The 115343-nt window shown below is 58.8% G+C and carries 106 protein-coding genes, 5 tRNA genes, 1 other RNA gene and 1 riboswitch (1 of these 113 running past the window's edge); of the genes, 89 read left to right on the top strand and 23 right to left on the bottom strand.

Annotated elements, in window-relative coordinates; translation table 11 throughout:
- From HMPREF1147_RS01060 to HMPREF1147_RS01015, 10 genes are all read left to right on the top strand, one after another.
- A protein-coding gene (locus HMPREF1147_RS01060) for a VWA domain-containing protein (RefSeq protein ID WP_009657299.1) crosses the window boundary here: on the top strand, positions 1-273 show its 3' portion. Its footprint begins 1647 nt before the window's first position; 273 of the gene's 1920 nt are visible here — the last part of the coding sequence; its start codon lies beyond the left edge, outside the window; the stop codon is at positions 271-273.
- Between the two features lie 113 nt (positions 274-386).
- Positions 387-1223 carry an ABC transporter ATP-binding protein gene (locus HMPREF1147_RS01055; RefSeq protein WP_009657423.1) on the top strand — a complete coding sequence of 279 codons (837 nt, stop codon included), beginning with the start codon at positions 387-389 and terminating at the stop codon, positions 1221-1223.
- A complete protein-coding gene (locus HMPREF1147_RS01050) occupies positions 1220-2029 on the top strand; it encodes an AAA family ATPase (RefSeq protein ID WP_009657308.1) in 810 nt (269 codons plus the stop codon). The genes HMPREF1147_RS01055 and HMPREF1147_RS01050 overlap by 4 nt, the downstream gene beginning before the upstream one ends.
- On the top strand, positions 2019-3317 hold the full coding sequence (locus tag HMPREF1147_RS01045; protein ID WP_009657418.1) for a nitrogenase component 1: 1299 nt from the start codon (positions 2019-2021) through the stop codon (positions 3315-3317). The genes HMPREF1147_RS01050 and HMPREF1147_RS01045 overlap by 11 nt, the downstream gene beginning before the upstream one ends.
- A complete protein-coding gene (locus HMPREF1147_RS01040) occupies positions 3310-4605 on the top strand; it encodes a nitrogenase component 1 (RefSeq protein ID WP_009657338.1) in 1296 nt (431 codons plus the stop codon). The genes HMPREF1147_RS01045 and HMPREF1147_RS01040 overlap by 8 nt, the downstream gene beginning before the upstream one ends.
- Positions 4598-5632, top strand: a complete 1035-nt coding sequence (locus HMPREF1147_RS01035; protein ID WP_009657359.1) for an iron ABC transporter permease — start codon at positions 4598-4600, stop codon at positions 5630-5632. Before HMPREF1147_RS01040 ends, HMPREF1147_RS01035 begins: the two co-directional genes overlap by 8 nt.
- 13 nt (positions 5633-5645) lie before the next feature.
- Positions 5646-6704, top strand: coding sequence for a radical SAM protein (locus tag HMPREF1147_RS01030; RefSeq protein ID WP_009657322.1), 1059 nt, complete (start codon positions 5646-5648; stop codon positions 6702-6704).
- A gap of 41 nt (positions 6705-6745) precedes the next feature.
- Positions 6746-8710, top strand: a complete 1965-nt coding sequence (locus tag HMPREF1147_RS01025) for a TonB-dependent siderophore receptor (RefSeq protein ID WP_009657270.1) — start codon at positions 6746-6748, stop codon at positions 8708-8710.
- A 106-nt stretch (positions 8711-8816) separates the two neighbouring features.
- Complete coding sequence (locus HMPREF1147_RS01020; RefSeq protein WP_009657410.1) at positions 8817-10769, top strand: TonB-dependent siderophore receptor; 1953 nt, start codon at positions 8817-8819, stop codon at positions 10767-10769.
- 117 nt (positions 10770-10886) lie between these two features.
- The gene (locus tag HMPREF1147_RS01015; protein WP_009657416.1) at positions 10887-12908 is read left to right on the top strand and encodes a TonB-dependent siderophore receptor; all 2022 of its coding nucleotides are present in this window, start codon (positions 10887-10889) and stop codon (positions 12906-12908) included.
- 180 nt (positions 12909-13088) lie between these two features.
- Here HMPREF1147_RS01015 and ssrA read toward each other — a convergent pair.
- Positions 13089-13440: a transfer-messenger RNA gene (gene ssrA, locus HMPREF1147_RS11505) on the bottom strand.
- A 138-nt stretch (positions 13441-13578) separates the two neighbouring features.
- On the opposite strand from ssrA, the gene lpxC reads away from it, so the two are divergent.
- The 22 genes from lpxC (at position 13579) to HMPREF1147_RS00905 (ending at position 34617) form a co-directional block, all read left to right on the top strand.
- Positions 13579-14403: a UDP-3-O-acyl-N-acetylglucosamine deacetylase gene (gene lpxC, locus HMPREF1147_RS01010; protein ID WP_009657318.1), complete on the top strand. Its 825-nt coding sequence runs from the start codon at positions 13579-13581 to the stop codon at positions 14401-14403.
- 1 nt (position 14404) lies between these two features.
- A complete protein-coding gene (gene fabZ / locus HMPREF1147_RS01005) occupies positions 14405-14845 on the top strand; it encodes a 3-hydroxyacyl-ACP dehydratase FabZ (protein WP_009438242.1) in 441 nt (146 codons plus the stop codon).
- 170 nt (positions 14846-15015) lie between these two features.
- A complete protein-coding gene (gene lpxA / locus HMPREF1147_RS01000; RefSeq protein ID WP_009349740.1) occupies positions 15016-15828 on the top strand; it encodes an acyl-ACP--UDP-N-acetylglucosamine O-acyltransferase in 813 nt (270 codons plus the stop codon).
- Positions 15829-15840: 12 nt separating this feature from the next.
- Positions 15841-16644: an LpxI family protein gene (locus tag HMPREF1147_RS00995; protein WP_009657279.1), complete on the top strand. Its 804-nt coding sequence runs from the start codon at positions 15841-15843 to the stop codon at positions 16642-16644.
- An 18-nt stretch (positions 16645-16662) separates the two neighbouring features.
- On the top strand, positions 16663-17796 hold the full coding sequence (gene lpxB, locus HMPREF1147_RS00990) for a lipid-A-disaccharide synthase (protein ID WP_009657365.1): 1134 nt from the start codon (positions 16663-16665) through the stop codon (positions 17794-17796).
- Positions 17797-17820: 24 nt separating this feature from the next.
- Positions 17821-19551 carry a lipid A export permease/ATP-binding protein MsbA gene (gene msbA, locus HMPREF1147_RS00985; protein WP_009657386.1) on the top strand — a complete coding sequence of 577 codons (1731 nt, stop codon included), beginning with the start codon at positions 17821-17823 and terminating at the stop codon, positions 19549-19551.
- A complete protein-coding gene (lpxK, locus tag HMPREF1147_RS00980) occupies positions 19548-22073 on the top strand; it encodes a tetraacyldisaccharide 4'-kinase (RefSeq protein ID WP_009657300.1) in 2526 nt (841 codons plus the stop codon). The genes msbA and lpxK overlap by 4 nt, the downstream gene beginning before the upstream one ends.
- A 32-nt stretch (positions 22074-22105) precedes the next feature.
- Positions 22106-22840, top strand: coding sequence for a 3-deoxy-manno-octulosonate cytidylyltransferase (gene kdsB / locus HMPREF1147_RS00975; RefSeq protein ID WP_009657376.1), 735 nt, complete (start codon positions 22106-22108; stop codon positions 22838-22840).
- Positions 22841-22913: 73 nt separating this feature from the next.
- The gene (gene kdsA, locus HMPREF1147_RS00970; protein ID WP_009657274.1) at positions 22914-23741 is read left to right on the top strand and encodes a 3-deoxy-8-phosphooctulonate synthase; all 828 of its coding nucleotides are present in this window, start codon (positions 22914-22916) and stop codon (positions 23739-23741) included.
- Between the two features lie 12 nt (positions 23742-23753).
- Complete coding sequence (locus HMPREF1147_RS00965; protein ID WP_009657260.1) at positions 23754-24740, top strand: SIS domain-containing protein; 987 nt, start codon at positions 23754-23756, stop codon at positions 24738-24740.
- Positions 24740-25297 carry an HAD family hydrolase gene (locus tag HMPREF1147_RS00960; protein ID WP_009657351.1) on the top strand — a complete coding sequence of 186 codons (558 nt, stop codon included), beginning with the start codon at positions 24740-24742 and terminating at the stop codon, positions 25295-25297. Before HMPREF1147_RS00965 ends, HMPREF1147_RS00960 begins: the two co-directional genes overlap by 1 nt.
- 114 nt (positions 25298-25411) lie before the next feature.
- Positions 25412-26326, top strand: a complete 915-nt coding sequence (locus tag HMPREF1147_RS00955) for a lysophospholipid acyltransferase family protein (protein WP_009438270.1) — start codon at positions 25412-25414, stop codon at positions 26324-26326.
- 2 nt (positions 26327-26328) lie between these two features.
- Positions 26329-26871 carry an LPS export ABC transporter periplasmic protein LptC gene (gene lptC, locus HMPREF1147_RS00950; RefSeq protein WP_009657392.1) on the top strand — a complete coding sequence of 181 codons (543 nt, stop codon included), beginning with the start codon at positions 26329-26331 and terminating at the stop codon, positions 26869-26871.
- Positions 26868-27560 carry an LptA/OstA family protein gene (locus HMPREF1147_RS00945; protein WP_009657285.1) on the top strand — a complete coding sequence of 231 codons (693 nt, stop codon included), beginning with the start codon at positions 26868-26870 and terminating at the stop codon, positions 27558-27560. The genes lptC and HMPREF1147_RS00945 overlap by 4 nt, the downstream gene beginning before the upstream one ends.
- Positions 27561-27573: 13 nt before the next feature.
- On the top strand, positions 27574-28293 hold the full coding sequence (gene lptB / locus HMPREF1147_RS00940; protein ID WP_009349752.1) for an LPS export ABC transporter ATP-binding protein: 720 nt from the start codon (positions 27574-27576) through the stop codon (positions 28291-28293).
- 28 nt (positions 28294-28321) lie between these two features.
- Positions 28322-28579, top strand: coding sequence for a hypothetical protein (locus tag HMPREF1147_RS00935; protein WP_009438241.1), 258 nt, complete (start codon positions 28322-28324; stop codon positions 28577-28579).
- Entirely contained in the window at positions 28576-28824 is a 249-nt protein-coding gene (locus tag HMPREF1147_RS00930; protein WP_009657429.1) for a hypothetical protein, read from the top strand. Before HMPREF1147_RS00935 ends, HMPREF1147_RS00930 begins: the two co-directional genes overlap by 4 nt.
- A 185-nt stretch (positions 28825-29009) precedes the next feature.
- Positions 29010-30536 (top strand): Na+/H+ antiporter NhaC family protein, encoded by a 1527-nt coding sequence (locus tag HMPREF1147_RS00925; protein ID WP_009657277.1) that lies wholly within the window; start codon positions 29010-29012, stop codon positions 30534-30536.
- A 264-nt stretch (positions 30537-30800) separates the two neighbouring features.
- The gene (locus HMPREF1147_RS00920) at positions 30801-31727 is read left to right on the top strand and encodes a DUF1848 domain-containing protein (protein ID WP_009657369.1); all 927 of its coding nucleotides are present in this window, start codon (positions 30801-30803) and stop codon (positions 31725-31727) included.
- Between the two features lie 214 nt (positions 31728-31941).
- Complete coding sequence (locus HMPREF1147_RS00915; RefSeq protein WP_009657408.1) at positions 31942-32238, top strand: zinc-ribbon domain containing protein; 297 nt, start codon at positions 31942-31944, stop codon at positions 32236-32238.
- A 101-nt stretch (positions 32239-32339) separates the two neighbouring features.
- The gene (locus tag HMPREF1147_RS00910) at positions 32340-33116 is read left to right on the top strand and encodes a basic amino acid ABC transporter substrate-binding protein (RefSeq protein WP_009349759.1); all 777 of its coding nucleotides are present in this window, start codon (positions 32340-32342) and stop codon (positions 33114-33116) included.
- Between the two features lie 178 nt (positions 33117-33294).
- The gene (locus HMPREF1147_RS00905; RefSeq protein ID WP_009657246.1) at positions 33295-34617 is read left to right on the top strand and encodes an NAD(P)H-dependent oxidoreductase; all 1323 of its coding nucleotides are present in this window, start codon (positions 33295-33297) and stop codon (positions 34615-34617) included.
- 155 nt (positions 34618-34772) lie between these two features.
- Here HMPREF1147_RS00905 and HMPREF1147_RS00900 read toward each other — a convergent pair whose 3' ends face one another.
- The gene (locus tag HMPREF1147_RS00900; protein ID WP_338100435.1) at positions 34773-35060 is read right to left on the bottom strand and encodes a type II toxin-antitoxin system HicB family antitoxin; all 288 of its coding nucleotides are present in this window, start codon (positions 35058-35060) and stop codon (positions 34773-34775) included.
- Between the two features lie 228 nt (positions 35061-35288).
- On the opposite strand from HMPREF1147_RS00900, the gene HMPREF1147_RS00895 reads away from it, so the two are divergent.
- From HMPREF1147_RS00895 to HMPREF1147_RS00870, 6 genes are read left to right on the top strand one after another with little or no spacing between them, the layout of a single operon-like run.
- Positions 35289-36227 (top strand): sugar-binding transcriptional regulator, encoded by a 939-nt coding sequence (locus tag HMPREF1147_RS00895; RefSeq protein WP_009657294.1) that lies wholly within the window; start codon positions 35289-35291, stop codon positions 36225-36227.
- A 14-nt stretch (positions 36228-36241) separates the two neighbouring features.
- Positions 36242-36634 carry a transcriptional regulator GutM gene (locus HMPREF1147_RS00890; protein WP_009657412.1) on the top strand — a complete coding sequence of 131 codons (393 nt, stop codon included), beginning with the start codon at positions 36242-36244 and terminating at the stop codon, positions 36632-36634.
- Between the two features lie 34 nt (positions 36635-36668).
- Positions 36669-37223 (top strand): PTS glucitol/sorbitol transporter subunit IIC, encoded by a 555-nt coding sequence (locus HMPREF1147_RS00885; protein WP_009657347.1) that lies wholly within the window; start codon positions 36669-36671, stop codon positions 37221-37223.
- 24 nt (positions 37224-37247) lie between these two features.
- The gene (locus HMPREF1147_RS00880) at positions 37248-38246 is read left to right on the top strand and encodes a PTS glucitol/sorbitol transporter subunit IIB (protein WP_009657252.1); all 999 of its coding nucleotides are present in this window, start codon (positions 37248-37250) and stop codon (positions 38244-38246) included.
- 26 nt (positions 38247-38272) lie between these two features.
- Positions 38273-39082 (top strand): SDR family oxidoreductase, encoded by an 810-nt coding sequence (locus HMPREF1147_RS00875; RefSeq protein WP_009657377.1) that lies wholly within the window; start codon positions 38273-38275, stop codon positions 39080-39082.
- Positions 39083-39114: 32 nt separating this feature from the next.
- Complete coding sequence (locus tag HMPREF1147_RS00870; protein ID WP_009657247.1) at positions 39115-39486, top strand: PTS glucitol/sorbitol transporter subunit IIA; 372 nt, start codon at positions 39115-39117, stop codon at positions 39484-39486.
- A 61-nt stretch (positions 39487-39547) separates the two neighbouring features.
- Here HMPREF1147_RS00870 and HMPREF1147_RS00865 read toward each other — a convergent pair whose 3' ends face one another.
- The 6 genes from HMPREF1147_RS00865 to HMPREF1147_RS00840 form a co-directional block, all read right to left on the bottom strand.
- Positions 39548-41533: a TonB-dependent siderophore receptor gene (locus HMPREF1147_RS00865; protein ID WP_009657407.1), complete on the bottom strand. Its 1986-nt coding sequence runs from the start codon at positions 41531-41533 to the stop codon at positions 39548-39550.
- 102 nt (positions 41534-41635) lie between these two features.
- Positions 41636-42586 carry an ABC transporter substrate-binding protein gene (locus tag HMPREF1147_RS00860; RefSeq protein ID WP_009657373.1) on the bottom strand — a complete coding sequence of 317 codons (951 nt, stop codon included), beginning with the start codon at positions 42584-42586 and terminating at the stop codon, positions 41636-41638.
- Positions 42587-42612: 26 nt separating this feature from the next.
- Positions 42613-43431 (bottom strand): ABC transporter ATP-binding protein, encoded by an 819-nt coding sequence (locus HMPREF1147_RS00855; RefSeq protein WP_009657395.1) that lies wholly within the window; start codon positions 43429-43431, stop codon positions 42613-42615.
- Positions 43432-43435: 4 nt separating this feature from the next.
- Entirely contained in the window at positions 43436-44455 is a 1020-nt protein-coding gene (locus HMPREF1147_RS00850) for an iron ABC transporter permease (RefSeq protein WP_009657280.1), read from the bottom strand.
- Between the two features lie 259 nt (positions 44456-44714).
- Positions 44715-45236 (bottom strand): YjbQ family protein, encoded by a 522-nt coding sequence (locus HMPREF1147_RS00845; RefSeq protein WP_009657388.1) that lies wholly within the window; start codon positions 45234-45236, stop codon positions 44715-44717.
- 11 nt (positions 45237-45247) lie between these two features.
- Entirely contained in the window at positions 45248-45955 is a 708-nt protein-coding gene (locus HMPREF1147_RS00840; protein WP_009657314.1) for a triose-phosphate isomerase, read from the bottom strand.
- Positions 45956-46100: 145 nt separating this feature from the next.
- Between HMPREF1147_RS00840 and HMPREF1147_RS00835 the strand changes: the two genes are divergently transcribed.
- From HMPREF1147_RS00835 to HMPREF1147_RS00765, 15 genes are all read left to right on the top strand, one after another.
- Positions 46101-46832 carry a GntR family transcriptional regulator gene (locus tag HMPREF1147_RS00835; protein WP_009657405.1) on the top strand — a complete coding sequence of 244 codons (732 nt, stop codon included), beginning with the start codon at positions 46101-46103 and terminating at the stop codon, positions 46830-46832.
- An 89-nt stretch (positions 46833-46921) separates the two neighbouring features.
- Positions 46922-47758, top strand: coding sequence for a class II fructose-bisphosphate aldolase (locus tag HMPREF1147_RS00830; protein WP_009657310.1), 837 nt, complete (start codon positions 46922-46924; stop codon positions 47756-47758).
- Positions 47759-47947: 189 nt separating this feature from the next.
- Positions 47948-48355 carry a transcriptional regulator GutM gene (locus HMPREF1147_RS00825; protein ID WP_009657257.1) on the top strand — a complete coding sequence of 136 codons (408 nt, stop codon included), beginning with the start codon at positions 47948-47950 and terminating at the stop codon, positions 48353-48355.
- Positions 48356-48399: 44 nt separating this feature from the next.
- Positions 48400-49389 carry a PTS glucitol/sorbitol transporter subunit IIB gene (locus tag HMPREF1147_RS00820; RefSeq protein WP_009349766.1) on the top strand — a complete coding sequence of 330 codons (990 nt, stop codon included), beginning with the start codon at positions 48400-48402 and terminating at the stop codon, positions 49387-49389.
- A gap of 15 nt (positions 49390-49404) precedes the next feature.
- Positions 49405-49932, top strand: coding sequence for a PTS glucitol/sorbitol transporter subunit IIC (locus HMPREF1147_RS00815; protein WP_037350585.1), 528 nt, complete (start codon positions 49405-49407; stop codon positions 49930-49932).
- A gap of 16 nt (positions 49933-49948) precedes the next feature.
- Positions 49949-50320 carry a PTS glucitol/sorbitol transporter subunit IIA gene (locus HMPREF1147_RS00810; protein ID WP_009657355.1) on the top strand — a complete coding sequence of 124 codons (372 nt, stop codon included), beginning with the start codon at positions 49949-49951 and terminating at the stop codon, positions 50318-50320.
- 132 nt (positions 50321-50452) lie between these two features.
- Positions 50453-51412, top strand: coding sequence for a sugar-binding transcriptional regulator (locus HMPREF1147_RS00805; protein ID WP_009439230.1), 960 nt, complete (start codon positions 50453-50455; stop codon positions 51410-51412).
- A gap of 116 nt (positions 51413-51528) precedes the next feature.
- Positions 51529-53115 carry a glycosyltransferase family 39 protein gene (locus tag HMPREF1147_RS00800; protein ID WP_009657422.1) on the top strand — a complete coding sequence of 529 codons (1587 nt, stop codon included), beginning with the start codon at positions 51529-51531 and terminating at the stop codon, positions 53113-53115.
- Entirely contained in the window at positions 53112-54095 is a 984-nt protein-coding gene (locus HMPREF1147_RS00795) for a glycosyltransferase family 2 protein (protein WP_009657329.1), read from the top strand. The genes HMPREF1147_RS00800 and HMPREF1147_RS00795 overlap by 4 nt, the downstream gene beginning before the upstream one ends.
- A 167-nt stretch (positions 54096-54262) precedes the next feature.
- Positions 54263-54643, top strand: a complete 381-nt coding sequence (locus HMPREF1147_RS00790) for a desulfoferrodoxin family protein (protein ID WP_009657364.1) — start codon at positions 54263-54265, stop codon at positions 54641-54643.
- 193 nt (positions 54644-54836) lie between these two features.
- On the top strand, positions 54837-55790 hold the full coding sequence (gene prmA / locus HMPREF1147_RS00785; protein WP_009657339.1) for a 50S ribosomal protein L11 methyltransferase: 954 nt from the start codon (positions 54837-54839) through the stop codon (positions 55788-55790).
- Positions 55790-56536 (top strand): 16S rRNA (uracil(1498)-N(3))-methyltransferase, encoded by a 747-nt coding sequence (locus HMPREF1147_RS00780; protein ID WP_009657298.1) that lies wholly within the window; start codon positions 55790-55792, stop codon positions 56534-56536. Before prmA ends, HMPREF1147_RS00780 begins: the two co-directional genes overlap by 1 nt.
- Positions 56537-56552: 16 nt before the next feature.
- A complete protein-coding gene (locus HMPREF1147_RS00775; protein ID WP_009657430.1) occupies positions 56553-57098 on the top strand; it encodes a TlpA disulfide reductase family protein in 546 nt (181 codons plus the stop codon).
- Positions 57099-57137: 39 nt separating this feature from the next.
- The gene (locus HMPREF1147_RS00770) at positions 57138-57821 is read left to right on the top strand and encodes a cytochrome c biogenesis CcdA family protein (protein WP_009657286.1); all 684 of its coding nucleotides are present in this window, start codon (positions 57138-57140) and stop codon (positions 57819-57821) included.
- Positions 57822-57962: 141 nt separating this feature from the next.
- On the top strand, positions 57963-58463 hold the full coding sequence (locus tag HMPREF1147_RS00765) for an ECF transporter S component (RefSeq protein ID WP_009657287.1): 501 nt from the start codon (positions 57963-57965) through the stop codon (positions 58461-58463).
- An 82-nt stretch (positions 58464-58545) separates the two neighbouring features.
- Here the strand turns inward: HMPREF1147_RS00765 and HMPREF1147_RS00760 are convergent, their stop codons facing one another.
- Entirely contained in the window at positions 58546-59568 is a 1023-nt protein-coding gene (locus HMPREF1147_RS00760; RefSeq protein WP_009657265.1) for a LacI family DNA-binding transcriptional regulator, read from the bottom strand.
- A 253-nt stretch (positions 59569-59821) separates the two neighbouring features.
- On the opposite strand from HMPREF1147_RS00760, the gene chvE reads away from it, so the two are divergent.
- The 6 genes from chvE to HMPREF1147_RS00730 all read left to right on the top strand — a co-directional run bounded on the left by chvE (position 59822) and on the right by HMPREF1147_RS00730 (position 66580).
- Positions 59822-60919 carry a multiple monosaccharide ABC transporter substrate-binding protein gene (gene chvE / locus HMPREF1147_RS00755; protein WP_009439263.1) on the top strand — a complete coding sequence of 366 codons (1098 nt, stop codon included), beginning with the start codon at positions 59822-59824 and terminating at the stop codon, positions 60917-60919.
- A 90-nt stretch (positions 60920-61009) separates the two neighbouring features.
- Complete coding sequence (mmsA, locus tag HMPREF1147_RS00750) at positions 61010-62566, top strand: multiple monosaccharide ABC transporter ATP-binding protein (protein WP_009657284.1); 1557 nt, start codon at positions 61010-61012, stop codon at positions 62564-62566.
- 16 nt (positions 62567-62582) lie between these two features.
- Entirely contained in the window at positions 62583-63773 is a 1191-nt protein-coding gene (gene mmsB, locus HMPREF1147_RS00745; protein ID WP_009657374.1) for a multiple monosaccharide ABC transporter permease, read from the top strand.
- Between the two features lie 25 nt (positions 63774-63798).
- Positions 63799-65274: a xylulokinase gene (gene xylB, locus HMPREF1147_RS00740; RefSeq protein ID WP_009657303.1), complete on the top strand. Its 1476-nt coding sequence runs from the start codon at positions 63799-63801 to the stop codon at positions 65272-65274.
- Position 65275: 1 nt separating this feature from the next.
- The gene (locus tag HMPREF1147_RS00735; RefSeq protein WP_009657349.1) at positions 65276-65494 is read left to right on the top strand and encodes a hypothetical protein; all 219 of its coding nucleotides are present in this window, start codon (positions 65276-65278) and stop codon (positions 65492-65494) included.
- Positions 65495-65557: 63 nt separating this feature from the next.
- Positions 65558-66580, top strand: coding sequence for an AraC family transcriptional regulator (locus HMPREF1147_RS00730; RefSeq protein ID WP_009657391.1), 1023 nt, complete (start codon positions 65558-65560; stop codon positions 66578-66580).
- Here the strand turns inward: HMPREF1147_RS00730 and xylA are convergent.
- A complete protein-coding gene (xylA, locus tag HMPREF1147_RS00725) occupies positions 66536-67864 on the bottom strand; it encodes a xylose isomerase (protein ID WP_009439233.1) in 1329 nt (442 codons plus the stop codon). The two genes, HMPREF1147_RS00730 and xylA, sit on opposite strands and share 45 nt — an antisense overlap.
- A 245-nt stretch (positions 67865-68109) precedes the next feature.
- Here xylA and hcp point away from each other — a divergent pair, with 245 nt between their 5' ends.
- From hcp to HMPREF1147_RS00710, 3 genes are all read left to right on the top strand, one after another.
- Positions 68110-69774 carry a hydroxylamine reductase gene (hcp, locus tag HMPREF1147_RS00720; protein ID WP_009439269.1) on the top strand — a complete coding sequence of 555 codons (1665 nt, stop codon included), beginning with the start codon at positions 68110-68112 and terminating at the stop codon, positions 69772-69774.
- Positions 69775-69885: 111 nt separating this feature from the next.
- Positions 69886-70653, top strand: coding sequence for a hypothetical protein (locus HMPREF1147_RS00715; protein ID WP_009657401.1), 768 nt, complete (start codon positions 69886-69888; stop codon positions 70651-70653).
- Positions 70654-70805: 152 nt separating this feature from the next.
- Complete coding sequence (locus tag HMPREF1147_RS00710; protein ID WP_232208027.1) at positions 70806-71552, top strand: hypothetical protein; 747 nt, start codon at positions 70806-70808, stop codon at positions 71550-71552.
- A gap of 277 nt (positions 71553-71829) precedes the next feature.
- Here the strand turns inward: HMPREF1147_RS00710 and HMPREF1147_RS00705 are convergent, their stop codons facing one another.
- Genes HMPREF1147_RS00705 through HMPREF1147_RS00690 form a run of 4 tightly spaced genes read right to left on the bottom strand, consistent with a single transcriptional unit; the run spans position 71830 to position 76838 of the window.
- Positions 71830-73458 (bottom strand): ABC transporter ATP-binding protein, encoded by a 1629-nt coding sequence (locus HMPREF1147_RS00705; RefSeq protein WP_009657243.1) that lies wholly within the window; start codon positions 73456-73458, stop codon positions 71830-71832.
- A gap of 27 nt (positions 73459-73485) precedes the next feature.
- Positions 73486-75018, bottom strand: a complete 1533-nt coding sequence (locus HMPREF1147_RS00700) for an ABC transporter substrate-binding protein (RefSeq protein WP_009349791.1) — start codon at positions 75016-75018, stop codon at positions 73486-73488.
- Between the two features lie 49 nt (positions 75019-75067).
- Positions 75068-75907 carry an ABC transporter permease gene (locus HMPREF1147_RS00695; RefSeq protein WP_009657271.1) on the bottom strand — a complete coding sequence of 280 codons (840 nt, stop codon included), beginning with the start codon at positions 75905-75907 and terminating at the stop codon, positions 75068-75070.
- A 4-nt stretch (positions 75908-75911) separates the two neighbouring features.
- Positions 75912-76838, bottom strand: coding sequence for an ABC transporter permease (locus HMPREF1147_RS00690; protein ID WP_037350954.1), 927 nt, complete (start codon positions 76836-76838; stop codon positions 75912-75914).
- Positions 76839-77230: 392 nt separating this feature from the next.
- Between HMPREF1147_RS00690 and serA the strand changes: the two genes are divergently transcribed.
- The 8 genes from serA to HMPREF1147_RS00650 all read left to right on the top strand — a co-directional run bounded on the left by serA (position 77231) and on the right by HMPREF1147_RS00650 (position 87876).
- Entirely contained in the window at positions 77231-78811 is a 1581-nt protein-coding gene (serA, locus tag HMPREF1147_RS00685; protein WP_037350989.1) for a phosphoglycerate dehydrogenase, read from the top strand.
- A gap of 103 nt (positions 78812-78914) precedes the next feature.
- A complete protein-coding gene (htpX, locus tag HMPREF1147_RS00680; RefSeq protein WP_009349796.1) occupies positions 78915-79784 on the top strand; it encodes a zinc metalloprotease HtpX in 870 nt (289 codons plus the stop codon).
- Positions 79785-79907: 123 nt separating this feature from the next.
- Positions 79908-80897, top strand: a complete 990-nt coding sequence (gene galE / locus HMPREF1147_RS00675; protein WP_009657315.1) for a UDP-glucose 4-epimerase GalE — start codon at positions 79908-79910, stop codon at positions 80895-80897.
- A gap of 62 nt (positions 80898-80959) precedes the next feature.
- A complete protein-coding gene (gene deoD / locus HMPREF1147_RS00670; RefSeq protein WP_009349798.1) occupies positions 80960-81670 on the top strand; it encodes a purine-nucleoside phosphorylase in 711 nt (236 codons plus the stop codon).
- 71 nt (positions 81671-81741) lie between these two features.
- Complete coding sequence (locus HMPREF1147_RS00665; protein WP_009657421.1) at positions 81742-85533, top strand: phosphoribosylformylglycinamidine synthase; 3792 nt, start codon at positions 81742-81744, stop codon at positions 85531-85533.
- 51 nt (positions 85534-85584) lie between these two features.
- Positions 85585-86034 carry a hypothetical protein gene (locus tag HMPREF1147_RS00660; RefSeq protein ID WP_009657330.1) on the top strand — a complete coding sequence of 150 codons (450 nt, stop codon included), beginning with the start codon at positions 85585-85587 and terminating at the stop codon, positions 86032-86034.
- An 86-nt stretch (positions 86035-86120) separates the two neighbouring features.
- A complete protein-coding gene (locus HMPREF1147_RS00655; RefSeq protein WP_009657431.1) occupies positions 86121-87137 on the top strand; it encodes a macro domain-containing protein in 1017 nt (338 codons plus the stop codon).
- Between the two features lie 88 nt (positions 87138-87225).
- The gene (locus HMPREF1147_RS00650) at positions 87226-87876 is read left to right on the top strand and encodes a vWA domain-containing protein (RefSeq protein ID WP_009657324.1); all 651 of its coding nucleotides are present in this window, start codon (positions 87226-87228) and stop codon (positions 87874-87876) included.
- Between the two features lie 139 nt (positions 87877-88015).
- Here the strand turns inward: HMPREF1147_RS00650 and HMPREF1147_RS00645 are convergent, their stop codons facing one another.
- The 3 genes from HMPREF1147_RS00645 to rpmB form a co-directional block, all read right to left on the bottom strand.
- Positions 88016-89353 carry a PepSY-associated TM helix domain-containing protein gene (locus HMPREF1147_RS00645; RefSeq protein ID WP_050992858.1) on the bottom strand — a complete coding sequence of 446 codons (1338 nt, stop codon included), beginning with the start codon at positions 89351-89353 and terminating at the stop codon, positions 88016-88018.
- A 27-nt stretch (positions 89354-89380) separates the two neighbouring features.
- A complete protein-coding gene (locus HMPREF1147_RS00640; RefSeq protein WP_009657327.1) occupies positions 89381-89920 on the bottom strand; it encodes a carbonic anhydrase in 540 nt (179 codons plus the stop codon).
- Positions 89921-90009: 89 nt separating this feature from the next.
- A complete protein-coding gene (gene rpmB, locus HMPREF1147_RS00635) occupies positions 90010-90201 on the bottom strand; it encodes a 50S ribosomal protein L28 (RefSeq protein ID WP_009349805.1) in 192 nt (63 codons plus the stop codon).
- Positions 90202-90687: 486 nt separating this feature from the next.
- Between rpmB and codY the strand changes: the two genes are divergently transcribed.
- From codY to HMPREF1147_RS00610, 5 genes are all read left to right on the top strand, one after another.
- Positions 90688-91518, top strand: coding sequence for a GTP-sensing pleiotropic transcriptional regulator CodY (gene codY, locus HMPREF1147_RS00630; RefSeq protein ID WP_009349807.1), 831 nt, complete (start codon positions 90688-90690; stop codon positions 91516-91518).
- A gap of 101 nt (positions 91519-91619) precedes the next feature.
- Positions 91620-91694: transfer RNA gene (locus HMPREF1147_RS00625), tRNA-Glu, on the top strand.
- Between the two features lie 5 nt (positions 91695-91699).
- Positions 91700-91776, top strand: a tRNA-Asp gene (locus HMPREF1147_RS00620).
- Positions 91777-91781: 5 nt separating this feature from the next.
- Positions 91782-91857 (top strand) — tRNA-Phe (locus HMPREF1147_RS00615).
- An 82-nt stretch (positions 91858-91939) separates the two neighbouring features.
- On the top strand, positions 91940-92551 hold the full coding sequence (locus tag HMPREF1147_RS00610; protein ID WP_009439132.1) for a DedA family protein: 612 nt from the start codon (positions 91940-91942) through the stop codon (positions 92549-92551).
- Positions 92552-92617: 66 nt separating this feature from the next.
- On the opposite strand, the gene HMPREF1147_RS00605 is transcribed toward HMPREF1147_RS00610, so the two are convergent.
- Complete coding sequence (locus HMPREF1147_RS00605; protein WP_009657362.1) at positions 92618-94582, bottom strand: methyl-accepting chemotaxis protein; 1965 nt, start codon at positions 94580-94582, stop codon at positions 92618-92620.
- 262 nt (positions 94583-94844) lie between these two features.
- On the opposite strand from HMPREF1147_RS00605, the gene HMPREF1147_RS00600 reads away from it, so the two are divergent.
- Together HMPREF1147_RS00600 and HMPREF1147_RS00595 are read left to right on the top strand one after the other, a co-directional pair.
- Positions 94845-96341: a nitrogenase component 1 gene (locus HMPREF1147_RS00600; protein WP_009657344.1), complete on the top strand. Its 1497-nt coding sequence runs from the start codon at positions 94845-94847 to the stop codon at positions 96339-96341.
- Entirely contained in the window at positions 96311-97531 is a 1221-nt protein-coding gene (locus HMPREF1147_RS00595) for a nitrogenase component 1 (protein ID WP_232208026.1), read from the top strand. Before HMPREF1147_RS00600 ends, HMPREF1147_RS00595 begins: the two co-directional genes overlap by 31 nt.
- Before the next feature lie 70 nt (positions 97532-97601).
- Here the strand turns inward: HMPREF1147_RS00595 and brnQ are convergent, their stop codons facing one another.
- On the bottom strand, positions 97602-98945 hold the full coding sequence (brnQ, locus tag HMPREF1147_RS00590) for a branched-chain amino acid transport system II carrier protein (protein WP_009657428.1): 1344 nt from the start codon (positions 98943-98945) through the stop codon (positions 97602-97604).
- A 287-nt stretch (positions 98946-99232) separates the two neighbouring features.
- Between brnQ and HMPREF1147_RS00585 the strand changes: the two genes are divergently transcribed.
- The 7 genes from HMPREF1147_RS00585 to HMPREF1147_RS00555 all read left to right on the top strand — a co-directional run bounded on the left by HMPREF1147_RS00585 (position 99233) and on the right by HMPREF1147_RS00555 (position 107044).
- Positions 99233-99307: transfer RNA gene (locus HMPREF1147_RS00585), tRNA-Gly, on the top strand.
- Between the two features lie 6 nt (positions 99308-99313).
- Positions 99314-99387 (top strand) — tRNA-Cys (locus HMPREF1147_RS00580).
- Between the two features lie 68 nt (positions 99388-99455).
- Entirely contained in the window at positions 99456-100766 is a 1311-nt protein-coding gene (gene miaB / locus HMPREF1147_RS00575) for a tRNA (N6-isopentenyl adenosine(37)-C2)-methylthiotransferase MiaB (RefSeq protein ID WP_009657254.1), read from the top strand.
- 166 nt (positions 100767-100932) lie between these two features.
- Positions 100933-103542, top strand: coding sequence for a DNA mismatch repair protein MutS (mutS, locus tag HMPREF1147_RS00570; RefSeq protein WP_009657414.1), 2610 nt, complete (start codon positions 100933-100935; stop codon positions 103540-103542).
- Positions 103539-105404 (top strand): DNA mismatch repair endonuclease MutL, encoded by a 1866-nt coding sequence (gene mutL / locus HMPREF1147_RS00565; RefSeq protein WP_009657291.1) that lies wholly within the window; start codon positions 103539-103541, stop codon positions 105402-105404. The genes mutS and mutL overlap by 4 nt, the downstream gene beginning before the upstream one ends.
- Entirely contained in the window at positions 105401-106198 is a 798-nt protein-coding gene (locus HMPREF1147_RS00560) for a class I SAM-dependent methyltransferase (protein ID WP_009657390.1), read from the top strand. Before mutL ends, HMPREF1147_RS00560 begins: the two co-directional genes overlap by 4 nt.
- Before the next feature lie 99 nt (positions 106199-106297).
- Positions 106298-107044 carry a metallophosphoesterase family protein gene (locus HMPREF1147_RS00555; RefSeq protein ID WP_009657281.1) on the top strand — a complete coding sequence of 249 codons (747 nt, stop codon included), beginning with the start codon at positions 106298-106300 and terminating at the stop codon, positions 107042-107044.
- Positions 107045-107110: 66 nt separating this feature from the next.
- Here HMPREF1147_RS00555 and HMPREF1147_RS00550 read toward each other — a convergent pair whose 3' ends face one another.
- The 4 genes from HMPREF1147_RS00550 to moaC all read right to left on the bottom strand — a co-directional run bounded on the left by HMPREF1147_RS00550 (position 107111) and on the right by moaC (position 110250).
- Positions 107111-108169 (bottom strand): sulfate/molybdate ABC transporter ATP-binding protein, encoded by a 1059-nt coding sequence (locus HMPREF1147_RS00550; RefSeq protein WP_009657380.1) that lies wholly within the window; start codon positions 108167-108169, stop codon positions 107111-107113.
- Entirely contained in the window at positions 108169-108837 is a 669-nt protein-coding gene (gene modB / locus HMPREF1147_RS00545; protein WP_009657328.1) for a molybdate ABC transporter permease subunit, read from the bottom strand. The genes HMPREF1147_RS00550 and modB overlap by 1 nt, the downstream gene beginning before the upstream one ends.
- Positions 108837-109640, bottom strand: coding sequence for a molybdate ABC transporter substrate-binding protein (gene modA / locus HMPREF1147_RS00540; protein ID WP_009657384.1), 804 nt, complete (start codon positions 109638-109640; stop codon positions 108837-108839). Before modA ends, modB begins: the two co-directional genes overlap by 1 nt.
- Positions 109637-109762, bottom strand: a riboswitch (molybdenum cofactor riboswitch). Its footprint overlaps the gene before it by 4 nt.
- 11 nt (positions 109763-109773) lie before the next feature.
- Complete coding sequence (gene moaC / locus HMPREF1147_RS00535; protein WP_009657306.1) at positions 109774-110250, bottom strand: cyclic pyranopterin monophosphate synthase MoaC; 477 nt, start codon at positions 110248-110250, stop codon at positions 109774-109776.
- A gap of 336 nt (positions 110251-110586) precedes the next feature.
- On the opposite strand from moaC, the gene HMPREF1147_RS00530 reads away from it, so the two are divergent.
- The 5 genes from HMPREF1147_RS00530 to HMPREF1147_RS00510 all read left to right on the top strand — a co-directional run.
- Positions 110587-111615: a molybdopterin-binding protein gene (locus HMPREF1147_RS00530; RefSeq protein ID WP_009657402.1), complete on the top strand. Its 1029-nt coding sequence runs from the start codon at positions 110587-110589 to the stop codon at positions 111613-111615.
- A gap of 8 nt (positions 111616-111623) precedes the next feature.
- Positions 111624-112826, top strand: a complete 1203-nt coding sequence (gene glp, locus HMPREF1147_RS00525) for a gephyrin-like molybdotransferase Glp (protein WP_009657353.1) — start codon at positions 111624-111626, stop codon at positions 112824-112826.
- Between the two features lie 21 nt (positions 112827-112847).
- Entirely contained in the window at positions 112848-113846 is a 999-nt protein-coding gene (moaA, locus tag HMPREF1147_RS00520) for a GTP 3',8-cyclase MoaA (protein ID WP_009657425.1), read from the top strand.
- 1 nt (position 113847) lies between these two features.
- A complete protein-coding gene (locus tag HMPREF1147_RS00515) occupies positions 113848-114771 on the top strand; it encodes an MOSC domain-containing protein (RefSeq protein ID WP_009657320.1) in 924 nt (307 codons plus the stop codon).
- Positions 114768-115343 (top strand): molybdenum cofactor guanylyltransferase (locus HMPREF1147_RS00510; protein WP_009657399.1); only part of this gene is annotated, 576 nt, incomplete at its 3' end. The genes HMPREF1147_RS00515 and HMPREF1147_RS00510, both read left to right, overlap by 4 nt.

The following is a 115343-nucleotide window of genomic DNA, read 5'->3' as shown; positions in this document are numbered from 1 at the left end:
CTCGCGGAGACGCTGCTGGTGTTCCTCACGGACGGGCGGGCGACTGCCGCACCGGAGGGAGAAGACCCCGCGCAGGCGGCGCTCACGGCGGCGGAGACCATCGGGAATACGGGCGTCCGCGCTCTCGTTCTCGATACCGAGCAGGACCTTGTGCGCCTGCACCTCGCGGCGCAGATTGCGGCGCGGATGCACGCGCCGTGTTATACGATCGAAGAGCTGTCGGCGGAGCGGATCTTACGTATTGTAAAAGGCGTGACACGGGATAAGGCGTGACGCGGGATTTTCGCGCCTAGCGTCGTCATTTTTGGCAAACGCTTCGTCGACGTAGGTTATGCCTTACGGCAATCGATACCGAATACATTATTGTTCTTGAAAGGAGGTCTTTTATGAACGCTGTTCTTGAGGCGCGCGATTTGTCCGTCGGCTATGCACGGCATCATACGATTCTGCACCATATGAATTTCACCGTCGGGCGCGGCGAACTCGTCGGCATCATCGGTTCGAACGGCGCGGGCAAAAGTACCCTCCTCAAGACGATGCGCGGGCTGCTCGCGCCCCTTGCGGGCGAGGCGCTCCTCTACGGGCGCCCCGTCGATAGGTACGGGGAGAAGGACTGCGCGCGCCTCGTCTCCTACCTCCAACAGCAGGTTGCCATCTCCTTCGGCTACACGGCGCACGACATCGTGATGGCGGGGCGCTATCCCTATCTGAAATTCTACGAGCAGGAGGGGCCGGAGGACGAGGAAATCGTCCGCGCCGCGATGGAGTACACGGGCGTCTGGGACATCCGTGACAAGGCGGTGCAGGAGGTCTCGGGCGGTCAGCGTCAGCGCGTCCTGCTCGCAAAGATCCTTGCACAGCAAGCGCCGCTCCTCCTGCTCGACGAACCGGCGACGGGGCTTGATTTCATCTATCAGGAAGAGATTTTTCGCCTGTGCAGTGAACTCTGCGCCGCCGGGCGCACCGCGATGCTCGTCGTGCATGAGCTGTCCCTCGCCGCACGGTTCTGCTCGCGGCTTCTGCTCATCGGGGCGGACGGCATCGTGGCGGACGGCGCGCCGGAGGCGGTCATGCGCGAGGAGACCCTCTCCCTCGCGTACGGCACGCCCGTGCGCGTCGCGGAGAACGCGCGGACGGGGCATATCGAGGTGTTTACGGAGTCGGAGCGGCGCACGCTCTCACCGCTGCTTGCGGTATCCGAGGACAAAGGAGCGACGGCATGAAGAAAATCGCGTTTTACGGCAAGGGCGGCATCGGAAAATCGACGACCGCGTCGAACGTCTCGGCGGCGTTTGCGGAGATGGGGCGGCACGTCTGTCAGATCGGATGCGACCCGAAGAACGATTCCACGCGCCTGCTGCTCGGTCGCATCTGCAAAGAGACAGTGCTCGATATCGAACGCGAGAAAAAGGGCACGGCGCAGCTCTCGGACATCGTTCACACGGGCTGGCACGACATCAAATGCATCGAGGCGGGCGGTCCCGACCCCGGCGTCGGCTGTGCGGGGCGCGGCATCATCGTCGCGCTGGAGCGGCTGAAGGCACTGCATGCCATCGAGGACGAGGACATCGTGCTCTATGACGTCCTTGGCGACGTGGTCTGCGGCGGGTTCGCCGTACCGATTCGCGAGGGATATGCGACGGAGATCTACATTGTCTCCTCAGGCGAGCTGATGAGTCTCTATGCGGCGAACAACATCGCAAAGGGCGTCGCGCGCTTCGCCGCGCGCGGCAGCGTCCGGCTCGGCGGCATCATCGGCAACAGCCGCAACGTCGCGCGCGAGGAGGAACTGCTCACGGCATTTGCCGCGCGTCTCAATACGCGTCTCATCGCGTTCGTACCGCGCGCGCAGATCGTCCACGCGGCGGAGATTCGGCGCAAGACGGTCATCGAGCACGCGCCCGAGGATGCGCAGGCGGAGGTCTACCGCACGCTCGCGCGCGCGATTGAGACGAACGACCGGCTCTCCGTCCCGCAGTCGATGGAGTTTGAGGAGCTGGAGGCATTGGTGGAGTCCTATGGCAACTGAGGCAAAGCGGCTCATCTTTCGCCGGACGAACTGCAGCTGCGCGATGCCGGGCGTTTGGCGCGCGCTTGCCTATGTGCGCGGCGCGGCGGTCGTGTTCCACAGCCCGCGCGCGTGCGCCCATATCGCGCGTACATTAGAGACCGGGGCGCATTACCGCAGCATGGCGCGCGCTGCGGCGGAGGAGCGCGGGGCGGTGCCGCTCTTTGTGAGCGGGATTGCGGAGGACGAGGCGGTGTTCGGCGGCGAGGAGCTGCTGCGCCGCTGTCTCGACCACGTTGTCATGAACGCTCATCCGGAGGCGATCTTCATCGTCTCGTCGTGCGTGGCGGGCGTCATCGGCGACGACGCGGAGCGCATTGCGGAGGAGGCGGCGGAGGAATACGGGATTCCCGTCATCGCGCTGAAATCGCACGGGTTTCTCGACGGCGAATACTTCGGCGGCTATTTGGAGACGATGCGTCTGCTTGCCGAGAACTTTATGGAGCCGTCGGCGGAAAAAAAGCAGGGGCGCGCCGTCCTTCTCGGCGACTGCGGCGGCGCGTCGGGCGAATACGTCCGCGAGGTGCGGCGTCTGCTCGCGGCACTCGGCGTGCGGGATGTCCTTCAGTTCCCCTCCTATCTCTCGCTCGCCGAGCTCAAAGCCGTCCCCGCCGCGGAGTTCTCCGTTTTGCTCGGCAGGGAGGGGGACGCGGCGCACGAACGGGAGGTGCGGGACTTTGCCCGTCTCCTCACGGAGCGGTTCGGCATCGTCTGCGCAGGGGACATCTACCCCGTCGGCATGGGAGAGACGCTGCGCTGGATCGCGCGCATCGGTGCGCTCACGGGACGCGAGGAGGCGGCGGAGGAGCTGATTGCGCAGGAGCGCACGGCGTTTGACGCGGTGCTTGCCGCGGGACGGGACGCACTCGCGGGAAAACGCGTCGTGCTCGCCGTCGGGCGTGCCGTGCGGTATTTTAAGCCGGAACCGCTCTGCCGTCTGCTCGAGGAACTGGGCGTTGTGCTCACGGGCGTGGTGATTCTCGACGCCTATCTGCCGGACGACCGCGCGGAGATGGAGCGGCGCGTGCGGGAGGCGAGTTCCGCGCCCGTGATTGCGGAGCGCGACGCGGAGCCCTTTTACGCGGCGGCGGACTTCGTGCTGACGACGCATGAGCTCGCGAATCCGCGTCTGCGGCAAATCTTCCTCCCGATGCTGCCCGTGGCGGGGCGGCGCGGGGAGGAACTGCTCATCGACTGTATGCGGCGCTGTGCGGCGCGGCGGCGGGAAGGGGGCGTGCTCTATGCCTGAGGACGCGTTTCAAAGCGTTTGCCGGCACTCGGATTCCTGCGCGCTCGCGGGCGCTGCGGGATTTTTCGCAGGGATTCAGGACGCGCTCATCGCCGTCAACGGCCCTATGTGGTGCTATTTTTACGCGATGCGGACGCTCGAACAGGAGTGCCCGATGATTGCGCAGCGCATGATTTCAACGCAGCTCGACAATGACGCCATCGTGTTCGGCGCGGAGGAGTACATCCGCGAGACGCTTGCGCCGCATCTCGACCCGCCGCCCGCCTTGCTCGCGGTGGAAAACAGCTGCGCGGCGGGGCTCATCGGCGACGATGTGCGGAGCATCGCGCGCGGCATGGGCTTTCCCCGCGTCGCCGCCTTTGACAGCGGCGGGCTCGGCGGCATGTTCGCCGCGGGCTACCGAAAAGCCGCCCGCGCCTGTATGGAGGAGATCGCCCCCCGGAGGGCGGCGCGGACGCCCGGACGCGTCAACCTCCTCGGGCTGACGCCCGCCTATCTGCGCGCGGGGAATGATCTGTGCGAGCTGATGCGGCTTCTCGAACTGTCGGGCTATACGATCGGCGCGCCGGTGGGCGGCGGATGTACGGCGGCGGAGCTCGAGACGCTCGGCACGGCGGAGCTGAACATCGTCGTTCACGCCGAACTCGGCGCGGAGCTTGCGGCATATTTGGAGCAAACGACCGATGTGCCGTACATTGCGCCGCTTCCGCCGTACGGCGTCGAGGGAACGCGCCGCTGGCTCACGGAGATCAACGATGCACTGCGCGCGCCGCGTATCGACGCCGCGCTTACCGAGGCGGAGCGGGTACAGCGGCAGATCTTCTTCCGCATCAACGCGGCAAAGAGCATGTGGGGCGATCTCTGGTACGAGCGCGCCGTCATCGCGGCGCCGCCGTCTGCGGCACTGGGCATCGCTCACGCACTGCGCGGCGAATGGGCGGACATGGGGCGTCTGACCGTGCTGATGGAGGACTTTGGCGGCCTGGCGGAGCGATACGCCGCGGATATTGCGGACGAGACCGCCGCGCCCGAGAGCGCCCCGGGGCGCGCGGCGATTGCGGCGCTCCGTGAGGGAATCTTCCTTGGGAGCGGCAGCGAGACTGCGGGGGTGCCGCCCGAGGATGCGGTCGCGCGCTTTCATATTGCTCAGCCCGCACCCGACGCGGTGCTTTTGACCGATGCGCCGCTCATGGGACTGCGCGGCGCGGCATACGCGCAGGAATATCTTTGGAACGATCATATCCGGCGGGCGATCCGCCGTGCGGAAAAGGGGGGAGACCATGCCTAGAAAATTTTCACTGCGCGCGCTTGCGCCCGTCATGGGAGTGCTGCTTATTCTCGTGTCGTTGTTCTCGCTCTCGTGGGGACAGTTTGATATTTCCTTCGTGCAGGTGCTCGCCTCGCTCGCACACGCGGCGGGGCTGCCCATGCTCACGGACGTTGCGGTCACGCCCGAGCAGGAGGCGGTGCTCTGGCATATCCGCTTTCCCCGTACCTTCGTCGGGCTGATGGTCGGCGCGAGCCTCGGCGCGTCGGGGACGGTCATGCAGGGCATTTTCAGCAACCCGCTCGCCGACCCCGGCATCATCGGCGTGTCGAGCGGCGCGGCGGTCGGCGCGGTCATCGCGATCTCGCTCGGGCTATCGGAGGAGAGCATGTTCTTCCTGCCGATGTTCGCGTTCCTCGGCTCGCTCGCGGCAGTCTCCCTCACCGTCATGCTGTCCATGCGGCACGGCAAGATTCCCGTGATGATGCTGCTCCTCGCGGGCGTCGTCGTCGGCATGCTGCTCGGCGCGATTACGGCGGGCATCTTGACCGTCATCAGCGAGCAGAAAATGCAGCAATATCTCTTTTGGACGATTGGCAGCCTCGACTATCGCCGCTGGGAGCACGTTCTGCTCGGCGTGGGACCCATCTGCATCGGGCTTGCCGTCATGCTCTTCATGGCGCGCCACCTCAACATCCTCGTCCTCGGCGACGTCGAGGCGCGCGCCGTCGGGATGCCCGTCACGCGCTATCGTCTCATTCTGCTTGCCGTCGCGTCCATGACAACGGCGACGGGCGTCTGCATCAGCGGCAACATCGGATTTGTCGGACTCATCGTGCCGCATATGATGCGCATGATCGTCGGTCCCGACCACAGGCGTCTGCTCCCCGCGAGCATCCTTGCGGGCGGGATGCTGCTTGTGTTCTGCGATACGCTCGGGCGCATCGTCCTCGACCCCATTGAGATTCGCGTCGGTATCATGACCGCACTGCTCGGCACGCCGTATTTCCTCTATCTCCTGCGGAAAAATCGGCGGATGCTCTCGTGACGGAGCGGCGCGGATGAAAAACTGCAAGCTGCTCGTGCTCGCGCTGACAGGGGACTGCAATTTCGCCTGCCGCTACTGCTACGCGGCGGAGATGCGGCGCGAGACGATGGATTTTGAGACGGCACGGCGCGCAATCTCTCTCGCCGCGGCGGGCGGCACGCCCTTCGTCCTCCAGTTCAGCGGCGGAGAGCCGATGCTCGCGTTTCCCCTGATCGAAGAAATCGTACGCTATGTCGAGGCGGAGCGCATCCCCGCGCGGATGCAGGTGCAGACGAACGGCTCGCTCCTCACCGAAGAGCGGGTGCGCTTCCTGCACCGGCACCGCGTCGGCATCGGCGTCAGCATCGACGGGCGCGCGGCGGTGCATGACCGCCTGAGAAGGCTCCCAAACGGCGCGGGTTCCTTTGCCGCCGTCATGCGCGGCATGGAGGTACTGCGCGCCCTGCGGATTCCCGTCGGCGTGACCGCGGTCGTCTCGCGCGAGAATGTCCGCGACCTCCCGGGGCTCGCCGAGCTCGCATACTACCTCGGCAACGTGCGGCGCATCGGGCTCGACCTCCTGCGCGGGCAGGGGCGCGGCAGAGGGCTCGTCCCCGCAGGGGAGGCGGAGACCGCGGCGGCGGTCACGGCGCTCTGCCGCCGCCTCGACGAACTCGCCGCGCTCACGGGCATCCGCATCGCCCTCACGCAGACGGAACGCTGCGGCGCGCTCGCGTGCGGGCGCATGGAGGCGTTCGAGCACTGCTTTGTCCTGCGCGGCGAAGCGGCGTTCGTGCAGGCGGACGGCGGCATCTATGCATGTTCGTCGTTCTTCGGGGACGCGCGCTTCTTCCTCGGCAATGTCATGCAGGGCATCTCCGAGGAACGCGAGCGCGCGGTCGCCGCGCTCGTGCATGACGGCATGGCGCGCTGCCGCTCCTGCGATACACTCGCCGCGTGCGGCGGCGGATGTTTCGCGCGGATGCACACCGCGGGCACGGATAGTGCCGAGTGCGGCATGAAGCGCGCCGTCATCGCCCATGCGGCGGACGGCGTACAAGGAAGTATCTCTCATGCAAAGAACCGCATGTAAAGATAGATGAACTAATTTTTATAGGGAAAGGAAATGTTTTTATGAAGAAAAGCCTCTTACAGACGTTGTTCGTCACGGCAATTCTCTCCGGTATGAATGGAGTTGTGTCCGCAGGGGGGGGACAAGATACCTCGAAACTCGATGAGTATACGCTCGACGATGTGGTTGTCACCGCACAGCGCGTCGAAACCAAGGATTTGGACACGCCCGCGACGACGACGGTGATCACCGCGCAGCAGCTGAAGGACAGCGGCGCGCAGACGGCGTTTGACGCACTTGAGCGCATCCCGGGGCTGAATGTATATTCCTACGGCCCCGCGGGTGATGGTCCGATCGACCTTTCCCGTGTGAATATCCGCGGACTGGATAAGGGAACTCTAGTGCTGATTGACGGCAGTCCCGCCAACCTCATGAACTACAATCAGATGATGAACGCGATCCCTGTCGAGTCCATCGAAAAGATTGAGGTCGTTAAGGGAGCATCCTCCGTTCTCTATGGTGCGGAGGCGATGGCGGGCGTCATCAACATCATCACGAAGAAGCCGACGGACACGGAGCTGCACGGCAGCATCACGGGGACGGTCGGAAGTCATGAGAAGAACTACGGCGTCGCGGTCTCGGGACAGAATTTCAGCGCGCAGTTCAAGCGCGAATATCATAAGGGCGTTTCACAGTACAACAGAATTTTCCCTTATGACAAGAAGCCGCGCTATATTTCAACCAAATGGCGTGATAATGCGACAAAAAATACTGCCTTTCTCAATGTGCGCTTGAATGACAAGCTGACGGCGAATTATACATACAATGACAGCGCGCCGGCGCAGCATGAGTATAAGCAGAACACCAATACGAGAGTATGGGAGCACAAGCACTACCACTATGCCTATGAAACACATCGGTTCAGTCTCATGTATGACGATAAGGATACGGGGCTGAAATCGAGCCTTGCATATCTCAAGCATACGACACGCCCACTCAATGTGGACAGCACTACTGATACGGATGCGACGAGCTGGAACTTTGACACGCAGAAGAAATGGGATCTGCGCGGCGGGCTTGATACCCTCGTCGCGGGACTTGATTTCCATCGGGAAGGACATGTCAAGCGGCATTCCGATAATCACGGAAGCCTTCATCGGGATCAATACGCCGTCTTTGCCGCCTATACGCGCCAAATGAACGAGCGATTCTCAGCAACGCTTGGGATTCGCGAGCATTTCGTCAAGGGGAACGGATACGACAGGGGACAGAGCATCTTCCTACCGCAGGTGCAGACGCTCTATCGCATGAGCCCGCGCTCTTCGTGGTATGTGAATATGGGCAGATCGTTCGAGACTCCTGCAGTCAATTCTCCCTACTACAGCACAAAGGTATCCACACGCTATCGCCTCAATCCGCAGGATGGATGGACGTACGAAACGGGCATCAAGTTCGGCGATGCGAAAGAATCGCTGAAAGTGGCGCTCTTCCATATGGACATCAACAATAAGTTCAAATGGGTGAAAGAGAATACGGTGATTTCGGGCGGCGATCCCGGCACATGGGTACAGACCAATCTCGACAAGTTCAAGAACACGGGACTTGAGCTTGAGTACAGCAAACGACTCAGCGACCGGTGGAGCATTCGTACCGGCGGATATTATGCAAATCCGCAGGCAAAGAGCAATACCGGTGCTTGGAAACAGGTGGAAGCACGGCTGCAATTCTTTGCGGGCGCACAATATAATCTCAAAAAATTGCGTGTCAATACGGAGTGGTATATCACGGCAAAGAGACAGCCGTCGGCATATCTCCTGACCGGTGTTTACGGAGCAAGCAGCGGGAAGTCGGATCATGCGCTTCCGAATCGTGTGGAGGGGAATATCTCAATGGAGTATGCATTCTCGTCCGCGCAGTCAGTTTCTTTCGGCGTTTACAACCTGCTTGACCGAGAGAATCCGATCAATGAAAACGAACACTGGTCGCTCCCGCGGAACTATCGTCTGTCCTACACCTATCGCTTCTAAGATAATCATATGCATCGTACAGCGTCTAACCGCACGGAGCAGCGTGCCGTTAGACGCTCGCATAATATGTTGCCCAGAACAATTGAAAAATTAAGGAGGAACAGTTTTGAAGAAACAACTGCTGGAGGCGGCTGTCATCACTGCGATTCTCTCCGGTATAAATGGAGTTGTGTCCGCAGGAGGAGAACAAGATGCCTCGAAACTCGATGAGTATACGCTTGACGATGTGGTTGTCACCGCACAGCGCGTTGAGACCAAAGATTTGGACACGCCCGCGACGACGACTGTAATTACAGAGCAGCAGCTGAAAGACAGCGGCGCGGTTACGGCATACGAAGCGCTGGAGCGTGTGCCGGGACTGAATTCAAACGCCTATGGACACGGCGGTGAACAGTACGGCGGCATGTTCTCGCGGCTAAGCGTTCGAGGACTTGACCGAGGAACCCTCTTGCTCATTGACGGGACTCCGGCGAATCTGCTGAACTATAATTCGATGCTGAACTCGATTCCCGTGGACGCCATCGAGAAAATCGAAATCGTGAAGGGAGCCGGCTCGGTTCTCTATGGCGCGGAGGCGATGGGCGGCGTGATCAATATCATCACGAAGAAGCCGGAGGGGAAGAACGTGCAGGGGCGCGTTACGGGGGCGATCGGCAGCTATGATAAAAACTACGGCGTCATGGTCGGGAATGAGCATGTGACGTTCTCTTATCGGCGGGATTACAGAAAGCCGGTTCACCAAACGAGCCGCATCTTTTTCAAAACACCGACGACAACTACGACGCGCAAGAGCCGCGAAGCAGGGACAAAGGACAGTGCGTTTCTCAGTTTGCGCATCAACGATAAACTCACCGCCACCTACGCCTATAACGATACCGATTCCACAACGAACGAGTACGATTACCAACCCGCTCTGCGCGACTGGTCAAAGCTCAAAGCGTCACGGCGGTACCACTATAGACAACAGCGTGTCGGCGTGACTTATGATGATGCCGATCGGCAGTGGCACAGCAAGTTTGCGTGGATACGGCAGGAAGTCCGTCCCATGAGCAAGGATGCCGGCTCCGATACCAACTCTAATGCGTATCATTTTGAGCTGCAAAAGGCATGGGATTTTCGCGAAGGAAAGGACAGCCTCGTCGGCGGACTTGAATTTCATCGTGAAAACTATCTAAATAACGTAAAAACGGAAGCGCATTTGGAACGCGATTCCTACGCCGCGTTCCTCTCCTACACACGCCGGTTCAGCGATCGCTTCTCCGCAACACTTGGCGTGCGCGAGCATATCGTCAAGAAAAATACCTATGAGCGGCGTCAGAACGTATTTCTGCCGCAGATTCAGACGGTTTACAAAATCACGCCGAAAGCATCATGGTATGTCAACATTGGAAAATCATTCGAGATGCCGGCGGTCAATTCATGGTTTACGAAGCGGAACGTATTCAAGCTGTACCCGATGAAACCGCAGGTCGGCTGGAACTACGAGACGGGTGTCAAGTTTGGCGACAATAAAGAATCGCTCAGGATCGCGGTATTCCGCATGGCGGTCAAAAATCAATTTGTATGGGCAGTGGAGGAAGACCCCGTTACACATGAAAAATTTGACATACAGACGAACGGGGACGAGTTCCGCAACGTCGGCGTCGAGTTGGAGTATCACAAGCAGATTACGCCAAACCTGCAGGCGCGCATCGGCGGATACTATGCAAATCCGCGTGCAAGAGAGAAGGGGGAATGGAGACAGTCGGATGCGCACCAACAGTATTTTGCAGGACTCCTGTACCGCAAAGATAAGCTGCGCATCAGTATGGACTGGTATGTTACGGCAGGGCGGCAGTGGGCATATTATACACTGACCGGGAAAACCGCATCAGGAAAACCGGATCACAAAATCCCCAACCGCATCGAGGGACAGCTCACGATGAGCTATGAAGTAACGCCCGATCAGACGCTCTCGTTCGGCGTCTATAACATACTCAATCGAGAGAATCCGATCATTCAGCACGAATACTGGTCGCTTCCGCGGAACTATCGCCTGTCGTACACATATCGGTTCTAAAATTAAACATATCGCCGTCATACCCGCATGGATGCGGCAGCACCGTGTCCATGCGGGGCGGTATGTGAATAAATATCGCGCTGAAATGGTGTACAGCGCCAAAAAGGAGGAAAAACTTTGAAAAAGCAACTGCTGCAAACAGCGGTCATTACCGCGATTCTTTCCGGCGTGAACGGAATTGTATCCGCCGGGGGGGGACAAGATGCAGACGTCATGCCTGTTTATACTCTGGATGACGTTATCGTCACCGCGCAGCGTGTCGAGACAAAGGAACTGGATACCCCCGCGTCGACGACGGTAATTACGCATGAAGAGATTGCGCAGAGCGGCGCGAAGAGCGCCGCCGATGTGCTGAGTAAGGTCAACGGCTTTACCTACAAGTCTATGGGACAGGGCGGGGCATCCCTCGGCACGATGGTCAACGAGCTCAATATCCGCGGCGTGGACGGCGACGCGCTTGTGCTCGTCAACGGCAATCCGATTGCGTGGCGCGGCAAGTACAATCTCGACGCGATTGCGGCGGACAACATCGAGCGCATCGAGATCGTCAAGGGCAGCGGTTCCGTTCTCTACGGCAGCACGGCGGTCAGCGGCGTCGTAAACATCATCACGAAGAAGGGGGGAGAGAACTCCGTTACCGTCGGCGCGGGCAATTTCGGTCAGAGGGCGTACGGCGTCAGCGTGGGCGACGAGCGGTTTGGACTGAGCTATAATATGAACCGTTGGGGCGAAATCACTCGGCGCAGCACGACGGAAGTATCCGGAAAAGAGGTAAGACCCTCTAGAACCACTCTGACAGGGGCTTATTATACCGATATCGATAAGGTAAAGAAGGAGACGGTCGCCTTCAATTACCGCATCAGCCCCGTATGGGACGTCATGTATAATTATTACAATACCGAGTCCCGCTATAAGCGCTATATGGACGAGATATCCTATACGAGGTACGGCATCCGCTTAGGCGAGCCGTATAATATGCGCAAATATGACACGTCTCAGCATACAATACAGGCACATTTCCATGCGCATAATTGGAACATCGGGCTGTATTTCAATACGACCGATATCAATGCCGACGGCCCAACCTTCATCGGGGCGGACGGAAAGCATACGCCGAGCGGCGCGAAGAGCAGTAAAAACTGGTATCAAAGCCGAGAGCGCAACCGCACCTACGGCGTGGACGCACAGAAGCAGTGGAGAATCGGCGATAAGGCAAATCTAATTGCCGGGCTATCGTTGGAACGCGAAATTTATAAAAGCATACCGTCGCTGTCAGAGCCGAAGGCGTTAGATTATACGCGCAATAACTGGGGGCTGTTCGCACAGTGGACGCAGAAATTTGACGACCGCAATACGGGGGTATTTGGAGCACGCGAGACGTGGACAACAGGCGCGCAGTTTGGGCGAAACTATAATAACTTCAGCATGTCCGGGCAGTTCCTGCATAAGCTGAACCGCGACAGCAGCGTTTATATGAATGTCACGCAGTCCTTTAAGATGCCGGCGTTTTCCCAGATGTTCAACAAGACTGACATGGCAATTCCGAATCCCGGTCTCAAACCGCAGACGGGCGTGAACTATGAGATTGGCTGGAAAATGGACCGCGGCGCCCACAGCCTGCGGGCGGCGCTCTTCCATATCCGTATCAAGGATAATATCACGCCGCGCGTGACGGGGGGTGCCGGCAACCGCACCTATGTGTATATCAACGAGGACTACCGCAACACGGGGATTGAACTCTCGGACAAAATCGCCGGAAAAAATGGGTTCTCTTACCATTGGGGGCTGACTTGGCAAAATCCCGTAAGCCGCCAAAACACGGGAAAAACCTATTGGGATCGGAAATTTGGGAAAATCCAGCTCACGGGCGGCGTCTCCTATGAGCACGGCAAATGGACGTCCGATCTCTCCGCCTCCTATCTCGGCAGCCGTGTGCAGACGCCGTCGGGCAGCCACTCCACACCGGTCAGACCATATCTGCTGACCTCGTGGAACACGACCTACCGCCCCGATGCGCACAGCGAGATTTCCCTTGCGATTGATAACCTGCTCGACCGTGAGGACGTACTCTCGCACTCCAGCGCCTCCTATTGGGCGACACCGGCAAACTATATGCTGAACTATACCTATCGGTTCTGAATAAACGACGCCGCCGCAATTAAGAACAGGGGAGGATGCCCCATAGAGGCTATCCCATCCCCGCGTATGAAAGCAAGGCTGCTCCGCACACGTGACAACACGTCGGCGGGGCAGCCTTTTTCTCTCAACAAAAAAACCCGCGCCGGGGAATTTCCCCGCGCGGGATTTGTCGTATTCGTTTGGTGGAGATGAGGAGAATCGAACTCCTGTCCGAAGATAACGTCACATGGGCTTCTCCGAGCGCAGTCTGTGCTTTTATTTAGGCGACGCATCCCCCGCAGACAAGGTATGCGCTGCCGATCACGATTGTGTTCCCCTGAGAGTTATCGTGCGGTGGCTCCCGGGTATCCCGCGTTTGACCCCTTGCTCCGTCCGTGCGGGAAACAGATGGAAAGGGGCTGGCTTAAGCCGCCAGAGCGTAGTCTTCGTTTGCTTTTATGTTTAATAAAAGTTTTCACCTTACTAACGGGGTGATGACCCCCCGGCTCGCTGTCCACATACCGCCCATCCCCGTCGAGACCATTACATCCCCGATACCGGAAGCATGTGATTTGCTTGCCCTTATATTATCAGATGTTATATCGTCTGTCAAATCCCTTGCAAGTTCGGAAAATTTTTAGTATCATGTAACGTGGATTGAAATGCGACAGAATTCGCAGGAGGCGATCGCTTGCAAAAAGAAAGAACGCTGGCGGCGCGTGCGGTCTATGACGGCATCGGGCTGCACTCGGGACGCCGGGTTCATATGGAACTCGCACCAGCGCCGCCCGGGACGGGCATCCTGTTCGGACGCTCCGATCTGCCGGAGCAGCCGCCCGTCGCCGCCGTTGCGGCGAACGTGACGGCGACGCTGCGTGCAACGACGATTGGCGCGGGGGCGCTGAAATTCTTCACGATCGAGCATCTGATGAGCGCGCTGCATGTGCATGGGGTCGATAACTGCCTTGTGACGCTTGATGCGGAGGAACCGCCCGTTGTAGACGGCAGCGCGCGCGCGTTTTTTAACCTCATCGCAGGCGTGGGGACGGTGGAGCAGGAGGCGGAGCGCAGGACGACGGTCATTGACCGCATCTATCGTGTGGACGACGGTAGTCACTTTGTGATGGCACTGCCGTACGACGGGCTGCGCGTCTCGTTCACCTCGCTCAACGAGCATCCGCTCATCGGCGTGCAGTATTTCGACGTGGAGGTTACGCTTGAGACGTATGCAAAGGAGATTGCGCCGGCGCGTACGATCGCCTATGAAAAGGAGGTCGAGGCGCTCCGTGCGCATGGTCTCGGGCTTGGCGGCTCGCTCGAGACGGTCATTGTCTATAATGACGAGGGGTGGGTGAATCCCCTGAATTTTTCCAATGAACTGGTGCGCCACAAGATTCTCGATGTGATCGGGGACATCCGTCTGGCAGGCATCATCCGGGGGCATATCGTAGCGGTGGCGTCGGGGCACGCGCTCAACACGGCACTGGCGAAGCAGATTGCAGAGAAGGGGAATTAGCATGACTTTGGACATCAATGAGATTCAGCAGATTCTGCCGCATCGTCCGCCGATGCTGCTTGTGGATCGTATCGTCGATCTGGTTCCGTTCAAATCGGCAACGGGCATCAAGTGCGTGACGATGAACGAGCCGTTCTTCCTCGGTCATTTCCCCGGGCACCCGATTATGCCGGGCGTACTGCTCCTTGAGGGGATGGCGCAGGTCGGCGGCGTCACGATGCTCTATCCGGACGAGCACCGCGGCAAGATCGCGCTTTTTGGCGGGATGGAAAATGTGAAGTTCAAACGTCCCGTCGTCCCCGGCGACGTGGTGGTGACGAAGGCGGAGCTTGTGCGCGTGCGCGGCGTGTTCGGCGTGCTGCACGCGGATGCCTATGTCAACGACGAACTCGTGGCGGCGGCAGATTTCAAATTTGCCCTGAAAAACGGGGATGAACTCTGAAAAAAGAGCCATAAATACAGAAAAAAAGGACATAATTCACGCTCAGAAGGGGAAAATCCCGTTTTCGGCGGATTTTCCGATGTGAATATGCGATGCTCACGCAGGATTATAACGGAGAGTGGAATATGTCTGCCCTAGCGGAGACGCCGGGGCTGAAGGAGTTGAAATAGATGACAGGCAGCAGCAAGGTTATCGCCTATATCCATGACACCGCCGTCGTTGCGCCGACGGCGCGCATCGCGCGGAATGTGGAGATCGGCCCCTACGCGGTCATCTCGGATCATGTTGAGATCGGCGAGGGGACAAAGATCGAACCGCACGCCGTGATCAAAGAGTGGACGAAGATCGGCCGGGACTGCCATATTTTTCAAGGAGCCTCCATCGGCGAGGTGCCGCAGGATCTGAAGTTCAAGGGCGAAAAGAGCTATACGTTCATCGGCGACCGCACGACGATTCGTGAGTGCGCGACGGTGCACCGCGCGACGGGCGAGGGAGAGGAGACGCGCATCGGAGACGACTGCCTCCTCATGGCGTATACGCATATTGCGCATAACTGCATCCTCGGCAACCGCATCATCATGAGCAACGCGGCGATGCTCGCGGGACATGCCATCGTCGAGGACGGCGTCGTGATCGGCGGCATGGCGGGCGTGCATCAGTTTGTAAAGATCGGGCGCAACGCGATGATCGGCGGCACGTCAAAACTCGTGCAGGATGTCGTGCCGTTCACGATGGTGGACGGACATCCTGCACGTGCCGTCGGTCTCAACAGCGTCGGCATCTCGCGCGCGGGCATTCCCATCAATGTGCGCCGCCGCATCAAGCAGGCGTACAAGATCCTCTACCGCTCGGGGCTGAACCTCACGCAGGCGATCGCCGTCATCGAGCAGGAGGTGGATTCCTGCGAGGAGATCGACCATCTCCTGCGCTTCCTCCGCAACGCGGAGCGCGGCATCTGCCGGGAACGTCACGAGGATGAGTAAGGGGAGAGATTCATGGAAAAAATAGGTCTGCTCGCAGGCGTCGGACATCTGCCTGCCGCGTGTGCACGTGCGGCGCGTGCGCTCGGCTATGAGGTGCATGCGGTTGCGCTTCTGCCGGATACGGATCCGGAGCTGAAGGATGCGGCAAATGTCTATCGCGAGATCAGCATCGGTCAGATCGCTTCCATCCTTGCGTATTTGCAGCAGGAGGAGATCAAAAAGGTCACGATGATCGGCAAGGTGACGAAGGAACTCCTCTTCACCGGGGCGATCGTACCCGACGAAATGCTGCGCGGGATGCTGATGCAGCTGCCGAATCAGAACGACGATACCATCATGATGATGTTCGTCGGCGCCTTGATGAAGATCGGCGTGACGCCGCTCGATCAGACGGCGCTCATTCGTCCGCTCATGCCGGCGGAGGGGACACTCACGAGCCGCGCACCGAGCGAGGCGGAGCGCCGCGATATGGAGTTCGGTCTCCAAATGGCACGTGAGATCGGGCGTCTCGACGTCGGGCAGACTGCCGTTGTGAAGGATAGGGCGGTTATGGCGCTCGAGGCAATCGAGGGGACGGACGCCTGCATCCGCCGCGGCGGGCAGCTTGCGGGCAGCGGCGCCGTCGTCGCGAAGGCGGCAAAGCCGCAGCAGGACAGCCGATTCGATGTGCCCGCGGTCGGGCTGGATACCATCGAATCCCTTGTTGCCGTCAAGGCGTCGGCGCTCGCGATCGAGGCGGGCAAAACGCTCTTCATCGACAAGGAACGCGCCGTTGCACTTGCGGAGGCGAACGGCATCACGATCGCGGCGCTCTAAGAGAAGGAGGTCTTGCCGGTGAAGATCATGCTGTCGGCGGGCGAGACTTCGGGCGACCTGCACGGGGCGGCGCTCGCGCGGGAACTGCGGGCGATCGATCCGGAGGTTTCGCTCATCGGATTCGGCGGGGCGCGGATGGCGGAGGCAGGCGTTGTGCTCCGCCAAAACTATACGGACTACAACGTCATGGGCATCTCGGCGGTGCTGATGAATCTGCGCCGCATTCTTGCCCTCCTCGACGACCTCACGCGGCTTATGGAGGAGGAGCGTCCGGATGTGCTCGTCATCATCGACTATCCGGACTTTAACTGGCGGCTCGCAAAGCGGGCAAAAGAGCGGGGCATCCCCGTCTTTTCTTATATTCCCCCTTCTGCATGGGCGTGGCGCAAGGGGCGCGCGAAGGACTGCGCAAAGATCGCGGACGAGCTCGTGGCGATCTTCCCGCATGAGCTCGCGCCGTATGAGGCGGCGGGGGCGAACATCTCGTTCGTCGGCAACCCTCTCGTGGATACGGTACGGGCGGAGCTGCCGCCCGAAGAGGCACGCCGGCATTTCGGCATCGCGGACGGCGAGGTTCCCATCCTGCTCATGCCGGGTAGCCGCCGTGAGGAGATCGAACGGCTCCTCCCCGCGATGCTCGGCGCGGCGAAGATTCTCTCAGCGGCGGATCCTGCGCGGCGTTTTTTTCTGCCTGTTGCGGGGGGCGTCGACGAGGAGCGGCTTGCCGCGCACCTTGCGGCGGCGTCCGTACCCGTGATGCTTGCCCGTGACGCGCGCTATGCGCTCATGGGCATTGCACGCGCGGCGATGGCTACGTCGGGGACGGTCGTGATGGAGGCGGCGATTATGGGGCTGCCTGCGGTCGTGCTCTATCGGCTCTCGATGCTGTCCTACATTGTCGGGCGTCTGCTCGTCGATGTGGAGCGGTTTTCCCTGCCAAACATCCTCCTTGGAGAGACCTTTGAGACCGAACTCCTGCAGGGCGACGTCGAGCCGCGGCGCATCGCGGCGGAGATGGAGCGTATCATCCGGGACGGAGAGGATCGCTCCTATGTGACCGAGCGCCTTGCGCGCGCTGTCGCGTGTCTTGGAGAAAAACATGCTGCGCACCGCGTCGCGGAGAAGATCATCGCTCTGGCGCGGCGCGCATAAATTTTTATTTTCACCGGGAGAGCTATGAAGAATTACAAGAGACTGCTTGCCTACATGCAGCCGTATGCAAAGAAATTTGCACTCGCCGTCTTGTGCATTATCCTTGCCTCGTCGGCGAATCTATATGTCCCGTGGATCATCAAGGACATGATCGACGATGTCCTCGCGGATAAGAATATGGCGCTGCTCAACGCGATCTGCGTGGGCATCGTTGTGATTTTCTTCCTGCGCGGGATTTTTTACTTCGGGCAGTCTTATCTTGTCTCCTACATCGGGCAGAAGGTCATCATCGATGTGCGCGAGGTCATGTTCCGCAAGTTCCAGCGGATGCCGCTTGCGTACTACGATCGCCACCAGACGGGCGAGATCATGAGCTATGTCACGAATGATGTTGCCGCGATACAGGCGGCGCTTGTGGACAATCTCATCGATATGGTGACGGAGGGGTGTATCCTTGTCGGATCGCTCGTTCTCATGTTCTATCTCGATTGGAAGCTCTCTCTCTTAACGCTTGTTGTTATTCCGATGGTCGGGCAGGCGATGAAGATCTTCGGGCGGAAGATTAAGAAGTCAAGCGGCGTTATTCAGGCACGGCTCGCGGAAATCACGGCGCTCCTGCAGGAGAGCTTTGCCGCAACGCGCGTGGTCAAGTCTTTCGTGCGCGAGGATTATGAAATCGACCGCTTCGTGAACTGCAACAACCGCAATTTTGACGCCGTAATGAAGAATGTTCAGCAGACGAGTATGCTGACGCCGACGGTAGAGTTTCTCGCGGCGATCGCCGTGACGTTCATCGTGTGGTTCGGCGGCTATGAGGTTGTCAACGGCGACATTACGGCGGGGGCGTTCGTCGCCTTCCTCACCTATGCCGTGAACCTTGCAAATCCGGTGAAGCGGCTCTCGCGCATCTACGGCAATCTCCAAAAGGCAATGGCTGCGGTGGATCGCGTCTTTTCCGTTGTGGATCTTAAAGAGTCGATCACGGATCAACCGGGGGCGCAGCCCCTGCCGCCCGTGGAGGGGCATGTCCGCTTCGAGAACGTTACGTTTTCTTACAAGGAGGGGCACGCGGCGCTCAGCGGCGTGACGCTCGATGCCGCCCCGGGAGAAATGGTCGCCTTTGTCGGTCCTTCGGGCGCGGGCAAATCGACGATCGCAAACCTCATTCCCCGGTTTTACGAGGTGGACAGCGGCACGATCCGCATTGACGGGCATGACATCCGCGATGTAACGCTCGCGTCTCTGCGCGGGCAGATTGGGCTTGTACCGCAGGAGACGATGCTCTTTTCGACGACGATTCGCGAGAACATCCGCTACGGACGCCTCGATGCGACGGACGCGGAGATTGAGGAGGCGGCGCGCGCGGCGAACGCGCACAATTTCATTATGGAGCTGGAGCACGGCTACGATACCGAGATCGGCGAACGCGGCGTGAGCATTTCGGGCGGTCAGCGCCAGCGCATCGCGATCGCGCGCGCGATTCTCAAAGACCCGCGCATCCTCATCCTCGATGAGGCGACGTCTGCGCTCGACACGGAGAGCGAGAAGATCGTGCAGGCGGCGCTTGACCGTCTCATGGTCGGGCGGACGAGCTTTGTCATCGCACACCGCCTTTCCACCATATTCAACGCCGACCGCATCTATGTCATCGACGCGGGGCATATCGTGGAGCAGGGGACGCATGAGGAGCTGCTTGCAAAGGGCGGGCTCTATCGGCATCTCTATGACATTCAGTTTCAAGGGGGCGACGTATGAGATTCCTCTACAATCTAGCGGCGATCCTCATTGTCACCATCATCATACCGATTTTCGTGCTGCGTGCGACACGCGAGCGCGGTTTTATCGAGCGCATCAAGCAGAGCTTTGGATTCTACCCGCAGGAGACCATCGAAAAGGTCGCGGGGAAAAACGCGATTTGGGTGCATGCCGCATCCGTCGGTGAGATCGTTGCGACAAGCCCGCTCGTCCGCGAGTTCCGCAAGGTCTTCCCGGACAGTCCCATCCTCGTCTCGGTCGTCACGACGGGCGGTTACGAGATGGCGCACCGCATCATCAAGGATGCGGACGCCATCATCTACTTCCCGCTCGACCTGCCCTTCCTCGCCTCACGCGTCGTGGGGCGCATCCGGCCGCGCGTGTTCCTGCCCGTTGAGACGGAGCTCTGGCCGAATTTCCTCAAAAAAGCAAAGCAGCTCGACGTCCCCGTCATGATGGTCAACGGACGCATCAGCGACCGCAGCGTCAAGCAGTACAAATATCTCTTCGGGATGCTGCGCGAGATGATCGGCACGGTGAAATGCTTCGCGATGCAGTCCTCCATCGACGCCGACTATATCATGCGTCTCGGTGCGCCGCGCGAGCTCGTCACGGTGACGGGCAACACGAAATTTGATCAGGCGTATACGAGCGTCAGCGCGGATGAGCGTGCCGCGCTCATCGAGGAGCTCGGACTCTCGGGCGCAAGCCGGATCATGATCGCAGGCTCCACGCACCGCGGTGAAGAAGAACTCGTGCTCGCGGCGTTCAAGGCGGTGCGCGAGAAAGACCCGGGCGTGCGTCTCATCATCGCGCCGCGCGAGGTGCTGCGTACCATGGAGGTGGAGCACCTTTGCCGCAAGGCAGGGTTTACAGTCACAACGCGCAAGGAACTGCAAAAGGGCAGCGCCGCGCGCGGCGAGGACATCGTTATCCTCGATACGGTGGGCGAGCTCGGGCGCGTTTACGGGCTCGGCGATGTCATCTACATCGGCGGCAGCCTCGTACCGCACGGAGGGCATAACATCCTCGAACCGGCGGCACACGGCAAGGCGATCATCGTCGGCAATCAGATGTTCAATTTCAAGGACATTCACGCACTATTCCGCAACCGTAATGCCGTCGTCACCGTAACGAACGGTGAAGAGCTGACGCGCGAAACGCTGCGTCTCTTTGGCGACGCTGCGGAGCGTGCGCGGCTCGAGGCGGAGACCCTTGCCATCATCAACGAGAACAAAGGCGCGTCGGAGAAATCTGCACGCATTCTTGTCGAGATGCTTGAAACCTATGAATCGCGCCGCTCCATTCGTGCGCAGGAGCGGATTGTCGGGCATCGCGTCCGCGCGACGCAAAAGGTCGCGAACTTTCAGACGTACTTCATCGATCTCGTGCATGATAAAGAGGTGCGCGGTATTTCGCGCAGGCTCATCATGGGCGTGTTCTATGTGTTCTCGCTCATCTACGAGCAGCTGGTCAACCTCAAACTCACCATGTACCGGTGGGGGTGGGCAAAGAAGGAGCGGCTCGACTGCTACGTCATCAGTCTCGGCAATGTCACCGTCGGCGGCACGGGCAAGACGCCGACCGCACAGCACCTCGCACGTGAGATCTCCGATATGGGCTACCGCGTCGCGATTCTCAACCGCGGCTACCGTGCCAAGTGGCGCGGCGAGGTCGGCATCGTTTCCGACGGGCGTACGCTGAAGATGGATGCCGAGACGGCGGGCGACGAGGCGTTCATGCTCGCAAAGCATCTGCCGAACGTCCCTGTGCTCATCGGCGCGCAGCGTGCTGTGACAGGGCGCTACGCAATCGAGCATTTCGGTGCGGAGGTTGCCATCCTCGACGACGGCTATCAGCACTGGCAGCTCGAGCGCGATATGGACATCCTGCTCGTCGATGCAGTCAACGTCTTTGGCAACGGTTACCTGCTGCCGCGCGGGACGCTGCGCGAACCGCTCTCGCATATCGACCGTGCGGACGTCTGTCTCATGACAAAGGTGGATCAGGCGGCGCCGGGCGCCATCGCGCATATTTGGGAGACGTTCCGCAGCTACAATCAGGACGGACTCGTTCTTGAGAGTATCCATCAGCCGCGCCAGTTTGTGCGGCTCTCGGACTGGTATGAAGATATCGCGGCAGGCGGCGTGCCCGTGACCGAGATGGAGGGCAAGAAAGTGCTTGCCGTCTCTGCGATCGGAAACCCCGCCTCCTTTGAACAGACGCTTGCCGATCTTGGCATCGAGATGGTCGAGAGTATGCGCTATCCGGATCATCACGACTACGGTGAGCGCGACATGGCGGAGGTGCTCTACCGTGCCGAGACACTCGGCGTCGAGGCAATCGTCATCACGGAAAAAGACGCGGTGAAGGTGCCGGGGGACGTCGTTCGCGCGAAGTGGCGCATTCCCATGTATGTCATCTCCGTTGAGGTTACACTCCAAAAAGGGCGCGAAGAATTTTTTTACGAACTCAAACGGCAGCTTGCGGAAAAACTGCGTGGCGGCAACATGCCGTCGTAAATCCGTATTCTTATGAAATCAGGTGAAGCATTGTGAAGGTTCTCTGCATCATCCCCGCGCGCTACGCGTCGACGCGTCTCCCGGGAAAGCCCCTGCGTGATATTGCAGGCAAACCGATGATCGTCCGCGTTTATGAGAGGGCTCTGCAAGCGCGTCTCGTGCAGGATGTTGTCGTTGCAACCGACGACGAGCGTATCCGCACGGTGGTGGAGGCGCACGGGGGGCATGCCGTTATGACGCGCGCCGACCATGCGACGGGGACGGATCGGCTCGCCGAGGCGGCGGCACGGATGACGGACTACGACCTCATCATCAACGTGCAGGGGGACGAGCCGCTGATCGAGCCGTCTGTGATCGATGCACTTGTCGAGCCGTTCCTTGCGGACGACCGGCTCGCGATGGCAACGGCAAAGACCGCAATCACGGACGAAGAAGAGCAGGAGAACCCGAACAACGTCAAGGTAATTACGGACAAAAGCGGCAACGCGCTCTATTTCTCACGTGCCCGTATCCCGTATGCGCGCGTTCCGGGGGCAAAGGTCTATAAGCACATCGGTATCTATGCCTACCGCCGAGACTTCCTGCTCGCCTATGCGCGGATGGCACAGACGCCGCTCGAGCTGTCCGAGTCCCTCGAACAGCTCCGCGCTCTCGAGAACGGATACCGCATCCGCGTCGTCGAAACGGACGCCGTATTCATCGGCGTCGACACCGAGGAAGACCTCGCCGCGGTCAACGAAGCGTATCGGAGACACGCTGCCGATTGACCGCGGCGCGAGAGTTCTTTATAATAGAACTACATACCGTGCTACTGCTTGTAGATTGAAAGGAGCCATGAAGATGAACAAAGTGAAGCTGGCGAATTTTGAGATCGGCGGCGGTGAGCCGCTTGTTCTGCTCGCAGGGCCGTGTGTCCTCGAGGGGCTGGATCGTTCGCTCATGATCGGCCGCGGCATCAAGGAGATCACTGACCGCCTCGGCATCCCCTATGTGTTCAAGGCGTCCTTTGACAAGGCGAACCGCTCCGCATTCCACAGTTTCCGCGGCCCGGGGCTGAAGGAGGGCCTGAAACTCCTCAAGACCATCAAAAAGGAGCTCGGCGTCCCCGTCGTTACCGACATTCACGAGACGCATCAGGCACGGCCTGCAGCGGAGGTTGTCGACATCCTCCAGATCCCGGCGTTCCTCTCGCGTCAGACGGATCTCCTCCATGCGGCGGCGCAGACGAATGCGATCGTCAATGTGAAAAAAGGGCAGTTCCTCTCGCCGAACGATATGCGCAACGTCGTCGATAAAATCCATGAGAGCGGCAGTGAGAAGATCCTGCTCACCGAGCGTGGGGCGAGCTTTGGCTACAACAATCTCGTCGTCGATATGCGTTCTTTCCCCATTATGCGCAGCTTCGGCTATTCCGTCATCTTTGACGGAACGCACAGCGTACAGCTGCCGGGCGGCGCGGGGACGAGCTCGTCGGGGCAGCGCGAGTTCGTGGAGTACCTCGTGCGCGCTGCGGTCGGCGCGGGTGTCGACGGGCTTTTCCTTGAGGTGCATGACAACCCGCCCGAAGCCCTTTCGGACGGGGCGAACATGGTCTACCTCGACAAGCTCGAGGATCTGCTGAAGGACGCGCTTGCCATTTATCAAATTGTGCGTAAAAAGTTAGTCTGAGCGGGGGATTCTATGTCGTTACATACGAGCATGATACAGGAAAAAGCCGTCGAGACGCTTGAGCTTGAGGCACAGGCGGTCGCGCGCCTCAAAGAGCGCATTGACGACGAGTTCGAGGCGGCGGTGCGCGCCATCCTTGACTGCAAGGCGCGCGTCGTCGTGACGGGCATGGGCAAATCAGGTCATGTCGGGCGCAAGATCGCGGCGACGCTCGCGAGCACGGGGACGCCCGCGTTCTTCATGCACCCAGCCGAGGCGTTTCACGGCGATCTCGGCATGGTGACGACGGACGACATCGTGATTGCCATCTCCAACAGCGGCGAGTCGAACGAGGTCGTCAACATCCTCTCCATCATCCACCGTATCGGCGCACGCATCATCGCCATGTGCGGACGGCGGCAGTCCCAGCTCGGGCGCAGCGCGGATTTTTACATTGACATCGGTGTGGAACGCGAGGCTTGTCCCCTCGGACTCGCGCCGACGAGCTCGACGACCGCGACGCTCGCGATGGGCGATGCCATCGCGATGGCGCTCATGGCGGCGCGCGACTTTAAGAAGGAAGACTATGCGCTCTTTCATCCGGGCGGCGCGCTCGGGCGCAGGCTTCTCCTCACCGTGTCGAACGTCATGCATACGGGCGACGAGAACCCGGTTGTCTCCTATCATACGAGCGTGAAGGACGCCCTCTTTGTCATGACGGACAAGGGACTCGGTGCGGCGTCCGTCGTCGATGCCGACGGCAAATTCATCGGACTCGTCACGGACGGCATCATCCGCCGCGCCCTTGCGAAGGACTACACCTTCCTCGACGAAGAGGTGCAGAACATTATGTTCGCCACGCCGCTCACGATTGCACCGGACAAGATGGCGGCGGCTGCTCTGCATGTGATGGAGGCGCATAAGCCGCGCCCCGTCACCGTCCTGCCCGTCGTTGATGCGGCGGGCGTACCCGTCGGTATCGTCCATTTGACGGATCTCCTCAGGCAGGGGGTCGTCTGATGCCGATACGAGAAGATGCCGTTGGGCGGGCGAAAAAAATCAAGCTCGTCATTCTCGATGTGGACGGCGTGCTCACGGACGGGAGCATCTACGTCGCCCCGGATGGGAGCGAACTCTATAAGTCGTTTTTCGTGCGTGACGGGCTGATCATCTCGCTTGCACGGAAGGTGGGCATCAATACTGCCGTCATCACGGGACGTGCCTCCTCCATCGTTGCGAACCGTGCACAGGAGCTGCATATCGACCGCGTTTATCAAGGAAGTCTCGATAAACGCACCGCCTATGCGGACATCAAGGAGCGGACGGGGCTGTTGGATGAGGAGATCGCCTATATCGGCGACGATATTGTCGATCTGCCGATCCTGCGCCGCGTCGGGTTGCCGTGCACCGTGGGCGACGCTGTCCCCGAGGTGCGCGATGCCGCACAAATCATTGCCGCCGCTCCGGGCGGACGCGGTGCGGTGCGCGAAATCTACGAGATCATCCTGAAGTCTCAGGGGCTTTGGAATGATGTGTTGACAGTTTTTTTACAGAACGAGGATGAAATTGCACAGTGAGACATCTGTCCCGGCGGTGTATGATAACATCATGCGCAGAAGCATCAAGATAGGCGTGCCCTTGATCGGCTGATGTGCGCTTTAGATCATGGTAAGAAGGAGGTGCGGTGCGCCGTGCTGTATAATACTTTAATGCTGCTCAGCTATATCGCGTGCCGTACGCCGCGCCCCCTCCTGCTCGCGGTCGGGTGGGTACTCGGCAATCTCTACTACCTCATCATCGCAAAGATGCGTCGCCGCGCCGTTGCGCAGATGATGCCCGCGCTCGGCATCGACGAAGCGGAGGCAAAGCGGCTCGTGCGCGCTTCGTTCATCAATATGGCGCGCAACGTTCTCGACATCCTTGCCATGCCGATGCTCAATGAGAAAAACCTCGGCGACTATATTGAGATTGACCATATGGAACGTATGGAGGAGGCTCTTGCAGAAGGACGCGGCGTCGTCGTACTCACGGGGCATATCGGATGCTGGGAATGGCTCTCGGCAGCGTTCACGCTCAATGGAATGCCTGTCAGCGCGATTGCAAAACCGCAGCCGAACATCCAGTACACGCGCGTGCTTGACGACTTGCGCGCGACCATTCACGTTGAGATCTTCTCGCGCGGCACGAGCGAACTGCTTGCGGCGGCGCGTGCCCTCAAGGGCGGGCGCATCCTCGGCTTCCTCGCCGATCAGGACGGCGGTCCCGGCGGCGCATTCATTGAGTTCCTTGGGCGCACGGCGTCCACACCGCTCGGTCCCGCGGTATTCTCACGCAAGTTCAAATCACCTGTGCTGCCTGCCTTTATCCTCCGCCAGCCAAACGGCAAGCATCGGGTTGTCATCGGTGAGATCATGCGCTGCCCGAACACGGGGGACAGCGACCGTGACCTGTATGAATTTACAGTGGAGATGACCGCTGTCGTCGAGCGCATCATCCGTGAGAATCCGACCCAGTGGATTTGGTTCCAGCACCGATGGAACACCGCGCCGGAACAGCAGCGCACGGGCAAGCATCACATGTCGGTCGCACAGGAGGAGGGGACGTAACGGTGCAGAAGAAATATCTCTACGGCGGTGCTGCGGCATTCCTGATCCTCCTTATCGTGTGGGCAATATCGACCGCACCGCAGCCGCCAACCTCATCAGAGGTCTCCGATGCGCCGCGCATCATGTCCTACGAGAATAATACGCTCAGCGAGGAACGCGACGGGCGTACAGTATGGACGCTCACCGCGCAGCAGATGACTGTTGACATTGATACACAGGATACGAGTATGCAGGGGATAGAGGGCGCCTTCTACAGCGAGGACGGGCGGACACTCACACTGCACGCGGATGAGGGGCACATGGATCACGAGACACGGGATGTTGTGCTCACGGGCAGTGTGAACGCTGCAACGAGCGACGGTGCGAGCCTCATGGCAAATGAACTCAAATGGACCTCAACAGAAGGGACTCTTACCGCGACGGGTGATGCACAGGTAGAGCGCGATGATCTGCGCGCGACAGGCGACCGCATCATGAGCATGGATGAATTCCGGCAGTTTCGTATCGAAGGAAACGCGCGGATAGAAAAGGGGGCGTCGAAATGACGAAGAAGAAACTCTATCACGGCATTTTGCTGCTGTTGGCGGCGGGCGCATTCTCCGCGATGGCATCTGCGGCGGGCTCGAACGAGCCGACATCGCTCACGGCGGATTCCCTCAGTTATAACACGCAGACGGGACTTGTCACGGCGGAAAACAACGTGCGTATGGAGCAGGGGACGGGGCATATCGAGGGGCAGCGTGCCACCTATAATATCAAAACGCAGGAGGGGACGGTCGAGGGCGGCGTCCATGCCGTGCGCGACGATATGCAGCTCTCCTGCGACCGTCTCTTTGCCGCAGGGCAGGAGCACTGGCAGGCGATCGGCAGCGTACGGATGGTCAAGGCGGATCGTACCTTTACAGGCCCGCAGGCCGATTATTACCCCGGTCAAAACGATCGCATTCTTGCGGCGTCGGGCGGAACGATTACAAGCGCGGACGGCACCTTTTCCGCAGACCACATTGAGGGATGGCTCAAAGAAGAGCATTATATCGGCACGGGGAACGCGCATCTTGTGAGCCCCCCGCGCGATATGGAGGGGGGCGGCGACCGTATGGATTACTACGGCAAGGCGGAAAAGCCCTACGTCGTCCTTGATGGCAGCGCGTGGGTCATGCAGGCGAACAATATCGCGCGCAGCAATCATATGACCGTCTATCTCGCGGACGACGGCACGCCGGTGACGGAGTAGGGAGGGCGGCATCTTGCATCTCGAATCCCGAAACCTCGTCAAGAAATTCGGCAGCCGCACGGTCGTCGACCGCATCTCCGTTCGCGTGGACAAAGGGGAGATCGTCGGGCTCCTGGGACCCAACGGCGCGGGCAAGACGACGACGTTCTATATGATCGTGGGGCTTGAGCAGCCCACGCACGGCGACGTCTATCTCTCAGACATCTGCATCACGGATTATCCCATGTACCGGCGCGCCGCGCTCGGCATCAGCTACCTCACGCAGGAGCCGTCCATCTTTCGCAAGCTCACCGTCACGGAGAACATCGCCGCGATCCTTGAGACGACGAAGCTCTCCAAGGCGGAGCAGAAGCATCGCCTCGACGGACTGCTTGAGGAGTTCCACATCGGACATGTGCGCGACCGGCGCGGCACGGAACTCTCGGGCGGCGAGCGTCGGCGCGTCGAGATCGCGCGCTGTCTCGCGCTCGAGCCGCAGTTCATCCTGCTCGACGAGCCGTTCGCGGGCGTCGATCCGCTCGCCGTCGCCGACATCCAGGAGATCATCGAGTATCTGCGCCAGCGCGGCATGGGAATTCTTATTACCGACCACAACGTCCGCGAGACGCTGCACATCGTCGATCGCGTCTACCTCCTCAGCGAGGGCAAACTCCTCCTAGAGGGGGACAGCCAAACCATCGCCGACAGCCCTGTCGCACGGAAATTCTACCTGGGCGAGAACTTCTCCCTTTGAACGCATCCGTACGAGGTGAGGGGCTTTCATGGATTTACAACTATTTGCTATAGATTATACAAAATACGGTGATAAGGGACTTCGTTCCTCCATTCGCCATAATTTAGAGCAAATCGAAAAGCACAGGAATAAAATAGCCCATCCGGAAGATTATGTGACAGATTATCACCTGAGGAGCGAACAGTATCGGTCAGGGATTGTTCGTCATTGGGAAATGGAAATCGCTAATTTCCGGCGGCAAATTGCAAACGCACAAGAAGAGATGAAAAGGAGGGGACTCAAATGAGACTGCGTGATGATGTGACGCGTGATATGCTCGCGGATATGATGACGGAGATTATGGAGGATGTAAAATTTTATAAAGATGACGCCGCGAAGATGCTCGCGTCTGATCCCCATAACGAATTTCAAGCATGTATGCATACGGCATACCGCACGATAGAGGAGCTGATGCAGTCGCGACTGGCAACGCTGGAAGAAACGTCCGCCGCGCCGCGCATACCCCCCGCCCGATATAAGCGTTTGGCATAGCCATGGGCGAGAACTTCTCCCTTTGAACGCGAGCGCTCCTTGGAGAGACTTCTTCGAGGAGCTTTTGTTATGGGCGGAGGAACTCGCAAAATATGTATCTTGATTCGCATCTTCATTTGTTATAAAATAAACACCGATTGAAAAATGCAGAGCGCCGTCCGTGCGCTCGGAAAGTGGGTTAAACAATGGCGGAATCCGCATGGTCCGTACTTCCTCCGGTCATTACGATCGCGCTCGCACTGTGGACGAAGGAAGTTTATATGTCGCTCATCATCGGAATTTTCTCCGGAGCGATGCTCTTTACGAACTTTAACGTCCTCGAGGCAGTGCTCGTTATGTTCTCAGTGATGGAGGAAAAGGTCGGCGCGAACGTGAACATCCTTGTATTCCTCGCGATCCTCGGCATCCTCGTCGCGGCGATCACGCGCTCGGGCGCGACACGTGCGTATGGCGAGTGGGCGGCGCGCACGATCAAGGGCGAGCGCAGCGCACTGATGCTGACAGCATTGCTCGGCGTCGTCATCTTCATCGACGACTATTTCAACTGTCTCACCGTCGGTACGGTCATGCGTCCCGTAACGGATAAACTCAAGATCGCGCGTACAAAGCTCGCGTACATCATCGATGCCACGGCGGCGCCCGTCTGCATCATCGCGCCCGTCTCGAGTTGGGCGGCGGCAGTCGGCTCCTCGCTTCCGGAGAACAGCGGCATCGACGGATTCTCCCTCTTTTTGCAGACGATACCGTTCAACCTTTACGCACTCCTCACGCTCGCGTTCATGGTATTCATCATCTGGACGGGACGCGACTACGGCGCGATGGGACGCTCCGTGCGCGAGAACCAAAAGGAGTTCTTCATCCCCGCCGAGTACCGTGAAAGTGCGGGCGCGCGCGACGAGGAAGCGGGCAAGGGCAAGATGATCGACCTCCTCCTGCCGCTCGCCGTCCTCATCGGCGCGTGTATCTACGGGATGCTCTACACGGGCGGTATCCACGAGGGCAAGAGCGTCGCGCAGGCGTTCGCCGACTGCAACTCGTCGAAATCGCTCGTCTTCGGATCATTCCTCGCCTTTGCCTTTACGGGACTTCTCTATCTGCCGCGCCGCGTGCTGCCCTTCACGGAGTTCTGCAAGAGCTTCAGCAAAGGATTTAAGGCGATGGTGCCCGCGATCTTTATCCTCTGCCTTGCGTGGACGCTCTCGGGCGTGTGCAGTGATAAATATCTGAACCTCGGCGGATTCGTCGGCGGACTCGTGAGTGCGCACGCCTCCATCATCATGTTCCTGCCGCCCATCTTCTTCCTTGTCGCGCTCGGACTCTCGTTCGCAACGGGGACGTCGTGGGGGACGTTCGGCATCCTCATCCCCATTGCGATCGCCGTGCTCGGCGACATCGAGAGCTCCGCCATGCTCGTCGTCTGCGTTGCCGCAGTGCTCTCGGGCGCGGTCGGCGGCGATCACGCCTCGCCCATATCGGACACGACCATCCTCGCGTCCGCGGGCGCGCAGTGCCATCACCTCGACCATGTGAGCACGCAGATCCCATATGTGCTCACCGTCTCGCTCTGCTCACTCATCGGCTATGTCGTAGACGGTATGACGCAGAACGGATGGCTCGGTGTCGCCGCGGGATCCGCCGCACTCGGCGTTGTCATGCTGGTGATTTTGCGCCGAGTGCCGCCGCAGGGGGAGCGCGCGGAACTGTCCGCATAATCAATACATCAGCTCGGACTGCCGTACTGCGTTTTACGCGTGTGCGGCGGTTCTTTTTTGTACCCACAGAAGCAGCAACAGTACGAATGCCGCTTTCATCAAGAGCTTGCGCAAAGATAAGATGCTTTATCCCTGCAGATGATGAATATGCTGTCCTGCAAAGCGCTGCATGTTTCATCCAATAGGGTTCTATCCGATGGATTTTCTTTTCGTCGGCTTATGTTATGATATTAAGAGAAATATCTAGAAAAAGGGGGAACGCTGATGATCATCCACACAGGGATGCGCACGGACATCCCCGCATTCTATACGCCATGGCTCTGCAATCGTCTGCGTGCGGGATCGGTCTGTGTGCGCAATCCCTTTGATCGGGCGCAGGTTACACGCTATCGCCTTGACCCTGCCGTCGTCGACCTGATCGGATTCTGTACGAAAAATCCTGCGCCGATGATCCCGCATATGGAACTGCTCCGGGACTTTGGGCAGCTCTGGCATGTGACGATCACGCCCTATGGGCGTGACGTGGAGCCGCATGTGCCGCCGTGGCGGGAGGTTGCGGCATCATTTCGCCGCCTCTCTGCGATTGTCGGAACGCATCGGATTGCTTGGCGTTACGATCCTGTCTTTCTCCACGGTCAATATACATTGGACTTTCACCGCCGCGCGTTCCGGGAGATGGCAGAAACGCTTGCAGGGACAACGGAAAGTGTCGTTATCAGCTTTATCACACGCTATGAAAAGACCCTGCGGAATTTCCCGGGCATACGTGCCGTTCTGCCGGAGGAGCGCATGGAGCTGGGGGCGTATATCGTCGAGACGGCACGCATCTATGGTATGACAGTCTATCCGTGCGGCGGGGGGAGGGAACTTGCCGCGCTTGGTGCGGACTGCGGCGGATGCATGGCGCCGCGCATCTATGAACGGGCACTCGGCGCGCGTCTCCAGTTTCCGCAGTATGTGCGGCAGCGAACGGAATGCGACTGTTATCTTGGCGCGGACATCGGCGCTTATGACAGCTGTCCGCACCTCTGCCGCTATTGTTACGCGACAAGTCACGCCGGGCGGATGCAACGGAATATCCATACGCATGACCCCGCATCCCCATTTCTCCTCGGCGATGCGGAGCCGGACGATCGGGTACACGACGCCCGGCAGGAGAGCTGGCTGGAGCGGCAGGAAGTCCTATTTTGACAACTTCGATAAAAAATGCTTGCACTCTATGAAAAAACTCTGTATAATACAGAGCGTTGAAATCCTTTCCTCTTGACCTGTTAGTCGTTCGGCGAACGAGTGAAAGACTGCTTATTTGTTCAGTCCTTCTGTCGTACCGCATCTCAATGAACGCTCTCTAGTTCGGCGGATGGAGCGTCAAAATAATATCTATTCAAAGGGAGATTGTGGAAGAATGGCTTTTGAAGACAAAACCCTCGTATGCAAAGAGTGCGGAAATAATTTCGTATTCACGTCAGGGGAGCAGGAGTTCTATGCGGAGAAGGGGTTCGAGAACGAGCCGGCACGCTGCCGCGACTGTCGCGACAAGCGCCGCCGCAGCCGTGATGAGAGTCACAGCGGCGAGCGTCAGATGTTCCATGTCGTCTGTGCGGAGTGCGGGAAGGATACGGAAGTACCTTTCGAGCCGAAGACGGATCGTCCGGTGTACTGCCGTGACTGCTTTACTGCGAAGCGTCCTGCACGTTTCTAAGCGTTTATAAGGGGACTCAGCGTTTCCTTTGGGGAGAGGGATTGCTGCAAGCGTTTTGCAGCGTCCCTCTTTCGTTTTTATCCACATGAGGAGGTTTCCCAATGAAACTGAAAAAATTAGCAATGATCTTTACCGGTACTCTTCTGAGCCTTGCTATGGTCGGCTGCGGCGGCAGCTCGGGCGATCAGGCGAAGCAGGAGGCCAAGGTACTTCGCGTCGGTGCGACCATCGACTTCGCTCCGTTCGAGTTCCAGGATGAGGGACAGAAGGAATATCAGGGCTTTGACATGGATCTCATCCGTGCCATTGCAAAGGAGATGGGACGCGAGGCGGAGATACAGAATATCGGCTTTGACGGACTCATTCCCGCTCTTCAGGCAAAGAATATCGACGTCATCATCAGCGGCATGACGATCAATGATGAGCGTAAGGAAAAGGTCAATTTCTCCGCGCCGTATTACCAGTCCGGCCTCACGATGGTTGTGCGTTCGGACGAAGAGGCGATCAAGTCGTTCAATGACCTCAAGGGACACAAGGTCGCCGCGCAGATCGGCACGACGAGCGCCAACATGCTCAAGGAGCAGGAGGGGATTACCGTCCTCGAGCTGAATACACCGGCGGACTGCTTCATGGAACTCAAGGCACGCGGTGTGGATGCCGTCGTAAACGACCGTCCGGTCAACGATTACTACATCAATCAGACGCAGGCGGTCGGAGTGAAGTCGCTTTCCGATATGCTTTCGGCAGAGGAGTACGGCATTGCGATTTCGAAGGACAATACCGAGCTGCAGAAGGAAATCGATGCGGCACTCAAAAAGCTGCACGATAACGGTGAGTACGACAAGATTTATCAGAAATGGTTCGGCACGGGTAAATAATCATCCAACCGACGATATAACGGGGCTGTGCACGGTATGGTGCGGCAGTCCCGTTTTTATGTGCAGTGTCGGTGCAAATGCAGTTATTGTCTTGTAAAGATATACTAGGAATGATATACTTTAATGCAGAAGAATCACTAGAAAGTACTGCCGACAGGCGGGCGAAAGGAGTTTCTCGATGCTGAATATGGACAAGAAACTCGCCAAGCGCGAGGAAGAGGGCAAAATCATCCGTGCGGGTATTGTCGGCGCGGGGCAGATGGGGCGCGGGATGGTTACGCAGATGGCGCTCATGAAGGGGATTATGCCCGCGATTGTCTCGGATATTAAGTTTGAAAATGTCATCAACGCGTTCCATTATGCGGGCATCAGCGACGATGAGATCGCGGTCGCAAAGACGCTCGAAGAGGCGAACCGCTATATGGAGCAGGGGAAATACGTCGCGACTGAGAACTCGGATTTCATCTCGCAGGCGAACCTCGTGGAGGTCGCGATCGACGTGACGGGCGTGCCGGAAGTCGGCGTGAAGATCGCGATCGACGCGATGAACAATCATAAGCACGTCGTGATGATGGATGTGGAGACGGACGTTGTGATCGGCAGCTACCTCAAGAAGCTCGGCGATAAGAACGGTGTCATTTACACAGGCTCTGCGGGCGACGAGCCGGGCGCCGTGATGGAGCTCTATTCCTTCGCGCGCGCGATGGGCATGGACGTCAAGGTCATGGGCAAGGGCAAGAACAATAAGCTGGACTACGACTGCAACCCTGACACGGTGCTCGAGGAGGCGACGCGCCGCAAGATGAGTCCGCGGATGCTCACGTCATTCAAGGATGGCACAAAGACGATGGTCGAGATGACGGCAATGTCGAACGCGACGGGATTGGTGCCCGATGTGGTCGGCGGTCACGGTCCCTCGGCATCGCCGAAGGATCGCTGTGCGGATCTCAATGAAATCTTTAAGCTCAAGAAGGACGGCGGCATCCTGAACCGCCACGGGGTTGTGGAATATGTCAACGGCATCGCGCCGGGTGTATTCGTGACGGTGACGACCTCGAACGAGGAGATCGCATATCAGATGGGCTATCACAGCATGGGACCGGGTCCGCTTTGGACGCTCTATCGCCCCTATCATCTCTGCAATCTCGAAACGCCGCTGACGGTCGCAAAGATCGTGATCGACGGCGAGCCGACGATCATCCCCCTCGATGGACCTGTCAGCGAGTGCATTGCCGTTGCAAAGCGTGATCTGAAGGCGGGCGAAACGATTGACGGCATCGGCGGCTACACCACCTACGGCTCCATTGCGACGGCGGAGGAGACCTACGCGAAGGGGTACGTCGTCTATGCGCTCGTGAATAAGAACACGCGCATGAAGTGCGACGTCAAGAAGGGTACCCTCCTCACCCTCGACATGGTTGAGCTCGACACCTCCACCCAGCTCTATCAGGTACGCAAAGAGCAGGATAAGATGTACAACAACGGCTACGCACTGAAGTAACTCACTCAGATATAACGAAAAATCCCCGCGGCACTGCCGCGGGGCGTTTTCCTATTGGCATCATTATCTAATTTTTTCAATCAGCGCATCATGCAGTGTCTTGGAGAAGTTAATTCCCTCGGCACGGGCGCGGTCATTCAGCCATGCGGGGATGGTCAGTGTTTTCTCGACGGAGCGGCTGCCTTTACAAGGTTGATATTCGTGCGGATGAGTGTAGGATAGGCGAGTTCTTCTCTGGGGGTGGACTGACTGCATAGGATGTGCAGCGGGAGGTCGTCTCCACGCGAAAGTGATTCTATGGGAGCACAGGCAAGTGCCTCTGCTGCATTTGTCAGAAATTCGTCCATCGTGTTGGCGGAGGCCTGGCGGCCGGGTAGTTCGGGGAACTCTGCCCAAAGTCCGTTCGAATCTTTGTGAATGATGGCGGGATATATGTATTGCATGGAAGCTTCCATGCATTTTAGTATTCGCATAGGTTGTCACATATGAGATAATTATTTCACATATGTGACAATAAAAATCAAAAACAATGAAAAAAGCTGTGAAACACCAAATTTACAGCTTTTTTTCTTGTCTTATTTTTGTATTCAGGTTATATTCAATTTGTCAGGACGACAATAGCGCTATATGGTCACATATGTGAAAGTGAGTTCTCCGAGGAGGAAGATTGCATGCAGGCCGTGGATAAACGGATCCTTATCAAGGCGGCAAATCTCTACTACAGTGACGGTTTGAAGCAGGGGGAAATCGCATCACGTCTTGGTGTCGATCGCACGACAGTGAGCAAGTATCTCAAGCGGGCGCTTGCGGCAGGCATTGTCCGCATCACGGTTGAGACGGACAGCAACGAGGAGCTTGAGAGCGCGCTCGAGCGTCGCTTCGGTCTCCGTGAGGCATACGTCGTTGCGCACAGCATCGACCTTGAACAGGTCAAGCGGCGTATGGCACAGGCAGGGCTGAGTCTCCTGCGGCGCATTGTGACCGACGGACAGACCATCGGTCTCGCGTGGGGGACGAGCATTCGCGAGTTGACGCGCTATGCGGCGGCGGAGCGACTGCACCCGGTCAATGCGGACTTTGTTCCGCTCGATGGCGGCCCTGAGAGCGTCGACAGCGAACTCCATGTGAATACGCTCTGCTATGAACTGGCAAATGCATTTGGTGGGCGCAGCCATTACATCTACGCCCCCGCGATTGCGCGTACGGCGGAGATTGCAGCGGCGATCCGACAGGATGTGAACTTCGAGCAAATCATGCAGTTCTGGGAACGGCTGGACATCGGCATTGTCGGCATCGGTGCGCCCGTGAAATCCTCGAACCTCGTCTGGATGGGCAGTTTCGGCAGAGAGGCGATTGAGAGCCTGCTGCGGGAGCGTGTGGTCGGCGAGATCTGCTCTATGTTCTACGACATCCAAGGGCGTCCCGTCACCACCGAGTTCCACGACCGCATCATCGCTGTCGAGCTCGAGCGCCTCCGTGCACTGCCATACAGCATCGGCATGGCGGCATCGCGCGAGAAGGTGCCCGCAATCCTCGGTGCGCTGCGCGGACATTACATCAACGTCCTCATCACGGATGAGGAGACAGCAAAAATTCTTTTGAATGAATGAAAGGAACGATGACAATGCTCTGGCTTGTTCTGATTGCCGTACTCATGTGGGTGCTCCAACTTGTCTTGAGCATCCTGCAGTTCCGACGCTTCGCGGCACATGTAAAGGAAATGCGCTGTGAGGGACGCGTCGCCATCGGGAAGGCGAAAGGGCGCTTCGTCGCAGGTGCCATCGTCCTCTTCGTCATTGATCCTGCGTGCAACATCGTGCGCGGTGAGATCATGAAGGGACTCACCGTATTTGCGGGGTTCCGCGCATTCGACGACTTTACCGGCAGAAATCTGCTCGATCTCACGGAGGCGGATGTCGTCTCCTATGATCGTCAGACGCGCCGCGCCGTGCTCGGCGCGCGTGAGGAGTATATCATCTACCAAGAGCAGGGGGAGACCCTTGCCAGTCACGCCTAAACAATGACCGTTTCCATATGAAAGGAGACATATCATGGATACCTTGATTCTCTTTGCCGAAGGCTTCATCGGCATGTTCAACAAGGGCGGCGAAACCCTTATCGGCTGGGTCACGGGCATTATCCCAACGCTCGTCTGTCTGCTCGTCGCGATGAATGCGATCGTGCTCTTCGTCGGCAACGAGCGTGTCGAGAAATTCGCCCACCTCTGCTCAGGTAATCCCATCTCGCGCTACGTCATTCTTCCGTTCATCGGCGTCTTTTTCCTCTGCAACCCGATGGCACTCTCCCTCGGCAAATTTTTGCCCGAGTACTACAAACCCTCGTACTACGCGGCGGCCTCGTCCGCATGCCATACAATGAACGGCATGTTCCCGCATGTCAACCCGGGCGAGATGTTCGTTTTCCTCGGCGTTGCGAACGGTATCACGACTCTCGGGCTGCCGTACACCGACCTCGCGCTGCGCTATCTGCTCGTCGGACTCATCGTCAACTTCCTGCGCGGCTGGCTTACGGACTTCACGACGGCGTACGTCCAGCGTCAGCAGGGTGTGCAGCTCAGCAAAGAACCGGCAGTGCTCAAGAGCTAATACCATCGGAGAGGAGAATCGATCATGAGCGAATATAAAAGTGTCGTCGTATCGGCGGGTTCGGGCGGCTTTGGCGGCCCGCTGACTCTCACGCCGAATGAAAAGCGGAACAAGATTGTCAACATTACGGGCGGCGTGATCTCGGATGTCGCTGTGCGCCTCGGGGAAATGACGGGCGCGGAGGTCGTGGACGGATTCAAGACCAGCGTGCCCGAGGACGAGATCCTTGCGGCGGTCATCGACTGCGGCGGCACGCTGCGCTGCGGCATCTATCCGCAGAAGCACATTTTCACCGTGAACATCAAACAGACGGGGCCCTCGGGTCCTCTCGCGCAGTACATCAAGCCCGATATCTACGTCTCCGGTGTCAAGCCGGCAAATATCGCATTCAGCGACGGTACTGCCGCTCACGCCGCAGCACCTGCAGCCGCAGCGCCGGCAGAGGAGGCTGCGCCGAAATACGACACCTCGAAGAAGATCACGGAGCAGTCCGGCAGTCTCATGGCAAAGGTCGGTCAGATGATGGGCGGCATCGTTGCCACGTTCTATCAAGCAGGGCGTGAGTCCATCAATACACTCATCACGACGATTCTGCCGTTCATGGCATTCGTCTCCATGCTCATCGGCGTCATCCTCGGCTCGGGCTTCGGAGACTTCGTCGCGCATTTCGTCTCGCCGCTCGCGGCGTCTCCGATCGGGCTCGTCATCCTCGCACTGATCTGCTCCTTCCCGCTCCTTTCCCCGTTCCTTGGGCCTGGGGCGGTCATCGCGCAGGTTGTCGGCGTCCTCATCGGCGTTGAGATCGGTCTCGGACACATCCCGCCGAACCTCGCACTCCCTGCCGTCTTTGCGATCAACGTGCAGTGCGCCTGCGACTTCATCCCCGTCGGGCTCGGACTTGCCGAGTCGGATGCAAAGACTGTCGAGATCGGTGTGCCTGCCGTGCTTTACTCCCGTTTCATGACGGGACCGCTTGCCGTTATCATTGCGTGGATTGCAAGCGCAGGACTTTACGAGAGTTGAACAATCGTGCAGAAGGAGAATAGATCATGAGCTGGTTACATCTCGAAGGAAAGACCGCAATCGTTACCGGCGGTGCGTCGGGGATCGGCAAGGCGGTCGTGGAGGCCTTTTTGGAACAGGGCGCGAATGTCGTCGTCTGCGATATGAATCCCGAGCCTCCCGCATTTGAGGAAACGCGCAGCAAGATGCTCTACGTCGTCACTGACGTGACGAAGCGTGCGAGCGTCGAGGCAATGGTGGAGAAGGCGAAGAAGCAGTTCGGCAGCATCGACATCCTCGTCAACAATGCCGGCATCAACATCCCGCGCCTCCTCGTCGATCCGAACGATCCGCACGGGAAATACGAGCTGGATGACAGCGTATTCGAGAAGGTCACGGCGGTCAACCTGAAGGGCGTCTACCTCTGCGCGCAGGCGGTCGGACGCGAGCTTGTCGCGCAGGGGCACGGTGTGCTCATCAACATGAGCTCCGAGAGCGGCATCGAGGGGTCCGAGGGGCAGAGCATCTACGCCGCGACAAAGAACGCCGTCAACTCCTTTACGCGCTCATGGGCAAAGGAGTTCGGCAAATACGGTGTGCGTGTCGTCGGTGTCGCCCCCGGCATTCTCGAGGCGACGGGGCTTCGCACCCTTGCTTACGAAGAGGCGCTTGCCTACACGCGCGGCATCAGCGTCGACGAACTGCGCAAGGGATATGCGAGTACGAAGACCACACCGCTCGGGCGCAGCGGCAAACTTGCTGAGGTCGCCGACCTCGTTGTCTACCTCGCCTCTGAGCGTGCCTCCTACATCCATGGCGTCACCTACAATGTTGCGGGCGGCAAGACGCGCGGTTGAGAGATTCATACGATACGGCAGGAGAATGCAGCATGAAATACTATTGTGAAATCACAAGCTGGGGCGATGAGGCACTTCTCTTTCTCGAGAACCCGGAGACCAACTTTATCATTATCTTCAACGACAATGCTCCGGCGGAGCTGGCATCGTTCTCCGTGCTCCATACGCCGGCGAACTACAACGCGGATCCCATCGTTGGCGATACGATGGTTGTTTGCGAAAAAGCATTCACAATTACCGCGATCGGTGACGAGGCGCTTGATACACTCAAGGAGATGGGGCACTGCACGCTTTCCTTCAAGGGCGGCGCTGAAGCGGAGCGTCCTGGCTGCATCATGCTGCAGGGGGATGTGCCGCTCACGAGGGACGATGTTAGAGAAGGAGCGACCATCGAGGTCTACTAATGGGATAGAAAAACACAAAGCCTCGTACCAATCAGTACGAGGCTTTGTGTTTTTGTTTTTCTTAGAACGTCATGCGTACGCCGCCGCGCCAGATGCGGCCGTCGTAGGCAAGGGCATCGTTCTCCTTGTTGAAGATGTTGTCGACGCCGAGGTAGGCGCTGAACTGGTCGTTGAATTTCTTCGTAACGACGAAGTTCATGAGTCCGAGAGACGCGTCTTTGTAAATGGTTCTGGCAGCCATGCCGCTTCCAACCCGCTCCGCATAGCGGTAGCCGGAGATCCAGTCCTGCCAGAGCGTTGCGTTCCAGCCGTGCCTCGGGTCGTCATAGCTGAGCTGGAGGCTTGCCTTGTGGCGGGCACGCCCGACCAGCCGAATATCTGCCTTGTCGTCATGCGCATCAAGGTAGGTGTAGAGACCGCGCAGAGAAAATCCGCTGCCGAGATCCTGCCGTGCCTCCAACTCGATTCCCTGAATCGTTGCGCTGTCAATGTTCTGATATGTGCCGGTTGCAAGCACGCGCGGTGGAAATCCGGGAAGGGGGGTTATGACCGTATTGATGTTGATCAAATCCTCCACCTTATTGCGGAAGTAACTGAGTTTTCCAGAAGTTTTTCCACACTCAGCCTCGATGCCAATATCGAAGTTGAAGGATTTCTCGGGTTTCAAATTCGGATTTCCAATAATGTGGACATCCATTCGAGCATTCGGTGTATGCCGCCAATCAAAGTACAGTTCGCTCGCTGTCGGAGCGCGGTAGGCAGTGCCGATGTTCGCCTTGAAGCGCAGGTTCTTGCTCACCTTATACGTTGTACCGAGCTTGCCCGTGATCTCGCTGCCGAATATGTTGTTGTAGTCCCAGCGAATGGACGGGATGAGCAGCCAGCGCGGGCTTGCCACCCACTCGTCCTGGAGATAGAGAGCGGCGTAGTTCATCGAGCTGTCGCCAAGCTGATTCGTCATGCCTTCGAGTGTTTTGGTTTTTGTTCCGCGAATGCGTGTGCCTTTGTAATCCTCCTTGCGGTACTCGCCGCCGACGGTCAGCAAATGGTCCTTTGCAATCTGCATGGAGCGTCTGCCGTCGAAGATGAGAGAGTTGAACGTCATGTCGTCAAAACTGTGGAGGCTGCCGCTTGCGCGGTTTCGTGTGCGCTGGTTCTTGTCGAAATACGTGTAGTATGCCTGCATCTCGTAGTCGCCGCGGCGGTCACGTCCGGAATATTTGACACCCGTGGAAAAGCGGTCGTGGTCATAACTCGTGCCCTGCGTGAGCGAGTCCTTCATATAGAGGTCTTCCTTCAGATAGTCGAAGAAGATGTCGAGCCATTTGTTTTGTGCCACATCCATACGGCCGTCGATGTTGAAGAAATACTTTTTGCCGTGCATGTTGCTTGTAACATTCGTTCCGCGTTCACGTATATCCATATGCTTGAAGCTTGTGCTGAACGCCCATTTTCCGACCTTTCCGGAGTCGAGGCGGATGCCCTGATCGCTCTGCCGGGTGGTCCAGTCAAGTGTCAGCGAAGCCTGTGCCTTAGCAGGGCGCTTCCGAATGACGTTGATGACGCCGCCAAGCGCCTCCGAGCCATAGAGAGAGCTGACAGCGCCGCGCACAATCTCGATGCGTTCCACGTCGTCCATATTGATGCGCTGGAGTTCGTAGTAGTTCATCGTTTCGCTTGTATTCTCTGTCCGGACGCGGCGGCCGTCGACGAGGATGAGCGTCTGGTTGGTATTCATGCCGCGGAGGCCAGAGCGGTTGCCGACCATCGCGTTCTCCTGTATGTCGATGCCGATGGCCAGCTTCAGTGCCTGCGCGAGTGTCTCTGCGCCCATCTTGTCAATATCGGCGCGCGTGATGACCTCAACGGCACTGGGCGTTTCCTTGACCTCCTGCTCTGTGCGGGATGCCGTAACGACAATGTCCTTCGTTTGTACATTTTTGCCCTCTGCCTGATCCGTGCTCTCTGCTGCGTAGGCGGGAACAGACATCGCACCGAGGACGGCGGCGGTCAGAAGCAGGTTTTTCTTCATGTATTTTTGCAACATTTTTCATCTCCGATCACTGGATACCAATACGGCGCACACAGCGCCTCCGCTGCTCGTTCAGCTCTCCTAAAATGCTGCATTTTTTTGTGCGTATTCCTCCCCTCACTGCGGTGCAGGATACATGATGTCTGCAAGCGCCTGGAGGGCGTCGGCTGCGCGAACGCCCGGGTTCACGGCGAAAAGATCGTAGGGCAGGACGTAGACACGGCCGTTTTTGACGGCGTCGACACCGGCCCAAGCCTCGTTTTCCTGCAGATCGCGGCGCATCTTCGGTTCGAGCGTCTCTGTGGGTCCGTGTACGATGACGAAGATCACGGCGGGGTCCTCACGTGCAACAAACTCCATGGAGATCGGCAGATAGGCACCGTCGCCCTCCGCCCGGTCCGCGATGTTGCCGCCGCCGAGCATGTCGATGAGGCCGCCTGTGAAGCACTTTGATGTGCCCATGTTAAAGCTGTCCGGCGCGCCGAAGATGAGAAGGTTCTTCGGTGGAGTGCGGCCTTCGGCCTGTTTTTTTACGGCATCGAGTTTCTCCTGTATCAATGCGGCCTGTGTGCGGGCAGTCTCCTCATTTCCCGTGAGCCTGCCGTAGAACTCGAGTGTTCCGAGCAGGGCAGGCACGTCATCGAGCGCCTGAATATAGAGCGGAATGCCGGCATTGCTGAGCGTTTCCTCAAGTCCTGTGTGGAACGGCACATTTGTACCGATGACAAGATCGGGCTGCAGTGCAAGAATTTTCTCGATGTCGGGCTGGTGGATGATGCCGACCTCCTCCGCCGCGGCCGTCTTTTCCTTCACCGTCTCCGAGAGCGTCTGTGAGGTCGGCTTTCCGACGATGTTCTCGGCGCCGCCCGCCGCAACGTAGAGATCGAGGTTCGATGGGTTGAGGATGACGACGCGCTCGGGATGCGACGGCAGTGTAACCGTACGCCCCGTGCTGTCCGTCACCGTCAGCTCCTTCTGCTCCGGCGGATCCTGCGCCCGCGGCCAGAGGAGAAATGCCGCAGCTGCCGCGAGGCAGAGCAGAGCCGTGATGATACCGATTTTTCGCATAGACACCTCCGATGCGATATGATCAACTATGAAGCCGCTTCGTTGACTGCCGTTTCCGCGACGCGTTCCGGCAGGCAGAGTTTCGTGCGGCGGCCTGCGATCTCAATGTCGCTGACGCGGCTTTCCACGCCATAGAGATCGCGCACTAGTGCGCGCGTGAAGACCTCGTTCGGCGGACCGTCCGCGAGGAGCTCTCCGGCACGGACGGCAATGATCCGCCGCGCATGGCGCACAGCCTGATTGAGATCGTGCAGCACCATGACAACAGTGAGACCGAGTGCATCGTGAAGACCCTCCACAAGCTCCATCAGAGCGAGTTGGTGACGAATATCAAGATACGTTGTCGGCTCGTCGAGGAGCAGAATCTCCGGCTGCTGTGCAAGTGCCATAGCAAGACGCGCCCGCTGGCGCTCGCCGCCAGAGAGTGCACGGATCGGGCGCATGGCAAAGGACTCCATCCCCGTCCGCACGAGTGCTTCGCAGCAGATTTCTCCATCCTCTTTCGAGAATGTATCCCAGAAGCTCCGATGCGGCAGGCGTCCCATGCGGACGAGTTCGAGCACGGTGATGTCGCCGGGCGGCTCTGCACTTTGCGGGAGAAAGGCAATCCTCTGTGCGACCTCCCGTTCCGGCTTGCTCCAGATATCCGTGCCAAGGAATTCCACTGTGCCGCTGCGCGGCTTTAAGAGGCGTGCAAGGGCCTTTAGGAGCGTCGACTTGCCCGAGCCGTTCGGCCCGATGATGGCGGAGATCTCCGCGCGGCGGATGGAAACGTCGACCGAATGGATGATCTCCGTGCTCCCATACGCAACGGAAAGTCCACACGCCCGCAGCAGTTCCTCCATATCGTCACCCCCTTCGCATGCCCTTCTTAAGCAGGTAGAGAAAAAACGGTGCGCCCAAAAAGGACATGAATACACCCACCGGAACCTCTATCGGTGCGAAAGCGACGCGTGCTGCAGCATCTGCGCCGGTCACGAGCGCCGCACCCCAGATCGCTGATACGGGCAGCAGCCAATCAAAATCAGAGCCGGTCAGGAGACGCACCATATGCGGGACGACGAGACCGACGAAGCCGAGCATGCCCGCGGCACTTACGGCGGATGCGGCAAGCAGCGCAGCAAGAACGAGGAGAACCAGACGGGCGCGCGGGACGTTTACGCCGAGACTGCGCGCCGTCTCCTCGCCCAACTGCAGCGCATTCAGCCAGCGGCTGCCGAGCAGTGTTCCTGCAAGGCCGACGAGCGTGTAGGGGAGAACCATTTCCGCATGACTCCAGCTGCGCCCGGCAAAGCCTCCGGCCATCCAATTCACCGTGCCCTGCACGCGATCGGAGTAGAAAACCATCAGTGCCGTCATTGCCCCGCCGAAAAAAGCTGCGACTGCGACGCCCGCGAGGACCATGCGCATCGGATGCACGCCGTTTTCCCAGGAGAGGACAAAGACAAGCGCAACGGCGATCATTGCTCCGACGAACGCGCCGAGCGGGACGAATTTCGTCTCAGCCGGCAGCAGGATCATGATGCACATGGCGGCAAGCCCCGCACCCGCAGAAACGCCGATAATGCCGGGATCAGCGAGCGGATTTTTCAGGATGCCCTGGAGAATGCAGCCGGCCAATGCGAGGTTGATGCCCGTCAGTGCGCCCGTGATGATGCGCGGCAGACGGATGTGCCAGAGAATGCGGTAGTCCTCCGGCGTGCCGTTTCCCAGAAGCGTCGGCAGCAGATTGTGCGGAGCGATCTCAATTGCACCTGATGAGGCGCTCACGACCAGAGCGCATATGAGTACGAGGAAGCCAAGCCCCAGCGCCAACCGCCGTCCCATTGTGCGCGGGTGCATATGGGGGACCTTTTCCAATGCTTCCATATAGATAAACTCCATTCTGTAATCTGTGAGAGGTGTAATTATTATCAATAATGAGCGAAAAGAAAAAGGGACTTATCCCTTTTTTGAATGCAATAAACGCTCTGTATTCTTTGCTGGCAATCAAATCGCTATATTATAATAATTTTGTCATCTGTTCATTGCTAGGATACCCTATCCCATTTCTCTTGTCAACTTAAAACGACAAACAGAAAACCGCCGTATTTCAACCTCAATACGACGGTTCTGAGTTTCCCATATTTTATTCGCCCATCACAACAATTGTGCACTTGCGCGTGCGCGCACGCGTGCGGTCGAAGTCGGCGAAGTAGCAGTAGCCGGTGGTGCCGACGCCGAGCTTGCCATCGGTGACCTCGAAGGTCTCCGACGAGCCGATGAGGGTTGCCTTGAGGTGGGCATCGCAGTTCCAGAGTGCCGTGCGGTCGCCGCCCGGGAGGTATGCCTCCACATCGGGCCAGCTCTCGACCGCGCGGTAATGCTCCTCGCCCGGATACTGGTACTGGTTCCAGCCTGTCTGGTCGGGGATGATCTTCTCGAGGACGGTGTTCAGATCGTTCTGCAGGAACTCGGTGCCCGTCTCGTCGACATCGTGCACGAACTCCTCGAAGAAGACGGCGCAGGTGGTGTGCGGTGAGATGACCGTTGCCGTGCCTTCCTTGATGCCGCTCTCGGCGATGGCCGCACGGAGTTCCTCGGTGATGTTGATAAAGGTCGGCGTTTTGCCGTGGGATTCGAGCGTCAGTTTTTTCTTAAAAACAGTCATGCCTGCTCTCCTTATGCTGCGCTTCCCTCTGCCTGACGTACCTCGGCAGCGCGTACAATCGCCTTTGCCATCTCCATGATGCGTTCCGCCGGGTCGGGGGCGTTCAGAATGCCGCTTGTTGCGCCGCTGCCGTCGGCACCGAGGCGGACAACGCGGTAGACATCGTCCGCCGTTGTAATGCCCGAGGCAATCATGACGGCAATCGTCGGATCAATGCTGCGGATCTTTGCGACGATCGAGGTCGTGTAGCTGTCGTCTGCAGTCCTGCCTGTCCCGATGAGATCCGTCGGCTCGCAGAGGAGGATGTCAGGGCGGAATGCAGCGATGGCCGTGCCCTCGGCAAGCGAATCGGCGCATGCAATCGTCTCGATGCCGAGCTCTCGTGCGCGGGCGATGGTCTTTGCGAGTTCCGCCATCGTCATCGGGTTCTCTGCATGGTTGAGGAACGTCGCGCGCGCGCCTGCGTCATAGAGCGCCTCGGGAAGGAGATGCCCCATGCCGCGCCCCGGTTTCAGGCTCTCCATCGCCTGTGCCGTGACGATGATTGCGTCTGTGTTCTCGCAGATATAGCGGATGTCGGAGAAGGGACAGGTGAAGTAGATCTTCAGCCCCGTCTTTTTAGCGGCATCGTCAGCAGCCTTTGCAAGTGCAAGCGACTCCTTGCCATAGAGATAGGATTTCGGATTGACAACGAGGAATGGCGCGAGACTGCTCTTCATGATGACTCCTCCTAATCAAAATAAAATTACCATTGGGTAATTAAATGTTACCACAGGTAAAATCCCATTGCAACCGTATTTGTGTTGACAAAAGGATAAGTAATCAAATACTATAACAAAAGTAAAAGAAGCGGGAGGCACATCTATGACGAGCAGAAAGCAGCAGCGCCTGCATGAGAAAATCCGCGATGCGATGGAGCGGCAGTTTGCCGACCTGGCGTATTTCTCACCGATCCCCGGCGAACGGGAACTGTGCCAGCAGCTGGGGGTGAGCCGCCCGACGGTGCGCAAGGCGCTCGAACTTCTTGAGGCAGAGAATAAGATTGTCCGCATACAGGGACGCGGCTCGTTCTACACAGGGGAGAAGATCCCCGTCGACTACGCTGCAGCGGGCGAGCGCGGCTTTGGGCTTGCACAGATGTTCTCGGCAGAGGGGCGTGTGACACGCAGCACGGTGCTTCAGCAGGTGGTTGAGACGGCGCGCGGCAACCTTGCGGCGATGCTCGGCATCCCTGCGGAGACGCTGGTCTTTCATCTGAAGCGGCTGCGCTATGTGGATGAGCAGATCTATGCAGTGACAGACGACTATATCCCTCTTGCACTCTGCCCGGAGCTTGTCCGCACGGACTTCACGCAGAACGGCCTTTTGCGTACGTTGGAGGCACATGGCGTGCATGCCTACGCAGAGGATAAGACGATCGAGGTCATTCACGCCGCACCCGAGATTGCACTCTATCTCGAGGTAGAGGAGCAGGCACCGGTCTTCGTTACGCGGATTCTGACGACGGACCGCGAGGGACGTGTTATACAGTATGCGACCGCGCAGGCAGATGCGTTCCGCAGTCGCTTCCGTGTACGTTCCACGATAAAAGAATGACCACTGGTAAATAAAATGATTGACAAAAGGATTGCCCTGAAATATGATAGGCACACAATGAACGTGTTGTCAGACAAGGGGGAATTCTCATGCTGGTCGATGGAAAATCCGTGCTCGATGCGGCAAAGGCAGGCCGTTACGGCATCGTCGCGCCCGATTTTTTAACACTGAACGCCGCGCGTGTCTTTGTGCAGACTGCGGATGCGCTCAAAACCCCGATTCTGCTCTCTTTTGCACAGGGGCATGCGGGCCTGATTTCCCTTGAGGAGGCGGCGCTCGTCGGCAAGTACTGGGCGGAAAAGGTCGATACGCCGATTGTTCTGCATCTCGACCACGGGCAGGATTTTGACTTCCTGCAGCGTGCCGTCGAACTCGGTTTTACCTCGGTCATGCTGGATGCCTCGATGAAGGACATGGACGAGAACATCCGCCTGACCAGGGAAGTCGTCGCCTGCGCGCATGCAAAGGGCGTGAGCGTTGAGGCGGAGATCGGTCATGTGGGCGGCGCATCGGAGGGGATCGAGGGGGCGACCACAGACAGTGTCTACACGACGGTGGAGGAGGCAAAGACCTTTGCTGCGGCCACGGGGGTTGATTCTCTCGCCGTATCGATCGGTACGTCGCACGGTGTCTATGCGGGCAGCCGAACTCCGGAACTGAACTTTAAACGCCTGCAGGAGCTCGCTGCCGCCGTTCCTGTTCCGCTCGTTCTGCACGGCGGTTCCGGCACGGGCGATGAGAATCTGCGCCGTGCTGTGCGCGAGGGGATTACAAAGCTGAATGTCTATACAGATTTCCTCGTCGGTGCGATGGCGGAGATCAAGGCGGCGGAGCCGGATTCACTGGTCGAACTGCAGAAGGCTTCGGATGAGGGCATGCGCAAGGTGCTGACGCACTACATCGAGCTGATCTCAAAGCAGCCCTGAGAAGAATTTCATACAAAACGCTGTCGATTTGATCGACAGCGTTTTGTATTGGAACAAATGACAAGGCGGTCCGAATCAGAAGTTTACATTTACAAAAATTCAACAAAGTATTTATTGTAAAAAATGTTTCCCGATGCTATAATTTAAAACATCACAGAGAAAATAAATGCCGAAGGGGGAGGGGATTTCTTGCAGACAGAGATGCTCCTCGGCGGACTGTTCCTGCTCTTTGTTGTTCAGGTTGTCGGAACGCATCTGCAGGTCAAGGAGTACAAGCGTGCCGTGCGCGAGATGCACAAGCTGGGCAACGTCGGCATCGGTTCGCGTCGGTGGCGGCTCGGTCCTTCGAACATTGTCATCATCGCGTGCGATTCGGCAGGGGAGATTCGTGCGGGCAAGATGATGCAGGGCATGACGATTCTCAGCCGGTTCCGCCCGATCGAAGGGATTGCGGGGCGGACGATCTACGATTTACACGCAGAGTATGCGGCGCTGCCGGATAAGAGGCGCGCGCATTACAAAGGGCATATTGCGGCGCTTGACGCGCTGATCGCCCGTCTTGACAGCACGCAGCAGAAAAACAGTGCCGGCACATGACAGCAAAAATTTATAGAATTTATTGATGATTAGGAGGAAGGCGTATGTTCAAATCCGTGAAGATTGTTCCCGGCAACGGCGGCTGGGGCGGGCCACTCGTCCTCGTGCCGTCCGAGACGCGCAATAAGATTGTGAGCGTCACGGGCGGCGGAATTCATCCCGTTGCGGCGAAGATTGCCGAGATGACGGGATGCGAAGCGGTGGACGGGTTCCGCGCGGGCGTGCCGGACGAGGAGATCCTGCTCGCCGTTGTGGACTGCGGCGGCACGGCGCGCTGCGGCGTCTATCCGAAGAAGGGGATTTTGACGGCGAACCTCCTGCCCGTCGGTAAGATGGGCCCTTTGGCGCAGTTTATTACGAAGGAGCTTTATGTTTCGGCGGTGGATGCATCCTGTCTTTCCTATGCGGACGAGGCGGAGGCCGCCGCCGTACGCGCGGCGTCGGACTACGTGCCAAAGACCAAAGAGCAGGCAAAGGCGGAGGTCGCCCGCCTGCAGGGGAATCGTGAAAAGAATTTCGTCACGCGGCTCGGCATCGGCATCGGCGGCGTCGTTAATAAATTCTATGCGGCGGGACGCGAGACCATCGACATCACAATCAAGAGCATCCTGCCGTTCATGGCGTTCGTCTCGATGATTCTCGGCATCATCAGTGTGTCGGGGCTCGGCAATGTCATTGCAACGACCATCTCCCCGCTGGCGAGCACGCTCCCGGGGATGCTCGTCATCTCGCTCATCTGCGCGATCCCGTTCATCTCCCCGGTGCTGGGCCCGGGCGCAGTCATCGCGCAGGTCGTCGGCACGCTGCTCGGCGCGCAGATCGGCATGGGAAATATCCCACCGCAGTATGCGCTCCCTGCGCTCTTTGCCATCAACGCGCAGGTCGGCGCAGACTTTGTCCCCGTGGGGCTGAGTCTCGGCGAGGCGGATCCCGAGACCATCGAGCTGGGCGTTCCCGCCGTACTCTATTCGCGCGTGATCACGGGGCCGCTGGCGGTGCTCATCGCCTATGCGGCGAGTATTGGACTTTACTAAAGGGGGGGCATGGATATGGAACTCATTGCGGCGGCAGCCAACGGCTTTATGGAACTCTTCCGCGCGGGTGCGGCGACGTTCACCTCGTGGGTCACGGGCATCATTCCTCTGCTCGTCATCATGATGACGGCGGTCAATTCGGTCATCAAGCTCATCGGCGAGGATCGCGTGAACGGCGTGGCGCAGCGTGCAACGGAGAACATCATCACGCGCTATACGGTGCTCCCCGTGCTTGCCGTGCTCTTCCTCGGCAATCCCATGTGCTACACGTTCGGCAATTTTGTTGAGCAGAGATATAAACCCGCGTACTATGATGCGGCGGTCAGCTTCGTCCATCCTGTGACGGGGCTCTTCCCACATGCGAACGGCGGCGAACTCTTCGTCTACATGGGGATCGCGTCGGGCATCACAATGCTCGGACTGCCGCTCGGCGATCTCGCCGTGCGCTATTTCCTCGTCGGTGTTGTCGTCATCCTGATCCGCGGCATCGTCACGGAGAAAATCTATCTCTATATGACGCGCCGTGAGGAGAAACGGGCATAAAGAGGAGGAAGCGGTCATGAAATTCTACTGCGAAATCACGAGCTGGGGCGAAGAGGCACTGCACTTCCTTGACGATCCGAGCGCCAATTTCATTGTTATCTTTGACAATAACGCGCCGGCGGAGCTGGCGGAGTTTTCCGTCCTGCATACGACCGCGAACTATAATGAAGATCCGGCGGTCGGCGATACGATGATCATCTGTGACAAGGCGTTCGACATCACCGCGGTCGGCGAAGAGGCGCTGCACACGCTGCGGCAGATCGGTCACTGCACGCTCTCGTTCAAGGGTGGTACGGAGCCGGAGCGCCCCGGCTGCATTATGCTCACGGGGGATACGCCGCTCACGACTGCGGATTTCAAAATGGGCGCGACCATCGAGGTTTACTGATCTTTTTTAAGATATTCCGGGGGCTGCCGCACGGACAGCCCCTTTTTTACACAGTCGAATAGAAAAAATGTCAACATTACGAATGGGTTTTGTAATAATTTCCATGCGTTTCGGTTATGAAAGGAGGGGCTTGTGAAGAAGATTATTGACGATGTGCGACTCATATTCAAATGCTGCAGTCTCTACTATCTCGACGGTCTCGGACAGAAGGAGATCTGCGAGACGCTCGGGATCTCGCGCCCGACCGTCTCGCGTATGTTGAGCATCGGCAAGGAACGCGGTATCGTCCGCATCGAGATACAGAATCCGGACAACATCGCCTATGGACGTATGGAGCGCGATCTGGAGCAAAAATACGGTTTGCAGGAGGTTATCGTTGTCCCGTCCGCCCCTGTCTCGACGCCCGGGGAGGCTGCGCGCTCGGAGGTTGGCAGCGCCGCGCTCGAGTATCTTGCGCGCATCCTCGCGGACGGCGATCTTGTCGGCATTACGATGGGCTTTACCATGCAGCAGATCGTACGGTCGGATTACTTCATCCGCAGCGCCATCAGGGCGACTTTTGTCCCTCTTGTCGGCGGAGTGGCGGAGAGTCGCCTCGATATTCACTCGAACTATCTGGCGCAGGAGTTCGCCGACCGGTTTGCGGGCGACTGCGTGCAGTTCTTCTCGCCCGCTGTGTTCTCGCGCCGCGAGGTGCTCGAGGGGTTCCTTGAGGAGCGCACGATCCGCAATGTGACGCGGCTCTACGAACGTCTTGACATTGTGCTCATGGGGATCGGCGTCCCTTCCGTCGATGACTCGACCATCCTGCAGACGGGCTATGTGGACGGCACGATGCTCGACGACTTTACGGCACACGGCGCGGTAGGAGATATAGCACTGCGCTACTTTAACAAAGACGGCGACACGGCGCCCTTTCGTGCCTTCAACGAGCGCGTTGCGGGCATCCCGCTCGATACGCTGAAAAAAATCCCGCGGCGCGTGGGCGCTGCGGGCGGCAGTCAAAAGACGGAAGCGGTGCGCGGTGCGATCCGCGGCGGATTCATCAATGTACTCATCACCGATATTGACTGCGCGCAGCAGCTGCTCTGACCCAACGGCCACACATTCGCCTAGAGGTGCGGCTTTTTTGTGCGCGGGGCTTTCTTCGGGCGGGGCGTTTATGGTACAATGCAGGAAAATTACTGTTTTGTGAGGTGCGCATTTGCATGAATGATGATAAAACCCTTGCGTGGCCGGTTTATCTCTTGTTGCTCGTGGTCGTCTCGTTTCAAATCCTCTACGGCATCGGGGCTGCGCCTTTGCTCGATCCGGACGAGCCGGTCTATGCTGAGACGGCGAAGGAGATGATCCGGTTCGGCGACTACCTTTCGCCGCGCATCTACAATGAGTATTGGTATGATAAGCCGCCGATCTTCTACTGGATGGTCGCCGCTTCGTTCAAAATTTTCGGCGGCTTCAGCGAGATTGCAGCACGTCTGCCGGCCGCGCTCATGGCGATCGGCGCCATCCTCATGACGGCACTTGCCTCGGCGCGGCTCTTTGGCGCGCGTACGGGCTTTTGGTCGGGGATCGTCATGGGGACGAGTGTCATGCTCATATATATGGGGAAGGCATCCGTGACCGATACGACGCTGCTCTTTTTCGTGACGGCGGCGCTCTTTAGCTTTATCCATCGGCATTATTGGTTCATGTATATTGCCTGCGGCTTTGCCGTTATGACGAAGGGCCCCATCGGCGTTGTATTTCCGGGCGCGATTATATTTTTCTATCTTCTCCTGACCCATCGGCTTGAAGAGTTCCTGCGGATGCATGTTGTGCGCGGTCTGCTGCTTGTCGTTGCGGTCGGGCTGCCGTGGTACGGCTATATGTATGCGGTACACGGCATGGCGTTCGTCAACGAGTTCATCGGCTTTCATAATGTCAGCCGATTCACTGTGCCGCTGCATCCCGTGCGCGCACATTGGTGGTTTTATCTGCCTGTCATCATTCTCGGTTTTTTCCCGTGGACGGGACTGCTCGTGCAGTCGGTTCGAAATGCATTCTATCGCAGCTTTGGCGAGGAGGCACAGCTTCTTTCCTTTTTCCAAGTGTGGTGGATTTTCGTCCTCGTATTCTTCTCTATTGCGCAGACGAAGCAGGTCTCCTATATGCTGCTTCTGACACCCGCGCTCTCGACGATCATTGCGTGGAACCTTGCACGTATGATGGAGGATTGGCGCGGGACGCATTTTGCATGGGCGGGCGGGAGTGCGCTCATGTTCCTTGTGCTCGGCCTTGGGTGGCTGATGAGCGGAGACAGCATGGCGGAACTCGCGGAGGGCGGGCTTTGGCTCGGCGTGCTCACGCTCGTTCTTGGGGCGGCGATCGTCTACTCTATCACTGCCTCACATCGGCTTCTCCTCGCGGCGTGGCTGCACGCCGCGGCGGGCGTTTTGACGATGATCCTCGCGTTTGGCGTGATGATCCCCGCGGTTTCCGGGCATTTCAGCGTCAAGGAGCTCGCCCTCCGCTATGCGCAGGAATATCGTGATTCTGCCGAGGCAGAGGGGCGTGTGCTCTACATCGACAAGCAGCTGCGCCCCGGGGTGATGCTCTATACGGATATTGCGGGCATCGAGGCGGATACGAACCGTGTGGAATCTCTTGCGGCGCTGCGCGCGGACGCGCGTCCGAAGTACATCATCATGCGCGACTATATGTATCAAAAGATGAAAAAAGAGCTTGGCGCGGATCATTGGACGCTCGTAGAGAGCCGCGACGGACTCTCTGTCTATAAGGACGATCGGTCATGAAGCCGCCCGTACTCTATCTCGTCGTTCCCTGCTACAACGAGCAGGAAGTGCTCGACGATACGGCACATGTTCTTACGGAAAAACTTTCCGCGCTGATTGCGTGCGGCAGTATCAGTGCGCATAGCCGTGTCGTGTTTGTCAACGACGGCAGCAGGGACGGGACGTGGCAGCGCATCACCGCGTGGACGGAGAATAATAAACTGTGCACGGGCATCAACCTCGCACACAATGAGGGGCATCAGAATGCACTCCTCGCAGGGCTCATGACCGTGCGTCCCTATGCCGACGTGACCGTCAGCATGGATGCGGATCTGCAGGACGATGTGGATGCCGTTGATGGCATGCTTGAAAAATACGCTGCGGGTGCGAATATTGTCTATGGAGTGCGCGCGAGCAGAGAGACGGACACGTTCTTCAAGCGATTCACGGCGGAGAGCTTCTACCGTGTCATGCGCGGTCTCGGCGCGGACATCGTGTTCAACCATGCGGATTTTCGCCTGATGGATCGGCGCGCACTCGATGCACTCGCGGCGTATCCGGAGGTCAACCTCTTTCTGCGCGGTATTGTACCGATGATCGGTCTTCGGCACGATGTCGTTTACTATAGCCGCGCCCCGCGGCGCGCGGGGGAGTCGAAATATCCGTGGCGCCGCATGGCGTCGTTCGCGTGGGAAGGGGTGACGTCGCTCTCGGCGCGCCCCATCCGGCTCATCGCGCAGATGGGCATGTTCATCTCCTTTGTGAGCGGCTTGATCCTCCTGTGGTCGATTTTCCGCCACTTCATCGGCGAGACTATCGTCGGCTGGACGAGTCTCGTCGTCTCGCTGTGGTTTCTTGGCGGGCTGATTCTGCTCTCGATTGGCGTCATCGGCGAGTATGTCGCCAAAATTTATTTGGAAGTCAAGCGGCGGCCGCGCTACCTTGTGCAGGATTTTATCGGCATGCATGCGTCTGCAGAGGACGACGAAAACAAAAAATAAAAAACAAATTATTTTCACAGCAAAGAAGGATATTACCTTTTTGTGGAGAATTATTATTCGTGAAAGGCGATATAGATGACGTTTATACCGTCTCGCCTTGATCTTTCCTGTGTATTTACTTTTAGGAAGTCCCGGCGATAAGGGCTTCCACTATAGGAGGGCTTTTTATGTCAAAATTTTATCTTGCGCACAACGCGCATGTCGTTGAGGTCTATGGGGATGAAGCGCATGAGCTGACGTGCTGCGGCACGGAGCTGAAGGAACTGACGCCGAACACGGTGGATGCCGCACATGAGAAGCATGTCCCGGTCGCGACCTATGATGCCGCGAAGAACGAAGTGCATGTGAGTGTCGGCTCGGTGGCACATCCGATGACGGATGCGCATCTCATCGACTGGGTTCTGCTTGTCACCAAGCGCGGTGAGCAGCGCGTGAACCTCACGCCGTCGGATGCGCCGGAGGTGACATTCCGCCTTGCGGACGGCGATGTCCCGGTGAAGGTACTTGCTTACTGCAACCTCCACGGTCTGTGGCAGGCTGCGATCTAAGAAACGCCCGGCTTTTGACTGAGAGCTGTCGTACGCCTTTGGCGCGCGGCAGCTCTTTTTCAGAGGAGGCAGCTTGCGGGCACTAAAAAAAGAATATTCTAATCGCTTTTCCCGCCTATATCATGTATAATAAACGCAGCTATTTCCCACCGGAGAAGTGTGGATTGCGGAACCGGGAATAGGAGGAGTCGATATGCGCTGGGCAAAAGTAAGTGTAGTGACGACGCATGAAGCTGCGGATTTGATCGGGAATATTCTGCTCGAGCTCGGCGCGGGAGGCGTGGAGCTCGACGATCCGTCGCTGGTCAATGAGTACATTGATGCCGGGCTCTGGGACTACACCGACCTACCGCGCGCCGAGGACACGGACACCGTGACCGTATCCGCCTATCTGCCGGATGATGCGCATCTCCAGGAGCGCCTGCGTACGCTCGCACAGCGTGTCGCGGCGCTGCAGGAGAGCGCCGTGCGCGTCGGTGCCGGGACGATTTCGCATACGTTTATGGCGGATGAGGACTGGGCGGAGACCTGGAAGGAATACGTTCATACGGAGAAAATCGGGCAGCGCATTGTCGTGCGTCCTACATGGGAAGAATATACGGCAAAAGACGATGAAATCGTCATTGATCTCGATCCCGGCGCGGCGTTCGGTACCGGTGCTCATGCAACGACCGCAATGTGTCTGCGCGCATTGGAACATCTCCTCGTCCCAGGGACGCGCGTCTATGATGTGGGATGTGGTTCGGGGATCCTTGCCATTGCCGCGGCAAAACTCGGTGCCGGGGAAGTTCTCGCGATGGACTGCGATCCGGTGGCTGTGCGTGTCGCGGAGCAGAATATCGTACAGAATGACGTGCGGGGGCATGTCGTCGCGATGGAGAGCGATTTGCTCGCTATCTGCCGCGGTATGGAGCCTGCCAGTCTCATTATGGCGAATATCATTGCGGACGTTGTCATCCGCTTGCTCGATGGACTTGACGAATTCCTTGCCCCCGGGGGGACATTCCTCGCGTCGGGTATCATCGACGACCGTATCGGTGATGTGGAGCGTGCCGCAGAACAGCACGGCTTCACCGTGCTTGACATGACCTGTGATAAAGAGTGGGCGGCGATGATCATGCGCCGCAAGGAGGAAGTCTTCGAATAATGCGCCGGCTGTTTTACCCGGGGGAACTCACACCCGAAATCCGTATTACGGGCGGCGATGCGCATCATCTCGCGCGCGTGATGCGCGCACAGCTCGGTGCTGTACACGTCGTCGCGGGCGCGGACGGACGCGCCGCGCGCATGACGGTCACGGCAGTTGCACGGGATGCAGTGACGCTGCGGCTCGATTCGTATGTGGAGGACGATGCCCCCGCCCGCGCGGAGGTCATCCTCGTGCAGGCGCTTCTCAAAGGGGAGAAGACGGACTTTGTTGTGCAAAAGGCGGTGGAGCTGGGCGCGGCGGCGCTCCACCCGATCGTGACCGAGCACGTCGTCGTGCGCTACGATGCCAAGAAGGCAGCAGCAAAGACCGCACGCTGGCAAAAGATCGCAGACGAGGCGGCAAAACAGTGTGGGCGCCTGTCGCTCATGCACGTTGCCCCTGTCGGCTCTATCGACAGCATCCTTGCGGATGCAGAGATTTTTGGCGGCGTGGATACGACGGTAATTTTCTGCTATGAGGGAGAGCGGATGCAGTCGATGCGCGCCGTTCTTCGGACTGTGACGAGTGCGCGCGTCGTCCTCATCGTCGGCGCCGAGGGCGGATTTTCACCCGCTGAGGCGGCGCGGCTGACGGCGGCAGGGGCGCAGCCCGTATCGCTCGGGCATTTGATCCTGCGTGCGGAGACCGCGGCGATCGCAGCGCTGACCGTCGTGCAGTATGAACTTGGTAATCTCGATGTATAAAATGAAAGGAAATCCTATGAAACGAACATATATGGCAGCATTTGCGGGACTCCTCTCGCTCTCTCTCTTCGTCGGCTGCGGGAACAGCGACAGCGGTGCGGCGGCGGGACAGACCGCGAGCGCACAGCAGCAGTCGCAGGAACCTGCGGGTAAGGGGCTGACGGGAGATGTCGCGCCGACCTTCACGCTGAAGAACCTAGCGGGCGAGGATGTCGCCGTCAAGGCAAACGGAAAGCCCTACGTCATCAATTTCTGGGCGACATGGTGCCCGCCCTGTCAGGCGGAGATTCCGGATATCGCCGCGTTCTATGCCGCACATAAGGATCAGGTGGATTTCTATGCGGTGAACTTGCAGGAAGAAGCCTCGCCCGTACAGAAATTCCTCTCCGACCGCGGCGTAGAGCTGCCCGTTCTGCTTGATGCAAAGGGCGAGGCAGCGACGCTCTATGGGGTTCGTGCCATCCCGACGACCGTTGTCGTGAATGCCGAGGGCAAGGTAGTCTATCGCCGTACGGGCGGCGTGACAAAGGAGCAGCTTGAAGATGTCATTAACCACCTCTAAGCCGCTCGTTGATCCGGCACGCATGGAGAGGGGGCGGCTATGACCGTCACAATGCTCGGCGGGGCGTTCCTTGCAGGCGTCCTCTCCTTTGTCTCTCCCTGCGTTTTGCCGCTCTTGCCGACGTTCTCGCTCATTCTCGCGCAGAACAGCAAGCAGGATGGCGGAGAGGCGCGGCGTCTCTATGCAAATACGACGGCATTTCTCGCGGGATTTACCCTCGTCTTTGTCCTCCTTGGTGCGACCGCTTCGCTCATTGGATCGTGGCTCTTCTCCTATCAGGACATTCTGCGGCAGGGGGCGGCGGTGCTCATCATCATCATGGGATTCTTTATGACGGGGTGGGTGCGCATTCCACTGCTGCTCAGAGAATACCGCCCGTTCCAGCGGCGTGGATTTGACGGCATCGGCGGCGCGTTCCTCCTCGGCTGCGGCTTCACACTCGGATGGACGCCCTGCACGGGTCCCGTGCTCGGCACGATTCTCCTCTATGCGGGTGACACCGCTACGGTCGGCGCGGGTGCGCTCCTGCTCTTCGTCTACAGTCTCGGCTTTGCGGTGCCGTTTTTCCTGCTCGCGGTCATTTGGCGGCGGCATATCGTCAAGCTGCGGGCGTTCTACCAATATCTGCCAAAGATTCAGCGCGCCGCGGGCGTCGTGCTCATCCTCCTCGGCATCCTGCTCTGGTCGGATTCGCTGACGCGGCTCGTGCGTATCCTTTCGTAACGATATATCAAAAATGACCTCCTTCACCATATTTGAGCGACGGAGGTCATTTGTTTTGCTGTGCTTACAGATGATACATTGTATTTTAATCCCGCATGTGCTATGTTATATTCTGTAAGATGAACAGAGGAGCATGATATTTTGTATAGCAGTTTTTCCACACGTGAAATTGTCTTTACGGGACTTATGACAGCGCTTGTTTTTATTGCAACATTTGTGCCTCATATCCCGATCCCGCTCGGCTATGCGCATCTCGGCGATGCGGTGATCTTCCTGTTGGCGCTCCTTGTGCCGCGGCGGCCGGCGATCATCGCCGCGTGTCTTGGCTCGGCACTCGCGGATCTGCTTGGAGGGTTTGCTCTTTGGGCTGTGCCGACGATTGTGATCAAATACGGCATGGCGGAGATTGTCTATCGCATTGCGCCGCAGGGGCGTGCAATAGGGCAAGGGAGAATCGTGACGGCGCTGCTGCTCTCGAGCCTGTGGATGGCATTTGCCTATACGCTCGCGGGGGCAGTGCTCTATGGCGGAGTTACAGCGGCGCTCGCCGCGACGCCGGGACTGCTTGCCGAGGGGATCGTCAACAGCATCGCCGCATTTTTGCTTCTGCCGATGCTGCGGGGACGTATGCCGCGGATTTGAATGTAAAAATGTATTTACTGCGATCGATACGAAAAGAAGCTGCTGCACATGAGCGTGCAGCAGCTTCTTTTCATATCGGCAGTTAAAAATTTTCGATGATACGGATTTCGTTCTGCATGATATAGCGTTCGCGTGAGGGGGCGATGCCGCTGATGAGGCGGTCGTAGGTGAGCTGCATGGCAATCTCGCCCTGCCTGCGCGGGTGCTGATAGATGGCGGCGTCGATAATGCCGGCGCGCAGGGAGCGCTCGATGGCGGGGATGGTGTCAAAGGTGACGATGGTAACGTCCTGTGTGCGCCTGCGCTTGACGAATGCTTGGCAGACGCCGTGAGCGCCGCCTGAGGTTGCGATGAAAAAGGCGTTCATCTCGGGGTGTTCGTCGATCATGCGGAGCGTTTCCTCGTAGGCGTGGATGTCGTCGTCGGAGTCCTCCTCGACGGCGACGACGCTGCAGCTCTCCTCCATGGCGAGGCGGCTGCGGAACCCTTCGACGCGCCGGAGATGCCCGAGCATCCGCTCGCCGCTGTAACTGACGCCCGCGTTGATGCTCCCCCTGCAAATTTTGCGCAGGAGCGCCGCCGCCGTGCGCCCGCCCGCTTCGTAATCGCAGCCGACATAGATGTGCGACTGCCGCGTCTCAAAGTCGTTGTTGAGCGAGACGACGAAGATGCCGTCTGCGATGGCCTCCTCGAGCGCGGAGATGACCTCCGGGTCGTTGATGGGGTTGATGATCAGCGCCTCCGCGCCCGCCGCACGCAGAGCGGCAATCGCATCGCATTGTTCCCGGACACTGTACCCTGTGAGGAGGTGAAACTGCGTTTCGAGCCCGAAACGGCCGTAGTAATCGGCGGCTTTGCGCAGGGCAGTGATGATGGGGGAGAAGAATTGTATTTCGCTCGCCGCGATGACGATGCCCGCGACGGGGCATTGTTTCTGTGAGACGAGCGCGCGTGCCGCAGGATTTGGACGGTAGCCGAACTCCGCCATGGTCTTGAGGATCTGCGCGCGTTTTTCCTCCTTGACGTTGCCGCGTCCGTTGATGACGCGATCCACTGTGCCGCGCGAGACACCGCACAGCTCGGCGATCTGTTTGATGGTGATCATAAACTCCCTCCCCGTTTGCCACATTATACGTTCTTTTTTCCTGTTTGACAAATATTTTATAGAAATTCTGTCAATTTGGACTTGACAACTCTATGCCGCTCTGATACTCTATAACTGTGCTCGAGCACAGAAAAAGATATACATGATAAATCAATAATATGAATCGTACTTTTGTGTATAAATTTTGCTCGAACACATATGGAGGGAAAAGTCCCGGGAGGGACGTCGGACACTATTTAGGAGGCTGATAAGGATGCGCATGAAGAAACTCCTCGCCTGCGGTCTGGCACTGGTGACCGCGGCGTTTTTCGCCGGATGCGGCGGCTCGAACGGGGGCGGCAGTACATCGGATGCCGGCAAGGGGATCAAGGTCGGCGTCTCGATGCCGACGAAATCGCTCCAGCGCTGGAACCAGGACGGCGCGAACATGGAGAAGAAGCTCCGCGAGAAGGGCTACGACGTGGACTTGCAGTTCGCAGAGAACAAGGTGGAGACACAGGTCTCGCAGATTGAGAACATGATCACGAAGGGCTGCAAGGTCGTCGTCGTCGGCTCGATCGACGGCAGCGCGCTCTCCTCGGTACTCAACGAGGCGAAGGACGCGGGCGTTGCGGTCATCGCCTATGACCGTCTCATCATGAATACGGATGCGGTCAATTACTATGCGACGTTCGACAATTATCTCGTCGGCAAGATTCAGGGGCAGTACATCGCTGATAAACTGGGGCTTGCCGAGGGCAAAGGTCCATTTAACCTCGAGATTTCGACGGGGCCGATGGACGACAACAACGTGAACTTTTTCTTCGGCGGTGCGATGGACGTACTGAAGCCCTATATCGAAAAGGGGCAGCTCGTCGTGCGCTCGGGTCAGATGACGCGCGAGCAGTGTGCGACACCGAACTGGGATGAGGCAAAGGCGCAGGAGCGCATGGACAACATCCTGACGACTTACTACACGGGTGCGAATGTAGATGCGGTGCTCTGCTCCAACGACTCGGTCTCTCTTGGCGTTCAGTCGGCATTGAAATCTGCGGGATACAATACGGCAAGCAAAAAGATGCCGGTGATCACGGGACAGGATGCGAATCTGCCGAATGTGAAGGCAATCATTGCGGGCGAACAGTCCATGTCGGTCTTCAAAGATACGCGTGCGCTCGCGGATGAGGTTGTGAAGATGGTCGAGGCTGTCCTGAACAAGCAGGAGCCGGAGGTCAACAATACGAAGGACTACGACAACGGCGTGAAGATTGTTCCCTCGTACCTACTCGAGCCGAAATTCGTCGATGCCTCGAATTATAAGGCGCTGCTGATCGATTCCGGATACTACACCGAAGCCGAATTGCAGAAATAAATAAGAGCGACGTGCGTCCTCTGTCGATTCCTCGGGAACCGGAAGGGTCTCATCGGATCGCAGAGGACGTTTTTTCTAGGAGGTGAAACTATGGCGGACGTACTGCTGGAAATGCAGGATATCGAGAAGGTTTTCCCGGGGGGCGTGCGCGCGCTTGATAAGGTCAACATCTCCGTGCGCGCGGGGGAGATCCACGCGCTTGTCGGTGAGAACGGTGCGGGGAAATCCACGCTCATGAACGTGCTGAGCGGCGTATATCCCTATGGGAGCTACGGCGGGAAAATTCTCTACGACGGAGAAGAATGCCGATTCCGGGACATTCGCGAGAGCGAGCGTGTCGGCATCGTCATCATTCATCAGGAGCTTGCGCTTATCCCCTATCTTTCGGTGATGGAGAATATCTTCCTTGGAAATGAGCAGCAGCGGCGCGGTATCATCGACTGGGAGACGGTCTATGAACGTGCGGCAGAACTCATACGGCGCGTAGGCCTCAGCGAGTCGCCGGAGATGCCGGTGAATAAGATGGGCGTCGGCAAGCAGCAGCTCGTCGAGATCGCAAAGGCGCTCGCCAAAGATGTGCGACTCCTCATCCTCGACGAGCCGACCGCGGCGCTCAACGACGACGACAGTGAAAAGCTGCTGAATCTCATCCTGGAGCTGCGGGAGCGGCTCGGGATGACGGCAATCATCATCTCTCATAAACTGAACGAGGTCACGCGCATCGCGGATAAAATCACGGTGATCCGCGACGGACGCACGATCGAGACGCTCACGAAGGGGATGGACGACATCTCCGAGGAGCGCATCATCCGCGGTATGGTCGGGCGCGCGATCACGGATCGCTATCCCGCGCGCACGGAGCAGCATGTCGGTGAGGTCTGTCTCGAGGTGCGGGACTGGTGCGTGGATTCGCCCTACATCGCAGGGCGGCGCGTGGTGGATCGTGTGAATCTGCGCCTGCGGCGCGGTGAGGTGGTCGGCATCGCGGGGCTTATGGGTGCGGGACGGACGGAGCTGGCAATGAGCCTTTTTGGCAAGTCGTTCGGACGCAATATCACAGGAAAAATTTTTAAGGACGGCAAGGAAATCACTGTGAACAGCGTGGGCGATGCAATCGCGCACGGCATCGCCTACGTTACGGAGGATCGCAAGGGGCAGGGACTCATCCTCGGGCAGAGTATCCGCGAGAACATCAGTCTGCCGACCCTCCCGCGCCTTTCCGCACGCGGCATTATCCGCGAGGAGGAGGAGATCGGCGTCGCCGAGGACTATCTGAAGAAGCTGCGCATCAAGGCACCCGGCATCTATCAGCGCACGCGCAATCTCTCGGGCGGCAATCAGCAGAAGGTCATGCTCGCACGCTGGCTCTACGCCGATCCCGACGTGCTCATCCTCGACGAGCCGACGCGCGGCATCGACGTGGGGGCAAAATACGAGATCTACTGCGTGATCAACGAGCTGGCGGCAGCGGGCAAATGTGTGCTCGTCATCTCGTCCGAGTTGCCGGAGGTGCTCGGCGTCAGCGACCGCATCTACGTCATGAACGAAGGGCGGTTCGTGGGCGAGCTGCCTGCGGAGGAAGCCTCGCAGGAGAGCATCATGCGGTACATCATGCAGAGCAATACCCGGCGGGCAAATGCCGGATGACGGAGGAGGAATACTTATGAGCGGACAAAAAGAAGGGGCGGCGGGGATGAGCGCTGCGGGGATTTTGCAGACGGCGGTGCATAAATACGCGATGTTCATCGCGCTCGTCGTGATCGCGCTCTTTTTCCAGTGGTGTACGGACGGCGTGCTGCTCGCCCCGATGAATATCTCGAAGCTCGTCATGCAGAACAGCTACATTTTGATTCTCGCGATCGGGATGCTGCCCTGCATCCTGACGGGGGATATCGATCTTTCCGTCGGATCGGTGGTCGCCGTGATCGGCGCGGTTGCGGCGACGATGATCGTCACGATGGGGATGTCTGTGCCGCTGACGATCGCTGCGTGCATCCTGCTCGGCATCGCCATCGGCGCGTGGCAGGGCTTTTGGATCGCGTTCGTTCGCGTACCTGCCTTCATCGTGACGCTCGCGGGGATGCTGCTCTTCCGCGGGGCGACGATGATTATTCTGGACGGCAATACGCTCTCACCGTTCCCCGAAAGCTATCAGTTCGTCGCGCAGCGCTTCCTTGCGGACATTCCCGGCATCGGCGCGCTCCCCATGAGCACGATGCTCGTTGGCGTCCTCATCGCCGCAATCGGCATCTATCTTGTCGCAAACGGACGGCGGCAGCGCCTGCGCCACGGGATCCCCGCGGACAGTGCCGCCGTATTCACGGTGAAATGCGCGGCGATCGCGCTCGTCAGCCTTGTCGCGTGCTATTGGCTCGATCAGTTCAAGGGGCTGCCCGTCATTTTGATCCTGCTCGGATTCCTCGTGGCGCTTTATTCGTTCATTTGCAGCCGTACGGTCTTCGGACGTCACATTTATGCGGTGGGCGGCAATGAGCGTGCGGCGCAGCTCTCGGGCATCAAGACACGGTGGGTGCGGTTCATCGTCTTTGTCAACATGGGGCTGATGGCTGCAATCGCGGGGCTTGTCTTCTCCGCGCGTCTCAATGCGGCGGCACCCTCGGCAGGCATGATGTTCGAGTTGGACGCCATCGCCGCGTGCTACATCGGGGGCGCATCCGCGAGCGGCGGCGTCGGGACGATCATCGGCGCTGTGGTCGGCGGTCTCGTCATGGGCGTACTCAACAACGGTATGTCCATCATGGGCGTCGGCATCGACTGGCAGCAGGCGATTAAGGGGCTGGTGCTCCTCGCGGCGGTTGCGTTTGACATCTACAATCAGTCGGCGAAATCGTAAGCGCCGCCACGGGAGAGGTGATGAAATGCTTTACATCGGCATCGATCTCGGCACGTCCGCGTGCAAGCTGCTCCTGACGGACGAGACGGGCGATATTAAAAACATTGTGTCCCGCAGCTATCCGCTCGACTTTCCGCAGCCCGGCTGGAGCGAACAGGATCCCGCGGCATGGTGGCAGGCGGTGGAGGAGGGAATCCCTGCGCTTCTCCGCGGACATGACCGCGCGCAGGTGGCAGGCATCGGCGCGGGCGGCCAAATGCACGGCCTTGTCGTGCTCGACGCGGCGGATCGCGTGATACGCCCCGCGATTCTCTGGAACGACGGGCGCACAGCGGATGAGGTCGACTATCTGAACGAGACCGTCGGCAGGGAGACGCTCAGCGCGCGTACGGCGAATATTGCCTTTGCGGGCTTTACGGCGCCAAAGCTCCTGTGGATGAAAAAACACGAGCCGGAACTCTTTGCGCGCATCGATAAGATCATGCTGCCCAAGGACTATATCAACTATCGGTTCACGGGCGTGCACTGCACCGACCCGTCGGACGCGTCCGGAATGCTCCTCTACGACGTTCGGCGCGGCACGTGGGCGGCGGAAATGCTCGATCTCTGCGGCGTGCGGGAGACGCAGATGCCGCGGGTGTTCCCGTCCGCCGCCGCCGTCGGTACCGTGCTGCCGGAGATTGCGCAGAAACTCGGCATACAGCAGACGACGGTCGTTGCGGCGGGCGCGGGGGACAACGCCGCTGCCGCCGTCGGCACAGGTACGGTCGGCGAGGGGGCGTGCAATATCTCCATTGGGACGTCGGGCACGATATTCATCACGAGCAAGACGTTCGGAGTCGACCCGCACAACGCGCTGCATTCGTTTGCACACGCGGACGGCGGCTATCATCTGATGGGCGTTATGCTGAGCGCAGCGTCCTGCAACACGTGGTTCATGGAACGTATCCTGCGGACGCAGGACTATGCGGCGGAGCAGGCGGAGATCGCGGAGGAGCGGCTCGGGATGAATCCCGTATTCTTCCTGCCCTATCTCATGGGGGAACGCAGCCCAATCAACGATACGGACGCCCGCGCGGCGTTCGTCGGCATGTCGCTCGATACGATGCGCGCCGATCTCGTGCAGGCGATGCTCGAGGGCGTTGCGTTCGGGCTGCGCGACAGCCTCGCGGTGGCGCGCAGCCTTGGAATTCCCATTGTGCGGAGCAAGATCTGCGGCGGCGGGGCGAAGTCTCCGCTGTGGCGAAAAATCTTTGCCAATGTGCTCGGGATCGCTCTGGATGTTCCCGCCGCGGAGGAAGGCCCCGGGATGGGGGGCGCGATGCTCGCGATGGTCGCCTGCGGCGCGTACCGGGACGTGGCGCAGGCAGCGGCGGCGATCGTGCGTGTCACGGAGACCATCGTGCCCGATCCCGCGCTTTCCGCACGTTACGATGTGCAGTATGAAAAGTACCGCAAACTCTATCCCGCGTTGAAAGAGGTGTTTCCGCAGCTGCATTGAGGTGGATTTGAAGAAATGTATGAGCGGCGCTCGGGCATATTTCTTGCCGCTGCACGAAACGTCGCGCGCGGTTCCCGAATATCGCATAGAACCTGCGCCGCTGAAAACCGCTGCGGCTTTTCAACACATCGCTGCCTATATGATTGTGCGGCGCCGCGCCGCCCCTGCGGGGGAGACGTTTCGCGGCTTCGATAACACGCCCTTCGCGCCGCACCGATGATTTCCACCGATGCGAAAGACTGTTGCACACATATGCGGAGTCTCGCCGGGAAGGAGGGGAACTATGTCCGGTGAATACGAAGTAATTTCCTATGAACAACTCAGCGATCTGAACGTCTTTCTCGTTCGGATGCAGGAGCATGCCACGCATCTGCATCCCGATATGGAACTCGGACTTGTGCTGGACGGCGGCATAGTGCTTGAGCGCGGCGGAGCGCGGCGTACGCTCCGCCGCGGCGATCTCTATCTCGTCAATCCGCTCGAGGCGCATTGCTTTACCTCCGCGGAGGAGGGGGGCAGCGTGCTCCTCATCGCGCAGATTTCCGCGCGGCTCGTCGAGCGTATTTTCAGCGGTGCAAAGAATATCCGCTACGACTGCGGTATTTCTCTGCGTGCGGCGATGCCGCGCAGGAGCGAGGAGCTTTCCGCGCTCCTCATGCAGCTTGGCATGGTTTTTTTTGCACGCAGGGAAAGCTACGAGTTCCGGTGTCTTTCCTGCGTAGGGCAGATCTATTATCTTCTCAATACGAATCTGCCGTGGTCGTTTCTCGATACTTCGGAAGAAGTACCGCGCAGGGAGCGGGCAGACCGGATGCTTGCCGTGCTCGACTACATCGAAAAGAATTATACGCGCAAGCTCCTGCTCGGGGAGATCGCGCGCCGCGAACATCTGTCGCTGACGTATCTCTCGCATCTCTTTAAGGAGGTGCTCGGCATGTCGTTTCAGGACTATTTACGAAAAAAGCGGTTCACGCACGCGCGGCGGCTCGTGGCGGAGACACGGCGGAGCATTCTCGACATCAGTCTTTGCTGCGGATTTTCCGACGTACGCTATCTGACGAAATTGTTCCACGAAGAGCTGGGCTGTACGCCGACGGCATACCGTAAAAAAAAGCGGGTCTCCTGCAATCGGAGACCCGCTTCAGCGGTGTGTTCTGAGAAAATTTTTTCGGCGGCGGACAGCCTGCGGCTGCTCGGCGCTTACTGTGCGACGAGGGCACAGACGCGCCGTCCTGCGCCGTGCGTACGCTTCACGGCGGCGTTAGCCCGCGGAGCCGAACAGTATGTTGTTCACGACGCCCTCTAGGTATTCCTGCCCGCCGGAACCGGGATCGGCGGGGGCTTTCAAAGCTGCGGCATGTGCGGCGCATTCTTCGAGCGTTGCCGTGCCGCTCTTTATTTTTGCGCCGATGCCCGTTTCGTAGCTCGCATAGCGCTCCTTGACAAAGGCGTCGATGCGCCCGTCCTCGATGAGCGCCGCCGCCTTGATGAGACCGAGCGCGAACGAATCCATGCCGATGATGAAGGCGGTGAACATATCCTCCGGCGTGTTGCTCGGACGGCGGTTCTTCGCGTCGAAGTTGAGCCCGCCGCGCAGACCGCCCGCTTTGAGAATTTCGTACATCGCGAGCGTCGTGTCATAGACGTTGGAGGGGAACTGATCCGTGTCCCAGCCGAGCAGCATGTCGCCCTGGTTCGCGTCGACCGAACCCATCATGCCGTTCACCGCGCAGACGCGCAGCTCGTGCTGGAAGGTATGTCCCGCAAGCGTCGCGTGGTTCGCCTCAATGTTCATCTTGAAATCGCCGTCCAGCCCGTGCTTTTGCAGGAAGCCGATGGCGGTCGCCGCGTCGAAATCATACTGATGCTTCATCGGCTCTTTCGGTTTCGGTTCGATGTAGAAATCGCCTTTGAACCCAATGCTGCGCCCGTAGTCGCGGCTCATGCGGAAGAGCTGCGCCACATTGTCCTGCTCGAGCGCCATATCCGTGTTGAGCAGGGTCTCATAGCCCTCGCGTCCGCCCCAGAAAACGTAGCCGCGTGCGCCGAGTTTCACCGCGAGCTCAATACCCTTTTTCGCCTGTGCCGCAGCAAAACAGAAGACATCCGCCGAGTTGCTGCTGCCCGCGCCGTTCATGAAGCGCGCGTTGCTGAACATGTTGGCGGTCGCCCAGAGGCACCGGATGCCGGTGCCTTTGGTCTTTTCGAGGAGGTAGTCGGTCAGCTCGTCGAGACGGCGGTTCGTCTCATTGATGTCGGTCGGATCCTCGGGGACAATATCAGCGTCGTGGAAGCAGTAATACTTGATGCCGAGTTTCTGCATGAACTCGATGCCCGCATCGACTTTTGCCTTTGCGTGCGCCATCGTGCCGGGCTGTGCGCCGAACGTCTTGTCCGCCGTACCCGCGCCGAACATATCCACGCCAACGGCGCAGAGATTGTGCCACCACGCCATCGCAAACGTGAGATGCTCCTCCATCGTCTTGCCGAGGATCACGCGCTGCGGATCATAGTATTTGAACGCCAGACGGTTTTTACTGTCTCTGCCCTCGTATTTGATGTGAGGGATATTTGGGAAAAATTCGCTCATGATCCTGCTCCTTTTCTGTTTCCTGAGATGTGTGCCGCATCTTTGCGGTATATAACGTTATTATAGTGATTCTGCCGGAAAATTTCCTGCATAAATCGGCTGTCAAAGACGATTAGTTTGCTGTCTCGGCATAAAAATGAGAATTTCTATTGATTATTAGCGAGTAACATATGTTACATCCTTCACAATATTACCTTTGCTATAATCGCATCAAGAATTGTGTATTAGGCAAAGGAGATTTTGTTATGGATGCTAAAATGTTTTGTTATCAGTGCCAGGAGACGGCGGGCGGCAAGGGCTGCACGGTGCAGGGCGTCTGCGGAAAGAAGCCGGACGTTGCGGAGATGCAGGATCTCCTCGTCTACGTGACGAAGGGGCTCGGTGCGGTGACGACGGCGCTGCGCGCTGCGGGCAAGCCGGTCTCGGTGGAGACGAACCACCGCGTGACGATGAACCTCTTCATCACGATCACAAATGCGAATTTTGATCTCGAGGCAATTAAGGATGCCGTCGAAGAGTCGCTCGTGCTCAAGGCGGAGCTGCTTGCGCAGCTCGGCGATGCGTCGAGCCTCCCTGAGGCGGCGCACTGGACGGCGGCGCGTGCGGATTTCGCGGCAAAGGCAAAGACGGTCGGCATTCTCGCGACCAAGAACGAGGATGTCCGCAGCCTGCGCGAGCTGACGACTTACGGGCTCAAGGGGCTCGCCGCCTATGTGGAGCACGCGAATGCGCTCGGCTTTGAGAACGAGGAGATCGACGCGTTCTCGCAGCGCGCGCTTGCACAGCTCCTCGACGACTCGCTCGACGGCAGTGCACTGACGGCGCTCGTTCTCGAGACGGGCAAGTGGGGCGTCGCCGGCATGGCGCTCCTCGATACGGCAAATACGAGTTCGTACGGCAACCCCGAGATTTCGAAGGTGAAGCTCGGCGTCCGCAACCGTCCGGGCATCCTCATCTCCGGGCATGACCTCAAGGATCTCGAGCGCCTTCTCGAGCAGACGAAGGGCACGGGCGTCGACGTCTACACGCACGGCGAGATGATCCCCGCGCATTACTATCCGAAATTCAAGCAGTACGACAACCTCGTCGGCAACTACGGCAACGCGTGGTGGCAGCAGAAAGAGGAGTTCGAGAAGTTCAACGGCGCGATCCTCATGACGACGAACTGCGTCGTTCCGCCGAAGGACAGCTACAAAGGGCGTCTCTTCACAACGGCTGCGGTCGGTGTCGAGGGCTGCACGCACATCCCGCTTGTGAACGGCGATAAGGACTTTACACCCGTCATTGAATGCGCGAAGAAATGCGCGCCTCCGACGGAGCTGGAGACGGGCGAGATCGTCGGCGGATTCGCGCACGAGCAGGTCTTTGCCGTCGCGGACAAGGTCGTCGAGGCGGTCAAGACAGGCGCGATCAAGAAGTTCGTTGTCATGGCGGGCTGTGACGGGCGCATGAAGTCGCGCGAATACTACGGTGAGTTCGCAGAGCGTCTGCCGCACGATACGGTCATCCTCACGGCGGGCTGTGCGAAGTATAAGTACATCAAGAAGGATCTCGGCGACATCGGCGGCATTCCCCGCGTGCTCGATGCCGGACAGTGCAACGACTCCTACTCGCTCGCACTCATCGCGCTCAAGCTCAAGGAAGTCTTTGGGCTCGACGATGTCAACAAACTGCCGATCGCATACAACATCGCGTGGTATGAGCAGAAGGCCGTCATCGTTCTCCTCGCCCTGCTCCACCTCGGCGTGAAGAACATCCACCTCGGCCCCACGCTCCCTGCATTCCTCTCGCCGAACGTGGCGAAGGTGCTCGTCGAGAACTTCGGCATCGGCGGCATCACGAACGTCGAGGACGATATGGCAATGTTCGGCATCGAAGTCGAAGAAGAAGTCCGTGCCGAAGCTGTGTAATTAAATACGCTGTGTATAGATAAAGCGTCTGCCCGATTGCGGCAGGCGCTTTTATGTATGGTATATTTTGTGATATGATAATGCTGTTAAAATATAGGACAGGAGAACCCCATGACTGCTGAAAAGATTGTAAAGAAAACAGGAACAGTGTTCCGTGTGTTTTGGACAGAGATACGTACATTCAGTTTACCTGTCATAGTCTTTTTACTGGGGCTGGGATGTGCGGCGTTTCTCTCTCTATTTAGCTCCTATATCGGCGGAATAATGCTGTTTTGCACGATTTTATTCTATCTCCTATCGCGCAGATTCGACTTCTGGATGCAGGTCTTTTTGGGGAGCGGATTTATCATGTTTATGGGAGCAGCTTCTTTTTTCACCCTTATGACAGCGCTTTTTATTGATTTGGATTTTCCGCCGAACGGCGCGGAAAATTACAAGCATGTGTTGATAGGGGACTTTTTTCCGAGTGAAATCCCGGAGACAGCATACGATGTGCAGGTTTACAGTATCTCAGGATTTGGCCAGGGGTGGAACGAGGCGTATCTATCCTATCGCGATGCGCCCGAGCATATCGCGCCCTATGCGGAGATGGCACGGGAGCGGGCGCAGAAACAGTCGCGGTCGCCCTATATCAACGAAGGAATACGAGTGCCAAAGATAACGGTTGATGAGACATGCATAGATCCAAGGTTTCTTGAAGATCCATGGGCACGGTTTTTTCTCGACTATGTGCCGCATCCCGTCAAAATTGAGAGCTTAGACGAACCGTTTGTCTTTTATATTTGGGATACGAACGAGAGTTGGAACCATCCGAAGGGAAGCATAGTTGGTGTCTCTGAGGACAGCACGCATATCATCTTTTATTTGGTCGGGCCATGATGTGTGTGCGCAGAAAAATATGAAGCCTCGGATATTTATTTCATATACTTTTCTTAACAAACACTTTTTTAGATTTAATATTTGTGGTATGATAGCGGAGAGAGAAATGTGTAAGGAATTGTTGTGTGATGTTTTTGAAAAAGTGTTTATCTGTGGTGAAGCCGGGATTGCGCGTCATTTTCGAAGATTTGCGCGCATTCAATGCGCCCGCTTTGCTCCTTGCGCTCGGCAGCTGCTGTACGCTGCTGCTGCATACATGGGGGTCAATCTATATCACGTGCATTATGGCCGTATGCACACTGCTCGTCTATCTTGCTGCGCGGAAATGCGGCGGGTGGGGGCAGACTTTTTTAGGTGTTGTTTTTTCCTTCTTTATGGTAGTTGTGGGGCTTGCGGCGGTTGCCATCCGATTTTTTCTCTATCCGGATTTCTCGCCGAATGGGAAGGACAGTTACACATATGTGCGGCGTGATTTTTTCCCGGAGGAGATTCCGGATACCGCCTACGACGTGCAGGTCTGGAGTCGTGTCGGATTTGGACCCGGGGAGGATGAGGCATATCTCTCATATCATGATACGAAGGCGAATATTCGCCCCTATGCGGCAATGGCGCGGGAGCGTTCGGAGATGCGTACGCGCATTCCGCGCATCAATGATTTGATCAGTGTGCCAAAGGTGCGCGTGGACGAGACGGCGGTCGTGCCGCGCTTTGATGCGCTCCCGCTGTGGCAGCACCTCTTCATCGATTATGTGCCGCATCCGGCGGAAGTCGGTGTGCTCAAGGAGAAATTTGTCTTTTATGTGTGGGGGATGGGGGAAGATTTTAGCCATCCGCGTGCGAATATCGTCGGCATCTCGGAGGATGGGACGCATATTATTTTTTATTGGGTCGGCGGATAAGGCATGAAGCGTGATCGCTGCGCCTAGCGTCGTCATTTTTGGCAAACGCTTCGTCGACGTAGGTTTTTGGCTACGCCTTCCTCGCGTTTGCCGCAATTCCTAGCTATGCATCAGCGCTGACGCTTCATTTACCATCCGGTAATGCTAGCGTGTGTGCATATCTTAAGAATTTTTCTCATTAAAAAAACGAGTTGCATTTATGCCATAAAAATAAAGACAGCCCCGCATACGCTGAAATCGTATGCGGGGCTGTCTTTATATCATATGTTGCCGGGTGTCAGAGCGCCGCGCGCAGGAGATTTTTGGTATAGTCGTCCGTGGGATTTACGAGCACGTCGCTCGCCGATCCCTCCTCGACGATGCGTCCCGCCCGCATGATGAGCACGCGGGATGCGATGGAACTCACGAGCGGAAGATCGTGCGAGATAAAGATGAGGCTCATGCCGTGTTCCTTTTGCAGATGGAGCAGGAGGGACACGATCTTTGCCTGTACGGACACGTCGAGCGCCGAGGTCGCCTCGTCGCAGAGGAGTATGTCTGGATGTACCGCCATCGCGCGTGCGATCGCGGCACGCTGGCATTCGCCGCCGCTCATCTCATGCGGGTAGCGGTGTGCGTAGGATGCGGGCAGTCCCACCTCGGAGAGGAGAGCTGCGACGCGTTCCTCCGTGCGGCGACCGTCGGGACTGCACAGGCGGCAGATGGTCTCGCCGATCATCGCGCCGACAGTGCGGCGCGGGTTGAACGAGCCGGGCGCATCCTGAAACACCATCTGAATACGCGTATAGAGTGCGCGCCGCTCTTTGCCCGATGCGCGGGTGATGTCCGCGCCGCCCAACAAAATGCGCCCGCCCGTCGCCGTATGCAGTCCCGTGAGGAGCTTTGCAACGGTCGATTTCCCGCTGCCGCTCTCTCCGACGATGCCGAGGAGTTCTTTTTGCCGCAGGGAAAACGAGATGTTATCCACCGCCTGTATATGCGCCGCCCCGTCTTTGAAATGCATGGAGACATTTTCGAAACGAAGCAGATCAGATGCGGCATCAACGCCCTTATGTGCATGAATGTGTATGGACGACGGATGCGCGGCGTGCATGTGGCACGGATCGCAGTCCGTCTCGGACGCGTCCCGCACATACATCTTCGGCACTGCTGCGAGCAGCGATTTCGTGTAGGCGTGCTGCGGATGTTCTAATACCTCGCGCACACTGCCCTGTTCGACGATGCGCCCCTTTGACATCACGGCGACGCGGTCGGCGATGTGCCGCACGACGCCGATGTTGTGCGTGATGAGGAGAATCGCCGTTCCCGTGCGATCCTTCAGCGCGCGGAGCTCGTCGAGCACTTGCAGCTGGATCGTCGCGTCGAGCGCGGATGTCGGCTCGTCCGCGAGGAGGAGCTGCGGGCGCAGGATGACGGCAAGTGCGATCGCCGCACGCTGCGCCATGCCGCCCGAGAGCTCGAACGGATAGGAGGCGAGGATGCGCCCTACGTCCGTAAAGCCCATGCCGCCGAATACTTCCTCCGCCCGCGCGCGGATCTCGGCGCGGGTACGATTTTCATGGGCGCGCACCGCCTCGACGAGCTGCGTTCCGATCGTCCGCGCGGGACTGAGGGACGCGCCCGCGTATTGGAATACCATCGCGAGCTCTTTGCCGTGCAGGCGGCGTTTATCCGCCGCCGAGATCATCGCCATGTCGTGTTCTGCAAAGTGTACGCTGCCCGCGATGATTTCCGCCGCAAGCCCGCGCACCTGTGCGACGGACTTGAGCAGGGTCGATTTGCCGCTGCCGCTCTCCCCGACGATGCCGAGTACCTCGCCCGGACGGAGCGTCAGACGGACATCCCGGATGACGGGGACGCCGCCGTAGCCGGCTGTAAGTCCCTCGATCCTCAGCAGTTCCTGCATGATACGCTCCTCCGGATGCTTTACAAATTACTTCTTGTCGAGATCTTTCGACACCTGATAGTAGTCGCTCGGCGAGGTCAGGAAGCCGGTGACGTTCTTCGAGATGCCGGTCAGCATATTGTTGAAGCCGATGAAGTCCATCGCGCCGTCGTCGATCGCCTGCTGTTGAATACGGTTGACGAGTGCGACACGCTTGTCAAAGTCAAACGTATTCGGGAGCTCTGCGAGCATCCCCTGTACCGCAGGGCTGTGATAGCGGCTGAAGTTTGCCGCGCCCTTCTCGCTCATCGTATCGCGCAGGAAGGCGTACGGATCGCCCGTCGGCATCGTGACGACGGAGTAGAGGGACATCTCGAAATCGCCGGGTTTCAGATAGTTTGCCTTCTCGTGCGGGACGATCTCGACGTTGATGCCGATCTTCTTGAGCTGCGCCTGCATCTCCGTCGTGATGTTCTCGTTGAAGAGACGCTTGTAGACGCCCATCTGCACCGTCAGCGGCTTGCCGTTCTTCTCGACGATGCCGTCGCCGTCGCTGTCCGCGTAGCCTGCCGCGGCGAGCACAGCCTTTGCCTTCTCTGCGTCAAATGCGCGGATCTTGAGCGCGGGATCACCGAACGGCGTTGCGGCGAGGAATGCGCTGCCGGAGGCGGTCATCGCGCCCTTGAGCACGTTGTCGCCGATGGTCTTTTTGTCCACGCCGTACATGATCGCCTCGCGCACGGCGGGATCGGTCAGCTTCTCAAGGTTGAAATAGAGCTGGTAGGTGCGCGACTGCGGTGTCTTGACGAGCGTGTGCTTGTCCGACTTTGCAATCGTCTCCGCCGTCTCGGGGCTCAGATCGAGCGCGACGTCGATCTCGCCCGACTGGAGCGCCGTTGCGAGCGTGTTAAAGTCCGCAATGCGCGTGTACTCAAGACCGTCGAGCTTCACCTCGCCGCCCCAGTACGTTGCATTCTTTTCCATGACGGCGGATTTCTCCGAGTCAAATGCGGTCAGGATAAAGGGCCCCGTGCCGATGGGGGCGTTGTCGAAATCCTTTGTTCCCGCGACGTCGAGAATGACGGCGTACGGATCGCAGAGATCGTTGACGAGCGTCGCGTACGACTCTTTCGTCTTGATGGTGAGGACATTGCCCTCCGCCGTGAACACGGCGTCCTTCAGCCATGCCGCGCGGTCGTTCGTCTCGGCGGTGCGCTTCAGGGACTCGATGACTTTTTCGGCGGTCATCTTCTCGCCGTTGGAGAACGTGACGTTATCCTTCAGCGTGATGCGCCAGACCGTCGGTTCGATATTCTCCGCCTTTTCCGCGAGCCACGGCTGTGCCTTCATCTCGTTGTCCAGACGGAACAGTGTCTCGCCGACGCCGTAGCGCACGGCATACCAGCCGTTCCAGTCCTTCGCAGGATCCATCGTGCCGCTCGTGACGGCGACGGTGCCGCCGACGTGGACGATCTTTTTGCCGCCCGCTGCCGGGGCGTCCGAGCCGCCGCAGCCGGCGAGAGAGACAGGCAGGGCGACCATCAGAGCCGCACACAGCGCTTTACGGAAATTGAATTTCATGTGTACCTCCTGTGTATAAAGAGACTATATATTCAACGTGCCGCTTTTCTTAATCGGCGCGTCGTTCACGCATTTTGGGATCGAGCAGATCACGCAGCAGGTCGCCGAACAGGTTAAATACCATCATCACGGCGACCATCACCGCGCTCGGGGCGAGTACCGCCCACGGCGCCTGCTGGAGATATTTTTGTCCCTCGCTGATCATCGCGCCCCACTCCGCCGCCGGGATCTTGACACCGATGCCGAGGTAGGAAAGCCCCGCGAGCCCCATCATGATGATGCTGATGTGGAGTACGGCGGTCACGACGAGCGTCCCCGCGATGTTCGGCAGGATGTGCAGGAGGAGGATGCGCATATCGCCGCATCCGCTCAGGCGCGCCGCGTGGATGTACGTCTCCTCCTTTGCCGCAATCGCTGCGCTGCGCGCAATGCGCGCGTACTGCGTCCACGTCGTTGCTACGAGCGCGAGCACGGCGTTGAAGAGCCCGCCGCCGAGGACGCCCGCCACCGCAATCGCGAGCACAATGTCGGGGAACGCCTGAAAAATGTCCGTGATACGCATGAGCAGGGCGTCCGCCCGCCCGCGATAGTAGCCGGCGAGAAGTCCGACGAGACTGCCGAGCGAAGAGGCGGCGAGCACGATAAAGAGCGCCGAGAAAATCGACGTGCGCCCGCCCGCGAGGATGCGCGAGAGAATATCCCTGCCGTAGTTGTCCGTGCCGAGGAGATGCTCTCCCGAGGGCGGCGCGAGGATGAGCTGCGGATTCGTTTCGTACGGATCGTAGGGAACGAGCTGCCCCGCGAAGAGGGCGGCGAAGAGAATGAGCGCACAGACGAGCGCGCTGATGCGGAATGCCGGCGGCAGATGTTCTATCATTGATATGCGCATGGTGTTATAGATCCTTGATTTTCGGATTGAAATAGCGGTAGGAGAGATCGGCGAGAAGATTCACGAAGAAGAATGCGAGCGCCATCCATACCACCGTTGCCTGCACGATAGGATAGTCGCGGTTGCTGATCGCCGTCATGATGAGATGCCCGATGCCCGGCCAGTTGAAGATCGTTTCTACAATGACCGTGCCGCCGAGCAGAGAGCCGACCGAGATGCCCGTCAGCGTGATCACAATGACCATGATGTTCTTGAGCACGTTGCCGAAGAGAATCTGCCGCTCGGGGATGCCGCGCGCACGCAGGCCGACGATGTAGTCCTTGTCCAGCTCGTCGAGCGCCGCCGCGCGAATCTGGCGGATGTAGCGCGAGGACATGACGATCGCGAGCGTTGCCGACGGCAGGATCATTCCGATGGGCTTTGTCGTTGCGAGTACCGGGATCAATCCAAGTTTGAATGAGAAAATATACATGAGGACGATGGCAATGACGAAATTCGGCATTGCGTTTGTGACAAAGGTCAAGAGACGTATGCCGTAGTCGAAGCGGCTGCCCCTGAGCGCCGCGATCGAGATGCCGAGCGGCAGAGAGACGAGGAGCGTGAGCAGCATCGCTATGCCCGCCATGCGCAGCGTGTAGGGGAGGGCGGACGAGAAGGTCTTTGCGACCGGAATATCCGTGATGTAGGATTTGCCCATATCGCCCTGCACGAAATGCGTGAGCCATGTGCCGTACTGCACGAGGAACGGTTCGTCGAGCCCCATCTCCGTCCGCATCCGCGCGACGACCTCCGGATTCGCCGCCGTGCCGTCCTCCGTCAGACGTATGCTCACGGGATCGCTCGGCGCGATGTAGAGCAGTCCGAACGAGAGAAGCGTGATGCCAAAAAAGACGGGAATGAACTGCAGGCATCTCCGCAGCAGTGGTTTCATCAGCACAAATCCCTCCTCCGCGTTCTTTTCGCATTCTTTTACCTATAAATGTGATAAATGAATACATAGTATATAATGTTTCTTAGAAAAAAGTCAATGGGATTGCATAATTTTATCAAAATATTTTGCTTTTATGCGAAAGTCCTTATATATTCATATGTTGTGTTCAAGGAGATGGCGATGTTTATCGCGGGCATAGAAAAGATGATGCGAAGAGCGCGGTGTGATTACGATAAATTTTTCATATGATCCTACGAAATATCAGTATATGAACAAATAGAAATGCAACAATGGGGAGAGGGATGAAAATTTGACAAATTACTTCTATCGTCTATAATTGATGAAATGTTATTCAGCAGAGTGCGGTCATGTGCCGCAGGGAGGAACCGATGATGAAGATTTTGGCTGCCGACGGGATTTCGCCCGAGGGGATCGCACTGCTCGGGGATTATGAGGTCGATGTGCGCGACAAGCTCTCGCATGAGGAGCTGCTGGACGTCATCGGCGGCTATGACGCGCTGATGGTGCGTTCGGCGTCGAAGGTGTCGGCGGACGTGATTGCGCGCGCGGAAAATCTGAAGATCATCGGCAGGGCGGGTGTCGGCGTTGACAACATCGATGTGAAGGCGGCGACCGAACGCGGCATTATCGTCATCAACTCGCCGGGCGGCAATACGATTGCGGCGACGGAGCACACGATGGCGATGATGCTCTCGATGGCGCGCAATATCCCTGCGGCGGATGAGACCATGCAGCGGGGGGAGTGGAACCGCAAGGCGTATGTCGGTGTCGAGCTGCGCGGCAAGACGCTCGGCGTCATCGGCATGGGACGCATCGGCAGCGGCGTTGCAAAGCGCGCCCTCGTCTTTGACATGAACGTCATCGCCTACGATCCCTATATCAACGAAGAGCGTGCAAAGGCGCTCGGCGTGACGGTCGGTTCGCTCGACGATATTGTAGAAAAATCCGACTTCATCACTGTCCATATGCCGCTCACGAAGGAGACGCGCGGCATGATTTCCATGAAGGAAATGCGGCGCATGAAAAAGGGGGTGCGTCTCGTCAACTGTGCGCGCGGCGGCATCATCAACGAGACAGATCTCGCTGCGGCAGTGCGCGAAGGGCTCGTTGCCGGGGCGGCGATCGACGTATTCGAAGAGGAACCAATGGCGGCGGATCATCCGCTGCGCGGTGTGCCGGGTGTCGTCCTCACGCCGCATCTCGGCGCATCAACGGTTGAGGCACAGATCGGCGTCTCCGTTGACGTTGCCGAGGGCATCCGTACCGCACTGCGCGGGGAGCCTGTGACGACGGCGGTCAACATGGCGCCCGTTTCAAAGGAAGTCATGCGCGTCATCCGCCCCTATATCACGCTCGCGGAGCGGCTCGGCTGCACGGTGTGCTCGCTTGCCGAGGGAGCGGTGACCCGTGTGGAGGTCATCTACAACGGCGAGATCACGGAGGTCAATACGAGCTTTCTCACGACGGCGGTACTCAAAGGGATGCTCAATCCCATCCTCGAGAGCGAGATCAACTACGTCAACGCCCCGAGCATCGCAAAGTCGCGCGGCATCAAGGTGACGGAGGTCAAGGAGAAGGAAGCATCCGATTTCTCCACGCTCATCACTGTGCGCGCCGCGGCGGGGGATAAGGTCACGGAGGTGCAGGGAACCCTCTTCGGCACAGAGGGGCGCATTGTCCGCATCAACCGTTTCCGCGTGGATGTCGATCCGCATGCGCGCATCCTCATCTGCCCGCACATCAATCGCCCCGGTGTCATCGGCACGATCGGCTCCATCATGGGGGAGGCAGGCGTCAACATTTCCGCCATGCAGGTGGGTAAGTCCGACCGTGCGGGGACGAACATCATGGTACTCACGGTGGATCACGACATTTCCGACGAGACGCTTGCACGCGTTGTGGCGCTCGACGGCATCTTTGATGCAAAACTGGTCAATTTCGAGTCGGTCTAATAAGGCAAGCTGCATATGGAACCGGGCGAATTTCAGCCTATTTCCATAATCCTTCGCTATTATAGTCAAAAAGACAAAGTTAATTGATCAAGGAGGAATTTTTATGAACTCCCTTAAGACAACAATGCTCATGGCGCTGCTGATGGCGCTCATGGTTGCACTCGGCGGCGTGTTTGCCGGACACACGGGCATGACCGTCATGCTCGTCATTGCGCTCGGCATGAACTTTTTCTCGTATTGGTTTTCCGACCGCATGGTGCTCAGCATGTATAATGCACAGGAAGTTGACCGCTCAAGTGCGCCTGAGCTGTACGGACTGGTCGAAAAACTCGCGGGGCAGGCACAGCTGCCCATGCCGCGCGTCTACATCATCAATGAGGATGCGCCGAACGCCTTTGCCACGGGGCGCAATCCGTCCAACGCGGCGGTCGCCGTCACGACGGGGTTGATGCGTGCGCTCGACTACAACGAGATCTCCGGCGTGCTCGGGCATGAGCTGGCGCATGTCAAGCATCGCGATATCCTCATCTCGACTGTTGCGGCAACGATGGCGACCGTCATTTCCTACGCGGCAAATATTGCCCAGTGGGCGGCGATCTTCGGCGGCGGACGCTCGAGCGACGACGACCGCGGCGGTATCATCGGGCTGATTGCCACAGCGATCATCGCGCCGATCGCGGCAGCGCTCATCCAACTGGCGATCTCACGCTCGCGCGAATACAGCGCGGATGAGACGGGCGCAGAGTTCTGCGGCAACCCGAACTACCTCGCCTCAGCGCTTGAAAAGATCGAATACTATGCGATGCACGGCGCCCCGCTTCCGGAGGCGACTCCTGCGACCGCGCACATGTGCATCATCAACCCGCTCACGGGCAGAGACATCTCCTTCAAGAGTCTCTTCTCGACACATCCGGACACGCAGGAACGCATCGCACGCCTCCACGCACAGGCGCAGCGCATGGGTGTTCGGTGAGCAGCCTGCTTATAGATGTCATATGGAATGACCATATGGCATCTTTTTTATTGCCGTATTTCCATGTGCCGCCTTGCCAACTTCGCTGCGGGACTGTAAAATAGAGCGGAAAGGAGCATGTTCATGGCTATACTGGTTTGCGGCGGTGCGGGCTACATCGGCTCTCATGCGGTGCATCAATTGATTGCGAGGGGCGAAGAGGTCGTCATTGTCGATAATCTGCAGACGGGACATCGGGGCGCGCTGCATCCGCAGGCGACGTTCTGCGAGGGGGATATTCGCGATGCGGCGGCACTTGACCGTATCTTTACGGAGCGCAGTATCGAGGCGGTAATTCATTTCGCGGCAAATTCTCTGGTGGGGGAGAGCATGGAGCAGCCGCTCCTCTATTTCAACAACAATGTCTACGGGATGCAGGTCCTGCTCGAAGCGATGGTGCGGCATGGTGTGGATAAGATCGTCTTTTCTTCGACGGCGGCGGTCTACGGCGAGCCGAAGCGCGTGCCGATCCGCGAGGACGACGAGACGAATCCGACGAATGCGTACGGCGAGACGAAGCTCACGATGGAGAAGATGATGAAGTGGGTGAGCCGCGCAAGCGGCGTGCGCTATGTTTCGCTGCGCTATTTCAATGCGGCGGGGGCGCTGCCGGACGGCTCGATCGGCGAGGATCACAAAACGGAGACACATCTCATTCCGCTGATTCTGCAGGTTCCGACGGGCAGACGCGATCATATCACGGTCTATGGCGACGACTATCTGACGCCGGACGGTACCTGTCTGCGCGACTACATTCACGTCGTTGATCTCGCGGATGCGCATATGCGCGCGCTTGACTATCTGCGGCGCGGCGGGGAGAGCGACATTTTTAACCTCGGGAGCGGCAGCGGCTTCTCGGTGAAGGAGATGATCGCCGCGGCGGAAAAAGCGACAGGCAAGGCAATCGCGGTGGAGATCGGCGCGCGCCGTGCGGGCGATCCGGCGCAGCTCATCGCGTCGAGCGAGAAGGCGCGTACGGTGCTCGGCTGGCAGCCGCAGTTCACAGATGTGGAAGAGGTCATCGGCACGGCATGGCGGTGGCACGCCGCGCATCCGCACGGGTATGAGGACTAAAGGAACGTGAAAGAGCTTTTGATAGGAATATGGCATTTACCAAATTGTAAAGGAGCATTTTTATGAGTACACCGCATATTGCCGCCGCCCCCGGAGAGATCGCAGAGCGCATTCTGCTGCCCGGCGATCCGCTGCGCGCGAAGTTCATCGCGGAGCATTTTCTTGAGGGCGCACAGGAGTATACCTCTATCCGCAACATCCTCGGTTATACGGGGATATATCGCGGCACGCGTGTCTCTGTGCAGGGGACGGGCATGGGGATGCCGTCAATCTCCATTTATGTCAATGAGCTGATGGAGCACTACGGCGTGCAGACGCTCATTCGTGTCGGCACCTGCGGCGGAATGCACGAGCGTGTGAAGCTGCGCGACGTGCTCATCGCGCAGGGGGCGACGACGGACTCGTCGATGATCCGCAACATCTTCGGCGGGAGCATCAACTATGCACCGCTCGCAGACTATGATCTGCTTGCCGCGGCGGTGGCACATGCAAAGAAGCTGCGTCTCTCCGTACGCGTCGGCAATGTGATTTCGGTCGATCGGTTCTACGATGAGGAGATCGACAATGAGAAGCTGCGCAAATACGGTGTTCTGGCGGTCGAGATGGAGGCCGCGGCCCTCTACACGCTCGCAGCGAAGTTCGGGCGGCGGGCGCTGGCACTCTTTACGGTCAGCGATCATCTCGTGACGGGTGAGCGCTGCACGGCGGAGGAGCGGCAGACGACATTCGAGGATATGATCAGGATCGCGCTCGAGACGGCAGTCGGGGAATAACGGTTGCATATTTTATGCAGTTCGGATAAAATAGAACATGGGATGATAGCTTCACAGAAGAGGGGGTTCCTATGTCTGTCAAACGAATCTTTGTAGAAAAACGACAAGGATTTTTCGATATTCCGGCACAGCGTCTGTGCACCGACCTTGTGGAGACATTTCGTCTTACGCATCTGCGTGCAGTACGCCTGATCACGCGTTACGATATAGAAGGGCTGAGCGAAGAGGAGTTTGCGCAGGTGCGCAATATTGTCTTTGCCGATCCGCCCGTTGATACGGTGTATGAGGATGCGCTTCCGTATTTTTCGGATGCACATATCTTTGCGATTGAGCCTCTGCCGGGGCAGTTCGATCCGGCGGCGGCAGCCGCGGCGGAGTGTGTGCAGCTCGTGACGCAGGGGGAGCGTCCGGTGGTTCGTACGGCGCGTGTTGTGGTTCTCGTCGGCAAGGTAGACGATCCAACCTGTGAGCGCATTAAAAAGTATCTCATCAATACGGTGGAGAGCCGTGAGGCATCACTGGCGACCCCCGCAACACTCGATGCGCAGGTGTCGATGCCGATGGATGTGGAGGTACTGACCGACTTTACGCGCCTCACGCGTATTGAGCTGGAGCGGTTCCATGCGGCACGCGGCTTTGCGATGAGCGAAGCGGATCTCGAATTTGTGCAGCAGTATTTCCGCGACACAGAGCGCCATGCGCCGACGATCGCGGAGCTGCGCGTCATCGACACCTACTGGTCGGATCACTGCCGGCACACGACATTTACCACGGCGATTGATGCGGTGAATATCGAAAACGGCTTTTTCTCTCTGCCTATTCTCGAAGCCTATCAGCAATATACGGACGACCGCCGGGCGCTCTATACGGACGGAAAAAAGCGTGAATCTACGCTGATGGACATCGCGGTCATCGGCATGAAGGCGCTGCGTGCGGAGGGCAAACTTAAGGATCTCGACGAATCGGAGGAGATCAACGCGTGCAGCATCCGCATCAAGGTGGACGTGGACGGCAAGGACGAGGACTGGCTGCTCATGTTCAAGAACGAGACGCATAACCATCCGACGGAGATTGAGCCGTTCGGCGGTGCGGCGACCTGTCTCGGCGGCGCGATCCGCGACCCGCTCTCGGGGCGCTCCTATGTCTATCAGGCGATGCGCGTCACGGGGGCATGGGATCCGCGCGTACCGATCGAGGACACCTTACAGGGCAAGCTCCCGCAGAAGAAAATCACAATCGGCGCGGCAGAGGGATACAGCTCTTACGGAAATCAGATCGGACTTGCGACGGGGATTGTGCGTGAAATCTATCATAAAGGATACCTCGCCAAGCGCATGGAGATCGGTGCGGTCATCGGCGCTGCTCCTGCGGCGCAGGTTGTGCGCGAGCGCCCCGCGCCGGGCGACGTCATTGTCCTGCTCGGCGGACGCACGGGACGCGACGGCATCGGCGGTGCGACAGGCTCATCGAAGCAGCATACGGAGGCGTCGCTGACAACCTCGGGCGCGGAGGTGCAGAAAGGAAATGCGCCGACCGAGCGTAAGATCCAGCGGCTGTTCCGGAATCCTGAAGTCAGCCGCATGATCAAGCGCTGCAATGATTTCGGTGCGGGGGGTGTCGCCGTTGCGATCGGCGAGCTCGCCGACGGACTGATGATTGATCTCGATGCCGTGCCGAAAAAATACGAGGGGCTTGACGGCACGGAGCTTGCCATCTCAGAGTCACAGGAGCGTATGGCGGTTGTGCTTGCGCCCGGGGATGTTGAGGCGTTTCTGCATCACGCAGACGCCGAAAATCTCGAAGCAACCCGCGTCGCGGTCGTGACGGCGGAGCCGCGTCTCGTTATGAAGTGGCGCGGCAAGGAGATCGTGCGGCTCGCGCGCAGCTTCCTCGCGACGAACGGCGTGCGTCAGCGCGTACGCACGCTTATCGAGACACCGAATGAGAAGAATCCGTATCTGCAGCAGGTTCCCGGCGTCGTCAGACGCGCCGGACGTGATCTTGAGAAGGCGTGGCTCAGTAATCTGCGCGACCTGAACGTATGCAGTCAAAAGGGGCTCGGCGAGCGCTTTGACGCCACTATTGGCGCAGCCTCCGTTCTCATGCCGTTTGGCGGGAAATATCAGCTGACCCCCGCAGAAGCAATGGTTGCAAAGATTCCTGTGCGGACAGGGGAGACGAATACGGCGTCGGCGATGGCGTTCGGATTCGATCCCGATCTTTCGACATGGAGTCCGTTCCATGGTGCAGTCTACGCGATCGTTGAGGCAGCGGCGAAGATCGTTGCAACAGGGGGCAATCCACAACAGATTCGCTTGACCTTGCAAGAGTATTTCGAGCATCTTGGCACCGATCCGAAGAAATGGGGCAAGCCCTTTGCCGCACTTCTCGGCGCGCTCTATGCCCAGCACGCGCTGGGGATGCCCGCCATCGGCGGCAAGGACTCGATGTCCGGCACGTTCGAGGATCTGAACGTGCCGCCGACGCTCGTGGCATTTGCCGTTGCGCCCGTTCGTGCGGATGAGGTGATCTCGCCCGAGTTCAAATTCCCGGCGAACCGCGTCGTCATGATCCCCGTGCCGCGCGATGCGCAGGATCTGCCCGTCTTCCCGCGCCTGAATAAAAATTTTGAAAAGATCTATCAGCTGATCGCCGGGCAGAAGGCATTCTCTGCGCAGACCGTCGGAAAGGGCGGCATCGCGGCGGCGCTTTCGAAGATGTGCCTGGGCAACAATCTCGGCTTTAAGTTCAAGGCATTTATTCCGCAGGATGATCTTTTTAAGCCTCTTTATGGAACGGTATTGCTTGAGGTCGCTTCGACACTCGATATTCCGAAGGAGCTTGCGGGGACGGGCGCCGTTGAACTCGGTGAGACGCGCGACGTGCCGAGCATCATCACGGATCTCGATACCATCGTGCTTTCCGATGTCAAGGCGGCGTATACCGAGCCGCTGGAGAAGATCTTCCCAACAACGGTGCCGCAGACGGTGCGGCAGATCGACCGCCCGACCTATGCGCCCTATACGAGCGGACGCCCGCTGAGCCGTGCGGTAAAGATTGCGCGTCCGCGCGTACTCATTCCCGTATTTCCGGGGACAAACTGCGAATATGACTCCGCGCGCGCATGGGAGCGTGTCGGCGCGGTTCCGGAGATCCTCGTCGTGCGCAACCTCACACCGCAGGCGGTTGAGGAGACCGTGCACGCGATCGCTGCGGCTCTGCGGCAGGCTCAGATTCTCATGCTGCCGGGCGGGTTCAGCGGCGGTGATGAGCCGGGCGGATCGGGCAAGTTCATTGCGGCGATGTTCCGTGCGCCCGAGATCGCCGAAGGGGTGCAGCGTCTCCTGCGCGACCAGGACGGGCTGATCCTCGGCATCTGCAACGGGTTTCAAGCGCTCCTTAAACTTGGACTGCTGCCCTACGGGAAAATCTGCGATCTCGACGAAAACGCGCCGACGCTTACCTACAACAATATCGCACGTCACGTGTCGCAGACCGTGCGCGTGCGCGTTTCGTCGAATCTCTCGCCGTGGCTGACGAACGTCAACGTCGGCGATGCACATACGATTGCCGTCTCGCACGGTGAGGGGCGTTTCTATGCCGATGCGAGAACCGTGGCGAATTTGCGCGTGCGCGGGCAGATCGCGACGCAGTACGTGAACGATCAAGGCGATCCGACGCTCGAGCAGCCGTACAATCCAAACGGATCGGTCAACGCGATCGAGGGCATTACTAGTCCAGACGGGCGCATCTATGGGCGCATGGCGCATGCGGAGCGCATCGGCGAGAACATCGGAAAGAACGTTGTCGGCGATATGAATCAACAGGTGTTCGAGTCCGGCGCCGCGTATTTCATGCGGTAACATCAAGGAGCAGGAAGCATGCCTGTCAACAGGAAGAGGAGTTTATTTTTTGTGTATATCACAGCGTTTATTTTATTGCTCGTTGGAAAACGTCTCCTGCAGACGATCGTTTGGTATCGGCGGGGTGAAGCAAGCGGTGCCGCGCTCATGTGTACGGTCGGCGTCTTCGGATCGGTACTCATCGCGCTCATTCCGTTTGTGATCCACGACCTAGACCTCGTGCCCGGCTACGATTTTGAATCCGAGAAAGCACAATCCATGCTCAGATTCTTCATCGGCTGTATTCTGCTTTGCGGCGGGCTTCCTCTCTATTTCATTCGGCGTTCATTTGCGGCACGCATCGGCATGGCGGCGGATGAAGAAACCGTAAAACAACTGCCGCGTGCCGATCAAGGGCTGTACTTCTTCGTGCAGCGTCTGCCGCGCGCCGGCGTCTACGCGTGGGCTGTCGGTATTCTCCTGATCATTTGGGGACTTGCCGCCGCATTTATGTACGCGTGAGTGAGGGATATACACATGGCGAATGAAAAGGCTTTCCCGAGAAGAGGAACTCGGGAGAGCCTTTTTCTGCAAAGGGGAGAATCACGGTGCCGTTTGAACTCATACGAAATGATATTACAAAGATGAATGTCGATGCGATCGTGAACAGTGCGAATCCGCGCCCGATCATCGGGGGAGGTGTGGATGGTGCGATTCACCGTGCAGCGGGGGCAGCGCTGATTGCGGCACGCCGCAAAATTGGCGATATTCTCACCGGCGAGGCGTTCATCACGCCGGGATTTGACCTGCCTGCGCACTATGTCATCCATACGGTCGGCCCCGTGTGGCAGGACGGAAAGCACGGTGAGCCGGATCTCCTGCGTGCGGCATACCTATCGTCGCTGCGTCTTGCACGGGAACATGGCTGCAAGACGGTTGCATTTCCGCTCATCTCGGCGGGGATCTTTGGCTGTCCTGTCGAAGCTGCCCTGGAGACTGCCGTGGGAGCAATCAGTGAATACGTTTTACGGCACGATATGACTGTCTATCTCGTCGTGTTCAACCGCAAGTCATTTCAACGTTCGGGACACCTTTTTGACGATGTGCGTGCATATATTGACGAGAATTATGCGGCACGGGCGGCAGCGCGGGATATGCGTACTGCGGAGGAGGAGCCGATATTTGAGGTGCGGCGTCCCCGCGGCGCGGGGGCGAGACCGCCGCGCCGCTTGATAGGTCTCGGCACCGGAACGGCATCCTCTCTCGGCCGATGGCTGGGACGCAGGGATGAGACGTTTTCCGAGCGGCTGATACACTATATCGACGCGAAAGGATTTAAGGATCCCGAGGTCTATAAGCGGGCGAATATCGACCGTAAACTGTTCTCAAAGATTCGCAGCAATTCGGATTATCAGCCGCGCAAGAGTACGGCACTCGCGCTTTCCGTGGCGCTTCGTCTGAGTCTTGATGAGACGCGCGATCTCCTTGAGCGTGCGGGCTATGCGCTCTCGCACAGCAGCAAAGCGGATCTCATTGTCGAATACTTTATCACACGTGAAAAATACGATATTTTTATCATCAACCAGGCGCTGTTTTCGTTTGAGCAGCCGACCCTCGGCAGCTGATTTGTCGCTTTGCAGGCGACCGCCGCGCCCTTCCTTTTTGCTAAAATCATGACAGTAAAAGTCTTTCAGCAGAGAGGGAGGATTTATCATGAACAAGGTAACGGAGATTGTATTTATTTTGGATCGCAGCGGATCAATGGGCGGTCTCGAAGCGGCGGATACTGTCGGCGGATTTAACTCCATGCTTGCAAAGCAGCAGGAGGAAGAGGGCGACGCATATGTATCGACGGTGCTCTTTGACAACGAAATCGATGTGATCCATGACCGTCTGCCGATCGCAGAGGTTCCGCAGCTCACCGCGCGCGAATACTTCGTACGCGGCAGCACGGCGCTCCTTGATGCCGTGGGCGGCGCGATACGGCACATTGCCAATGTCCATAAGTATGCACGGCGTGAAGATGTGCCGGAAAAGACACTTTTCATCATTACGACGGACGGCATGGAAAATGCAAGCACACGCTATACCTATGAGCGCGTGAAACAAATGGTGAAGAAGCAAAAGGCGCGCGGTTGGGAGTTCCTCTTCCTTGGGGCAAATATCGATGCCATTGAGGCTGCCGGGCAGGTCGGCATCGGCGCAGGGCACGCTGTGAACTACCGTGCGGATGCCCGGGGGACAACGCTGAACTTCATGGCAATGTCCGAAGCGATCAGATGTGTGCGTGTCTGTGAGGAGCCCCTTTCCGCGGATTGGAAAAAGGGGATCGAGGAGGATGTGCGGCGGCGCGGCAGATCATAATCCTCATATTGCTATGGAAAAGAGCTGCGGCACATATGTATTGTACAATGTGCTGCAGCTCTTTTTAGCGGGGAAAATGGCGCAGTGCGAGGGCATTTATCGCAGCTGCGAAACGTCAGTATTCGACGGCATGATGAAACTAGGCACGGTGATCATGATTCATGCGCATCAGCAAATAGACAAAATATACGACCGGCAGACCCAACGCGAGGACACCGACGATGTTGCCGATGCCGCCTGTGATGGGGGCGAATAGACCGATTACAGAGAGAACGGCGATCAGCACGGGGGCGCGCCATATGGACGCCCCGATGCGGCGTACCGCTTTCGGTGCATTCGGGTAGACTGCATTGTATTTCCTCGTCCACAGGAGCACACAGCCCGTTACGATCATCGCTGCTGTCAGAAGGAGCATCGCCGCCCAAATAATCTTGAGAGGGATCGTATCGTGGTTGTGGATATGCAGGTTGAGGAAGATCGGCGTCATGCGCAGCCAGTCCGGCGGCGGGACGAGCAGCGGTTCAGCTCCGCGGTCGTCCGGCAGGAACACCATCTCGTCAAGGACAAAATTTGTCGGCTTCGCAGGCGGGTCGGCGATGTGGAACGTATAATGCCCGCCGTCGTGCTCGGGCAGCGCCATCGTGAGGATGTTCTTGTCCGGATAGGCCTCCTGCACCGTGCGAAGCGCATCCGCAGGAGTGATCGGGATACCGAACGGCACATAGGAGGAGAACGCCTCCATCGCAGCTATATGCGCGTCGCGGTGGTAATTTCGCGAGCCCGCGGAGTAGGAGGCGATGAAGACGGCGCTGAGACAGAGTACAAGAGCCCACACGAGCGCAAAGGCGGAGGCGTATTTATGCCAGTCCGACCACAGCACGCGCCGCGCATTTTTCCGGATCGTACCGAATGCGAGCCCCTTCATCATCGGCGCGTAGAGGATGACACCTGAGATCATAGAGAGAATCGCGAGGAGACACATGAGCGCGAGAAAATGTTTACCCGCCATGCCGGCAGTGCCGAGCTGCGTGTGCAGGAGATGTGCCCATCGCAGCATCGTCTCGATGCCCTGCACGCGGTAGACGCGCTCCTTGCGGTTAAAGACCTCTCCCGTGCGCACATCGTACATGATCTGCTCGCCGCCCATGCGCATGTGTGCGCGCGCGGCAGTCTTGCTGCCTTTATCCTGCACAAGGAAATAGAGCGTGCCGTCCGCAGGATTTGGCGTCACGGCACGGATCTCCTTGCCGGGGAAATTCGCGGCGACTGCGGCGAATCCCTCCGGCAGAGCCTCCCAGATCTCCCTTTGCGGCATCGGATCGCCTGCCGGCGGCAGATTAACCGTGTTCCATGCGCGCAGCTCGTCGCGAAAGAGCATCGGCAGCCCCGTCAGCGTCAGCATCAGGAAGAACAGCGTGCAGACGAGACTCACCCACCGGTGGATTTGATAACAAAGACGCATTGCCATATTGGTCATCTCCCATGAATGGCAGGAAAGAAATTTTTACACGCGTGCCGCACCGATTTTATTTGCCTCCTCTGAGAGCGCGAGGTGTCCCGTCTCCACGTCGTAGATGTAGCCGTGGATGATTATCTCGGGCGGGACGAGCGGATGCAGGCGCAAGCGCCGTACATCGCGCACGACGCTTTCCTCGATCGTGCCGCGGATGGGCATGAAGTCCATATAGTACGCCTCGGGCGATCCCGTATCGGCGGCGAACTGCTCCTGCGCCTCTTCGTTGGTAAAGGACTGCATCCCGCAGTGCGTATGCTGAATGACGAACCACTCCGTCGTGCCGAGCCTCTTGTGCGAGATCAGCAGCGAGCGGATCACATCCTCTGTGACGCGCCCGCCCGCGTTGCGGATCACATGCGCGTCCCCTTCGGCAAGCCCTGCGAATTTCGCGGGGTCGAGCCGGCAATCCATGCAGGTGACGACCGCAAAGGCGCGCGTCGGATGGTGCGAGAGCCGCCCCTTATCTCCAAAGTCCGCCCGATACGCTGCATTGGCAGCGCGAATCTCCCGCGCATTTTCCGTCCCCATCTTTATACCTCTTTCCCGTTGATTCAATATTCCCCAAAAAAGAAAAAACCGCCCGGCGTGCCGGACGGCTTTCTCTATGCACTGAATGCTCAGACGGCACGATCGACGTTGCCCGAACGCAGGCAGCGCGTACACACATTGACGTGTTTGATTTCACCCTTCACAAGGGCGCGGACACGCTGGATATTCGGCTTCCATTTGCGTTTCGTCTTTACATGGGAGTGACTCACATTATTCCCGCTCATCGGTCCTTTGCCGCAGACCTCGCATACACTTGCCATTGTTACACCTCCTCGGCGCAGACTTCACTCAAGCCGTGCGCAATACCAAGCTATTATACTATGCTTCCCGTCATTAGGCAATATGCCGTGAAAAATTTTTCTGTACATCGCGAAAAAATACGTGAGATTGTCCTTTGCGTCACAATATTATTGAAAATATTTTTTTCGATTTATTTTTTTGAAAAATTTTTGGAAGATGTTTGCATTTTCTATTATATGTGATAAAATCATGCCGGTCTATTTTTTGTTTTCTCCTTTTATTATTTTTATTCTGAATTAAGTAGAGCTGAATCTTTACGAATTGGAATCTTCTGAGTCGTGTTTTTTATTGCTTAATGTAGCAAAAATGAAAAACATTCAAGTTTTTCTTGAAATTTAGAAAAAAAGTAGTATGATATATGCAGGAGAAGATATTAAAGTAGGTATGGGGTATGGCAACATGGTTTCACGGGCAGCGGATGCAGCCTGAGAAAGAGGGGGATTCACATGATTTCACTGTTGGGGAAGACACGGCAAATCAACCGTCTCCTGCAGCGCTCCGAAAGCGTTGAGTATGATGGGATTTCGCGTGTGTTGAGCAACGTCCTTGAGGCGAATGTCTACATTACCGACGAGAGCGGCGCGATATGCGGGTATGCCCTCTTCGATGATTACGACGAGGATCTCATGGTCAATGAAGTAATCGAACAAGGGCGCTTCCCGCGCAAATATGTCGATTGGCTCAACCGTCTCGAGGAGACGCACGTCAATCTGCGTGTCGAAGGACAGGCGTCCTACGAAAAGGAGATTGCACAGCTCTTCAGAGGGCAAAACATCGCGATCACACCGATTTTTGGTCCGCGGCGTCGTTTGGGGACGCTCGTTGTGGCAACGGGGAAGAAGGAGTTCGGCGATCCGGATCTCCTGCTCTGCGAGTATGGCGCAACCGTTGTCGGCATGGAGATGCTGCGCGACGAGGCACAGCGCAGCGAGGTAGAGGCGCGGCAGCGCGAGGCAGTGCGCATCGCAGTCGAGACGCTTTCCTACTCCGAGCGCAAGGCGGCACATGCCATTTTGCAGGAGCTCGCCAGCCAGGGCAAGTTTGAGGGCAGGCTGATCGCGTCGCGCATCGCTGACGAGGCAAAGATTACGCGCTCGGTCATCGTCAATGCACTGCGCAAGTTTGAGTCGGCGGGCGTTATTGAGTCGAAGTCGCTCGGTATGAAGGGGACGTTCGTGCGCGTGACGAACTCCTATCTCATGGAGAAGTTGCCGGAACTTGAGGAGTATGCCGCCGACGTCCAGTGGGCGAACCTTGGCAGCGGCATCAATCTCTGACATGCACGTATAAAGGTATTGACAACAGCGTGAAAATCCAATATAATGGCGTCCGTGAGTGTGTTGCGAACGCCATTTTATTTTGCAGCCGAAACAGTCACGGCGCGTTGGTCAAGTGGTTAAGACACCGCCCTTTCACGGCGGCTTCACGGGTTCGAATCCCGTACGCGTCACCAAATACGGCCCGGTAGTTTAGTTGGTTAGAATGCCGCCCTGTCACGGCGGAGGTCAGGGGTTCAAGTCCCCTTCGGGTCGCCATTTTTGCCTCGGTAGCTCAGTTGGTAGAGCAGGGGACTGAAAATCCCCGTGTCAGTGGTTCGATTCCGCTCTGAGGCACCACCATGAACGTCGGTCTCCGGTACAGTATGCACCGGGGCTTTTTTTGTAGGGATTCGAGGATTTTATAAGGGAGCGCATTTCGGTGGAGTATTTTAATCAGCTTTTTCTCTCGTTTATCGCATCGTGGGGATATGCCGCCGTCGCCCTTCTGATGGCGGCGGAGAATGCCTGCATCCCCATCCCGAGTGAGCTCATTCTTGGCTTTGCAGGCTATCTTATCTTCGCGGGGCATATGTCATTCGAGGGCGCTCTTGCCGCAGGTATGACCGGCGGTCTGCTCGGCTCGATTTTTGCCTATGAGGTCGGTGCGTACGGCGGTCGTCCGTTTGTGGAGAAGTACGGGAAATATTTCCTCATCAAGCAGTCCCATGTGGATGTGGCGCAGCGCTGGTTCGACCGCTACGGTCTCAAGGCGGTCTTTTTCAGCCGGATGCTGCCCGTCGTGCGTACCTTCATCTCGCTGCCCGCGGGATTTGCGCGTGTGAACCGCAACAGGTTTTTCCTCTATACGATTGCGGGATCGCTTCCGTGGACGGCCGCCATTCTTTACGCGGGAATGCTGCTCGGCGAGAGCTGGACGGATCTCATGGCATACGGACATGAGGCGAGCCTTATTTTTATCGTCGGCGCGGTGATTGCGGCAGTTGTCTTTTATGTACGTTGGAAAAAGAAAAAGGAGCGCAGGCTGCGCTGACAGTATAAAAATAAACCGGCCGATCAGGCTTATCTGATCGGTCGGTTTATTTTTTGTGATTTTAGTTTAGGATAAACGGAACTGCTTGGTGGTCTGCTGCAGCTCTTGTCCCAATTCGGAAAGCGTATGGCTCGCGGCGGCAATCTCCGACATGGCGGCGGATTGCTGTTCGGCGGCGGAGGAGATTGCCGATACTTCTTCCTGCATCTTGGTATCGGCATCGCTTGACCCGCTCTTGATGTTTTCGATGGAGCTGACCGCGCGGTGACTGGTCTTCTGAACCGAGGCGGCGATTTCTGCGATGTGGTTGATTTGTCCCGAGAGACCCTCAATGAGTTCGGCGATGGCGGCAAACTTCTCACCGGAGCGATGGATCTCTTCGACACTCTCCTCAACGTTGGTGGTCTGCTCTTCCATTGCACGGAAAGTTTTATCCATCTGCACGGCGTTGCTGCCGAGGAGTGTAGAGATGTTCTGTGTTGCTTCCTTCGACTGCTCGGCGAGCTTGCGTACCTCGTCCGCTACGACGGAGAAACCCTTGCCGTGTTCGCCCGCACGAGCGGCTTCGATCGCGGCGTTGAGCGCCAGGAGGTTGGTCTGTTCCGAGATATTTGTGATCATCTCGACAATGGAAGAGACCTCGTGCGCGCTGCTTTGCAGTTCCTTGACCGTATCCGTGACGGCAACCGTTCCGTCTTTGAGACTGTTCATCTTGCTGATCGTATTGGAGAGGATCGTCTGACCTTCGCGGGTTGCTTCCTCTGTTGCTTTCGCGGAGTCGACAATCTCGCTGATGACGTCCGTGACCTGAGAGATGCTGGATGAGGACTCCTGCATGAGCCCTGTCGCCGACGAGATGGTCTCACTCTGCGCACGCGATGCATCCGCCACCTGTGCGACAGATTTGGCCGTGTATTCCGAAGCCTGTGCCGCCTCTTTGGTATTTTCTGAGAGATCGGCAGAGGACTCGGCGATGTGTCCCGCGACCTCGCTGACCTGGCGAATGAGTTTGCGCAGATTGTGTGTCATGTTGCAGAACGAATTGTGCAGTGTGCCGATTTCGTCCGTGCGCTCGACCGGCAGCGCGGTTTTGCGCAGATCTCCCTGCGCGATGGTCGCGGCGAATCCGGCGAGATCCTCGACCGGTACGGAGATCAGGCGTGCGATGTAGAAGAGAATGCCCGAGAGGATAATGAACGCGAAGACTGCAATACCGACCATGATGCCGAGGAGGGCGCGCGAGGAGGCAAAGACCTCGGACTGCGGCACGCGCAGGACAAGAACCCAGCCCGAATCACCGACCGGGGTCGAGGCGTAAAAACTATCCGCGCTCTCGCTGAAGGCGGACGACCCGGAAAAGAATGTAGGGGCAAGCGTTTGGAGCTCCGGCTCGTTCACGGACGAAATACTGTCGTCGATCGAGTATTTTTCATGATAGATAAAATTGCCGTCCTTCGTGAGGAGGAATGCCTTGCCCGTGTCGTAGACTTTTGCCTTGGAGAGCATGTCGGCGACGAGGCTGAGGTTCAGATCGCAGCCCGCGACGCCGACGACGGTATTGCCGTCGCGGATGGCGGAGCTAAAGCTCATGACGGGCATACCGTTGGCTGCCTTGTAGACGGAGGACTGGCAGACCTTGTTCGAGGAGAGCGCATCTTTGTACCAGCCGCGCGACGTCGCGTCGAAATCGCTCGGTATATCATATCCTGCACCGTCGATGAACGGCTTATCGGGGAAACCCACAAAGAAATCGGAGTTCTGCGTCGCAAACTCCTTTGCACCAAGCGTCATGTCCTCATAGGAGGTGGGTTTTGTGCTCCATAGACGCGTGACCGTTTCGAGGGTACGCGATTTTGCCTGGAGCGCCGTGTTGATGTTGGCAGCGTAAACATTCGCCATCTGAAGCATTTCTTGTGAGGCGACTTGCTGAATACTTTCCGAAGCCTTCCAGTAAATCGTGCCCAACATGATAAGAAATATGCAGATGAGCGGAACACCGACAAGTGCCATGATTTTTGCACGCAGCTTCATAGGAGTCCTTCCTTTCTAGAACCGAAGGTACAATGTACCTATAATTTCCATATGGGCATATTGTACCTCTTTCTCCTGCATGTTGTCTATAACATTTTATCAATATTGAAATAAAAATTTAAGAAAAAATCATGAAAAATAATTATATTGCAAAAATAATATGTAAAAAAACTTCTATGCATGAAGAAAAATCACAGCTTTGTTGTAACTACTATGATAAAATAAAATCTAATCAATATGATGCTGTTGGGAGGCGGGCAGAATGAAGCGATACTATGAGAGGCGCTTGTGGCAAGGTGCGCAGGGGATTGACGTCCTCCATAACTATGCGCTGAACGGGAAGATCACGGGGGCTCTTGCGGCGCTGCGCGAGATCCCGGGGTGCATTCCCGTGCTGCACGGGCCGATCGGCTGTGCGTTCCACTACCGGCGTTCGACGCGTACGCCTGCGCCCGTCTACGAGGCGCTGTCCACGCGGCTCGATGATTCGGATGTGGTGTTCGGCGGTGAGGAGAAGCTGATCGATGTGCTCGAGCGCGCGGCGGCGGAGCATCCGGAGCTGATTGCGGTGCTCCCGACCTGCGTGACGGACGTGATGCAGGAGGACATCGACGGCATTGTGCGGCGGTTCCGCGAGATGCATCCGGGGGCGCCGCCCGTCATCTCCGTGGCGTCGTCGGCGTTCTCGCACCGCAGCAGCAGTACGGTGGTCGAGCATCTGAAGGAGCGCGTCGCGGCGAAGGGGCGTGTTTATGGGAACAAGACGAAGGTGGAGTATCGCGGCTGCGGCTTCGTCGAGGTCTTGGAGGCGCTCGTCGATCAGGTGATGGAGGAGCAGACGGTCGTGCCCGGGACGGTCAATATCGAGGCGTTTGCGTGGGGAGATCACAGCGCACATGCCGTGCAGTCCGTCGTCGACACGCTGCGCGCAATCGGCATCGAGACGAATACACTGCTCCCCGCGGTATCCTGCGCGGAGATCGTGCGTGCGCCGCGCGCGGCGCTGAATATTGCACGGCGGATGCGATGGGCGCGGCGCATGGAAGAGCGGTTCGGCACGCCGTATCTCCATTTTTCAAATCTGTACGAATGGTACGGCGTCGATGGGATTCGTGACTTTTATCTGACGATTGCGGATGCGCTCGGACGCAGGGAAGCGGCGGAGCATGTTCTCGCGGCCGAGGAGCGGCGTGTGACGCCGGAGCTGAGGGAGCTGCGGGCGTATCTTGGAAAGTTCCGGTACGGTCTCGTGAGCGCGTCGTTCAGTAAAATTCCGGAGTTGATTCAAATCTATGAGCGCGAATACAATATGAAGCTGGACTTTGTTGCGCTGCTCCTGCCGCCTGATTATGAGCGGACGCGGGGGCTGGAGACGGGGGCGGCGGAGCGGATGCATGAGAAGATCCGCTCCACGATCCGCGAGACTGCGCCGCATATTTCCCTCTATGTGTCCCCTGATGAAGGGGCGCTTGCACAGCTCGCTGCAGGGGTTGATGCGCTGGTTGGGAGCGGGGCGCAGCGGTGCGAGCATTTTGGGACGCCGTGGATTCCTGCAATGTACGATCGGCGTGCCTTTTCGATGGAGGATTATCGGGATGTGCTCGCGGGGCTTGCGCGTGCGGTGGAACGGCGGCGCGGAAAGCGGCATTTGCTCCTCTCGCGGCTCAGGTACAGCGCGGCGCACTATCCGATGACGGACGAGCCGAATGCGCTCGCCTCGCGCGAGATGTGGGACAGGATGTGGAGGATGAGGCAGTGAAACCGGGGGAGAGCTGCAGGCTGTTCGGTGCGTACCGTGCATGTATCGGGATTCGCGATGCCGTGATCCTCTTTCACTCCGTCGTGGGGTGCAATGCTGGGACCCTGCTGCTGCATCTGGCGCAGCACCCCGCGGATGTGCGGCAGGCGTGCACGGTCATGTATGAGTCGGACGTCCTCTACGGCGGCACGGAGACGCTGCGAGACGGGCTGCGACATGTCGCGCAGCTCTATCCCGATCCGCAGGCAATCATCGTTATCAGCGGCTGTGTGCCGAATCTCATCGGTGACGATATGGCGGCGGCGATCGCGGACGCGGGGCTCGCCGTGCCCGTCCTGCACGTAATGGGCGCGGGCACGGTCGGCACGATGGGGGACGGCTACGAGGCGGGACTGCGGGCGCTCGGCGCATATATGCGCCCGGGGGAGATCGTTCCAAAATCGTGCAATATCCTCGGAATCTCTTATGACGATCCGTGTGCCGAGGGGGACATTGCGGCGCTTCGAGAGATGCTCGCGCCGCACGTCCGGGTGCAGTCCGTGCTCAGCTGCGGCACATTTGAGGAAATGCGGGACGCACCGCGCGCCGCGCTCAATATCGTGCTCGGCGGCGGGGGACGCGAGCTCGCGGCGTATATGCAGGAGCAGTTCGGTACGCCCTATATCGTGGCAGACTATCCCTACGGTATTCACGGCATGACGGCGTTCATTGAGCGCGTGGCGGACGCGCTCGGCATCGCGGAGACAGATGCGTGGACAGCGCCGTTTGTCCGGGCGGCGGAGGAGATCGTTCGCCGTGCCGCAGAGCCTCTGCGGTATCTCTATGGAACGCCCGCCGTTGTGCTCGTTGACTCCGTGCACATGGCGGGGCTTTGTACGTTCCTTGCGGAGGAGCTGGGCATGGAGGTCGCCCTTTCGAGCGACGGGCGCGGCGATATGCGGGAAGTGTACGATGCGGCGCGGGCGTCCGACGCGGTCGTCGTATTTGGAAGTTCCTATGAGAAGGAGCTCTGCACGGACGGGGGACGTGTCCTTGTGCGCATCTCCTACCCCGTCTTTGACCGGTTGCAGCTCGTGCCGCACGGATATTTGGGCGCGGAAGGGCTTGCGCATCTCATTGAGGAGATCGTCAGCGCCGTTCTGCAGCATGAGTACAGCCCAACGGAATACGGAGAGGTTCGCGTGCGCTGAATTTATTTTTGCAGAAAAAAAGACGTGACGCATCGGTATGGATGCAGCACGCCTTTTTAGGTTAGGATGCTTACGCCTCTGCGCGCGTCGTTTGGAACTGGGAGACAACGAACCCGACGAGTGCGCCGACGATCGCGGGGCAGACCCAGCCCATCGTGATGTCGTAGAACGGCAGATGCGCTGCGAGCAGCGCGTCGAGCGCCGTGCTGCTGATGCCTGCGACGCGCAGACCGTCGATGACGGAGAAGACGAGCGTGAATCCGACGGCGTATTGGTAGATCGCCTTGTGCCGCCCGGTATAGAAGTCAAACAGTGAGATGATGACAAAGACGATGACGAGCGGATAGATGGCAATGAGGAAGGGGATCGTGATGGCGATGATCTGCGTCAGACCGATGTTCGAGATCGCAAAGCTGACGAGGTTGAAGAGGAGGAGCAGACGTTCATAGGTGATGCGTCCGTCAAAGAGTCGATTGAAGTACATCGCTGCGCTCGAATTGATGCCGCAGGTGGTCGTCAGACAAGCGAGGCCGATGATGACGGCGAGGAGCAGATTGCCGCCCGTACCGAAGAAGATGCCGACGGCATTAGACAGCAGCTGACCGCCGTTCTCCGAGTGACCGAGGACGGCGGTGCTCGTCGCACCGAGGTAGGCGAGTGAGCCGTAGACAGCAGTCATGAGGATGACTGTCATGAGACCTGAGCACAGGCACGTCAGTCCGATGGCATGGCTGTCGGTGACCCCGCGCAGCCGGATGGCATTCGCTACGAGTGCGCCGATGCCGATGGAGGCGAGCAGATCCATGGTCTGATAGCCGTCCTGAAAGCCCTGCGCGAACGGCGCATCAATATAATTGCCTGTTGCAGGAAGAATGTCGCCGAGCGGCATTTGGAATGCGCGGACGAATAGGATCAGGAGGACGATGAGGAGTGCGGGCGTGAGGATTTTGCCGACACGGTCGACGATCTTGCTCGGCGTCAACGCGAGATAATGCGCCGCCGAGAAAAAGATCGCCGTATAGATGAGCTGGCCGAGCGCGATGTTGTCCGCGCTGAGGAAGGGACGAATGCCGATTTCAAATGAAACCGCGCCCGAACGCGGCATCGCAAAGAGCGGTCCGATGATGAGATAGAGAAGGACGAGGAGTGCGGCAGCGAACCACGGCGAGGTGCGTTTGCGAAAGAGGGGGGCATAGTCGCCGCCGCAGAGTGCGATCGCCGTGATGCCGAGCAGCGGCAGACCGATGCCCGTTGTCATGAATCCGAGCATCGCAACGAACGTATTCTCGCCGGCGGCCTGACCAAGTACAGGCGCGAAGATGAGATTGCCCGCACCGAAGTAGATCGAGAACATCATCAATCCGAACGTAATCAGATCTTTTTTTGTCAGAGGGTGTATACTGAGTCCCCTCATAGAACATTTCTCCTTTGTATGTGAAGTGTGCGTCTTCGCCGATACCATGCGGCAAAAAAGCAGGTAAACTGCATTATTGCAGACTTGGCGCCTCATGTCAAATCAATCTGCAACATTATGGCAGTATTTTCAAAAAATATTTTCTTTCCGGCGCAAAAACCTGTCGGTTCATACCGTATTTTTATGGAGGGAACGCGCAAATATAGATGCGGTGTATTTTGGGGTTGACAGGGGCGGGGATTGTGGCTATAATAACCCATGTCGCGTATCGCGGCGTGAAGCATCATGCGGAAGTAGCTCAGTGGTAGAGCACCACCTTGCCAAGGTGGGGGTCGCGAGTTCGAGCCTCGTTTTCCGCTCCATGATTCGGCGACATAGCCAAGTGGTAAGGCCGAGGTCTGCAAAACCTTTATCCCCAGTTCGATTCTGGGTGTCGCCTCCAATATGAAACGCGGTCCGGAAGAGTTCTTCCGGACTTTTTTACTATCTGTGTTAGGGTGAACGAAACGAATGTCCACAGGTCGCTATAAGATACTCGTCTACGGCTGCCAAATGAATATTGCCGATGCTGAACGCATGGAGGGGCAGCTCCAATCGGTCGGCTACACGCGGACGGAGGAGACGGCGGATGCCGATGTGATCCTCATCAACACCTGCTGCGTGCGCGAGTCGGCGGAGGACAAGGTCTACGGCAAAATCGGCGAGATCAAAAAGCTCAAGGAGCGCAATCCGTACCTCATCTTCGGCATTGCAGGCTGCATGGCGCAAAAAGAGGGCGACAACCTTATGCAGCGTGCACCGCACATTGATTTTGTGCTCGGCACGGGCAAGGTGCAGGAGCTGACGCGCATCATCGCGGAGATCCGCGCGGAGCACTCGCCCGTCGTCGATACGGTCATCGGTAATACGATCGCGGAGAATCTGCCCATCGCGCGCGGGGGAAAATTCTCGGCATGGGTGCCGATCATGTACGGATGCAATAATTTCTGCACGTTCTGCATCGTTCCCTATGTGCGCGGGCGCGAGCGCAGCCGCACGCCTGAGGACGTGGTGGCGGAGGTGCGCCGCGCGGTCGCGGAGGGATATACCGAGGTGACGCTCCTCGGGCAGAATGTCAATTCGTATGGAAAGGATCACAAGGCGGCGGATTTCGCCGACCTCCTCCGGATGGTGGACGAGGTAGAGGGCATCCGCCGCGTGCGGTTTATGACCTCGCACCCGAAGGACATCAGCGATAAGCTCATCGACACCATTAGAAACGGACGGCATCTCTGCGAGCACATCCACCTCCCTGTGCAGTACGGCAGCAACCGCATTCTCAAGGCGATGAACCGCGTCTACACAGTGGAGTCCTACCGCGAGCGCGTTCGCCGCGTGCGCGAGGCGCTGCCCGAGGCGAGCCTGACGACCGATCTCATCGTGGGGTTCCCGGGGGAGACGGAGGAGGACTTCGCCGCGACGCTCGATTTCCTCCGCGAGATCCGCTATGACTCGGCGTATACCTTCCTCTACTCGAAGCGCTCCGGTACGCCCGCCGCGCGCATGGAGGATCAGGTGCCGGACGATGTGAAGCACGCGCGCCTGAATCTCCTCATGGAGGAGCAAAATAAGATCAGCCGCGACATTAACGAAAAACTCGCGGGCACGGAGCTGGAGGTTATGGTGGAGGGCGAGAGCAAGAACGATCCCGCCGTGTGGAGCGGGCGCACGCGCACGAACAAGATCGTGCTCTTTCCGCATGGGACGGAGCAGGCGGGCGACTTCGTCCATGTCCGCATCGACCGCGCTCAAACGTGGGTGTTGAAGGGCGAAATCTGTTGACCTCGCCGTAATATGCACATAGAATATATAGTACGGTTCGATGTGCGGTGTCGTACCGTCTCTGTGTGGAATGCACAAATCATGCGTGCCGAACCTCGCGGTCAGTCGCAACAAACGATGCGCGTGTTACATTGAAAACTATTATTAACATATAAGGAGGATCGCCGTGGAGCCACAGAATATCACACCGATGATGCAGCAATATCTCTCTGCAAAGAAGGCGCATCCGGGCGAACTGCTCTTTTTCCGCCTCGGCGATTTCTACGAAATGTTCTTCGACGACGCAAAGATTGCGGCAAAGGAACTCGGGCTGACGCTCACGAGCCGCAGCGGCGACCTCGACAAGAACCCCATGTGCGGCGTCCCTTATCACGCCGCGGACAGCTACATCGCGCGGCTCGTGGCAAAGGGATTCAAGGTCGCCATCGCCGAGCAGATCGGCGATCCGAAGGCAAAGGGGCTGACCCCGCGCGAGGTGGTCAAGGTCGTAACGCCCGGCACCGCTCTCCTCGGCGAGGAGCTCAAGGACGCTGCCAACGTCTACATCGTCCTTATCCATGAGACGGCACCGGGGTGCTATGCACTCGCGGGGGCGGACATCTCGACGGGCGAGTGCTTCTACGCTGCCTATACGGGGGACGCCGCCGTGCAGCAGATACAGGACGAGCTGTACCGGCGGACGGCGGCGGAGCTTCTCTTTACCGAACCGCTATCCGTCGCGGACGATGTGCGCACCTTTGCCGTACAGAGGCTGCCGCACTGTGCAATTACCGTTGTTGCACCGGACGCCGATGACGAACTGCTTGCGCGCCATTTCCCGCCCGAGGAGATTCCCGCGGACGCGGGCGCGCGCACGGCGATTGCCGCGCTCCTGCGCTATCTGCACGCGACGGTGATGGCGGATCTCTCGCAGATCAACCGCCTCTCGTTCCTCGATGCGGCGGCGGGAATGCAGCTCGACACCTACACACTGCGCAACCTCGAAATCACGCGCAGTCTGCGCGACGGCGGCAAGAAGCATACGCTCTTCGACGTACTCGACTTCACGCGCACGCCGATGGGGACGCGTCTCTTAAAGTCGTGGCTCGAGCACCCGCTGCTCGCACCGCACCGCATCGATGCGCGTCTCGACGCGGTGGCGGAGCTCGTGAGCGCGTCGTCCCTGCGCGCCAAACTGCGGGAGCTCCTGCGCTCGATCTACGACTTTGAGCGCCTGCTCACGCGCATCGAAACGCAGGCCGCGAATGCGCGCGACCTCGTCGCCCTGCGCGTGTCGCTCGCGGCGCTCCCGGGCGTGCGTGCGGCGCTCTCGGGGGCAAAGAGCCGCCTGCTGACGCGTGCGGCAGAGGGGATAGAGACCTTTGACGACCTGCGTGAACTGCTTATGGCGGCGATCGTCGACGAGCCGGGACTCTCCGTGCGCGACGGCGGCATTATCCGCATGGGATACAGTGACGAGCTTGACGAGCTGCATCGCTTTTCACACGACAGCAAGTCGCTCCTGCAGGAGATGGAGGAGCGCGAGCGGGATCGCACGGGCATCAAGACGCTTAAAATCGGCTACAACAAGGTGTTCGGCTACTACATCGAGGTGCGCCACAGCGGCAGCGACCGCGTACCTGCGGACTACATTCGGAAACAAACCCTCGCGAATGCGGAGCGGTTCATCACCGAGGAACTCAAAGAGTTCGAGACGAAGATCCTCAGCGCGCAGGAGAAGATCGTTGCGCTCGAGTACAGCCTTTTCGCAGAGCTGCGCGATCGGGTCAAGGAGCGGCTTGTTCCCATTCAGAACGTCGCCCGCATGATCGCGCGCGTGGACGTCCTTCAAAGCATGGCGGAGGCGGCGGCATCGTACCGCTATGTGCGCCCCGTGATCCGCCCCGCATCGGACGGCGAGATCATCATCAAGGACGGGCGGCACCCCCTCGTGGAGCGTCTGCTCGAACGCGATCTCTTCGTGCCGAACGACACGCACCTCAGTCACGGCGGGACGGAGACGATGCTCATCACGGGGCCGAACATGGCGGGCAAATCCACCTACATGCGGCAGGTCGCGCTCCTCACGCTCATGGCACAGGTCGGCAGCTTTGTCCCCGCACGGTCGGCGGAGATCGCGCCCGTCGACCGCATCTTTACGCGCATCGGGGCGAGCGACGACCTCGTGAGCGGGCAGAGCACGTTCATGGTCGAGATGAACGAGGTCGCGCAGATTCTGCGCGAGGCGACGCGGGACAGCCTCGTCATTCTCGACGAGATCGGGCGCGGCACGAGCACATTCGACGGCATGAGCATCGCGCGTGCCGTCGTGGAGCACATCGACACGCGCATCCATGCAAAGACGCTCTTTGCAACGCATTACCACGAGCTGACCGAGATGGCAAATGAGCGCATCCGCAACTACTGCATCGCCGTGAGGGAAAAGGGGCGCGGCGTCGTGTTCCTGCGCCGCATCGTCGCGGGCGCGGCAGACAAATCATACGGCATCCACGTCGCACGGCTCGCGGGACTCCCACCAAAGGTCACGGAGCGCGCTGAGGAGATTCTGGGCACGCTTGAGGCGTGCGCCGTCACGCAGCGCGCCGCAGCCGCGGCGGGGCAGCCGGAGACGGATACGCCGACAGTACCCGAGGAGCCGGGCATGGCGTCCCTTTTTGCGGGCGGTACGCTCGAGGAGCTGCGCGGGCTAGACGTGATGACCATGACGCCGCTCGAAGCGATGAACACGCTCTATCGTCTGCAGGAGCAGGCACGGAAGGAGGCGGGAGAGAGATGACACGGATTCATGTCCTCGACGATACGACCATCAACAAGATCGCGGCGGGTGAGGTCGTCGAGCGTCCCGCCTCCGTGGTGAAAGAACTCGTGGAGAACGCCATCGACGCGGGCGCGACCGCCATAGAGATAGAGATCATGGGCGGCGGCACGAGCTTTATCCGCGTCACGGACAACGGGCGCGGCATGGAACGCCCCGATGCCGAGACCGCGATCCTGCGCCATGCGACGAGCAAGATTTCGACCGTCGCGGATTTGCAGACCGTCGGCACGCTCGGATTTCGCGGCGAAGCGCTTCCGACGATCGCGTCCGTGTCGCGCTTTTCCCTCATTACACGCACGGCGGATGCCGACCTCGGGACGCGCGTCGAGATCCTTGGCGGCAAGACGACCGAGATCGAGGATGCGGGCTGCGACGTCGGGACGACCGTGCGCGTGGAGGATCTGTTCTTTAACACACCCGCGCGGAAAAAATTTCTCAAGATGGATCGCACGGAAGCGGGCAAAATCAGCGACTATGTGATCATGCTCGCACTCTCGCGTCCCGACATCGCGTTCCGGTTCGTCAACAACAACCGCCTCACACTCATGACGGCGGGCGACGACAGCCTGCGCCGCGCGATCGAGAGCATCTACGGCGGTGACGCCGCGGGGGCACTCATCCCGCTCGATTTTACGGACGAGACGGGGGACATCCGCATCACGGGCTATATCTCGAAACCCTCCATGATCCGCAGCAGCCGCGCGTGGCAGACCTACATCGTCAATGGGCGCACGATCCAAAACCGCGCGATCGCCAAGGCAATCGACAACGTATACCGTGCCCTCGTGCCGAAGATGGGCTTCCCGCTTGCCGTGCTGCGCATCGAGGTGCCGCAGCGCACGATTGACGTGAACGTGCACCCGCAGAAAACGGAGATGAAATTCGAGGACGAGGGGCGCATCTTTAAGGCGGTCTACAAGACCGTCGAGGGCGCCGTGCGCGGTGCGGCGGGCGAAACGGCATCGATTGCCGCCGCCGTCGAAAAGCCGAAATTTCACTATGAATCCATGCCGCTACGGATGCCCGCCACACCGCCCCCTGCGTCCGTACCGCACACTTACGCACCGACCGCGATGCCCGCGCAGACCGTTCACGAGGCGGCACAGCGCGCGGCGAGCGCTGACCTGCGCAGCGTACAGGATATTGTCGGCAGAGCGCGCAGTGAGGAACGTGCCGCGCTGATGGCGGAGGAATCCCCGGGCGCGTACCGCGCGGAACCTGCGCCCGCGGGGACGATCGAGAGCGGGCTCATCCCCATCGGACAGGTCGATCTCACCTACATCGTTGCGCAGAGCACACGCGCACTCTACATCATCGACCAGCACGCCGCGCACGAGCGCATCCTCTTTGACCGGTTTTGTGCGCTTGCGGAGGGGATTCCCTCGCAGCAGATGCTCGTGCACGCGATTCTCTCCTTTGACGCGCGCGAGACGCAATATATTGAAGAGAACGCGGAGCTCTTTTCCCGGCTCGGCTTTCGGATGGAACCTGCGGGCGATCGCGCGTACCGCCTGACCGAGTCGCCCGCCGACGTGCCGACGGACGAGGCGGAGGACGTCATTCGAGAGATCCTTGTCTCCCTCGGCGAGCTGCACGCCGCGACACCCGCTCAGCTTAGGCAGGCGGGACTTGCGACCATGGCGTGCCGCGCCGCGATCAAGGCGGGCGAGGAGCTGAGTTTTCGCCAAATGGAGATTTTGCTCGAAGAACTCCGCACGACGCCGTTCCCCTTCACCTGCCCGCACGGACGCCCGACGATCCTCACATTCGATACGACCGACCTCGCGAAGATGTTCAAACGCACGGGGTTCAACCTATGACGGCGCACGTCGACGCCGTTGTGACGACCGTGCGGCGGGGATATCGATATACCGAGGCGAATCGGCGGCTCGCGGCGGAGACGGCGGAGCAGCTCGGCATCCCAAACGTGCCGCGCGGGAGCGACTCGCTCGGTGATCTGCGCGCCCGCTACGGCGTCGGAAACGTCCTCGTCGCGCGAAACGGGCGGCTCACCCTCGACACCGCGTCGGGGGAATTATTTTTTCATCCCGGGATGTCGCATCTGCGCATCAAGAACCTCGTGCGCGGGCAGGGAGATCACCTCGTCGACGCGCTTGACCTGCGCGCGGGGATGCATGTGCTCGACTGCACGCTCGGCACGGGCGCGGATGCTATTGTAGAGAGCTATGCCGTCGGCGAGACGGGGCGCGTCACCGCACTCGAATCGAGTCCCCTCATCGCCGCCGTCATCGGCGACGGACTCGCCCACGCCACCGGGGACAACTATGACATGCACGCCGCTATGCGCCGTATCACCGTCCACGCCGCAGATGCACTGACCTATCTGAGGGAACAGCAGGACAATAGTTATGACGTCGTTTACTTCGACCCCATGTTCCGCCGCCCCCTGCATGAGAGCGCGGGCATGAACGCCCTGCGCGCGCGTGCCGACATGCGCGCCCTCGCACCCGAAACCGTCGTCGAGGCGCGCCGCGTCGCGCGCCGCCGTGTCGTTATGAAGGAGCGTAGGGAGAGCGGAGAGTTTGAGCGGCTGGGATTTTTTGAAGTTGTGGGAGGGAAGTATAGCCGAGTTTCCTACGGCGTAATGAAGTGACAGCTTCTAGCTATGCATCTATACACACAAGAGAGATAATTCCGCTCACTTCGATCAAGGGGTTCCTAGAGGAAGTGACTCTATATAAAGGGGGATCTTATGGATTTTCAGCGGATTTTAGCTGTTGGTGATATTCATGGCGATATACAGCGGCTGCGTGAGCTGTGGAAGAAAATAGATTTTGATGATACGCGGGATTTGCTTGTTTTTCTAGGAGACTATATTGACCGCGGTCCAAAACCCCTTGATGTACTGACCTTCGTGCAAAGGCTTACCGAACGTTATGAGAATGTCTATGCATTGCTTGGTAATCACGAAGCGATGATGCTGCACTATTTGACTCAGAATGGGCGAGACGGATTTGATCCGACAGATATATGGCTTTCAAATGGTGGGGGAACGACCTATCACCAACTCCGTACGATGCGGGAAGAGCCTGCAGAACAACTCATCCAATTTGTGAAATCACTTCCTCTCTATTTTCGTACCTTCTATGAAGAACAGCGCATCCTCTTTGTCCATGCGGGCATTAATCCTGCGCAGAAAAAACAGAGGACCCGCGATCTCCTCTGGATACGCGATTCGTTTTATGAAAACTACCGCGGCAAAGAGCTTGTCGTCGTCGGACATACTCCCACACAGTCCATGCCGCACGGCGGTAATGTGCCGCTTTTTCTCCCCAATAATATCATCGCCTGCGACACGGGGAGCTTTCTCCCCGGCGGACGCATCAGCTGTGTCGATGTCCGGCGGTATCTCAATCTCTGCGCACGCGGGGAAGCACCGTCCGCCGAGGAACTTGCTTCTTGTTATGTGCAGAGCAGTATGCTCAGAGTTGTAAGATAAAAACACAGGAAAAACGGCCGTACGAATGCATTTTGTGCTTTCGTACGGCCGTTTTTTGCGATCCCACTAATCCCGCAGCAGCATGAGATGTTCGGCGGGGAGGCGGAACGGGACGATGACGCCGAGGCTCAGCGGGTGCTCCGCCCAAATGGGTTTGTCCACTTCCCAGCGGATGCTCTTCATGTCCGAGGCGAATCGGAGCATGACGATGTAGGAGAATGTGCTCTCGATGATCTCGGTGACGGCGGCGGGGAATGTGTTCTCCGCGCCGGTTTCGGCGATGCTCATATGGTGCGCGCGGATGGCGACGGATCGGATGTCCTCTAGGTGATCTGCGGCCTCCTGCGGTACGGCGAGCGTGATGCCCCAGTCGGTCGCCGTGACGTGCGTTTCGTCCACGCGGCGGGCGGCAGAGATGTTCTTGCAGCCCGTGAGCGTGGTCGCGGCACGCGTGCTCGGATTCCGAAAGAGTTCGTGTTTGTCCATCGGTGGCGTAAGTTGTCCGCGGTCGACGGTTGCGATCTCGCGTGCGATGCGGAATGCCTCGTCACGGTCGTGGGTGACGAGGATTGCCGAGATGTCCTGCATGGCGAGGATCTCGCGCAGTGCCGTTTCGATCTGCCACTTGAGATGGGTGTCGAGAGCGGAGAGCGGCTCATCGAGGAGCAGCACGTCCGCGCCGCGTGCGAGAATGCGTGCAAAGGCGACGCGCTGCTGCTGTCCGCCCGAGAGCCCCGCAGGATAGGCATGCTCCAGCCCGTCGAGGGAGAAGCGTGCGACGTTTTCGGCAAAGACGCGCTCCTTTTCTTCCCGCGAACCATCGAGTGCGAAGATGATGTTCTCCCGCACGGTCATGTTCGGAAAGAGGGCGTAGTTCTGAAAGAGGTAGCCGACGCTGCGTGCCTGCGGCGGGAGGTTGATGTCCTTCGCACTGTCGTAGAGAGTGCGTCCGTTGAGCACGATCTGTCCGCGATCGGGCCGCTCGAGCCCCGCGATGCACTTGAGCGTCATGCTCTTGCCGCTGCCCGATGCGCCGAGGAGGACGAGGGTCGTGTCCGTGAGGGTAAAGTCCGCTGCAAGCGTGAAGTCACGCAGGCGTTTTTCGATGTTGACGATCAGCTCCATCAGCGCACCTCGCTCTTGAGATAGAGGTTCATGGCGCCGATAAAGACGAGTGAAAAGAGCGAGATGACGATCGCCCAGCGAAACGCGAGGTCGTAGTCGTTTGCCTGCACCGCCGCGTAGATCGCGGTCGACATCGTCTGCGTGTGCCGCGGGATGTTGCCGGCGAACATGATGGTCGCGCCGAACTCGCCGAGCGCACGGGCAAACGAGAGGACAAGCCCCGCGAGGATGCCGTGGCGCGCGTTCGGCAGGACGATGCGCCAAAAGATGCGCCAATTGCTGGCGCTGAGCGTTTGTGCCGCGTGGATCATGTTCCGGTCGATCGCTTCGAACGCGCCGCGCGCCGTGCGGTACATGAGCGGCAGGCTCACGATGACCGCCGCGATGACCGCCGCGCGCCATGTAAAGACGAGCGGCAAGTCAAGCGAGAGGAGGAAACTCCCGATGGCGCTGCGCTTTCCGAGAAAGAGCAGGAGGAAGAATCCGACGACGGTCGGCGGCAGGACGAGCGGGAGCGTGATGATCGCGTCGGCGGCGGTGCTCACAAAGCGGCTGCGAATCTGCAGAACGCCCCATGCGAGCGCGATGCCGACGAAGAATGTGATCACGGTCGCAAGTCCCGAGACCTGAAGCGATATGATGAGCGGTGAGAGCGTTTCGTCCGTCATTATTTCACGGTAAAGCCGTATTTCTTAAAGACTTCCTTCGCTGCATCCGATTGAATGAATGTGAGGAATTCTTTCGCGGCTTCCATATGCGGCGCATCCTTGAGGACGGCGGCAGGGTAGACGATGGGCTTATGCGTGTCGGCGGGGGCGACGGCGGCGACCTTTACCTTATCGGAGACGGCTGCATCCGTTGCGTAGACGACGCCGCAGTCCGCGTCGCCCGTCTCGACCCATGCGAGCACCTGACGGACGTCGGAGCCGTAGACGGCACGCTCTTTGACCTGATCGAGGATGCCGAGCTTCGTAAAGACCTCTTCGCTGTACTGTCCGACGGGGACGCCCTTCGGCTCGCCGAGCGCGATGTGCTTGACCGCGGGATCGAGCACTGCCTTAAAGTCGGGCAGGTTCAGCTTGCTGTCCTTCGCCGTGATGAGGACGACGTCGTTGATGAGGAGGTCGACGCGCGTGCCGCCCTCGAGGAGCTTCTTCTCATCGAGCGCGTTCATCTGCTTTTGTGCGGCGGAGACGAATACGTCGGCGGCGCCGCCGTTTTCGATCGCCTGCTGGAGGGCGCCGCTGCTGCCGAAGTTATAGACGAGCTTCACGTTCGCGTGATCTTTCTCGTACATCGTGGCGAGTTCCTTCATCGCGTCCGTGAGGCTCGCCGCGGCTGAGACCTGCAGCTCGACGTTTTCGGCGGCCTTTTTCGGCGCGTCGGCCGCCTTGTCGCCGCCGCAGCCTGCGGCGAGCAGTGCCGTCGAAGCGACGGCGACGGTCAGCATTTTCTTGATGTTCAGTTTCATTTGGTATGCTCCTTTACAAAAATAGGCAGGCATGGCGGTTTCCCCCCATACCCCGTGACGCGCGTGCGTCAGGCAGGCGCTCGTAGCCGTGCCGTAGAGCCGTCCTGCTCGGAGTTCCCCGTGGGGACTGTGGTCAGCGGATGAATGTGCCGCTCTTGCCGCCGGACTTGCGTTCGAGGCGGATGTCCGTGATCTCCATGCGCTTGTCGATCGCCTTGCACATGTCGTAGACGGTCAGCAGCGCGACGCTGACGGCGTGCAGGGCTTCCATCTCGACGCCCGTTTCGCCCGTGACCTTGACGGTCGCGGCGGCGCGGACGATCGGCTGCGGATCGCGCGTGAGCGTGAAGTCGACGGTGCATTTCGAGATGGGCAGCGGGTGGCAGAGCGGGATCGTGTCCGATGTGTGCTTTGCCGCCATGATGCCCGCGATGCGCGCGACGCCGAGGACGTCGCCCTTTGCCGCCGTGCCGTCCTCGATGGCGGCGTAGACCGCCTCGCTCACGCGGATGATGCCCGTCGCGAGGGCTTCGCGGTGCGTCGTTTCCTTGCCGCTCACGTCGACCATGACGGCGGCGCCGTGCTCGTCGAAATGCGTTAGATTCGGCATGATGCTCCTCCTTTCCGTTCTAATGTGTTCATCATATCCTAGTGGTGGGAGAAAATCAATGCCTTTTGTCACTTTCATGGAAAAGAAACACTGTGAGAGCCCGCTCAGAGGCAAAATTATTCTAGTTATTTTGCACGGTTGCTGTGAAAAAAGTCATAGAGAAAATTTATTTGATGTGCTATAATCAATAAAAAGAATGTATAAGTGAGAATGAGTTTTAACTAGATATTAATTTGAAACGAGTCGCTCTAGATTCGTTCGAACTGTGTATTATATTGCGGCATTTGTGCGAATAGGGGCGCGCGGATGCCGGCACCGACGGAACGGGGGGAGACTATGCGTGAGGTGCGTGTGCAGGATGCGGTCGGTATGACGCTTTGCCATGACATTACCGAGATTGTGCGCGGCAGGACGAAGGGCGCGCGGTTCCGCAAGGGCGATGTGATCCGGCTGGACGACATTCCCGTGCTCCTGCGGCTGGGCAAGGAGCATCTCTATGTGTGGGAAGAGAACGAGCGGATGCTGCACGAGAACGATGCGGCGGCGATCCTGCGCGATCTTTGTCAAAACGAGCACATGACGGCGAGCGAGCCGAAAGAGGGCAAGATCGAGCTGAAGGCGACGGTCGACGGCGTTTTTGAGCTCGACGAGGAGCGTCTTGACGCGGTGAACGACATCGACGACGTGATGATCGCGACGATCGCGCAGCATTACCCGGTGAAGGCGGGGGCAAAGCTCGCAGGGATGCGCGTCATCCCTCTTGTGATTGAAAAAGGAATTATGGAACAGGTACGCGTTGCGGCGGGCAATGAGCCGCTGCTGCGCCTTTTGCCATACAGAAAAATGAAAGTCGGCGTCGTGACGACAGGCTCCGAGGTGTTCCATGGGCGCATCAAGGATACGTTTACGCCCGTGCTTGACAGTAAGCTGCGCGCGTTCGGGCTGCGTGTGGACGAGCACCGTCTCTCGGACGACGGAACGGAGCACACGCGCGCGGCGATCGCGGAGCTGCTCGACATGGGGATGGACATGGTGCTCTGCACGGGCGGCATGAGCGTCGATCCCGACGACCGCACGCCCGCCGCGATCAAGGCGACGGGCGCGCGCATCGTGACCTACGGCGCACCCGTACTCCCGGGCGCGATGTTCATGCTCTCGTATTATGAAAAAGAGGGGCGGCAGGTGCCCATCATGGGACTGCCGGGCTGCGTGATGTACTCGCCCGCGACCATCTTTGACATCGTACTGCCGCGCGTTGTGGCAGGGAGCGAGTGGACGCGGCGTCAGATTCGCCGGCTCGGCATCGGCGGGCTGTGCATGGAGTGCAAGGTCTGTCACTATCCCGTCTGTCCGTTTGGAAAGTAGGCGCTGCAATGGAACTTTTGGAACTCGAGCACGCCGTTGAGGTGCTGCTCTCGTATGTAAAGACACCGCAGACCGAGCGTGTGCCGCTCATGGAGGCGGCGGGACGCACGGCGGCGGAGGACGTCTATGCGGCGATCTCCAATCCGCCGTTCGACCGCTCGCCGCTCGACGGCTATACCTTTGCCGCGGCGTGCGTCGCGGGGGCGACGGCGGAGCGCCCTGTGCGTCTGCGCGTCGTGGGCGAGGAGTGTGCGGGCGAGTTCTACGCGGGCACGGTCGGTGCGGGCGAGACTGTCCGCATCATGACGGGCGGCGCGATTCCTGCGGGCTGTGACTGCGTGATCCGACAGGAGGATGTAACGGAGGACGGGGACGCGATTCTCGTGCCGTTCCCCCTGCGCGCGCATGAGAATTACTGCGACGCGGGCGAGGATGTGCGCGCAGGCACGCATATTATTCGGAAGGGACAGACGCTCCGCGCGGCGGATCTCGCGGTGCTCGCAAGCCAAGGGCATACGGAGGCGGCGGTCTATCGCCGTCCGCGTGTGGCGGTGGCGAGCACGGGCGACGAGCTCCTGCCGCCGGGAGAAGCACTGCGCCCCGGGAAAATTTACAACAGCAATCTCTTCCTCATCGCGGCGCGGCTGAAGGAACTCGGGCTCGATCCGGTCGTGCTCGGCATCCTGCCAGACGACGTGGAGGAGGCGGCGCGCGAAATCGCGGCGCACGCGGAGGGGATCGATCTGTTCCTCACGACGGGGGGCGTCTCCGTCGGCAAGAAGGACATCATGCACGGTGTCGTGCCGGCGATGGGGGCGGAGCGCATCTTTTGGCGGGTCAATATGAAACCGGGCGCGCCCGCGATCGCCTACACGCGCGGGGATATGCTCGGCATCGCGCTCTCGGGCAACCCGTTCGCGGCATACGCGACGTTCGAGCTGCTCGCGCGTCCCGTACTCGCGCGGATGCAGGGGTGCGACGAGGTGCAGCTGCGCCGCACGCGGGCAAAACTCGCCGACGCGTTCCCGAAGGAATGCCTCGGACGCAGATTTCTGCGCGCGCGCATGGGAGACGACGGACTTGTCTATTTGCCCGACCAGTATGAGTCGGGCACACTCTACTCTGCGGCGAGCTGCGACGCGTTCGTCGACGTGCCGGAGGGAACACCGCCGCTCGCCGTCGGGACGACGGTGGACGTCGTGCTCCTTTGAGCTTAGATATAGGGGATTATTATGCGGGATCAATTTGAACGCAAAATTGAATATCTGCGCATCTCCGTGACGGACTGCTGCAATCTGCGCTGCCGCTACTGTATGCCCGCGCACGGGGTGAAAAAACTCGCGCATGAGGACATCCTCTCCTACGAGGAGATTCTGCGCGACGTGCGCGCGCTCGCGGCGCTCGGCATCCGCAAGGTGCGCCTGACGGGCGGTGAACCGCTTGTGCGGCGCGACATTGTGACGCTCGTGCGGGGCTTAAAGGAAATCCCCGGCATCGAGACGGTCGCGGTGACGACGAACGGCGTGCTCCTCGGCACGATGCTGGACGACCTCGTCGCGGCGGGTCTCGACGCGGTGAACCTCAGTCTCGACACACTCGACGGGGAGAAGTTCTTCTCCATTACGCGGCGTCCGCTGTTCGGCAGTGTGATGGAATCGCTCGAACGGCTCGCGGCGGAGCGGCGCATTACGGTGAAACTCAACTGCGTGCCGATCGCGGGCGTCAACGACGACGAGATCCCCGCGCTCGCGGCGATTGCGCGCGACCACGCGGTGAGCGTCCGCTTCATCGAGCTGATGCCGATCGGCTGTGCGCGTACGGCGGGCTACCGCGGCGTGCCGATGGACGAGGTGCGGGCGCGGTTGAGATCCGCGTTCGGCGCGCTCCTCCCCGTGGGAGACGGCGCACACGGCGCGCACGCCGTGCCGACGGGACCCGCCGCCTATGTGCGTCCCGCGGGATTTGCGGGGAGCATCGGCTTCATCGACGCGATGGAGCATAAATTTTGCAGTACGTGCAACCGCGTGCGGCTGACGGCGGAGGGATTCCTAAAGCTCTGCCTTTACAGCAGCGCGGGGCTGGACACCCGCGCGCTCCTGCGCGGCGGGGTGTCGGACGAGCGGCTTGCGGCGGCGGTCAGAAACGCCGTTTGGCAAAAACCGGAAGAACATTATTTTGAAAACGACACGGCGTCGCGCGATCGGCGCGCCATGTATCAGGTGGGAGGTTAATATGGGCAAAATCCGAGCGCTGTGCATCAGTGAGAAGCGCGGCACGCAGAAACACGCGCTCGACCGCGTGTTCTTCGTCACGGAACACGGCATGGACGGCGACGCGCACGCGGGGGACTGGCACCGTCAGGTGAGCCTCCTCGGACTCGGCGAGATCGACGATTTCCGGGCGCGCGGGGCGGACGTGGACTTCGGCGCGTTCGGGGAGAACCTCGTCGCCGAGGGATTCCGGTTCAAGGAACTGCCGATCGGGACGCGTCTGCGCGTGGGCGACGTATTCCTTGAGATCACGCAGATCGGCAAGGAGTGCCATAGCCACTGCCAAATATTTCATCAGGTCGGGGACTGCATTATGCCGCGCGAGGGCGTCTTTGCGCGCGTCCTGCACGGCGGCTGGGTGACGGTTGGCGACGAGCTTGAGCTGACGACGGAGAAGATTCCGCTCGATGCGGCGGTACTCACCGCGAGCGACAAGGGAGCGCGCGGCGAGCGCGAGGATAAGAGCGGCGCCGCCATTCGCGAGATGCTGACCGCGGCGGGATACACGGTCGCGGGGCACGGCATTGTGCCGGATGAAAAGGAAGAGATCGCGCGCGAACTCACGCTCTGGTCGGAGCGCGGCGTCGCACTCGTTCTCACGACGGGCGGCACGGGATTCTCCGTGCGCGACGTGACGCCCGAGGCGACGCGTTCGGTGATCGAGCGCGAGACGCCCGGCATCCCCGAGGCGATGCGTGCGCTCTCTATGCAGATCACGCACCGCGCGATGCTCACGCGCGCGGCGGCGGGCATCCGCAAACGCACGCTCATCGTCAACCTGCCCGGCAGTGAGAAGGCGGTGCGCGAATGCCTCGGATTCATCCTGCCGGAGCTGCGGCACGGCATTGAGATCCTGCGCGGCGATACGGGCGAGTGTGCGCGATGAATCTCTCCGAGATCACGCTCATTGTCGCCGCGGGCGGCAGAAGCACGCGCATGGGACGAGACAAGCGATTCCTCGATCTCGCGGGCGAGTCCCTGCTCGCACGGACGCTCCGCAAGGGGCGCGCGGCGGGATTCCGTGAGATCATCCTCGCGGCGGAGGGGGAGACGGAGGAACTGCGCGCAGCTGCGGCACGGTTCGGTGCGCGGCTTGCGGTTGACGAACGCCCCGCGCAGGGGCCTGCCGCAGCGATTGCGGCGGGGCTTGCGGCGGCGTCGTCAGCATGGGCGCTCATCCTCTCGGGCGATATGCCTTTTTACGATTTTGACCTCGTGCGCGCGCTTCTCCCGGAGGCGCGCGGAGAGCGGCAGGTCGTGCTCCCCACGCTGCTCGGCTATTGGCAGCCGCTCGCCGCGCTCTACCGAAAGGAAGCGGGCGCGGCATTCGCCGCGGGGATCGCGCGCGGCGACCGCAAACTCGGCATCATCCTGAGAGAGCTTGCGGTCAAGGAAGTGCTGCTCACGGTCGACGCGGGGCTGTTCTTCAACGTGAACACCCCCGCCGCCTATCGGCTC

This window comes from Selenomonas sp. FOBRC9 (assembly GCF_000287655.1).
GTDB lineage: Bacteria > Bacillota > Negativicutes > Selenomonadales > Selenomonadaceae > Centipeda > Centipeda artemidis.
This window is presented reverse-complemented; position numbering and strand designations above follow the sequence as displayed.

Excerpts from the sequence above, each read along its gene's own strand:
- HMPREF1147_RS01055 (WP_009657423.1), top strand. The coding sequence starts at position 387 with ATGAACGCTGTTCTTGAGGCGCGCGATTTGTCCGTCGGCTATGCACGG.
- HMPREF1147_RS01050 (WP_009657308.1), top strand. The coding sequence starts at position 1,220 with ATGAAGAAAATCGCGTTTTACGGCAAGGGCGGCATCGGAAAATCGACG.
- HMPREF1147_RS01045 (WP_009657418.1), top strand. The coding sequence starts at position 2,019 with ATGGCAACTGAGGCAAAGCGGCTCATCTTTCGCCGGACGAACTGCAGC.
- HMPREF1147_RS01040 (WP_009657338.1), top strand. The coding sequence starts at position 3,310 with ATGCCTGAGGACGCGTTTCAAAGCGTTTGCCGGCACTCGGATTCCTGC.
- HMPREF1147_RS01035 (WP_009657359.1), top strand. The coding sequence starts at position 4,598 with ATGCCTAGAAAATTTTCACTGCGCGCGCTTGCGCCCGTCATGGGAGTG.
- HMPREF1147_RS01030 (WP_009657322.1), top strand. The coding sequence starts at position 5,646 with ATGAAAAACTGCAAGCTGCTCGTGCTCGCGCTGACAGGGGACTGCAAT.
- HMPREF1147_RS01025 (WP_009657270.1), top strand. The coding sequence starts at position 6,746 with ATGAAGAAAAGCCTCTTACAGACGTTGTTCGTCACGGCAATTCTCTCC.
- fabZ (WP_009438242.1), top strand. The coding sequence starts at position 14,405 with ATGACTTTGGACATCAATGAGATTCAGCAGATTCTGCCGCATCGTCCG.
- lpxA (WP_009349740.1), top strand. The coding sequence starts at position 15,016 with ATGACAGGCAGCAGCAAGGTTATCGCCTATATCCATGACACCGCCGTC.
- HMPREF1147_RS00995 (WP_009657279.1), top strand. The coding sequence starts at position 15,841 with ATGGAAAAAATAGGTCTGCTCGCAGGCGTCGGACATCTGCCTGCCGCG.
- msbA (WP_009657386.1), top strand. The coding sequence starts at position 17,821 with ATGAAGAATTACAAGAGACTGCTTGCCTACATGCAGCCGTATGCAAAG.
- lpxK (WP_009657300.1), top strand. The coding sequence starts at position 19,548 with ATGAGATTCCTCTACAATCTAGCGGCGATCCTCATTGTCACCATCATC.
- kdsA (WP_009657274.1), top strand. The coding sequence starts at position 22,914 with ATGAACAAAGTGAAGCTGGCGAATTTTGAGATCGGCGGCGGTGAGCCG.
- HMPREF1147_RS00965 (WP_009657260.1), top strand. The coding sequence starts at position 23,754 with ATGTCGTTACATACGAGCATGATACAGGAAAAAGCCGTCGAGACGCTT.
- HMPREF1147_RS00960 (WP_009657351.1), top strand. The coding sequence starts at position 24,740 with ATGCCGATACGAGAAGATGCCGTTGGGCGGGCGAAAAAAATCAAGCTC.
- HMPREF1147_RS00945 (WP_009657285.1), top strand. The coding sequence starts at position 26,868 with ATGACGAAGAAGAAACTCTATCACGGCATTTTGCTGCTGTTGGCGGCG.
- HMPREF1147_RS00935 (WP_009438241.1), top strand. The coding sequence starts at position 28,322 with ATGGATTTACAACTATTTGCTATAGATTATACAAAATACGGTGATAAG.
- HMPREF1147_RS00930 (WP_009657429.1), top strand. The coding sequence starts at position 28,576 with ATGAGACTGCGTGATGATGTGACGCGTGATATGCTCGCGGATATGATG.
- HMPREF1147_RS00925 (WP_009657277.1), top strand. The coding sequence starts at position 29,010 with ATGGCGGAATCCGCATGGTCCGTACTTCCTCCGGTCATTACGATCGCG.
- HMPREF1147_RS00920 (WP_009657369.1), top strand. The coding sequence starts at position 30,801 with ATGATCATCCACACAGGGATGCGCACGGACATCCCCGCATTCTATACG.
- HMPREF1147_RS00915 (WP_009657408.1), top strand. The coding sequence starts at position 31,942 with ATGGCTTTTGAAGACAAAACCCTCGTATGCAAAGAGTGCGGAAATAAT.
- HMPREF1147_RS00910 (WP_009349759.1), top strand. The coding sequence starts at position 32,340 with ATGAAACTGAAAAAATTAGCAATGATCTTTACCGGTACTCTTCTGAGC.
- HMPREF1147_RS00905 (WP_009657246.1), top strand. The coding sequence starts at position 33,295 with ATGCTGAATATGGACAAGAAACTCGCCAAGCGCGAGGAAGAGGGCAAA.
- HMPREF1147_RS00900 (WP_338100435.1), bottom strand. The coding sequence starts at position 35,060 with ATGCAATACATATATCCCGCCATCATTCACAAAGATTCGAACGGACTT.
- HMPREF1147_RS00895 (WP_009657294.1), top strand. The coding sequence starts at position 35,289 with ATGCAGGCCGTGGATAAACGGATCCTTATCAAGGCGGCAAATCTCTAC.
- HMPREF1147_RS00890 (WP_009657412.1), top strand. The coding sequence starts at position 36,242 with ATGCTCTGGCTTGTTCTGATTGCCGTACTCATGTGGGTGCTCCAACTT.
- HMPREF1147_RS00885 (WP_009657347.1), top strand. The coding sequence starts at position 36,669 with ATGGATACCTTGATTCTCTTTGCCGAAGGCTTCATCGGCATGTTCAAC.
- HMPREF1147_RS00880 (WP_009657252.1), top strand. The coding sequence starts at position 37,248 with ATGAGCGAATATAAAAGTGTCGTCGTATCGGCGGGTTCGGGCGGCTTT.
- HMPREF1147_RS00875 (WP_009657377.1), top strand. The coding sequence starts at position 38,273 with ATGAGCTGGTTACATCTCGAAGGAAAGACCGCAATCGTTACCGGCGGT.
- HMPREF1147_RS00870 (WP_009657247.1), top strand. The coding sequence starts at position 39,115 with ATGAAATACTATTGTGAAATCACAAGCTGGGGCGATGAGGCACTTCTC.
- HMPREF1147_RS00865 (WP_009657407.1), bottom strand. The coding sequence starts at position 41,533 with ATGTTGCAAAAATACATGAAGAAAAACCTGCTTCTGACCGCCGCCGTC.
- HMPREF1147_RS00860 (WP_009657373.1), bottom strand. The coding sequence starts at position 42,586 with ATGCGAAAAATCGGTATCATCACGGCTCTGCTCTGCCTCGCGGCAGCT.
- HMPREF1147_RS00855 (WP_009657395.1), bottom strand. The coding sequence starts at position 43,431 with ATGGAGGAACTGCTGCGGGCGTGTGGACTTTCCGTTGCGTATGGGAGC.
- HMPREF1147_RS00850 (WP_009657280.1), bottom strand. The coding sequence starts at position 44,455 with ATGGAAGCATTGGAAAAGGTCCCCCATATGCACCCGCGCACAATGGGA.
- HMPREF1147_RS00845 (WP_009657388.1), bottom strand. The coding sequence starts at position 45,236 with ATGACTGTTTTTAAGAAAAAACTGACGCTCGAATCCCACGGCAAAACG.
- HMPREF1147_RS00840 (WP_009657314.1), bottom strand. The coding sequence starts at position 45,955 with ATGAAGAGCAGTCTCGCGCCATTCCTCGTTGTCAATCCGAAATCCTAT.
- HMPREF1147_RS00835 (WP_009657405.1), top strand. The coding sequence starts at position 46,101 with ATGACGAGCAGAAAGCAGCAGCGCCTGCATGAGAAAATCCGCGATGCG.
- HMPREF1147_RS00830 (WP_009657310.1), top strand. The coding sequence starts at position 46,922 with ATGCTGGTCGATGGAAAATCCGTGCTCGATGCGGCAAAGGCAGGCCGT.
- HMPREF1147_RS00820 (WP_009349766.1), top strand. The coding sequence starts at position 48,400 with ATGTTCAAATCCGTGAAGATTGTTCCCGGCAACGGCGGCTGGGGCGGG.
- HMPREF1147_RS00815 (WP_037350585.1), top strand. The coding sequence starts at position 49,405 with ATGGAACTCATTGCGGCGGCAGCCAACGGCTTTATGGAACTCTTCCGC.
- HMPREF1147_RS00810 (WP_009657355.1), top strand. The coding sequence starts at position 49,949 with ATGAAATTCTACTGCGAAATCACGAGCTGGGGCGAAGAGGCACTGCAC.
- HMPREF1147_RS00800 (WP_009657422.1), top strand. The coding sequence starts at position 51,529 with ATGAATGATGATAAAACCCTTGCGTGGCCGGTTTATCTCTTGTTGCTC.
- HMPREF1147_RS00795 (WP_009657329.1), top strand. The coding sequence starts at position 53,112 with ATGAAGCCGCCCGTACTCTATCTCGTCGTTCCCTGCTACAACGAGCAG.
- HMPREF1147_RS00790 (WP_009657364.1), top strand. The coding sequence starts at position 54,263 with ATGTCAAAATTTTATCTTGCGCACAACGCGCATGTCGTTGAGGTCTAT.
- prmA (WP_009657339.1), top strand. The coding sequence starts at position 54,837 with ATGCGCTGGGCAAAAGTAAGTGTAGTGACGACGCATGAAGCTGCGGAT.
- HMPREF1147_RS00780 (WP_009657298.1), top strand. The coding sequence starts at position 55,790 with ATGCGCCGGCTGTTTTACCCGGGGGAACTCACACCCGAAATCCGTATT.
- HMPREF1147_RS00775 (WP_009657430.1), top strand. The coding sequence starts at position 56,553 with ATGAAACGAACATATATGGCAGCATTTGCGGGACTCCTCTCGCTCTCT.
- HMPREF1147_RS00770 (WP_009657286.1), top strand. The coding sequence starts at position 57,138 with ATGACCGTCACAATGCTCGGCGGGGCGTTCCTTGCAGGCGTCCTCTCC.
- HMPREF1147_RS00760 (WP_009657265.1), bottom strand. The coding sequence starts at position 59,568 with ATGATCACCATCAAACAGATCGCCGAGCTGTGCGGTGTCTCGCGCGGC.
- chvE (WP_009439263.1), top strand. The coding sequence starts at position 59,822 with ATGCGCATGAAGAAACTCCTCGCCTGCGGTCTGGCACTGGTGACCGCG.
- mmsA (WP_009657284.1), top strand. The coding sequence starts at position 61,010 with ATGGCGGACGTACTGCTGGAAATGCAGGATATCGAGAAGGTTTTCCCG.
- mmsB (WP_009657374.1), top strand. The coding sequence starts at position 62,583 with ATGAGCGGACAAAAAGAAGGGGCGGCGGGGATGAGCGCTGCGGGGATT.
- xylB (WP_009657303.1), top strand. The coding sequence starts at position 63,799 with ATGCTTTACATCGGCATCGATCTCGGCACGTCCGCGTGCAAGCTGCTC.
- HMPREF1147_RS00730 (WP_009657391.1), top strand. The coding sequence starts at position 65,558 with ATGTCCGGTGAATACGAAGTAATTTCCTATGAACAACTCAGCGATCTG.
- xylA (WP_009439233.1), bottom strand. The coding sequence starts at position 67,864 with ATGAGCGAATTTTTCCCAAATATCCCTCACATCAAATACGAGGGCAGA.
- hcp (WP_009439269.1), top strand. The coding sequence starts at position 68,110 with ATGGATGCTAAAATGTTTTGTTATCAGTGCCAGGAGACGGCGGGCGGC.
- HMPREF1147_RS00715 (WP_009657401.1), top strand. The coding sequence starts at position 69,886 with ATGACTGCTGAAAAGATTGTAAAGAAAACAGGAACAGTGTTCCGTGTG.
- HMPREF1147_RS00705 (WP_009657243.1), bottom strand. The coding sequence starts at position 73,458 with ATGCAGGAACTGCTGAGGATCGAGGGACTTACAGCCGGCTACGGCGGC.
- HMPREF1147_RS00700 (WP_009349791.1), bottom strand. The coding sequence starts at position 75,018 with ATGAAATTCAATTTCCGTAAAGCGCTGTGTGCGGCTCTGATGGTCGCC.
- HMPREF1147_RS00695 (WP_009657271.1), bottom strand. The coding sequence starts at position 75,907 with ATGCGCATATCAATGATAGAACATCTGCCGCCGGCATTCCGCATCAGC.
- HMPREF1147_RS00690 (WP_037350954.1), bottom strand. The coding sequence starts at position 76,838 with ATGAAACCACTGCTGCGGAGATGCCTGCAGTTCATTCCCGTCTTTTTT.
- serA (WP_037350989.1), top strand. The coding sequence starts at position 77,231 with ATGAAGATTTTGGCTGCCGACGGGATTTCGCCCGAGGGGATCGCACTG.
- htpX (WP_009349796.1), top strand. The coding sequence starts at position 78,915 with ATGAACTCCCTTAAGACAACAATGCTCATGGCGCTGCTGATGGCGCTC.
- galE (WP_009657315.1), top strand. The coding sequence starts at position 79,908 with ATGGCTATACTGGTTTGCGGCGGTGCGGGCTACATCGGCTCTCATGCG.
- deoD (WP_009349798.1), top strand. The coding sequence starts at position 80,960 with ATGAGTACACCGCATATTGCCGCCGCCCCCGGAGAGATCGCAGAGCGC.
- HMPREF1147_RS00665 (WP_009657421.1), top strand. The coding sequence starts at position 81,742 with ATGTCTGTCAAACGAATCTTTGTAGAAAAACGACAAGGATTTTTCGAT.
- HMPREF1147_RS00650 (WP_009657324.1), top strand. The coding sequence starts at position 87,226 with ATGAACAAGGTAACGGAGATTGTATTTATTTTGGATCGCAGCGGATCA.
- HMPREF1147_RS00645 (WP_050992858.1), bottom strand. The coding sequence starts at position 89,353 with ATGACCAATATGGCAATGCGTCTTTGTTATCAAATCCACCGGTGGGTG.
- HMPREF1147_RS00640 (WP_009657327.1), bottom strand. The coding sequence starts at position 89,920 with ATGGGGACGGAAAATGCGCGGGAGATTCGCGCTGCCAATGCAGCGTAT.
- rpmB (WP_009349805.1), bottom strand. The coding sequence starts at position 90,201 with ATGGCAAGTGTATGCGAGGTCTGCGGCAAAGGACCGATGAGCGGGAAT.
- codY (WP_009349807.1), top strand. The coding sequence starts at position 90,688 with ATGATTTCACTGTTGGGGAAGACACGGCAAATCAACCGTCTCCTGCAG.
- HMPREF1147_RS00605 (WP_009657362.1), bottom strand. The coding sequence starts at position 94,582 with ATGAAGCTGCGTGCAAAAATCATGGCACTTGTCGGTGTTCCGCTCATC.
- HMPREF1147_RS00600 (WP_009657344.1), top strand. The coding sequence starts at position 94,845 with ATGAAGCGATACTATGAGAGGCGCTTGTGGCAAGGTGCGCAGGGGATT.
- brnQ (WP_009657428.1), bottom strand. The coding sequence starts at position 98,945 with ATGAGGGGACTCAGTATACACCCTCTGACAAAAAAAGATCTGATTACG.
- miaB (WP_009657254.1), top strand. The coding sequence starts at position 99,456 with ATGTCCACAGGTCGCTATAAGATACTCGTCTACGGCTGCCAAATGAAT.
- mutL (WP_009657291.1), top strand. The coding sequence starts at position 103,539 with ATGACACGGATTCATGTCCTCGACGATACGACCATCAACAAGATCGCG.
- HMPREF1147_RS00560 (WP_009657390.1), top strand. The coding sequence starts at position 105,401 with ATGACGGCGCACGTCGACGCCGTTGTGACGACCGTGCGGCGGGGATAT.
- HMPREF1147_RS00555 (WP_009657281.1), top strand. The coding sequence starts at position 106,298 with ATGGATTTTCAGCGGATTTTAGCTGTTGGTGATATTCATGGCGATATA.
- HMPREF1147_RS00550 (WP_009657380.1), bottom strand. The coding sequence starts at position 108,169 with ATGGAGCTGATCGTCAACATCGAAAAACGCCTGCGTGACTTCACGCTT.
- modB (WP_009657328.1), bottom strand. The coding sequence starts at position 108,837 with ATGACGGACGAAACGCTCTCACCGCTCATCATATCGCTTCAGGTCTCG.
- modA (WP_009657384.1), bottom strand. The coding sequence starts at position 109,640 with ATGAAACTGAACATCAAGAAAATGCTGACCGTCGCCGTCGCTTCGACG.
- moaC (WP_009657306.1), bottom strand. The coding sequence starts at position 110,250 with ATGCCGAATCTAACGCATTTCGACGAGCACGGCGCCGCCGTCATGGTC.
- HMPREF1147_RS00530 (WP_009657402.1), top strand. The coding sequence starts at position 110,587 with ATGCGTGAGGTGCGTGTGCAGGATGCGGTCGGTATGACGCTTTGCCAT.
- glp (WP_009657353.1), top strand. The coding sequence starts at position 111,624 with ATGGAACTTTTGGAACTCGAGCACGCCGTTGAGGTGCTGCTCTCGTAT.
- moaA (WP_009657425.1), top strand. The coding sequence starts at position 112,848 with ATGCGGGATCAATTTGAACGCAAAATTGAATATCTGCGCATCTCCGTG.
- HMPREF1147_RS00515 (WP_009657320.1), top strand. The coding sequence starts at position 113,848 with ATGGGCAAAATCCGAGCGCTGTGCATCAGTGAGAAGCGCGGCACGCAG.